Genomic DNA, 115,343 nt, shown 5'->3' on the forward strand with positions numbered 1-115,343 from the left:
GGCACGGCCAGCAGTTCGCTTGTTCAATCAAACCTCAGGATCGTTCCACCCGAGGGAACAGGTGAGTTGCGAACCTTAATATCCCAACGCTCGGGAATCCTCGCCCTTTAGGGCGGGGAGGATGTCAGTCGCCTGGCCTCATAACGAATGCCGTGACCCAGCTCACGACCGTCGTCACCAGGAGAATCACTGTCGTCGTGAGTAACCCGTCCAACTTCGGCCGGGATTCCGGTACGCCGGAGATCAAGCGAAAGTAGTACATCGTGGTTATCACGATGGAAACTAGAAACACAGCTGTGACCATCGTGGCGTAGGGATGCTTGGAGAAGACGGGTTTCAGTTCCATCGGTCGGTAACAATCCTCACTAGTTTCAGATTGCTGCAAACGATATGAATCGTTCCCCTCGGAGTCGCCTCTCGGTCGAGTGTGAGTTCGGGCCGACGTGTCATCGTGGGAAAATCTGGAATCGTAACATCTCGGCCGACGAACTTCGATGATGGGGGACCACCTTCCCAGAGTAGCAGTGGACGTCGCGATATCGTAGCGAGTTCCCCACTACCCCGGGCGTAGATGGTGCAGGTGAACACCCACGGCAGTAGCCGACATCGCTCAGAGACCCCAAAAATAGACGATGCCGGCTGTGGTGACGAAAGTCAGGAGCAACTGTAACGGTGCACCGACGCGTGCGAAATCAGTGAATTTGTACCCGCCTGGTCCGTAGACCATGAGGTTCGTCTGGTAGCCGACGGGGGTCAGCAGCGGTGTGCTGGCGGCAAAGGTCACGGCCATGACGAACGCGAAGGGGTTGGCGCCGAGTTGACCGGCGACCTCGACCCCGATCGGCAACAGTAACACGACGCTGGCGGAGTTGCTGATCATCTCCGTGATGATCGCCGTCCCGAGGTAGAACAGCCCCAGAACCGCAATCACGGGGAGGAGAACGCTGACGGAAACGACGAGGTCGGCGATGAGGTCCGCCGTGCCCGAGGCCTCGACTGCGATACCGAGTGGGATGACGCCAGCCACCATGAATATCACCTCCCAGTCGATCGCCTCGTACGCCTCCTCGGGCGTAAGGATGCCGGTGAAGAACATCGCCGCGACGCCGGTCAGTGCACTCGTCATGAGCCCGAGGACATCGAGTGCTGCGAGTCCGAGTGCACCGCCGAGGATTCCCAGCGCGATGGGGATCTTCGACCGGTCGAAGTCCTCCCAGCCGTCCCCGCTCGCGATGGCGACGTTCGTGTCCCTCGCGATGCGGTCGAGCACCTGGTCGGGCGCCTGGACGAGGATGACGTCGCCCGCCTGTAACCGGACCTCACGGAGTCGCTGGCGGATCACCTCGTCGCCACGGCGGATCGCCAGGACTGTCACGTCGTAGTCGCGTTCGAAGTCCCCCACACCGCTGCGCCGACTCGACCACGGGCCGGGCAGTAGCACGACCTCGGTGAGTTCGATCTCCTCGTCGGGGGTTTCCTCGGCCGTCTCGTCGCCGTCCGCTTCCGTGTCTTCGCTAGACGCCTCGTCCTCGGCGAGAGAGCCGCCGTGCTCCTCGTCGGGCGACTCCAGGCCGTGACGCCGTGGCGAGAAGCCGGGCGGAAGGGGCGCGTCGTCCTCCGCGGCCGCTTCCATGACCTCCGGCAACAGCTGCACGTGGTCCTGCTCAAGGACCTCCTGGAGGGTTTCCTGGTCGGCCCTGACGGAGAGAACGTCGCCGGTCTCGATCCGCTCCGATCCGAGACCACGGGTGAGCGTCCGATTGCCACGAACGATCTGGAACACGTCGAGATCGAGGTCCCGCTCGCTCAGTTCCCCGGCCCGGGACCCGACGAGCGGCGAGTCCTCCATGACGACGACATCGGTGAGATAGTCGGTCATGCCGAACGCGTCGGTTGGCGACTCCGCCGGCTTGATCCGTGCGGGGGTGAGGTATCGACCGATGGTGAGCAGGTACACGATTCCGACGAGCAAGACGATGGCGCCCAGGTGCGTGAACTCGAGCAACCCGAACGGCTGCGCGTCGGGGCCGCCCACCTGGACCCACACCTCGCTCGCCAGGAGGTTCGTTATCGTCCCGACGACGGTGAGCATGCCGCCGAGCATCGAGGCGAACGACAGGGGTATCAGGAGCTTGGACGGCGAGGTCTTCGTCTGCCGAGCGAGGTCCATTATCGCAGGTATCAACACGGCGACGACAGAGACGTTGCTGACGACCCCGCCCGGCGGCCCGGAGAGCGTGACCGTGGCGAGCAACTGCCGGAACTCGTCGTCCCCGGCGAACGCGACCAGTTTCCGCGTGAGGATCTGGATGACCCCGGTCCGTCGGACGCCTTCGCTCAGGACGAACATCGCCAGTACGGTGAGCGTCGCTGGGTTCGAGAACCCCGAGACGCCCTGTTCCGGCGACACGCCAGTCCATTCACCGAGGAGGATGAGTGTAACCACGAGGCCGACCGCGGTGGCGTCGATCGGTACCGGCTGGGTGAAAAACAGGACGAAGACGGCGGTGATGATGGCCAGCACGACGACCACGTCGAGAGAGACTGGAAGCTGCACAGGGAGTATCTGTAGCGGCAATCCGGTGCTCAAAGAGAAGGAGGCGAGGGCAGCACTCATTTATCAGTTCTCTCTGAAGGATTGCTCGGATGGGGCCATAGAACTTGGGTTCACCACCCCTCCTCCCTCTATATGGATCCACAGCTGTCTGAGCATCCACCGAATACGTGGTTCGAGGGACAGGTGACTGGTACCAGGGCGAGAGACAACCGTCGAACTCCAATGAGTGCTGTTCACACGATGACGGGGGGAGAAGCGAGGTAGGTTACCCGACGTGACGTTGCGAGACGACGTTCGACGGGACCGTCCGTGGGTCCCAGGACGGGTCACACGGCGAGAAAAGCCAAACCGATCAGGACGACGAGACCGAGCACGATCGACACGAGCCTGCCCAGCCTGTGGGTGCCGAGAATCCAGGCTAACGCGCCTTTGACCACGGTGTTTGCGATCGCCGCGATGACGATCCCCGTCGTGGCGACCTCTGTCGAGACTGCCCCTTCGGCTGCGAGCCGACTCAACGTGATCGCCATCGCGTCGACGTCGGCGAGTCCGGAGAAGAACGCGGTCGCATACAGACCCGACGCTCCGAACCACTCGTTTGCGTATTCGGAGACGAGCAACACAGCTGCGAATATACTCCCGAATAGGAGCGCCGGCCGCAGGCGAAAAGGGTTCTTGAGCTCTTCCGGTTCGACCGTCTCGTCGGACGCAGTCCGCCAGTACAACACCCCGGCAGCAACCGCACCGACCACGGTCATCGCTCCCAGCGGCAGTGCGACGCTCGAGAGCAGGTCGGGGTTGACCACCGCAATCTCGATGAGCACTCGGGGGAACATCACGATGGAGGCGGTGACGACCGCGAATGCGCAGACGTGGTAGAGCGTCGCGTTCCGGGTCGTCTTCTCCGCCATCGAGACCGTCGTTGCCGTGGACGACACGAACCCACCGACGATCCCCGTGATGGCGATCCCTCGTTCGGGACCGAGCACTTGTCCGAGCACGTACGCCACGAATCCGAGACCAGTGACGAAGACGACCATCAACCAGATGAACCTCGGATTGAGTCCATAGAGGACGTCGAGCGAACGGTCGGGGAGCGCTGGGAGGACGACGAGGACGACGAGGATGAACTTCGCCGACGCCCGCCGTTCGCTTTCCTCGATCCGGTTGGCGAATTCGTGTATCGGATCTTTCACGGAGAGCAGTACTGTGACGGCCCCGCCGACGACAATCGCGATAATCGCACCGCGGTCGGAATGCATCGCCATCGCACCGAGGATGACTGTGACGAGGGCTGCCACGAGCGTCGTCAGGCCGATATCGCCCTCGTACCAGATTTTTCCGACGTACGCGACGGTGAGTGGTACGACGAGCGTTCCCACAGCGAGCGGGAGTGCGGACGGAAAGAACCCCTGGACGAGCGCCCCATACAGCGCGATCAGTGGAAACGTCCGGCTCCCGGCGAAGGACCCGCCCGACTCGCTCTGCTCCCGTTCCAGACCGATGAGTGCCCCGAGGCCAGCCGCGAGCAGGAGATGGAAGATGGTCTCCGCGAGCGGACCCGTGGTAGGATCGACCATTGTGTAGCCTTTCCAGCCAGTGGATTGTCAAACGATAGGGACGGGACGAGCTATTGAACGACTAGTACCCTCGTCCTGATTTTCCGTCCACCGAGGAAGGTGGACGTCCACCCACGCTGCCAGAATCATGGGCGGAACGGAACCGGTCCAACTTCGGAGGAATCAAGGGCGAGAACGGTCAACACGGGCTATCATGCCACTCGACTGGAGCGGTATCTCTCACGTCACCAAGGTCGACCCGGCGGAGCAGCTCCCGCGGGACCTCGCCATCCTCGGCGGGACGGACCTCGTCATCGTCGGCGGGTCCGACGGCGTGACACGGGAGAACTCCCTCGACGCGATCGAGCGCATCAAATCGCGATTCCCCGAGCTCCCCGTGTTCCAGGAACCGTACAGCTCGGGTCACGTCTCGACGGAGACGGTCGACTCCGCCGACTACCTCTCGGTACCCGCGGTGTACAACGGCGACCGGGAGAACTTCGTCACGAAGCACGTGGAGTTCTTCACCGAGATCGGGAACAGGCCAGATGAGGTCGTCGGCACGGGACTGCCAGTCGTCGGTGAGTTCATCGCATCACGTGGTCGGGAGGCCATCGCAGAGATATCGGAGAAGATAGTCGGCGAGGGCTACGTCATCCAGAACCTCGACTCGAAGGCCGCGTCCGTCTCGGGCGTCGAGACGACGTACAGCCCGGACGAGGTCGCCGGGGCCGCACTCGCCACCGAGTCGTTCTACGGGTTCCCCATCTTCTACATCGAGTACTCGGGAACCTACGGCGGGACAGAGGACGTCGCGGCCGCCGCGAAGTACCTCGACGAGACGGTCCTGCTCTACGGCGGCGGCATCACGAGCCAGCGACAGACGCGGGAGATCCTCGACGCCGGCGCGGACGCGGTCGTCGTCGGCGACTGCTTCCACGACGACCCGGAGCGGTTCCTCGACACGCTCCCCTGACGAGGGCGCTCACTCCCACCGCTTGCAACGAGAGGCCGTCACGTCGATTCCCGGGCTGTAGTAGCGAACCGGCCCGGTGTTGGGTGTCTCGAAGCCGTTCGCGGCGAACAGCGTGTTCGTCTGTACCTCGACGCTGGCCGGGTAGAGCGTCCACGGATCGTGGTCCACGTTCGTGTACATGATCGACCCGTCTGGGGCCTGGGTGTAGAACCGGTACCGTTCGACCATGAACCGGGCGAGGGAGTCCTCGGTGGACCGGAAGGGTTCGCCGCTCGGCCAGTACGTCGCCTCGTACTGTACGGGTCGGGCTCCGGGGTGGAGCCGTCTGCTCAGGAACCGAACCTTGCCGTCGACACCGTCCAGCGAGATGCGGGCGTAGTAGTACGGCAGGTGGTGGAAGAGGCGAGCGCCGGTCACGCCGAGGACACCCTGCGCGTCGAGACTGAAGAAGTAGACACCCGGCTCGCCGTCGCAGGTCACGTAGGTTCGAAGGTTCAGCTCTGGGAGGGGCATCCCCCATCCCTCGGGGACGCCCTTCGGACGGACGTCGACGTTCGTGAAGGGAACGACCGAGAGCCACGCGTCGCCGTCGAACGTGTCGACGTCGAGATCGTCCGGGAGGTGGGCATCGACGACGTCCGGCGCGACGGGGTAGTTGTCGAAGAGGAGGTTCCGCCAGCCCATCGCCAGTGGTAGCATATCTGCCAGTTGGGACCGTGCGTGGAAAACTCCTCTCCTAAACCGGAGAGGCCAGCACCGCCCTCCCGTGAGATACTTTTATTGGTCGACCCCCCCGAGGTGAGGCCATGACGAGGGGAGGCACACTCCGGCGGCGGGTGGTTCTCGCCGGGGTGGCGGGGACGACGGCCGGGCTCGCGGGCTGCAGCGGCGTCTTCGGCGGTGGGTCGGCGGTGTCGGTGCTCGCGGCCGGGAGCCTGAACGACGCACTCGAGAACGGCCTCCGCGAGCGGGTGGACCAGCGCGTCACCGTCGAATCCCACGGCTCCGCACGGGTCGCCCGGCTCGTCGCCGAGGGGCAGAAGGACCCGGACATCGTCGCCGTCGCGGACGTCGCGCTGTTCGAGTCGACCCTCAGACCCGACTGGTACGCCGAGTTCGCGACGAACTCGCTCGTCCTCGCCTACGACGCGGACAGTCAAGGCGGCCGCCGGGTCGCTGCTGCGGGTACGGACGGCTGGTGGCAGCCACTGCTCGACGGCGACGTCTCGCTCGGGCGGACCGACCCGGACCTGGACCCGCTCGGCTACCGGACGCTGTTCGCGCTCGAACTCGCGAACGACCACTACGACACCGAGACGGACCTCAGAGCGGCGATACCGGACCCCGCGCAGCTCTACCCGGAGACACAGCTCGTGAGCCAGTTCGAGACCGGCGCTATCGACGCCGCCTTCACCTACCGGAGCATGGCGGTCGACCGTGGCTACGCGTTCCTCGACCTGCCCGCGGCGATCGACCTCGGGGACCCGTCGCTGGCCGACCAGTACGGGTCGACGAGCTACGAGTTGCCGGACGGAACCGTCGTCAGCGGCGCTCCCATCAGCTACGCCGCGACGCTGCGACACGAGTCCGGTGCCGCCAACGCGGTTTTCGAGGCACTGATCGGCGACGGCTACCTGACGGAGTTCGGGTTCACCGTCCCCGAAGCGTACCCCCGGTACACGGGACAGCCCCCGGATGGCGTCGCGAGCTGAGACGGCACGCGGGCCAGACTGGCTCGCAGTCGCGACCGTACTCGGGGCGCTGTTGCTCTGTTACTACGTCCTGCCGGTTCTCTCGCTCGTGGCAAGCCAGCCACCGGACGTCGTGCTCTCACGGCTCGACGACCCGGACGTCGTCGGAGCGATGACGACCTCCGTGGCGGCATCGGGCGTGAGTACAGCTGTCGGGACTCTGTTCGGCGTTCCCCTCGCGTACTGGCTGGCCCGGACGGAGGGAAGGACCGAGACGTTGCTGACCGCCCTCGTCGTCCTGCCGCTGGTCCTCCCACCGATCGTCAGTGGGATGGTGCTGTTGACGGTCGTGGGACCGGACACCGTTCTGGGGGGCTTCGCCGCGACCGGTGGGCTCCCGCTCACCCGCTCGTTCGCGGGTGTCGTACTAGCACAGACCTTCGTCGCCTCGCCGTTCATCGTCGTCACGGCGAAGGCGGCGTTCGAGGGGGTCGACGACCAGCTGGAGGCCGCCTCTCGCTCGCTCGGGAAGAGTCGGGCGACAACCGTCCGACGGGTGACGCTCCCGATCGCCTGGCCGGGTGTGCTCGCCGGCGTCACCCTCGGGTTCGCCCGGGCGATGGGCGAGTTCGGCGCGACCATCATGCTGGCGTACTACCCCCGGACGATGCCGGTCCAGATCTGGGTCTCGTTCAGCACCGCGGGACTGTCCGAGGCGTTCCCGGTCGCCGTCGTCCTCCTCGGGGTGGCGGTCGTCAGCCTCGTCGTCCTGAACGCACTCGGCACCAACCCCCTCGACTGACCATGCTCGAACTCGACTCCCTCGAAACGCGCTACGGTGACTTCACGTTCGGGCCGGTGGACCTGACGGTCGGCGAGGAGGTGCTGGCGGTGCTCGGCCCGTCGGGCAGCGGGAAGACGACGCTCCTGTCGACCGTTGCGGGCATCGTCGACGCGGACGGTGGGAGCGTGACCCTCGATGGTCGCGACCTCACCGGGAGGCCACCCGAAACCCGGGGGACTGGTGTCGTGTTCCAGGACGGCGCGCTGTTCCCCCACATGACCGCTCGCGAGAACATCGCGTACGCAGCGTCCGCCACGGAGCGAGTCATGGAGCTGGCGACACTGCTCGAAATCGACGCCGTGCTGGACCGCACGCCTCGGGCACTCTCCGGCGGCGAACGACAGCGGGTCGCACTGGCCCGCACGCTCGCCGCAGACCCCGACGCCCTGTTGCTCGACGAGCCGCTCTCGAGCCTCGACGCCCCCATCAGACGACGGCTCCGCCTTGAGCTCCACGATCTGTTCGACTCGCTCGACATCCCGGTCGTCTACGTCACCCACGACCAGCGGACGGCGAGCGCCCTCGGCGACCGCATCGCGGTGTTGCACGACGGGCAGCTCGAACAGATCGGCCCGAGTTCGGCAGTGCTGGAGCGACCGGCCACGCCGTTCGTCGCCCGGTTCACCGGCAGCGAGAACGTCCTCGACGCCCGGGTCGTCGAGGCTGGGGCGGACGGGCTCCTGCTCGGCGTCGGGGCGGGGCAGCTCTCGACGACCGTCGACGGCTCGGAGGCAGGAATCGAAACCGGCGAGACAGTCACCATCAGCGTCCACCCCGCACGCTTCGAGCTCGAACGTCGCTCGGCAGGGTCGGACTGCCGTCGGGACCGCCTCCACGGCACGGTCCGTCGCCTCGTGAACGAGGGGGACCAGTACCGGGTCGTCGTCGCGACGGGCGACGGGATCCCGCATGAGAGAAGTACGGGGCGGGCTTCGACCGGCGAGGTCGAGCTGACCGCGACGGTTCCCCCGACGACGGTCGACCGCCTCGCCCTCGAAGTGGGCGACAGCGTCTCGCTGGCCGTCTCACCGAGGGACGTGCACCTCATCGAGTGAGGGAGGGCGCGCACCCGACCTGTCGGCTGTTCGAGTTCTAATTCCGCAATTCGTGCCTGCTCTAGTAAGCATTAAGTGAATTCCCGACGCCGTCCGCTTGTAGAACCGAAATCCGTCGGCCGAACTCCCATATGCCACAGGACGACACCCAGTACCGTCTGGACGACATCGACCGCCGCATCCTCTACACGCTCATGCGTGAGAGTCGGCACACGACGGCGGCAGCTATCGCCGAGACGGTCAATGTATCCGGGGCGACAGTCAGGAACCGGATCTGCAACCTCGAGGAGGCGGGTATCATCAGCGGCTACAACGCCCACATCGACTTCGAGCGCGCAGGCGGGAACCTCACCAACCTCTACCTCTGCAACGTTCCCGTCCCGGAGCGCGAAGCTCTCGCGCACCGGGCCCGCGCCATCCCCGGCGTCATCAACGTCAGGACCCTGATGACGGGACGGGAGAACCTCCACGTCGTCGCTGTCGGGGAGACGACGGGCGACCTGCAGCGGGTCGCCCGGAAGCTCTCCCAGCTCGGCATCGAGATCGAGGACGAGGACCTCGTCGAGGACGAGTTCTTCAGCCCGTACGCGCCGTTCGACCCGGACGGTGACGGCGAAGCCCGGGCCCCCGAGGACGTCATCAGCCTCACCGGCGAGGCGAACATCGTCCAGATCACGGTCGACGGGAGCGCGCCGATCGTCGGGCAGAGCCTGGAGGAGGCCAGCGCCGAGGGAATCCTCGATTCGGACACCCTCGTCATCGGCATCGAACGCGACGAGTCGGAGCTGACGCCGCACGGCGAGACGGTGGTCCAGCCGGACGACATCGTTACCGTGCTCTCCCGGAGCCCGACCGACGAGCGCACACTGGAGACGTTCCGCGGCACCGGAACGGAGGCGGTCGACGGGTGAACGGACCGACGAGCAACGAGACCGACGATACGGACAGAGGCGGACCAATGAGCAAGTCATTCACAGAATCAGTCGTCGTTCCAGTCGCGGACGAATCGGACGCACGGAGGACAGCGAGCGCCCTCGAACCGTACGAACTGGACCACGTGACGGTCCTGCACGTCGTCGAGAAGGGCGAGGGTGTCCCGGACAAGACACCCGTCGAACAGTCGGAGGAGATCGCCGAGGACGCGTTCGCGACGTTCCGGGAGACCTTCCCCGACGCCGAAGACGCCGTGACGTACCGTCGCGACGTGGTCGCGGGCATCGTCGAAGTCGCGACCGACCTGGACGCGAGTGCAATCGTGTTCCGGCCACGTGACCAGGGCCGAATCGTCCGGTTCCTCTCGGGAAATCACTCGCTCCGGCTCATCACCGAATCGCCAATCCCAGTCATCGCGCTCCCGGAGGAGGCTGAGGAATGACAGACGGCGACGAGGAGCTCGCGAAGGACCTCGGCCTGCTCTCCGCGCTGACCATCGGCGTGGGGACGATGATCGGGGCCGGTATCTTCGTCCTTCCGGGACAGGCGGCAGAAGCCGCCGGACCCGCCGTTGCCATCTCGTTCGTCGTCGGTGGCGTCATCTCGCTGTTCACCGCACTGTCTGCCTCCGAGCTCGGGACTGCGATGCCGAAGGCCGGCGGGAGCTACTACTACGTCAACCACGCACTGGGGCCGCTGTTCGGTTCCATCGCCGGCTGGGGGAACTGGATGGGACTCGCGTTCGCCAGCGCCTTCTACACCCTCGGCTTCGGCGAGTACCTGAACACGCTCATCGCACTCCCGGAACTCGCACTCGGACCCATTGCGCTCTCCTCGTTCCAGATCGGTGCCCTCATCGCCGGGACCCTGTTCATCGGCATCAACTACGTGGGCGCGAAGGAGACCGGGAGCATCCAAATCGTCATCGTCACGCTGCTCGTCGGTATCCTCACGGTGTTCTCCATCCTCGGCTTCCTCCAGGCCGACCTCTCGACGCTCCGGCCGATCTTCCCGGCGGAGACCGGCGGCGCGACCGCCATCCTCCCCGCGACTGGCCTCATCTTCGTCTCCTTCCTGGGCTTCGCGAAGATCACGACCGTCGCCGAGGAGCTGAAGAACCCCGGCCGAAACCTCCCGCTGGCGGTCGTCGGCAGCGTCGTCATCGTCACCGTGATGTACGCCATCATCATGGTCGTCCTGATGGGCGTCATCAACTGGCGCCAGCTGGGTCCGGACTTCACGTCGACGCCCGTGCTCGACGTCGCCGATATCGCGTTCGGTGCCTACGGCATCGCTGGCCTCGGTATCGGACTCCTGACGTTCGCGGGGCTGCTCGCGACCGCCTCGAGCGCGAACGCGAGCATCCTCGCATCCTCCCGCATCAACTTCGCGATGGGGCGTGACAAGCTCGTCTCGAACAAGCTCAACGCGATCCATCCGAGCTTCGCGACGCCGTACCGGAGTATCGCGGTCACGGGCGGCATCATCCTGAGCTTCGTCGTCCTCGGGAACGTCGAGGTTCTCGCGAAGGCCGGCAGCGTCCTCCACCTCATCGTGTACGGACTGCTCAACATCGCACTCATCGTGATGCGCCAGTCGGATACCCCGGAGTACGACCCCGAGTTCGAGGTGCCGATGTACCCCCTCGTTCCGATTGTCGGGGCACTCTCGTCGTTCGGTCTCATCGCGTTCATGGACCCCGAGTACATCGGGGTCGCGGTCCTGTTCGTGGTCGGTGGGCTCCTCTGGTACTTCCTCTACGCCAGAACCAAGACCCAGAAGAAGGGTATCCTCTCGCAGTACATCCTCTCGCGGTCCGAGGAGATACCAGACCCCGCCGTCTCGGCCGCCAGCAGCGTCCAGCCCGACGGCGAAGGCGCGGGGGGCGACTACCGCGTGATGGTCCCCCTCGCGAACCCGAAGACCGAGAAGGACCTCATCACGCTCGCGAGCGCCGTCGCGAAGCAGAAGGGTGGGACCGTCGACGCGGTCCACATCGTCAAGGCCCCGGACCAGACCTCGCTGGAGTACGCCGCGGAGAACCCCGACGTGTTCGAGGAGGATTACCACGGTATCCTCGACGAGGCCAAGCGCGACGCGGAGACGTTCGGTGTCGACGTGGAGACCCACACCATCCTCTCCCACCGGCTGTTCGAGCAGATATTCGACGCCGCCGAGACCCACGACGCCGACATGGTGGTCATGGGCTGGGACGGCGACACCCACGGCTCGCCGGGTCGTGTCGAGACTGCGGTCGACGAGTTGACCGAGAACCTGCCGTGTGACTTCATCGTCCTCAAGGACCGTGGCTTCGACCCGTCCGAGATCCTCGTCCCGACGGCGGGCGGACCGGACTCCGACCTCTCCGCTGAGGTCGCGAAGCTCCTACAGGCGGAGTACGGCTCGACGGTCAAGCTCCTCCACGTCACCGACGACGTGGACGCCGGGACCGAGTTCCTCGAATCCTGGTCCGAAAGTCACGGCCTCTCGGACGCGGAACTCATCGTCGAGAGCGGCGACGTCGAGACGGTCATCGAGGCGGCCGCCGCGGACAGCACGATGCTGGTGCTCGGTGCGACCGAGAAAGGGCTGCTCTCGCGACTCCTGCGTGGCTCGCTCGTGCTGGACGTCGTCGACGACGTGCCCTGCTCCGTGCTGCTGGCAGAACGCTCCCGCAAGAAGGGCTTCGTCGTGAGACTGTTCGGCGAGTAGCTCAGCTCTCGACCGCCTGGGGCTCGCCGTCGGCGTACTTCTCGCTGAACTCGCCGATGAGGTTGCCCATCTTCGCGTACCAGTCGTTGAGCATGCGCTGCATCTCCTGGGCGATCTCCTCGGCGTCGCGCGGCCGGTAGACGTGGTAGTAGCCGCCCTGGTCGTAGTTGATCTGCTCCTTCTGGAGGAAGCCCGCCGAGAGCAGGCGCTGGACCGCACGGTACGCGGTGGAGCGCTCGCGGTCGATCTCCTCGGCGATCTCGTCGACGGTGAGCGCGTCCTCCTGTTCGTTCAGCAGCCGGAAGATCTCCTTGTCGATACCCTTCAGGTCGTGGAAACACTCCAGCAGACCCTCGCAGTACATGTCCTGCCGGAGCATCTCGCTCATCGAGTTAGCCATTTGATGTACATAGGAGTTGCCCACTCAAAAGTGTTTGCAAATCCGGCACAATACTGTCGAACGTGTCGAATTCGGGCGGTTCAGTCCTGCGACGTGGCGTGGTCGGCCTCCTGTTCCGTGGCGTCCGCCGACCGCGCGGACCGCCAGTAGCCCTGGGCGTACGCGCCGAGGAACATCCCGGCGATGGCCCAGAGGATGGGGTAGTTGCCGATCCCGAGGCTGGCGTAGGCCGCGCCGGGACAGATCCCGGAGAGCCCCCACCCGACGCCGAAGATGGAGCCGCCGATCACGACGTTGCGGTCGAACGACTTCACGCGGCGTTTGTACTCGTCGCCGGTGATGGGTGCACGGCCGAGGAACGTCGTCGCCACGAAGAACGTGATGCCGGTGACGACCGCCGCTCCACCCATCACGAACAGCAGTCCGAAGTCCTGGAACTGGAGGAAGTCCAGCACGACCTCGGGTCGAGCCATCCCGCTGATGGCGAGTCCGAGCCCGAACACCAGCCCGCCGACGTAGATGGCGGGCAGGAACAGCGGGCTCCGTTCGGCTGAGCTCATGGGCTCACCCCCAGTGCCATCACGACCTGTGCCGTCCCGATAGCGAAGGCCATGAACGTCGCGACGTTCACGAGCGAGGTGTTCGACAGGGAGCCGACGCCACAGACGCCGTGCCCGGACGTACAGCCCTTGCCGAGGCGGGTTCCGACGCCGACGAGGAAGCCGCCGCCGAGGAGCCGCCACCACTGGACCTCGGTGGTCCAGATACCGGGGTCGAGCACGAGCCCCCAGATGGCCGCGCCGCTGACGATACCTGCGGTGAACACGAGCCGCCAGTCGCGTGACTGGACGTACTTGAAGCGGTTGAACCGGTCCACGTCCGAGACGTACGAGAGCGTGGACTCGAGGAACGTGCTCGCACCCGCGATGATGCCCGTCGAGAGGTAGATGATGGTTGCACCCAACCCGACGAGCAATCCACCGACGGCATACGGGAGTATGCCGCGCGGGAAGAGGTCGCCCAGTGCGAGCAACGGTGTGAGCTCGGTCATCTCGCGGTGACACCTCTCCGGCCGTCTCCGGTGTCGGTTCGCCGGACGATGCCTCCGTCGATGCCCGGTCCGTGGTCGCCGACCGCCGAGCGGTCGGTGTACCGTCCGTCTGTCATTGTCGGTTCCAACTACAGCGGTCGCACAGATAAGACTTTGCATAGTAATTCTTCTGGCGCACAATACCGGTTAGACAGACCTGCATCGAAAGCGTTCAAGTAACTGGTTACGCATACCTAACCACTGGTAGTCGTGTCCAGAACACGAACTGCTACCGACACGCTTTTTAGTGGCCCACCAGTATTGGGTGGTGAAGGCAATATCATGACGGAGTACGAAACCACCGAGACGCTCGACGTGAAAGGACAGAACTGCCCCATGCCGGTCGTCAAGACCAAGCAGAACATCGACGGCCTCGAAGCCGGTGATGTGCTCGAGGTCCTGTCGACTGACTCCGGGAGCATGAGCGACCTCGCCGGCTGGGCGGACTCGACACCCGGTGTCGAACTCGTCGACCAGGTCGAGGGCGACGGCCTCTACACGCACTACGTGCGCAAGACCGAGTGATCATGTCGACCGACACATCAAACACCGCAGAGCCCGACGGCGAGGCACCGTCACGTGCCGAGCTGGCCGCACAGGTCGAGGAGCTCGAGCACCGACTCGCCGACGTCGAGGCTGACGACGCCGACGACACCCCGAAGATGTCCATCATCGCGACGAAGGGGACCCTCGACATGGCGTACCCGCCGCTCATCCTCGCGAGCACCGCAGCCGCGTTCGGCTACGAGGTCACCGTGTTCCACACGTTCTGGGGCCTCGACATCCTGCACAAGGAGAAGTCCCAGAAACTCCAGCTGAGTTCCGTCGGCAACCCCAGCATGCCCGTCCCGAACGCCATCGGCGCGTTGCCGGGCATGGACCGCGTGACCACCCGGATGATGGAGAAGCAGATCGCGGACAACGACACCGCAACCATCCAGGAGCTCATCGACACCTCCCTCGACATGGGCGTCGAGTTCCAGGCCTGCCAGATGACCATCGACCTGATGGACTACGACGAGGACGACTTCTTCGACGGCGTCACCACCGGCGTCGGCGCCGCAACGGCCATTCAGGACATGGCCGAGGCCGACATCCAGCTCCTGGTCTGAACGACCACCGCTTTATGACACAGGATTCCCCCGACCAGCGGACGCAGCAGGCCGAGACCGACCGAGAGACAGCGGTCGACCCCATGGTGGGCGAGGGGCTGCTCGACGAGGAGATGGGTCCGAGTTCGTCGATGGCCCACCTCTACCGTGGCGAGATACACCGGATGAAGTTCTGGCGGGAGCGACTGGACCGGACGACGAACTGGGCCGTCGTCGTCATCTCCGCACTGCTGACGTGGTCGTTCTCGTCCCCGGACACCCCGCACTACGTGATACTCATCGGCATCGCGACCCTGACCGTGTTCCTCGTCGTCGAGGCGCGCCGCTACCGAGGGTACGACATCTGGCGGACTCGGGCCCGGTCGCTCCAGCAGAACGTGTTCGCGAAGGGGCTCGACCCGGATATCGAACTCACCAATCGGGACTGGCGGAGTGAGCTCGCCGAGGACTACCGCCGGCCGACGCTGAAGATCACGACGGAGGAGGCCATCGCACACCGTCTGCGCCGCATCTACCTGCCGCTGTTCGGCCTCCTGCTCGTCGCCTGGGCCGTCCGCATCACGGCGTTCGCGACGGATTCCTGGCTCGCCACCGCCAGGGTGGGCGCAGTACCTGGCTCGACCGTCGCCCTGTTCGTGGCCGTCTTCTACGCGGGCGCACTGTTCGTCGCCTTCCGACCCCGGACCTGGCACGCTCGCGGCGAGCTGCGGTTCGAGGACCTCCGGAAGTGAGACTGGGGGAGGCGACCCCCACCGACTCACGATCCGAGACGGGTCAGCGGCTCTCCCGGTTCTCAGTCCCCGAGACAGATAGCACGACGTTATCTTATCATCTCGCGTATGTTAAACCATGAGCACCACTTCAACCCGGAGATTTCCGTCCGTCCAGATACTGTTCGGGGCACTCGTCGTCGTCCTCGGAGCGTTGCTCCTGCTCGATACGACCGGCCTGTTCCCGACCACCGACCTGCTGCTGTACGCCCCGTCGCTGTTCGTCGTCGTCGGCCTCTGGGCGCTGGTCCAGAGCCGACTCCGGAACATCGTCGGTCCGGTCGTCCTCGTCACCATCGGTGCAGCCTGGCAGGCCGTCGCGCTCGACCTCGCGACCGTCGACGACGTCATCGTCTTCTGGCCGGTGCTCGTCATCGCGTTCGGCCTCTCGGTGATCCTCGGCACCTACCGCGCGAAGACCGTCCCCACCGAGGACGCGTACACGTCGATGTTCGCGGCCTTCGGTGGCGTCGAGCGACGGAACACCTCGAAGGCGTTCACCGGAGCCGACCTCACCGCACTCTTCGGTGCCGCGGAGATCGACCTGCGCGACGCCGAGATTACCGACCGGCCGGCCCGCATCAACGCAGTGGCGCTGTTCGGTGCTGCCGAGGTCATCGTTCCCCGCGACTGGAACGTCCAGATGGACGTCCTGCCCGTCCTCGGTGCTGCCGAGGACTCCCGTCGCCGCTCCGAGACCGTCAACGACGAGGTCGACCTCGTCGTCGGCGGCTTCACCGCGTTCGGTGGCATCGAAGTGAAGGACTGAGTCCACAGCACCCGGGATATTCTTCGGGCGAACCGACCGGCTACCGCCAGCTCGTCCAGCCGCCGTCGACGACGAGCGACTCGCCGGTGATGTAGCTCGCGAGGTCGCTCGCGAGGAACGTCGCCGCGCCGCCGATCTCCTCGGGCTGGCCGTACCGCCCGAGCGGGACCTGCTGGGCGAACACCGCGGCCTCCTCCTCGCTGGATTCCTGGTCGCCACCGATCTTCGTCTCGATGCCGCCCGGATGGATGGCGTTGACCCTGATGTCGTGCTCCGCGAGCGTGTGGGCGAGCGAGTACGTCAGCATCGTGAGACCGCCCTTCGAGGCCGAGTACGTCGGCCAGTTGCCGTTGCCGAACAGGCCGGCGATGCTCGAGATGTTGATGATGCTGCCCCCGTCGCCCTCGACCATGCGCTCCGCTGCGACCTGCGAGCCGAAGAACGCGCCGTAGAGGTTGATGTCCATCAACCAGCGGTACTCCTCCTCGCTGACGTCGAAGAAGTCCTCTGCACGCCAGACGCCCGCGTTGTTCACCATGATGGAGACGCCGCCGAACTCGTCGGCAGCGTCCATGGCCGCGGTGAGGTCCTCGCGGTCCGTCACGTCGCAGTGGACGAACGCCGCATCGGCGTCGGTCTCCGTCTCGATCTTCTCGTGGGTCGGAATCCCCTCCTCCTTTGGGTCCTCGCGGACGTCGGCGACGACCACCGCCTTCGCGCCGTGTTCGGCGAACGCGAGTGCGATCCCGCGTCCGATTCCGGAGCTCCCGCCCGTGATGACCGCAATCTCGTCATCGAGTAGTGACATCTGTGAACACCGGTCGTAGTTCGACTCGTGGAACAATAAAACGAGACGACAGTTACCGCACGGCGGGAGCTGGATCCCGCCGACGAACGGGCTCAGTCCGCGTCGGTGTCTACGGACCGAATCGTCAGCACCGGGACGGGCGAGGTTCGGACGATCTTCTCGGTGACGCTCCCCAGCAGATAGCGCTCCAGTCCCGTGCGACCGTGGGTTCCCATCACGACGAGGTCGACGTCGTTGTCCTCGATGTACCGACGCAGTTTCTTGTACGGTCTGCCGTAGCCGACCGCGGTCTCGACCCCGGCGACGGAGTCGTCGGCCCGGTCGGCGATGCTGTCGACGGCCTCCTCGGCAGCCTCCTCGAGCGCGTCGGTCATCAGCTCCGAACGGACGTCGAGCCCCATCGAGAACGCGTCGACGATGGAGACGACGTTGAGCCGTGAGCCGTACCGCCCGGCGACGTCGAGCCCAACGTCCGCAGCTGCCTCCGCGGCGGCACTCCCGTCGGTCGGGATCAGCACGGACTCGTACGGGTAGTGTACCGACCCGTCGGCGGTGTCGCGGACGGTCAGCACCGGCACGTCGGAGCGGCGGAGGACCTTCTCGGTGACGCTCCCCAGCAGGTAGCGCTCGACGCCGGTCCGCCCGTGGGTGCCCATCACCACGATATCGATGTCGGCGTCGGAGACGTACTCGAGGATGACCCGGTAGGGAACCCCGCTTCGGACGGCTCGTTCGACCGGGAGGTCGGCTTCCGAGACCTCCGCTCCGGCCTCGTCGACGATGGCCTCGGCGCGACTGCCGCTCTGTTCCTGTTCGGGCGCGTTCTCCGCGCTGCGCGAGTCGAGAACGCTGAGGACGTGGACGGTGGCATCGTAGTGACTCGCCAGGTCCTCCGCGTAGCCGACCGCCGACGTCGCACACTCGCTGCCGTCGGTCGGGACGAGTATCTGTTCGAACATGGGTTGACGGTTGGGTCCCACCGGACAATAATCTCGGGGATAACTCCGGAGTGCGGCCGGCCGTACCGGTGACGGCGACCCGACATGCGTGCAGCCCGTCTCAGGGCCGCCAGCCCCGAAGGAACCCCGTCGAGACACCGCCGACGGCGAGCGCGGAGCCGATGCTGAACGTCCGGACCGCGAACACAGCGGCGGCCGCGTCGGCCTGGGAGGCGACGGTGAGCAGTCCCAGAACGACCCCGAGCAGCACGTCGTAGGCACCCAGACTCGCGGGCACGGGGACGACACTGGCCGCCTGCGGGAATGGGATGACCGCGACGATGGGGAGCAGTGCCACCGGTGTCCCGATGCCACCCAGCGCCACCCAGAGGGCCCCTGCCGTGAGCAGCTGTTCGACGACGCCACCGACCGCGATGAGGGCGACCAGCCCGGGGGCGTCCCGGAACTGTCCCGCGCGCATCCAGAACCGGTCGACGGCGGCCGCCACGTCCTCGCGGTCGTACGGCTCCGCCCGGTACAGCGACGAGACGAACCTGACCGGCGGTGCGAGGAGGACGACGATACCACCGCTCAACCAGGCGTGGGTCGCACCCAGCAAGAGGCCGACGACGACGAGGACCGCGACCGCCCCACCGAGGGTGTAGAGGAGGAACGACGGGGTCGGCCCGAGCATGAGCAGCACGGCGACGAGAACCGTCGAGACGAACAGCTGCGCCCCCGACTTCACGTACTTGGCGACGCCCCGGACGCCCAGTGCCTCGCTGTAGCTCGTCTCCGTCTCGACGGCGAAGAACCGCGCCATGATGGGCTCGGAGGTCACCGGGCCAGCGGGACTGAGCGTGTCGAAGAAGTCACCGGCGAACGCGAACTGGACGCTCTTCCCCGGCGAGAGCCCACCGTTGAGCGGCCGAAGCGAGGCCCAGACGCCGATCCCGTCGGCGGCACCCTCGGCGAGGACCAGCGCGAGCACGAGGACCGCGAACAGGGGGGCGAGCGTCGCGGCCCGGCCGACGACGGTGCCGACACCGACGAACCAGAGATACGCGGCTATCGCTATCGCACCCAGCGTCGCACCGACGAGGAACCGCACGGCGGGGCGCACACCACCGTCTCAGAAGGGCATCTAGTTAAACCCGCCGTCACCCCGCGTCCGGACACTGGTTTTTTCAGGGTACGCTCCACCTCTCGGGTATGCCCGGTCTGGAAACCGCCCGGTGGACGGTGAGAACCGGATGATTCGAGCCCGGTTCCGGATGACCCTCCCGCGGGAGATCTGGATCAGCGAGGTCTCACGGGCGAACCCGCAGGCGACGTACAGACTGCTGACCGCCGCAGCCGTCCAGGGCCGCTCGCTCGAACTCGGCGAGGTCGTCGCCGACGATCCACGGCCTGCCGTCGGGTCGGTCCGGGACCACCCAGACGTGGTCGCGTTCGACCTGCTGTTCGTCGACGACGGACGGGCGCTCTCGCGGTACGAGTCGACGGAGCTGCGGCTCTACGAGTTCCTCGGTGCGTCGTCGCTCCCACCCCTGTTCCCGGTCGTCGTCGAGGACGGCCGGATGACGTTCGACGTCGCCGCCACACGGGACCAGTTCGAGGCCGTCGGGGCCGTCCTCGACGACAGCGAGTTCCAGTACGAACTCCTCTCGGTGGTCCACACCGACGAGTCGGACGACGTCCTCACCGACCGACAGCGCGAGTGCCTCAGGATCGCTCGGCAGGCCGGATACTTCGAGGTGCCACGGCGCTGTACACTCGCCGATGTGGCCGACCGGCTTGACGTCGACAAATCCACCGCCAGCGTCACGCTGCGGCGGGCGACGGAACGGGTCCTCGACCAGTTCCTCGTGGGACCCGAATGACCGTCGAGAAGGAGTCGAGTCGGTCCCCGCAGCGGGTATCAGTCGTTAGCTGTGCTGCTCGATGAGACTGCGCAGCGTGCCCTCGTCCTCGAACCCGACCATCTGCTTGACGGGGTCGCCGTCGGCGAACAGGACCATGGTCGGCACGCCCTGGACGCCGAACTGGGCGGCGAGTTGCTGGTTCGCGTCGACGTCGACCTTCGCGACGGCGGCGTCCGTGGTCTCGGCGATGGACTCGACGACGGGTTCGAGCATCTGGCAGGGGCCGCACCAGTCGGCGTAGAAGTCGACGAGGACGACGTCGTACTCGTCGATGGTCGACGTCAGCTCGTCCGTGCCGTTGACGTACACTGGCTCCGCCGGCCCGACGCCGTCGGCGCTGGCGCTGGCGCTATCGTCATCGGTCTCGTTCTGGAGTTGCTGCTTCTTCTGCTCGCGGATGTCCTCGATGGTACTATCTCCACTCATCACCGGTTGGTTGGGGCTCCTCGAACTTAGGTGTTGTGCTATTTTTGCACAATACAGTCGCGCGGTAAATCGCGCCACCCATCCACAGAATGCCGGAATGCGACGACTATCGCCGACAGCGTGGCTTATCTGCCGTATCGCTGACAGTGCCTTTGTGTACAAAACACGAAATACTATTGCGCTTCGGCACGTATTCTGCAGTATGACCCGTCACATCGCCGTACTCGACGCGTCGCTCGGTGACACGCCCGCCGAACGGAACCTGCGTCGTGAACTTGAGGCCCACGACGACGTCGAGGTCGACGTGTACAAGCTGCCCGACGGGGAGCATCCACCGACCGTCGCGAGCTCGGCGTGGAACTACGATGGCGTCGTGGTCAGCGGCTCCCAGACCTCCGTCTACGAGGACCGCGACTGGATCCACGACGCCACCGTGTGGCTGCGCAACATCCACGCGGCCGGCATCCCCGTACTCGGCATCTGCTGGGGGCATCAGTTCATCGCGCAGGCCCTGGGTGGTCGCGTGGTCGACATGGGCGAGTACGAGCTGGGCTACCGACAGGTGTTCCGTGTGGGCGACGACCCGCTGTTCGAGGGCGTCCCGGAAGCGTTCGTCAGCTTCGAGACGCACTCCGACAGGGTGGCGGAACTCCCGCCCGGGGCGAAGGTCCTCGCACGGAACGACAACGGCGTCCAGGCGTTCAGGGTCGGCAGTGCGTACGGCCTGCAGTTCCACCCGGAGTACGACCGACAGACCGCCACCTGGGTCACCGAGGGGAAGGACCTTCCCGACGAGCGGATCCAGCAGGTCCTCGACGGCATCACCGACGAGTCCGTCGCGGCGGCCGAGGCGGCGACGATGGTCTTCGAGAACTTCCTTGAACTGGCGGGGACCCACCAGCGCGTCGTGGCCCCGGCCACGGGTCCTCGATACTGACTACTCCTCCGTCTCGTCGACCGCTTCGTCCCACGAGTCCGCGCCGAAGAACTCCTGGAGAGCCATCAGCACACCGACGTACGTCCCGAAGGCGACGAGGACGACAGGGACCACGAGCGCGATGACGAGCCCGGCCACCCCGGAACCGCCGAGCACCTGAATCATCGATACCCCAGCTCACCGCGGGCGACTCCATGCACCTGTCGGACCATAGCTGCAGACAACAGTCTTTCCCCAATTAATCTTGTGATATTATCCCACTACTGTCTCGTCGGGAGCTTCCCCCAGGGGGAGTGTATCGGTGAGAAGTGAGCGCACGTCCGAGAATACTACCCTGGCCGACACCACGTACTGATGCTCGCATCATTCACATTCCTGCACAATACTGATTAGCTCCGTCCGCGTAGAGTCACCCATGCGCGCAGTACTCGCAACCGACCTGTCGGACGCCATCGAGACCGCTCTCAGCTCACGGACCTGTCTCGAATGTCTCGAACGGTACGGGATCGACCAGATCGACCTCGTCACCGTCACCAGCCCGAACGTCACCGCCGGGATGCCGGGCAGCGACATCGGCGCTCGCACCAAGCGCGGACTCGAACGACAGCGACGGATGCTCGAAGAGGAGGGGTTCGACGTCCGAACGCACGTGATGCGGGGGACGCCACACCGCCGGATCAACGGTCTCGCCGACCGGGTCAAGGCCGACCTGGTGATCGTGGGATCACGTGGTCAGAGCCCGCTCGAACAGCGGTTCATCGGAGGGACCGCGAAGAACGTGGCCCGCACCGCGAGCCGACCACTGCTCGTCCAGCGCATCCTCGAACACGGCGAGGAGGACCACGAGGTCGCCGCCGAGCACCTCTTCCAGCGCATCCTCTATGCGACCGACTTCTCCGAGAACGCCGAGCGGGCGTTCGACCAGTTCCAGCACCTCAAGCACGCGGCGAAGGAGGTGACGCTGCTCCACGTCGCGCCGCCCGAACGCCGGCCCGGAAGCGACCCCGACGCGGTGGCCGACGCGGAGGCCCGCCTCGACGAACTCGCCGCCGAACTGGGGGAGCTGGGTATCGAGACGCGGACCGTCGTTCGTGAGGGAGCCGCCGTCGAGGAGATTCTCGCCGCCGAGAAGGAGTTCGAGCCCACGACAATCCTGATGGGCTCGCGGGGCCGGAGCCGGATGCGTCGCCTGTTGCTGGGGAGCGTCTCCGAGGACGTCACTGCACGAGCACACTGCAACGTCCTGCTCGTCCCGCCGACCGGCGTGCGCTGAGTCAGAGCTCCTCGGTGATGTGCTCCCAGATAGCGCACCAGTCTTCGACCGCGACGTAGCCCTCCACCTTCGCACAGGCCCCCCAGCCGTCGCCGTTCTCGTCCGGGATGAACTCCGCACAGTTGCCACACGACTGTCCCGGCTGCCCGAGACCGTCCGCGATGGCCTCGACCGACTCCATGAGCTGTACGGCCTCCTGCGTGCGGAGGTCGTTCGGGTCGCGCTCCTCCCCACCCTGTGAGCTGGCTGTCCGGTACTGTTCCGGGACCTGCGCGGTGGGCAACTCCTCCTCGGACAGCCCCTCGGGCACGCTCGGCTCGGGGAGCTCCTCCCAGACGGTACACCAGTCCGCGCCGTCGATGTAGCCCTCGACGGCCACACACGCGCCGAACCCGTCGCCGTTCCGGTCGTGGATGTACTCGTGACAGTTCGCACAGCACCGCCCCGGCTGGTGGGCGTTGTTCTCCAGAGCCTCCTCGTACTCGGAGAACTGGACGTCCGCCTTGGGGAACAGCTCCTCGCTCCCCCGCTGTTCGCCGCCGATGGACCTCGCCGACAGGTAGACGTCAGGGACGGGTCCGTTCTCGAACTCCTCGCGGGAGACACCCTCCGGCAGCTCCTCGTCGTCGTCCTCACCGTCGTCCGTATCGTCGTCCGCATCATCGTCCGTGTCATCGTCCACTATCGTCGTCGTCTCGACGGCGGTGGTGCCGTCCGCGCCGTCCCCGTCACCGCCGAGACAACCGCTCAGGGCCCCGATGCCCGCCGTGGCGACGAGGTAGTGTCGCCGGCTCCACAGGTGGTACCCCGAACCGTCGTCCGGCCGCGAGCGTCGACCCTCCATGCGTGTCCGTCGATGGCTATCACATAAAATTATGAACTACTGATGGCTGGAAACACGGGATTACTCGCAGTCGACCTGTTCGGGTGCCGGACGGGTACCGAAAACGAGACGGAGAATCAGGAGCCTGGACGGGTCGGAGTCGCGGTCAGCCCGATCAGTCGCCGGTCAGCGCGTCCTGGCTGGCGGCGCAGTTGTTCGGGCCGAGTTCGAGCTCGAACGCCTCGTCGTCGTCGGCCGACTGCTGGCCGAGGTTCGTCGCGATGATGTCCTGGTAGTTGGCCGGGCGGGGCGGCATGTCGGCGAGGACGGTCTCGACGAAGTCCTCCTCGTCCATCGTGAGTGCGTCCATGTCCTCGCGGAGCTGGCCGATGGGTGCGGTGTAGGTGCCGTCCTCGGCGGGCTCGGCAGCGTCGCTGAAGTGAGCCCCACCGACGAGTACGTCGTCGTCCAGCGTGAGCACCTTCGTCTGCAGCGAGTCGTAGAGCTGGCGGGCCGCGTCGGGTGCCCCCTCGTCGCCCTCCTCGAGGTCCGGGCGTGCGACGCTCTCGACGAACAGGCCGTCGCCGGTGGCGAGCAGGCTGTCACCGAGCAGGTACGAGGTCATGCCGCTCGTGTGGCCGGGCGTGTGGACGGTCTCGATGGTCGCGTCGCCGACGGCGAACTCGTCGCCGTCCTCGGCGGAGACGAGCTCGTCGATGTAGGTGACGTCGCGCTGGCGCGCTGCTTCCGGGATGACGCCGGTGACGCCCTCCGCGTCGAGCGCACGGACGCCGGAGATGTGGTCGGCGTGGATGTGGGTGTCGAAGGCGTAGGTCAGCTCCGCGTCGAGCTCTGCAGCGTCGTCGAGGTAGCGGTCCGTGAAGGCCCGGAGCGGGTCGACCACGGCGGCCTCGCCGTCGGAGACGAGCAGGTAGCCGAGACAGCCACTCGATGGGCGCTGGTACTGGTAGAGCGTTCCGGGTCCGTCGTACCGGCTGACCTCGACACGCTCGTAGATCCGGGCCCAGCCGTTCATCCCCTCGTCCAGGTGGACGACGTCACGGCCGTTCTCGGCGAGCTTGCTGGCGACGTACGCGCTGGCACCGCCCTTCGCACAGAGGACGACGAGCGGCTCGCCCTCGGGAACCTGTTCGAGGATGTCCTCGTCGACCTCGTCCTCGAGGAAGTGGAAGTAGGGGACGTTGGCGATCTCGACGTTCTCATCGTCGATGTGCCACTCCTCGAAGTCCCCGTTCATGCGGGCGTCGAGGATGGTGACGTCCTCGCCGGCGTCGATCTGTGCCTTCAGTTCGCTCGGTTCGATCTCGTCGACCTCGACAGCGGGTGTCGGGAAGTCGTCTGCATCCATGTTACACTCCACGGTTGGGGACTGGAGACCTTATATCTTGTGAATACTGTGCAATACAGTGAATCTTGTTGTACAGGGAATCACGTTAAAATGCACTGAAAGGGCGGTTTAGACGCAACTACGGGAGATTCTGCCGAACGTAGAATTGCAAAATTAGAGCAATACAGGCTGTGTTCGTCAGTCGCCGGCCGGTGCCGCAGAGGTGGACTCGGAGCCCTCCTTACGCAGCTCGTAGATGGCGCTGTAGACCACCGCGCCACTCACCAGGAGTGCCGCACCGAGGATGATGATCAGGCTGACGGTGTCGAGGATGGGCATCTGGAGGACCCCACCGATCTCGCGGACTGCGACCGCGATGGCACCGAGCAGCAGCATGACACCGAAGTACACCTTGATGTCGTCCTCGTTGACGAGACTCGTCGCAGCGGCACCGAGGCGTGCACCCAGTGCACTACCGGCGAGCAGCGGGACGACGATGCTCAGGTCGACCGCACCGGACTGCGCGTAGAGGAAGCTCCCGAGACCGCCGGAGAAGACGATCTCGAACAGGTCCGTCCCGACCGCGACGGGGACCGGGACCCCGATGAGGTAGAACAGCGCGGGCATGCGGATGAACCCGCCACCCACGCCGAGGAACCCGGAGAGCAAGCCCGTCGCGAACGCGACGACGAGGATGAGCCAGAGTGAGACCCTGACCCCGCCCCGGAGCTTCATCATCGGTGGCACCCGGTAGGACTGGATCTTCTTCGCGATATCGGGGATGTCATCCCCGTCGATCTCACCATCGGCGTCGTGGTCGACACCACCGCCACCGCCTCCCTTCAGCGCCTCGCGCGTGACGAACATACCGATGCCACCGAGGAGGAAGACGTAGGCGACGCTGACGACCGTGCCAGCGAGCCCGATGTGCTGCAGGTACTCGAGCCCGAGCTTCCCGACCTCGATGCCGGCCGTCGTCCCGGCGATCATCAGGATGCCGAGCTTGTAGTCGACCTGGCCGAGGTCACGGTGTTTCAACGTCGCGATGACGGATGTCCCGAACACGAACGCCAGGCCGGAGCCGACCGCGACGTTCGGCTCGTACCCCATCACCAGCAGCGCGGGCGTGACGAGGAACGACCCGCCCATCCCGAAGAAGCCGAACAGGATGCCGATGAGCAGGCCGAACCCGGTGAACAGCGCGAGCAGGTCCACGCCCACCCCCATCAGCTCCATCATTGGTCAGAACCCCCGGCGGGCGCCGAACAGCGGCGTAGCAGTAGTTCTGCGAGCTTGCACTCCCCCGTGAGGACGCGCCGGACCGCGCCGCCGACCAGGGACTCGAGTGCCCCGTAGCCGACGTAGAGCGCGAGTGCCTCGAAGAGGACGATACCGACCAGTGCTGCTGCGAGTGCGTTACCGCTCAGAGATTCAATACCTAGCATCTCTACTCACCCATGCGACCGGTCTTGTGTGGATATTGGAATTCTGCACGGTAGGACGTAATCGAGGAGGGTAGATAACGGTTTTGGGATTACCGCACAATACTATATCGCCATAACCGACTCATACCAATGCATAAGTTACGAGTAGCTACAAGTGGCAGTGGACGTATATTTCAGGCGAGAGCGCCCCGAGCCTCCCCGCGGCGACAGTCACCCAACAGCACTACGAGTCGAGGACCGTGGCCAGCGCGTCCATCACCCTGTCGACCTTCGCCTCCTCGGCGTTGTAGCCCATGTGTCCGACCCGAAGGATATCGTCTGCCAGGTCGCCGAGACCGGGCGAGAGCACGATGTCATGCTCGGTCGCGAGCTCCTGCTGGACCGCCTTGGCCCGTCCAGGAAGGTGCAACGCGGTGACCGTCGGCGCGCTGCGCTCCGCGTCCGGGTAGAGGTCGAGGCCCAGCTCGCTCGCGCGCTCGCGACAGTGTGCAGAGACCCGGTCGTGACGCTCGTAGGCGGCTTCGAGTCCCTCGTCGAGCAGCATCGTGAGCGACTCGTCGAGTGCGGCGACGTTCGCCACCAGATGCGTGTACGGGAACATCTCGCTCGTGTCGCGCCAGGGCAACAGGTTCGTATACAGCGAGTCCGGGTCTCGCTCCGTCGCGACCTCCCACGCACGGTCGCTGACCGCGACGGTCGTCAGCCCCGGTGGGGAGCTGAACGCCTTCTGGGAGGCACCGAGGGTGATGTCGATGTGCTCGCTCGGCACCGGCGAGCCACCCAGCGAGGAGACGGCGTCGACCACCGAGAGGACGTCGTGCTCGTCGAGCAGTTCGAGCACCGGTTCGACGTCGTTGAGCGTCCCCGTCGGGGTCTCGCAGTGCACCATCGTCGCGAGCTCGTACTCGCCCGCGGCGAGTTCGGCCTCGATGCCCTCGATGTCCAGCGGCTCGGTGTACTCTGTGCTGACGAGCGTCGGGTCCCCGCCGTAGCTCTCCACGAAATCCGCGAACCCGTCGCCGTACAGCCCGTTCGAGACGCACAGCACGTCGTCACCGGGCGCGACGGTCGACGCGATGGCGGCCTCCAGCCCGAGGATTCCCTCGCCGCCCATGACGATCACGTCGTCGTCGGTATCGTAGACGCGCTGGAGCTTCTCGCAGACGTCTTCGTACAGTTCGAAGAACTCGTCCTCGACGTCCGGGTTCGGCATCGGGTCGCTCATCCGCTCGCGCACCCGCGGCGGAACCGCCGTCGGGCCGGGTGTCATCTGCATTGGTCGACGTTTCGTGCGCCGGGGCTTAGCCGTGGGGGTCCCCGAGTGTGTGATCCCGGCCGCGTACGACGGGAAGGCACAAGGGCGCACCCCACGCACGGACAGCCATGAGCAAGCTCTCGCCCGAAACCCTCGAACGATACATCTTCTCGCGCACCGGCGCACCGAACGAGGACCTCCTCGCGGGGCCCGGCTACGGGGAGGACGCAGCCGCCATCGCGATGGATGGCTCGACGATGGTCGTCAGCACCGACCCCATCTCGCTAGCTGCCGAACGGATCGGCACCCTCGGCGTCGCCATCGCGAGCAACGACGTCGCCGCCTGCGGGGGGCGACCCGAGTGGCTGGTCGCCACCATCTTCCTGCCAACGGCGGACGAGCGGCTCCTCGACCAGGTGACCGGCCAGCTCGATGCCGAGGCGCGACGGCTCGGCATCTCCATCGTCGGTGGCCACACGGAGACGCTCGCAGCGCTCGACAGACCACTACTGTCACTCACCTGTATGGGTCCTGCCGACCGCTACGTCCCGACCAGCGGCGCAGACCCCGGTGACGCGGTCCTCCTCACGAAGGGAGGCGGCATCGAGGCGACCGCCGTGCTCGCGACCGACTTCCGCGACGAACTCGAGGACGCCGGCGTCGACCCGGAGACCATCGAGAGTGCCGCGGGCTTCTTTGACGACATCAGCGTTCTCCCCGAGGCGGCAGTGCTGGCCCCGACCGCGACCGCCATGCACGACCCCACAGAGGGGGGCGTGCTCAACGGTCTCGTCGAGCTGGCCTGTGCCTCCGAGGTCCGGGTCCACCTGGACCGCGGGGATGTCCCTCTGAGAGCCGAGACGACGGTCTGCTGTGCCGCGATGGATGTCGACCCCCTCCGCGTGCTCGGGTCGGGCGCGATGCTCGCGACCATCCCCCGTGACGACGTGGCGTCGGTCCTCTCGGCACTCGAAGACGAGGACATCGAGGCGACGGTCATCGCGACAGTCGACGATGCCGCCGGCGATGGGGAGGTCGGCGTCAGCTTCGACAGCGACCACTACGTCGGCAGTGTCGACGACGACATGTACGAACTCTGGGAGTGACCACCGCCGACCAGTACCGGCCGGGGAACTGGTTCCGCCGACTCGGGGAACAGCCTCTGCCGACTGATGACGTGGCTCGCGCACGCGCGAGACCAGCACTGCGGGTACCGCTTCTCCAGGGCCTTCGTCGGGCCGTCCCCGAGTAGGGAACGCGGCTGTTGGCCCCGCCAGCCACCAGGGTTGAAAATCGAAGTTTTCGAACGGTTAATACAAGACGAATAGACAAAATTAGTTCCTTTTGGCTGTTCTTTTTTCAATAACCAGAAACCGGTTCCACAAGAGTTACTTTTTGCCTCTGGTAAGGTCAGGTATCGATGTGCGTATCCGTGCTCACGGTGGCGTCCGAGGCCTGTATCACGCTGTACACCTTACCGGTCATCGGTGTCGAACTGGGGCGGACGCAGATCACCGCTATCGGTGTCGTCCTGATCGGGCTGCTCCTCCTGGGGTCGGGGTTCTTCTCCTCCTCCGAGATCGCACTGTTCTCCCTGCCGGCCCACCAGATCGACGCGATGGTCGAGGAGGGGAAACGTGGTGCACGGGCAGTCAAGTCCCTCAAGGAGGACCCCCACCGCCTGCTCGTGACTATCCTGGTCGGGAACAACATGGTCAACATCACGATGTCCTCTATCTCGACCACCCTCGTCGGCTTCTACTTCGACGCCGGCACGGCCGTCATCGTGTCGTCGCTCGGGATCACGTCGATGGTCCTGATATTCGGCGAGAGCGCACCCAAGTCCTACGCTGTCGAGAACACGGAACTGCACGCTCGGCGCGTCGCACGAGGCCTGAAGGTCGTCGAGAAGGTGCTGTGGCCGCTCATCACCATCTTCTACTACCTGACGTCGGTGGTGAACAAGGTGACCGGCGGTAGCCCGTCCATCGAGTCGACGTACGTCACCCGCGACGAGATCCGGAACATGATCAAGACGGGCGAACGTGAGGGCATCCTCAACGAGGAGGAGCGACAGATGCTCCAGCGCACGCTGCGATTCACGGACGCCTCGGCCAAGGAGGTGATGACCCCCCGGCTCGACATGGCATCCATCACCACGGACGCGACCGTCGACGAGGCCATCAAGAAGTGCATCCAGTCCGGCCACGCCCGGCTGCCGGTCTACGAGGACTCACTCGACAACGTGGTCGGTATCTTCGACATCCGAGACCTGGAGGATTCCACCTACGACGCGGCCGGGGACTTCGAGGTCGCGGACGTAGTGAACCCGACGCTCCACGTTCCCGAGTCGAAGAACGTCGACGAGCTCCTGTCGGAGATGCGCGAGAACCGGATGCACATGGTCATCGTCATCGACGAGTTCGGAGCCACCCAGGGCCTCATCACGATGGAGGACGTCCTCGAGGAGATCGTCGGTGAGATACTGGTCGGTGGCGAGGAGCTCCCGGTCGAGTTCGTCGACGACGACACGGTCCTGGTGAATGGGTCGGTCAACATCGACGAGGTCAACGAGGCCCTCGACATCGTACTGCCGGAGGGCGAGGAGTTCGAGACCATCGCGGGCTTCATCTTCAACCGCGCCGGTCGCCTCGTCGAGCAGGGTGAGGCGTTCGACTACGAGAACGTGTCGCTGCGGGCCGAACAGGTGGAGAACACCCGCATCCAGAAGGTCCGGGTGAGCGTCGACCGCGACAGCACCGAAGAGGCCGACGACGAAGACGCAGCGCTCGGCGAGGGCGACACCGACTGACCTGCGGCATCTGCACAACTGTTTCTCTGGACGTCGACGACCCATCCGACACGCCGAGACCGTCCCGTGACGGAACCCAGGACAGCGGGAGTGGTCGATGGGGCCCGGGGGCACCTAATTCAGGACCAGTTCCCGACGTTGGAGGTGAAAACCATTAGGAAGCCAACGAACGTATCCATCCGTGTCGAGTCATGTACGATACCATACTCCTCCCGTTCGACGGCAGCGACGATGTGGCCGGAGTCCTCCATCACGCAAGCGAGATCGCACACTGGGCCGACGCCACCATCCACCTGCTCTACGTCGCCGACACGACCCGTGACAGCGTCACGGTCATCGAAGGCCGAACCGTCGACGCGCTCGAAAGCAAGGGCGAAGACATCGTCGCGGAGGGCGCGAAGACCCTGGAGACACTCGGCGTGTCGTACGAGACCGATATCGTCCAGGGGAACCCGGCTCCGACCATCGTCGACTACGCCGAACGGTACGGCCACGACCTCATCGTGATGCCGACCCACGGACGCGAGGGGCTCGCTCGGTACCTCGTCGGCAGTGTGTCCGAGAAGGTCGTCCGACTCTCCTCGGTTCCCGTTCTCTCGGTCCGCATGCAACCCGACGAGACGCTCGAATTCCCCTACGAGAACGTCCTCGTCCCGACCGACGGGAGTTCCACCGCGACGCATGCCGCCGACCATCTCGTCGACCTCGCGGCGTCGCTCGATGCGACACTCCACGTCCTCTCAGTCGTGGACGACTCCGCACTCGGACTCGACGTCCGCTCGTCGGTTTCCGGGAAGGAGAGCGAACAGGAAGCGAGCGAGGCGATCGAGACCATCGTCTCCATGGCCGAATCACGGGGAGTGACTGATATCGTCAGCCACGTCGAACACGGGCAGCCCGACGAGCGCATCCTCGACTGCATCGAATCGAACGACGTACAGCTCGTCGGGATGGGGACGACCGGACGACGTGGCACGGACCGTATCCTGCTCGGCAGTGTCGCCGAGAAGACCGTGCGCTCGGCACCGGTCCCCGTGATGACCGTCGCAGAACCGGAGTGAGACCGTCCCGCGCAGTATCTGAGAAGCCCGAGGTGCTGGCACTACTCGCTCCCTCTGTGGTTTCTGGACTCGTCGCGTTGGAGAGCCTCAGCCGTCACGTCCCCAGTACCGGGCTGACCAGTTTGATATCGCGATATGTAGTTTATATACGCTCTTCAGACCAGATATCTGCAGTTAGAACCCGCAGAGAGGGAGAATTCCGGATTCCAGACGCACATACCGGTTGAGCATGATTAGTATAGTAATCACGACCACTTTGAAGTACCCCGACGCTGTCGGTGAAGCACGAATGCTGCAACCGCCTCACGACGGCGCTTCCCCTGGGGTAGAGGCACCGAGACCGGGCCCGCAGGACGGTGGAGGGCCGGTTGATGCCTGATCGAGCGCTTTCGACGCCGCTTGACGACAGCTTCGAACGCTACCTCCAGGACAAGGGGAAAGGCCGCGGTGGCGACGGCGGGAACTACCGACGTAACGCTGCACGCGAGCTCGAGCGGTTCGCCGAGTGGGCCGCCGGCGACCGCGGCGACGACTGAACCAGGGTCATCCCCGACGACGTTGGGCGGGAGCCAACCTTCGACAATCCCGACGAAAGCGTCTTCCGGAAGTACGCCCGACATATCGGTGAAGATTTGGGGGACTCAAGTAGAACACGGTACAAACCTATTACCTTGCTCCATACGGTGGACGACGTGGAATGGGTGAGGTGCTTGTCCGTGCGTTCGGCTACACCGTCGCTGCTCGTTACTTGGATAACTCCGAGGAAATGGTGAGAGAGCGTTATTCACATATAGAGGCTGGTGAACTTGGTGATGTCGCAACTGAGGCACTAGAAGAGATTGATAGTCTCACATAAAGAGGTGCTTCCTCTGATGGGCGACATTGCTGCGTCAGCACTAGGTTTATACCGCTTGACGGATTTCCTTCCAATATGAGCCTCGAAGAGACGGTTGACTACCTCGCCGAGGAACTCGACCTCGAGCGAAGTGAACACGTTCGCGAGGTCGGACAGTCGGTCGCCGAGCTTCGCGACTGATCAGCACATTTCTCTGAAATCCCGTTCGACAAGTCCGTCCTCCAGATACGTGATGAATTCGTGTTTCGCTGGCCCTTGCTGGGCGAGCAAATCATCCCGTTCTGCACGTTGGAGGACTGCCTGAGCGAAGTTTGTACAGTGTGATTCGTACTGCTCAGCGTACTCTGAGAGGGCGTCTCGCCAGTGCATATCCAGCTCGAATTCGGCTAATCGAATTTGGATCCCATCTTTCCGTTCGACGAGATCAATATCGAGCTCCTCGAGTTTCTTGAATCGGAGATTGTTCCGGCGGACGGTGATGATGCGCTTGGAATCGACGATGTAGGGATCGACCCACTCGCGCCAGGTATCATCGTCGACGTGAGTCCGTGGCATCGAAAAATCCGAATCTACACTCTCAATACAGAATTGCAGCATCGCGATGCCGGTTCGGTGATTCGCGTTCGGAAGGGAATGCCGGAGGATCAAATTCGACATCACTTCGCCGGCGACTTCAGGGACTGATGCTCCCCACGAGACGTGATCGAGTGCTTGTTGAATCTTCTGCGGTTCGAACTCCTTGTAGAGCCGGAACTCATCCGCTTCGCGAACATCGACAGCGGCCTCAAGCAATTCCACCAGTCGGAATGCTACAACTTGCCCAGCACGAGGGAGGTCATGAATACGATCACTCAACCACTCCCTGTCGAAGTCAATATCTTGGGCAGCTTCGACCTCCGTATCGCCCTCATAGAGTACATAGACTGGTGTTTCAAAAGGGTATCCGATTAGTTTTGTCGGCTCGTCGGACTGCTCTCGTTGAGAACGAATATCTGCCAGTGCCGCCGAGCTAAATTTGAGGGAGAAATTTTCGGCTTGTGGATGATGATAGAAGACCAGCCGGGCCATTTCACTCTATCTTCGCAGGGGATCGGTAACGCAGTCCTGCTTCCTCTGTCGTGAGCTACTGACCTGACTCTACGATGTCGTGCGTACTTGTTCATCCCCCAAGGCCTCTACCGCGATTGGTAATGCGGAATCCCTCATATTAACCAACAAATCGCAAGGAGTCCACTGTTGTTGGTTAACTCTGTGAGAGATGGTGGCTGTACACGTAACACTAGAGAATACAAGTATAAATGCAGGAAAGTAAATTTGGAATGAAGGTGGAAGAACCACGATGCTACTCGAAACAGTACTGAAAATCGGTGTTTACTTGGTGGCCTGCGGCGTCGCCTGGTTACTTCACGAGTCTGCCCACTACGCTGTCCACAGTCTCTACGCAGAATCGGTCTCGTTCGGCATGAATATTCGGGGGCCATATGTCGAAGCTATCTACGAAACAAGTGCTCCCCTGCTCGCGGTTCGAGTAGCATCGGTCGCGCCGACTCTTATCTACACCCCACTCGTCGCCCTCGGCATCGCTGGTTATCTTTCGATGTATCCGCTTCCCCAGCTGGATCCGGTCGAATGGTCGCTCGTCACTGTTCCAATAATGATACTGGTCTTGCCTACTGGTACAGATATCCGAGGTTCTCTGATTGAATTGCAATAGCTACTCCTAGAACAATTCGAACTTCAAACGAAGATTACGGCTTGATATCGCAGGCGGGAACGGTCAGAATTCGGGTTCCCCTACGTCGACAACTGGGCAGTTTGGGATGTGCTGAGGATAGTCTGCAATCGGAGCAATGCACCACTCGCAACGTCAACGCTGCTCCATCGCGGCCTCTTTCGAAAGAACCTGCTGGCAGTGGACACACTGGTCCTTCTCTCGGGGCGTCCGTTGATGAAAGCGGGGACATTCGACAGGTGCTGTCGGGGTGGATTCATCTACGTCCTCTGTCTCGACCCCGTGGATACGTGCAACTTCTCGGTTGGTGTCCGCAGCGAAGACTGAAACGTATCGTGAGGCGATGTCACTGCCACGTTTCCAGCCGTGATGATCCTCAAGATGGGCTTGGTTCATTCCCTCGGAGGCCAAGTAGGAAGCACTGCTCTTACGGAAGTTGGTGAACGTAACGGGTTTATCCACACCAGCCCGCTCTGCTGCATCCTTCACAGTCGCCAAGAGAGTCTGGTACGAAGGCTCTACTGCCTCTGATAACTTACTCCAGAGAGGATCATCCCCATTGTTTCCGGGATGGTCATTGAGCCAGCGTTGAAGGAATGGGACACTCGGGACCAGTCCAATCGTTCGCTGCCCCGTCTTTCCCTGAACTGTAATCTGGTACCCGTGTGTGTAGTCGGTGATGTCACCCAGGGTCAAACTCCGGAGTTCGCCTGATCGAGGTCCTGCATCCCATGCGATTGCTATGAGTGCAGCGTCGCGATAGTTCCGGGTTGCGTCGATCATCGGGAGCACATCGTCTTCCCACGTCAGCATATCCCCTGGCTATGGCGCGGGGTCGTACGTACTCGGCGTACTTGATGGAATCCACTCCATCGACTCTGGTGGATCATTGCCATTTGCATCCGTTGCACGACGTCCGAACTGCTTCAGCGCGACCCTGTAGTCTCGATTCGTCTCTGGATTGTCGTAGTTGCGGTGAATCCAGCGGACGATCTTCTTTGCGGCTTCTTCGTCATTCAAAGCGTCCGCGAGACTGCCAGCGTGTTCCGCCATTCGGATGTTGTGCCGGAGTAGTTTCACGTGGCGCTGATCACCGACCTGGCTGGGAATCAAAAACAGTTCGTCAGAGAACTCGAGGAGCGTTTCGCGGTCTTGAGGACTTCCTCCTCGCTCCCCGTTCTTGAGCTGTTCTCGCATCTGTTCGAGTTCTCGCTCGCTATTGTTTGTCATGGATTCACTCGTCGGTGGTTCGTTCGAGTCTCTTGTCCCGAGACACACCCGCTCTGTAATAATAGATAATACATATAGTTTAATGTAGTAAGACTACAAAAAATATTGTTGTGGACTGCAGTCAGACACTCAGAATTGGAGAACTAGTGTTAGGGAAATGGAAGCTCTCGGCTATCCCGGCTTCAGTCTGCAGTCACAGCTACATCCCTGATCCAGAGTCCATGATACACGAATCTACTACCGAGATCCGGCAGCGAATCGCTGACTTCAATGAAAAAGCCAAAACACAGACCCGCGAGCACACCCGGCACACGGTCCGGCAGCTCTCCGCAAACACGGTGTCTGGGCTCATCGGCGTCTCGTTCATCCTCCTCGCCACTGGGACTGCCGCAGCACAGGAGGACGTCGGAAACGTCTACTGTGACACCGGGGTCGAAACCGGTATCGATCTCGTCTTCGGCGCTGTCGCCGGCCTTGGACTCCCCGCCACCGCCTACTACCTGAGCAAAGGTGGCCTCTCGTACATGCGGGCAGGCGGCAATCCGGAGAAGAAAAACCAAGCAAAGAACCGTCTCGTCATGTCCGCGATCGGATTTGGCATCGTTGTGCTGGCCCTCCTGTCGCCCGAACTCGTCGACAAGATTGGGAGCCAGATGGGGTTCGGCTTCTCCGACTGCGTCAAGCCGTTCTGACAGCCCTTCATCAGCCCAAATGCGATTCGAAATCCCGCTGGCGGTCGGACTGCTCACACTCACACTGGCAAGTCTGGCAGTCAGTGGGGCAGCAGGGGCTCCAGACCAACTCGAAAGCCCCGACCCGAACAACACGACAAAGCCCGCGGACGGTCCCGCGTACGGAGTCAACAACAGCACGTTTCAGCGGCTCTGGTCAGCAGACACCGACCAGCCGAACCTCACGAGAAACGCGTTCGACTCCTGGAACATTTCCCGCCCCGAGTTCTTCCGCCGGCTCGCGATGACTACCGACGTCCCCTTCGACCGGCCACCAGAAGCCGTCGAAGCCTGGAACAGCGGCGACTTGCAAGATTTCACGCCGGGGAACAACACACAGTCCGTCCATCCTGACGGTGTCACCCTCAGGAATAGCGAGTTCATCCGTGATGCGTACGTCGCGACGTACGCCGTCCAGCCCTCGACGATACTCCACCAGTCGAACGGGACGACGCACTACATCGCGCCCGAGGGTGACGTGCTCACGACCGCGGACTACCGCGTTCGAACACCCGACGACGACCCTATCGGTCCCGTCCAGCGGACCTGGGATATCAGTGAAGCCCGGATTGAGCGTGTCGTGCTCAAGACGGACAACGAGACGCAGGACGCAGGTGCGGGCCACACGACGACGCTGCACTACTCTGGGATGACTGGAAGCCCCACGTTGACTGTGCAGGCCGAGGTCGTCGTGGAGGTCGAGGAGATCATCCGGACTTGCGACGATTTCAACGGCAGCACCCGCCGGTGTGACTCCTCGTGGAACATCACCGTCGAAGAGCATTCAGACAATGTCACAGTCACGAGTCGCCGGGAGGTCCGCGTGAATGACCTCTCGGACGCAACCATCGAGCGCGTCGAGTTCGACGCCGAACCGGAGCGAACTGGTGCGATTCTGCTCCCCGAGAACATGTGGGCCCGGATGACCATTGACGAGAACGGGGGAACGGGTGTTCGGAACACCTACGTGTACTACACGGCCGGGAAGGAGAACTGGCACGAGCTGACGACATCGACGGCGATCTGGAACGAGAGTCATCGGTCGTCAGTCCGCCCGCTCCAAGTTCACGCCTTCCCACGACCGTCTGGTGCTCGCGTGACTGATGGTCTTCAGCCGAACTGGTCACAGCCACGGCTCGGAATCGACCACCGGAGCGCCACCCAGCTGTCTGCACCGACAGTCCCCGACACCTTTCACATCAACAGCGGGGAGCCCTATCCCACGACTACCCGACTCGCCGTGAGTTCAATCGAACTCGCAGCAGACGACTTCGAGCAGGTCACGGTTCACGGTATCGTTCGTTCACACTCGCGGACTGTGTCCGCAGAGACGACCAGAACAGTCCGGGCGACGAACGTCTCGGTGACTATCCTCGAGTCCAACGCGACCGAGGCAACCCTGCAGGTGCGAGTTCGTGAGAACGCGACTGGAGCCCCGGTCACAACGGGTGACGTCCAGGTCGGATCCGCCAGCGCGAGTCTCAGCGGGAGCGGCGTCGCGATCGTCACCGTCTCGAACCCACCGAATCTGGTCGAAGCGCGGTACGAGCCGGCAGCCTGGTGGAACACGACCCAGCCGTACGCTTCGTCGAGTGAGGTCGAGCAGCTCCCGCTGACGTTTCCGTCATTCGAGGACCTGATCAGCCTCGCTGTCGTGACGGTTCTGTGGTTCATCCCGGTCGGGATTCTGCTGTTCGGCGTCGATTACGCGTCAGATGGCGCGCTTCTCGGAATTCACGAAACTACCACCCATGACTGATAACACTGAATCCACAGCAGAGTCGAGCCGTATCGCCCGCCGAACACTCCTGAGTTCGCTTTCCGCTGGTGCAGTTGCACTGGCCGGCTGTTCATCGAACTCACCGTCGACGACAACCGACTCACAGCAGCCCTCTCAGACGGAACAGGGGACGCAATCGATCACGACCGGCGGGAACAGCGTCTTCGCCGACGTCCAGATCGGGACGACAGACCTGCAGGTCGAGCTCGCGGATGCGGAATCGGTGAGTCGAGTGAATCTCATCGACCCCGACGGAGAGCTTCACAGCCGGACGGGTGTGAGTACTGGAGCGACGCAGGTGTCACTCAGACTCTCCGACGACTGGGGGTTCTCGAGTGGCGGCTACACACCTGGAACGTATCGACTCGTCGCTGTCGATGGTGAAAATTCAGTCGAAGAAATCGACCTCGAGATTCGTCCGGACGTGTCGATTACGGGGATTCGGTGGGCGAAGAACCATCCCGAGATGACCTACCAGGGTGAGGACCCGCCCTCCTACTTCGCACAGGTGCTCATGGAAAATACTGGGACTGGGCCGGCGTTCGTCGAAGAACTCCAATTCGAGGACACGCCATTGGACGTAACTACCATTCGTGATGTTTCACAGCAAATACTGAGACTGGTGCCTCCCGGCGCGACTGTAGGGCAGATGACCAGCCGGGTTTTTAAAACGTATTCTGGATCTCAGTATCTGGATTGTGATGCCCATGACGAGATTACGTTCACAATATCTGCTAGTCTTCGTGTGAGCCAAGAGACCCCTTCGTACTCACGGCGAGTTCGGTACGAGACGGACGAGAACGGGTCCTGTATCCTTTCCTTGGTCGAATCCAGCGGGAATAGTGACGGAACAAGTGAAGATGGAGGAGCATAGATATGGGCTGGTTCGCAGAACAGATCAAGCAAGCCATAGAGTCTATCGTCGGAACAGTAACTGAACAGATTGGGACCTTTTTGACGAACCTGATTCAAGCCCTCATTCAGAGGATTGTTGGTGTTCCACACCCCCTGGGCGACCAATACATCGTCATAGGACAGCCAAGTAATAGCCCATGGTCAGAACTCTACTCGGATGTATATCTGACGTACATCCTCCCACTCACGTTCGCATTTCTGTTCATCGGATTTGCCTACATTGGCGTACGAAGTGGCTCAATTAGCCCATACCGGCGAAAGAAACTGCTTCGACGTGCCGCCTTAGTCTTCATGGGTGCATTCGTCTGGTTTCCGGCCGTCTCGCTGCCACTTCACTTCATCAACGATATCGGAATGGTGATTGCTCCGGTTGATGAGATGACTAGCTCGTTCGAGGGTGGGGCAAAGGCAATCACTGGTGGCGTTTTCATCACGCTGATCATCTACTTCGTGGAGAACTCAATCGTCGTCATCGCAGCACTCGTCTACGCTCTCAGGTGGCTCGGAATCATCGTATTGACGTTGACGATGCCGTTGCTCGGAGCGTTCTGGGCATTCGACGTCTGGCCGCTCAGTCCAGTTTCACGTATCGCAAAACGAGCAGCAGCGGTCTATCCCGGGCTCATCCTTGCAGGACTGCCCGCAGCAGTCCTGTTCCGAATGGGGTGGGAAATGAACTTGTTCAGTCTCGACGCCTCAACGATCGCTTTCAACGCCCTCATGGCACTGATGTTGATCCCAGGAGCTTGCATCGCGAGTATTCTCACGGTCTACTGGAGTAGCCCGATGATCCAACGGGTTGCTCGAAAGGGCGCACGTCCCACAACGCAGGCAGCGTCATCAGCGGCGTCGACGACCCGACGGTCAGCAAAGCAGGGCGCACAGGGCGCGATACAGGTACACCGCGACCTCGCACAGAATCCCCCGCTTTCGTTCTCTCGTTCGAACTCCGGGTCCAATGACTCTGGCCGACAGTCTGGCAGCACGTCAGGAAATTCGAACGCGACGCCACGCTCGGGGCGGACGATGCAACAGCAAACAGAGACACCAGCCCTCCCCGGTCGTGTTTCTACGGTCACGGAGACAGACGGCTCCTCGAAATTCGACAAAGAGGCGTTCAAACGTACACAGCGGAAGGTCTCGCGGTGGATGGACTAGTGAGCCGAGCCCCTCTCTCAAGATAACCCATGAGTACGAAATCAGATTCAGGTCAGTACAGCGCCCGACGAATCCACAAATCCCTCGGCGGGACCACAGCCTTCCTCAGAGGGTACAGCATCGCCGAACTCCTGTTGTTCCTCGGGGTAGGGTTCACCACCTTCGTCGCCGCTGCGCTCGTTCCAGCGACGCTTACAATCCCTACGTTCGGGTTCGGACTGATGCTGACGCTGCTGTTGCTTCTCCTGCACAAGGTAAAGCCGAGACACCTCTGGCTCACTGAGTGGCTTGGTGCACGCCTTTCGTGGGCGGTCAAGAACAAGTCCTACACCCACGGCGGCGAGGACACCAGCGAGGTCCGGTACATGACCCGACTGGAGCGCGTGTACCCCTTCGGCATCGAGCGGACGGATGGCGCGCTCGTCGGTGCCATGCGGGTCACGCCGGCGAACCTCTCCCTTGAGGACGACGATGCGTGGTCGAAAGCCGTCCAGTCGTTCTCCGAATTTGTCAACGCGAACATCGACTTCCCGGTGAATATCTACACAACGAGCCGGACCGTCGACCGTGACGACCTCGTCCACACGTATCGCGAACGGCTCCGCGACGGAGACGTCCAGTCCCGCCCAGTCCTGAAGCGACTGCTCCAGACGCGAATCGAGGAGAACACGGATGACAACGGCGAACCCGACTCAGAATCCACGACGGTTCGTGAGTTCTACATCATCACCGCAGTCACCGACGCCGATATCGAGGCAGACAGCCAGGCCGACGACAGCGTCGTCACGTACCTCTCCTCGCTCCCAGTCGTCGGGTCTGCGTTCGGTCGGTTCCAGACGACCGACCTCTCGGCTGAAGACCGTGACCAGCTGAAACAGTCGAAGCTGGAATCCAGACTCGCACAGATCCGACGAGGCGGGACGTCGCTGTACCGGTGTTCGGTGTCGCCGGTCGACTCGTACGAGCTGGCCCGCGTGACCAAGGAGTACTGGAGCTGCCAGCGTGAGACGTATGGAGACCTCTCGAACGCGATTGGTACGTTCCCAATCGTCTCTCACGGCATCAGCGACGGCGTTCCGTCGACGCCCAGTCCGGAAGACGTCGTGAGTACAGACAGTGAAGACTCTCCGTCACCCGTCGAGACAACAGCTGTCGATGATGAGGCTGAGTGGGAGTTCCCACTCGACGACGAAGAGACGGCTGAAGACGATGCCAAGGACGACAGTGAGTCCAAGGGGCTGTCGACGACGAAACTGTACGATAGTGTCTCGCATCGCCACCAGTCCATCGTGGCGCCGTCGACGGTCGACTGGAATCCGACCTACGCCGTCATCGACGACGAGACGTTTGTCCGGACGTTCTGGATAGACCAGTTCCCCGAGGAGCCAGTCGAGGGGATGTTCGAACGGGTGTTGCTCGAGACAGACCTGAACACGGACATCAGTATCCACCTCGACCCATTTGACAACCAGTCCGCCCAGGACATGATGGCCGACTGGATCTCGGACCTCAAGGTCAACCAGCACGACGCTGGTGGCCTCCACGCAGAGGACCTTGAGGACGACATCCAGCGAGCGAAATACATGCGAGCGCTGGTACGGGCGAACGAGGCGTCGTTCTACCGTGGCGGGGTCTTCATCCGCCTCACCGCAGAGAGCAAGGACGATCTCGACTCTCAGACCAACCGTCTGCGCTCGCTGGTGAAAGACGCTCCCTCAAACTGCACACTCAAGGTCGCGAGCCGCTGGCAGGAGAAAGGTCTCGCGACGGTATCACCCTTGGGCCGGAACGAGCTCGGTCGCGACCGGATGTCGACTATGACAAACCAGGCCGTCGGCGCGATGTTCCCGTTCAGTTCGGACTACCTGATGATGGACGACGGCATCGAGTACGGCTTCCACGGCCACAACGGTTCCCCGGTCCGCATCAACCCGTGGTCCCTCGAGACTGGCCACAGCGAACTCGTCGTCGGAATGCCGGGGGCCGGGAAGACGTTCGGCGGGACTATGCGGCACCTGCGGATGATGAAGCGTCGCAACGACACGATGCTCGTGGTTATCGACCCCGTCGGTGGCTTCCAAGGCATCGCAGACGCGCTCGACGCCAAGACCATCGCTGTGGGTGGGGATACGAAGTTGAACCCGCTGGAGATTCGCCAGACGCCCCAGCACGTAGTCGACGCCGACGATGGAATCTCACCGCTCTCGGCGAAGAAAGACGAGGTGTTCGCCGTGCTGGAGAACTTCCTCGAAGGTAGGGACATCACGCTCGGTGCCCAGACGGGCGTGCTCTCGTACGCGATCGACGAGGCGTACCGACAGGCGGGAGTCGTTGCCGGCGACGTGAGTACGCACACGCCAGCGAACTCGCCGACGATGCGGGACGTCCTCGATGTTCTCGCCGATATCTCCGACCATCCCGATGAACACAACATCGCTGCGTCGGACTCCGCTCGCGAGCGTGCCACCCAGTACGCTGACGATCTGGCGATTGCGCTCCAGCCGTTCAGCGAGGGCGGGTCATACGAGAATCTCGCGAAGAAATCAGAGGTCGACATCCTTGAGGGCGACAACAAGGTCGTCTACATCGACCTCGGACAAATCGAGGGCAGTGCATCGGGAATCGACCGCCAGACGTTCCTGATGCAGCTGTTGCTGACGACGGTGTATCAGCAGGCCAAGCGCACTGATCGGAACGTCGAACTCGCGATTGACGAAGCGCACTACCTCTTCGAGGACCGAGCCAACCTGGACTTCCTCGAAACCGCGTTCCGACACCAGCGCCATGCCGGCCTCCGGATGGTCTTGCTCTCGCAGACTGCTCAGGAGTTCTACGAGAGCGAGCAGGCCGAGAAGATTCTCGGGATGTGCCCAATCAAGGTCTTCCACAAGCTCCCCGACCTCGACGACGAGACCGCCGACAAGATCGGCCTAACCCGCGAACAACGCCAGTACATTCGAAGTGCCGACGCCGGAAAAGACGAACTCGGTTACTCCGAATCGTTGGTCCGGATCGAGGAACACGGCACCTACCCGGTTCACGTGGTGGCTGATGCGTTCGAACAGCGCGTCATCGACTACGAACCCGAAGACCAAGCGTTCATCGAGGACGCGATCACGGAGGTTCCCGACGAGTACGCTGACTTCGAGTCGTTCGTCGAGGAGCAAGCAAAGCAGAACGCGTTGACGAACCGCTACGGACTGTCACCGGAAACTGCTGACCAGCTCCTCGAGGAAGGACTCTCCGCCGACGACTTGCTGCACGCTGTCGCTGCAACCGCCCAAGAGAAGCAGGCGCGCGAGGTCGCCCCGAGAACCGACGGCGGGAGTGCTGGAGGTGAGTCCGATGGGTAAGCTCGGACTCTTCGGTGGCGACCCGCAGTACGAGGCGACCCAGCTCGATATCGACGAGCCACTGACGTGGACACGGCAGGACACCGGCGGCACACTACTCCGAATCCGCCCGTACAAGGAGAACGATGGCATCGTCGACGGTGCTGGCGTCCTCCAGTCGGTCCACGACGTGACGATGAACTGGCGGGGGAAGAACACCAGCGACCACCACTCCTTCGAGGTGTGGTTCGACCAGGGAGTGATCACGTTCTACATGCACGCCGCGACGGACGCGGCCGCGGACAAGTTCCGGCGGCGTGTGGGGAACAACTACGCCAACTCAGAGGTATTCCCAGTCGACAGCGGCCATGCGTTCCCCCAGATCGAGCCCGCCGAGTATGTCGCTGGCGCGTGGCTGTCGATGGAGAAGATGCCATACTATCCGATCCGACACCACAACGCCGAGGGGTTCGAGGTCGACCCGTATGGCGAAATCACGAGCGAGATGCTGTCTCTCGACGACAGCAAAGTCGTCACACAGGTCGTCTTCAGGCCCGCGAAGCAGTCCTGGACCGACGGCGACCGGTTCAAACACAACAGTGTCGATGAAATCGCCCACGGGCTTCGACAGGGAACCTCGGTCGGTTGGCTGAACCCGCGGGTTCGCCCGGCGAGCGCGAAGGACAAACAGGCCGCTGATACCATCGAACGACAACGCGGCCAGCAGGCGTTCCACGTCAACATCCGCGTCCTCGCTGTCTCCCGTGACCAAGATGAGGCCGGAGCCCGCGCTCGAGGCGTCGCGGGGATGTTCAGGAAGTACTACAACGCCATCACCGAGCAAGGACTCGACGATACGCCCGTCTCGCATCGTCGCAAATCAAAGCGCCAGCGCAAGCTCTCCGAGTTCGTCGAGCGAATGGCCGCCCGTGAGTGGGTCGACCGCGAGATGATCATGACCGTCGACGAGCTCGCCGGCGTCGCACACATCCCGAACGACGAGATCACGACCCCGAAGATCGACTGGCGCTACACTCAGCGCGGTGACCGCATTCCCGCTGACAGTGTCAAGTACGACGAGAGAGGCAACCCGGTCCACTCACCGACGAGAGATGACCAGGCTACCGGTCCAGATGCCGGGAGCTGGGTAGATGGGGGTGAAGACCGTGTTTAACCGTTTCTTCGGTGGGGACGATGACGACGAAGAGGATTCGTCACTGCCCGTGCCGCACGACGGTGCGGACCGTGACAGCGAACAGACCGAGTACGTCGAGGAGTCCACGACTCGTCCGTTGTACGACATTGTCGAACAGCAGTCCATCCGCGTCGGCGGCAAGGAAGTCCTGACGGAGACGGTGGATGGAGAGGTAGTTGCGGGCCCGTTCGTCCGAGAAATGTTCGAGTCAGCCGTTCACGACGACCAACCCCCGCTCTGGATTGGGTACACTGAAGACCCGCAGACGGGGTTCCGTGAAGCCCCACTCAAGTTCAGCTCGCTGTTCCGGCACATCTGGATCGCAGGGACGACTGGCTACGGGAAGTCGACATTAGAGCGCAACCAGATGGTGCAGTGGGCGTACGCCGGCTACGGCTTCATGTTCTGCGAACCGAAGGGTGTTGACTCGCGGGAGCTGCTTCGGATGCTTCCGGAGCATCGGCTCAAGGACGTCGTCTGGATCGAACCCGGGTCGACATCCCACGAGAAGACGGTCGGGATGAACTTCCTCGAACTGCCGGAGTGCGAGACACTCGAGGAACGCGAGAACGAGATCGAGAGCCGGGTCGAGAACCTGAAAGCGGTCTTCGACACTAGCGACTACTGGGGCATCAACATGGAGGCCATCACCGAGTCCATGGCTCGCGCGATGATGAAGTCCGAAAAGCAGTTCTCGATCATCGATATGTACTTCATCCTCCTGAATGCCGAACGCCGCAAGGACTTCGCAGAAGACGTCGAGGACCCATACATCAGCGAGTTCTGCAAAGAGATCGCGAAGATGGAGGACGAAGACGTGCGCCCGCTGCTCAAGCGAATCAAATCCTGGGTCGAGAACGGCGTGATTCGGCGGATCATCGCCCACCGAACCAGCACGATCGACTTCGACGACATCATCGAGAACGACCGGATCGTCATCGTCCGGACGCCCGTCGAGAACACGGACATCAAGAAGATGGTCACGCTGGGCGTGATGCGAAACCTCTGGTCTGCGGTGCAGCGTCGCTCCTACCAGCAGGATACTACGCCGGACCCGTACTTCGTGGTCTGTGACGAGTTCGACGAGATCGCCAGCGAGAATCTGGATATCGAGTCGATGCTCGCCCGTGCTCGCTCGATGCGGCTTTCGGTGACCCTGGCGTCGCAGTATCCCTCGCAGCTCGACGAGGACACGCTGAAAGCGATGCAGAACAACTGCGACAACCTCCTCACGTTCTCGGTGAACGACAGCGACGACGCCGACCTGTTGATGAAGCGGTTCCGTGACTACACCGCCGAGGACCTCATCACGACCGACCAGTTCAAGATCTGGACGAAGATCCCGCTCGCCGGCGGGCGCTACTCCGAGCCCGTACTGCTGAGGACGTTCCCGGCGTATCCGCCGCTCCGGTCGAGTGACGAGATCGACGATATTATCGAGGCGAGTCTGCAGCGATACGGGACTGATCCGCCGACGGATACGGAGATTCTTCGGAACCTCATTTATCGTGACTACGATGGCGATACCGCCCCGGAATCGCTGGCGCTCGACCGGGTGATGGCCGAGTCGATTCGCGCGGTCCAGCTCCGGCGTGGCGAACACGAGCAAAACGGCTGGGTGCCCGTTGAGGTCGTCGACGACGAAGTCCTCTCTCGACTGGAGAATGCGTCCGACTCCGAACTGGAGACGAGTATCGACGAACTCACCGAGGTCCGACGGGAGTCACCCCTCGTCGAGGTTGACCTCTCCGTCGAGAACGATGCAGTAGTCGTCCGATTGAGTGAAGACGGGCAGGATATCTCCGCGCCAGAAACGGGCAACGTGTCTGCCGCTGGCGGGAGCGAGCACGACGAGCTGCTGTTCGACATCGAGGAGTCATTGACGGGTCTCGGGTTCGCCGTCGAGCTAGTCGAACAGGACGGGAGTGAGCGCCCGGACGGAATCGCAACACATCCCGACCTGGACAGCGAGTTTGCCATTGAGGCAGAGACGACGACGCCCACCAAGCCCGCGAAAGTCCTACAAAACCTCAAGCGTGCGCAGTCGAGGGACCAGGTACCGCTGTTCGTGGTGCGACCTGATGAGGAGAAGCGGACGGCAGAGGCTGCTAGAATCGGGGACATTCTCGAAACGCCGGTGCGCGAATTAGCCGACGGGACCGAGCGGTTCTACACGATGGATGAACGACTCACCTTCGGCGGCGGCGCGAATACCAGAGGAGGTGTTACGACTGTTCGGCCCAGAACCGACGGTTCAGACCGGACCTTCTGGAATCGGACGGGCTCGAAGTATGAGCTCACGAACGGAAACCGCGTCTTCGCTCGTTTTGACGCCGAGGGTCCGATTTCGAAAGATGACCTGCCAGCGCACTTCAGCTACGACCCAGAGACGGCCCAGTACACAGTATACTCTCAGGGGCAGAATCACACCTACGAGACGAAAACAGCATTCGAGGAAGACTGGGTGGTCGTGAAACGGCCGTTCATCCCCTCCCGTGAGCTTCCGAATCCAGCGTTCGAACCTGACGACTATCACATCCTCGTCCTCCCCAGCGATGAACCGCCACTGTGGTACGAGGACGGGGACACAATCCCGGTCGCTGCCGACCTCTCAGCATTAGACGAGAGGAGCACAGGTGGGCAGGGTCAGGACTCCCACGCAGAACCAGATGAAGACATGACTACCACCACCCCTGCCGAGGGTCCGGATGAAACGGAGGCATCGGAGACGAGTCTCGAACTGGACCCGGACGATGACGGTGTCGCGGTGTTCGTCGATCGCCACATCACTGTTGATCCTGACGCCAGCGTTCCAAAGAGTGACCTCTTCGAGGCGTACTCTTCGTGGATCGACGAGTACGAGATTAGCGGGACGAACAAGGTCTGGTTCGCCCGGAAGTTATCTGACCACGTCCCGGTCGAGCCTGGACGCCAGCGCGTCGACGGCGAACGGGTCACCGTGTACGAGGGAATCGACCTCTCCGAGGAGATGAAATCGGCCAGTTCTTCCGATAACGTATCAGAATGAATACTATGGACACTGCCAGAATGAGAACTCGACTGATCGCGTTACCCTGGACAGAGAAAAGTGCAGTCTTGACTCACTCAAAGTGCGGTTTTCGACAGGCGAAGATTGCTGTCCAGGGTAAACTTCAGCAGTGGGATTTCTCTGGAACTGGCGTCCAGGGTAATAACCGCAAGACTGCGGGACTGTCCAGGGTAAAACGGTCTCAATTAACGACTAGTATAGAGGGGGGAGAACTCGTTTTCCCGAGAAAAATCGAGAAATCAGGCGACTGGCCAAAATATTCGAAATATGAGTAGTATTCAGGCTCCGTTTCGGGCGGCTCGCGAACAGGGTGGTCGAGCATGAGTGAGGGCTGTGAAACACTGGTCGATGCGGAAGCGATTCCGGAGGCATTGCGGTCGCGAGAGCAGTGGGTGTGCTGGCGGGTGAAGAAACGGGACGGGAAGGACACGAAGGTACCAGTCATCCCGGATGACGGGGGATTCGCCTCGGCAACCGACGAGGAGACCTGGCGGTCGTTCCAGACAGCTGTCGAGTATGCTTCCACCGGAGAGGCCGACGGTATCGGCTTCGTGTTCACTGAAGATGACCCATTCGTCGGCGTGGACCTGGACGACTGTCGCGACCCGGAGACAGGGGTTCCGTCAGAAGATGCCCAAGACATCGTAGTGTCGCTAGAGTCGTTCACCGAGGTGTCGCCCTCGGGGACGGGCTTTCACGTAATCATCAAGGGTGAGATCCCGGGTGAAAGAAGCCGGAAGGGGTCGGTGGAAATGTACGAGACGGCGCGGTTCTTCACGATGACTGGGGACCAGGTCGAAGCGACGCCGGCGACAGTTCAGGAGCGGTTGTCCGCACTCGCAGAGGTATACGAGGAGTACCTTACTCCGGAACCGGACACCACTCAGTCCCCGGAGCCCTCCTACGCAACCACACGAGGCGGCACAGGTGGCTCCACGACTGGCGGAACGGTGAGAGTAGAGGGTGTGGACCTCTCCGATGAAGAATTGCTTGAGCGGGCACAGAGCGCAAGCAACGGCGAGAAATTCGAGCGCCTCTGGCGTGGGTCAACCACAGGGTATGAAAGCCAGTCCGAGGCGGACATGGCGCTGTGTTGCATGCTGGCGTTCTGGACAGGCGGCGATCGGTACCGGATGGATGAGTTGTTCCGTCAGTCTGGGCTCCTCCGTGAGAAATGGGACGAAGTCCACTATGCGGATGGGTCGACGTACGGCGAGAAGACTATCGAGCGAGCGATTGCGCGCACCTCCGAGTTCTACGACCCCGATGCTGCCGACTCCGAACGGGACGACGTGACACCCGACTCTGCTGGATCGCCTGAACGACGGGGCGCTGCCTCTCGGACCGAGAGCCACCTTGCGGAGAAAAATCGTCTCCTCCGAGAGCGTGTGGAAGAACTTGAGACGTCACTTGAACGGAAACTCGAACGGATTCAGGAGCTAGAGGCGAAGCTCTCGCGACTCCAATCATGATACAATCTGGCTAGCGACCGAGTTTCCCCCACGATGCCGGGTAATCCCTCATCGTTCGATTGTCATCGAGCTGAATCAGCCGATAAGTAGCTGAGCGTATTGAGTGTCAATTATCCACTATTTCGTATACGCATTCTAATAGTCGTGCAATGATACCCCGCGCGAGTCGGTCACGAGTGAGCGGTGTCGGTGGAGACGGTCGAGACGGTCCGTCGTCGAACGTTTATAATCGAGTGACCGCAAACGTTCGTCGATTGGAAAATGAATGATTATCTCGGTCTGTCCCGACGAGACGTTGGGGCGGGCATCGCCGCCGGCGGGTCGGCGCTCCTTGCTGCCGTTCTGGTTAACCTCTGGAACTTCGCTCAGACGTTCAGGGGCCGAGGATTCGACTCCGCTAGCATAGCTGAGTATCGGCGAGGAAGTGAGATCATCTTCCTCGGGATGATTGTCACACCGGTCGTCGATCTCATCGTAGCCGACCGTTGTCTGGCGTGTGGTGATGTCGGATGAGCCGGATCCCCGCTACGGCGCTGTAGCAGGCGTCGTTACAGCAATCGGGTCGCTCTTCATGTTCGCAGTTTTGATAGGATTCATGTTCTCTCTGAGTCAGGTTTCCGCTGGCGGACTCGCTGGTGCGCTCTCCGAGTTCGTGTTCCTCACTGCCCTAATCGCTGTATTCGGGGGTATCATTACTCTCCCCGTTATCGCTACGATAGGGGCTATTGTAGGATACGGATACGAATGGTACTTGGCCCGAAGGTAGTATTCATCCCGGCCTGTCATGCGTACCTCACCAAATTCCTTGACATGTTCCGCGCGGGAACTGCCGATGAATTCGGGTTCATACGAGAAGAGACGCCGTCGACCCGGAAAGGTACATCGGATAGCGTCGGTACCTGTACTCGGAGTAATGCCCTCTTTTCCACTTATCGAGCCCTAAGTAGTTCTCTGAAGACCCTCCGCGGGACATCCTCGTGTTTGTCCCACTGCTTGATTGTCCCCAGTCGAGGCGCGATGTTGTCGAACAGTTTGGGGTACTCGTCGTCCGTCACGACAAACGTCGCAGGTGGGTGAACCTCGAGGGTTTTCAGGTATTTTGCTTCATCATCGTCCCCGAACGGAATCGGCGTCATCGTTTGCGGAAGGACTAGCGAAATCCGCATGAGCTTCGTGCCGTCTGGTTCGAATCGGGTGTCGCGGAGGGTCAGAATGCCACCACGGGTGGCCAACGCGTTGCAGTTCTTCCAGTCAGTCAGAGGCCGCCGATTCTTCTTATCAGGATCCTCATCGTATTCTTTCTGCAGCTCTTCAAATTTCCACCTGCCCGTGTACGGCTCATCGAACCAGTGCATCCCGAAGTATTTTGCCCACAACTTCGCCCGCATCTCATCGGTTATTACCCCCGTATCGTGGACACCGTGATAGACCGGTATCTCATCTAAATCGGTTAGCTCCTCGGACATTAACACCTGAATGTCTCTATTCGCGTACTGTGAGCCAAAATACGCACGTCCACGGTCGTCTGTCGACATGACCTTCGGCTCAATACGTTCGTAGAGCGGGTTGACAGCCCCGTTCATTCCAATCACCCATTATTTGCCCACGTTGTTAAATCTAATGGGGTCTGTTCTGCCCACACTTAGGATGGGGGGAGAGTCCAGAACTAATCAATATCGCTGACGAATACGGTCAGGAAATTGTCCCAGAGACCGTATTGAGGAGTGTAGCATCTAGAGCGAGCAAAACAGATGACGATCCGAACGCCGAATTATCTTTTCCAACCACTCCATATAGTCCCACAAGCCTATTCAACTATCCATGAGATGGCCGCGCCCGTCCCGTGGACAGTATGCTGGAGGCCGTCGAATTTGGCGATCCGGCACACGCTAGCTTCGGCTTCGTACCAGTAGTCGACCTCGCGGACAACTTTCTCGGCGATGTTCGCCGCCGTGTACCGGTCTGGTAGCGCCTCCACCGCCTTCGGGTCGCTGTCGGCACGCGTGTAGAACAGTCCGAGCAGCCCACTCTCCTCGCCGAACTCCGACGCGTGAAGTCGGCGAGCATCCGTCAGGAGTGTGTTCCGGTGAAACGGGCTAAACACGTGGCCGTACATGGCGGGTTCTGGGTCGCCGTTTGCCCGCCAGTAGCGGATCAACTTCGCTTCCACCGGGATTCCTGTCGGTAACACGAGGTCACACCTCCTATCGAGCTCGGGATACGCCACCTCGCGCTCAACCGATTCATACCGTTCATTCGTGCTACGGAGATGGTTGAGGATCAATTTGATTTGACGTTCCTCATCCTCCGATCCGAGTCCATCACCGTACTGTCCGTTCGTTTTGGCATCGACAGTCGGAACCACAGCCGCCATATCCTCAGTTAGCTCTTCGAGAGACGGGAGTTCGGCCATATGACCACAACATGTCTGCAAGTCATAGAACCTACGAGTCTTTCGAGATTCAACCGTGTCTACACCCACTCCTTGTAGCCTGCTGTCGAAGCGCCCCAACATGGCGATTTATGTTGCCTGCTTGCCAACTGCTGACCGATGACAGAGGAACCGCTGGAGAACGTCAGCTCCCTACGAATTCGGGCAGGGCAGGGAGCCCTCATCTTGTTTCTTCTCACGGTACGCGAGGCAGTATCATTCCCTGTCAGTCTCGGGTTCGCCCACGTAGCGACCATCGTTCTCTTGATACTTCTGCTCGCAGAGGCCTATCTCAGTCTGTCCCGTCGGTCAATCTTTCCCGATAAATATGAGCGCAGGGTGAATGAGCTCTTGATCGGGATTGCCCAGAACCCCGTCGCGTGGCCGGTGAAGGCGATAGTCAAGATAGCTGAGAAACGAAACGAGAACATCAGGCATCAGCGGACGGTGGTGGAGGCCGAGCAGTTCCTCGCCGAGATTGACGAGACCGTTGCCAACGACTTCGGCCGGGATGACTGGCTGTCCGATGCATACGATGCCGAATCGACCGCCGAGAAGATCGTCTCGAGGGCGGAACACAACGGGCCATTCGCAGTGAAGGACGTGGTCGCCCCCGAGATACTCTCCCTCCCCACCGACGACCGACTCATCGTGACCGTGCTGATCATCGTCCGCCGCCAGAGGGCGACCGATGGGGACATCTATGAACACAAGGACGCGATCTCGCAATGTTTGGAGAACTTCGACTTCACCCACCCGAGCGAGGCCGAGCTGAAGCTCCTGCACGGGTTCGACGATCTCCGCGAGATTCTCAACTCGGAGGACGACACGGGCCGCAGGGTCGCTCTGGAAACGGGCGTGGACGACCCGGAACAGGCGTACGAGGAGCTGATGGACGCCCACTACCCATTCGGGAAGTCCTACCCCGAGTACGACAAGACAACACTCCGAGAGTACAAGAAGAACATCGCGGAACTCGTGCAGGCGGAGCTGAGCGTGGGCGGGGCGCAGTCGAGGGTTCTGGAGGCCATCAGGGAGGAGCGCGAGCGGCTAAAGCAGGAGCTGGGGAGCAGAGACACGTTCCTGCTCGCACTACGGGTCATCAACTGGGACGGCTCCGTAGACGGCTACGACGACATTGACCGACCTCTCGCTAGGAAGTTCGACGACCATATCAAGATCGGTCGGACGTACACGGTCGACGACGAGGCCGAGCGAGACGAAGATGTCCGGGTGAACATGTGGCTGGTCTCCGTCGAGTCACGCTACCCCTCCGGAGACGCCTTCTACCGCTCCGAAGTTGAGCCCGTACTGCCCGACGAGATCGTCGGGTATGCGACGAGGATAGACACGCCGCTCGGCCCGGACTACGACAGGGATGAACTGTACAAGGAAGCCCAGAACCGTGAGCTGGTCGATGAGATTGTCGCGCAGGCGGACATCCTGTTCACCGGTCAGCAGGAGGAGGGGATCACCCTCCGTGCGATCGAAAACATGGTTGACAGGGACGTGAGCGCGGAGGACTTGCTGGCTGCCATCCAGCTCGACTCTATCACGGGTGCGACCGCGGAGGAGAGTCGGGTCTTCTCGGAACATCGCAGTAATATTGAGGATAGACTCGGAATCGACTCCGTCTTTGAGTGGGGCAATGTCAGCCCCGAACGGGCCGGCAAGGAGATTAACGCGCTCGTGGATATGGGCGACCGAGAGCGGTGGACAGAGTTGATGTCGTCGCTCATCGACACTGTGCGCCGATGCCGACCACCACAGCAGGTCGCCGTGTCCTGACTCGATACAGGTTTCCGCGACTTGAGTGAAAATAGTAGGTCGGTCACCTTGATGGATCGAACCGTCACCGGGCGCAGAAAAATACCCACATGCGTATTCTCTCTGAACGGTACGACGGCGCGGTGGACAAGGGGGTCATCATCTACGGGTGTCGTGAGACGTTGGATGTCCGCGCCTTTCACATCCGCTCGACATGACCCCTATTCGTCGGAGGCAGTTCTAAAACGGGAGTTATAATGGTCACCTTCCTACGTGGGCACATGAGTGTCACCGACTATCCGTGCGACCCCAATGAGTGGTCAGAGGATACAATAAGAACGTTGATAAATGAGGGTCGGCGGGAGGACTCTCATCTCGAATTCAAGAGCAGGTTTCGCGGTGCGAGATGGGAGGGCGATCGAGGAAAAGAGATTCGTAAAGAGGCGATGGCCTTCGCGAATCACGACGGTGGACACATCGTATTCGGTGTCTACGACGACGATGATGATGCTGCCGACGGCATCGGAAACGTCCAAGCGTTCGCCGCCGAGGAAAACCCACGCCGAGAGGTCTCAGACATCCTCCAGAAAATTGAGCCACAAGTTGACTACGTAGTGAATTCGTTCAACGTGGGTGGTAAGGGGATGGTGGTCGTGTACGTTGAAGAGGCACTCCGACCTCCAGTCACAACGCCCGGAGAGGGAACCTACTACCGCCATACCGAGAACTCCCTTCCCATGACCCCTGACCAGATGCGAGGAATGCTCGCTGAGTTCAGTGAAAGGGAGGCAGCGATCAGACAGCTAGAGAAGGAGTTGCAGTTCTTCTTCGATGCATGCGAACACTACGACTTCACTCCCCACGAGAGCAGAGGCCCGTACTTTGAAGCGGTAAATGTCTCGGGACTCAAGAAGGCAATCAGGGGGCGGCACGGACTGTGGCAGGATGAGACGGCGAGGAAGAAGCTGAGAGGGATCAATCCTGTGCTGACCAGTATCGAGATGTCTGCGGATGACTGGAAGCGGTTATCGAACTCCGACTCTCTCCCAACGGGCAATATTGGCCCGTTCAGTTCGAAGGATGATCGCAAAACACAAACCGAGGAATACACAGAGATTCTGGAAGAAGATGTCAGCAGGTTGTGGGAGCTGTGTCAGCAATTGGTGGAGGCCTGCGATCTTGATGTAGAGATCAGGGGCAGACCTTGACTATGATCGAGACAATACCGATCTGGCATACAACCTCTATGATGTGAGTATCAACCGAAGTTGGCACCCACATTTTGACAGCCATACTATAGGTACATTGGGCCGTCCAGAACCACGTAAAGGACTCCGCCCAGCTCTCGTCCAAGTGCCAGTACCGGCGCTGATCAAGGCTCCCGAAGAGATTATGATTCATCACCGGGGTAAACGCTAATACTAAATTAGCGGCCCCTATCAGTGCTATGCCGGCATTTAATCCGCTCGAACGAGATGGGTGAACCATGCCCGACGGCAGCGGTCCCGGTCGCGTCGAAAAGTACACCGACCGGCAGGTCGAACGCGTCCGCCGGTGTGTTCGCGAACCAAACCGGTCGGACATTCTGAAGACGATTCGACTGGGCCGCAGAGGGAACATACCGTCGCCGAAACCAACCAGTGGACGAAGCCGGGGTGGTCGAAGGCAACCATCCGAAACAATGCCCGCGACCTCCGCATCCTCGCCGGTCAACTGCAGGGTCTCGACGAGGAGGTATTCGTCCCCGACGTTGATCATACTCGGAGCCCCTCGACAGAAGAGAGCCAGCAGCTCACCATCCCGTTCTCTGTGGCAAAGCACGAGCCGGAACTTCTGATGCCGTTCGATCAGATGTCGGACGTAACCCGCGGGGCCATCACCAGCTGTCTCGACGCGTACTTCAGCTGCTTCGACGGGGACAACGATGACTGGCCGATGCGTCCGGTCGCTGACCCGACGTAGGATGACTTCGTACAGGTCCTCGACTAGCACGAACACGAGGACAGCCAACTCCGCCAGTGGAACAGCATCGGCGACGGAACGTGGGACGCGATGTGCCGCCATACTAAACAGCGGGACTACTCTGATGTCTTCGACACTGGGACGAACCCGTTCCCCGACATCTCCGACCAGCTCTTCCGGGAGGGGCAGGTCTCGGTAATTCCCACGAGCCACCTCCGGGGAGATAAGGAGTATCTCGTCGTGCTCTCGATCCGCTCGTACATCATCGAGAACAAAATCGATGACTTCGGCGTTGACCCCGCAGTCAAGCGCACGCCGATGCTCGTGGCCGTTGACGAGGCCCACAACTACTTCTCCAGCCCGTCGAACATCCGCGAGGCCTACATAGTTGGGAAGGCCCGCGAGGCCGTCAAGCAGGGCCGGAAAGACAAACTCGGGCTGCTGATGATCACGCAGAACCCGGGAGACATCGACGGTGACATCCTCAAGCAAGTCAACACCAACGTCTTCCTCCAACTGCGCAGTGAGGTCGTTGAAGACGTGTCGTCAGTCCCGCGCGGCTTTCGCAGGGACATCCCGAAGTTCGCCAAGGGACAGGCTATCGTCAAAGCTCCAGACGTTGAGGCGGTTGAGGTGGTCGGCCTCCCCTATTGTCTCACACGGCACGATAACTGAGCAACCAGACCGGGACGAATAGCTTCATTAATTTTAGTATAGTATTCACTTAGCGAGGCATGACGAACACAGGAGAGCAGGATGGACATTTGGCGAGTGGTGATTTATCCGGGGAGAAATTCGAAGGGGAGGACTTTCGACATGCAGACCTCAAGAATGCTGATTTCGAGGGTGCAACCTTTAGGATGTGCACACTGTTTGGAGCGAATCTAGAGGGCGCAAATTTTCGCAATGCTGACTTGTCTTATCAACATTCCCGTGAGTGGCTTACTCCGACATATGAAAAACTCAAAAAAGAGCATATTGAAGACGTAGTCGGGTTTCACTATCCTGTCGAGCTTTCCAATACAAACCTGGTCGGGGCAGATTTCGGTGGAGCAGATATTTCTGAGGGTTATATAAATGAGGCGGATCTTGTGGGCGCTGACTTCACTGGAGCCAAACTTCCGAAAGCCCGACTACAACATGCCGATCTCACGAACGCTGATTTCCGTTGTGCCGATCTATCCGATGCTGATTTGACGGGTTCTGATCTCAGTGGGGCAGACCTCCGCGAAGCCGATTGTAGTGAGGCAACCTTCAAAGAGGCAGACCTCTCCAATGCGAGACTGCGGGGTGCGAATTTTGAGCGGGCTACGCTAGATGATGCGAATCTCTGTAACACGAACCTCACCCGGGCCAATCTCTCACGTGCAACGATCGACGGGGCTGCTCTCGATCATGCGGTTTTTGACGACACCGACCTTCGAGACCTCAGCTTGAGGGGCGCCGATCTGTCTGGTGTTGATTTTTCGGGGTTTGACCTTTCCGGGGTAGCTCTTCGTGACTGTAATTTGGCGAGCGCGAATTTTCGACAAACGAATCTCTCGAATGCTGACCTGAGTGCTGCGACACTTTCAGAAGCAGATCTCCGCGAGGCCAACCTGCGAAATGCAGAACTTCCGGATACAGACTTGGTGGATGCAAACCTCTGGCGGGCCGACATTCAGGGGATCAACCTCAAAGGAGCGGACATGCGCGGTGCCGTCTTAGTGGGAACTCACCTAAGCGAAAGCTGGGCTGGAAAGCCCACGACTAAGGCCCGGAAACTGCTAATTGATTCATACAACATGATTGATGTGTCGGTGAAGGATATTGTTCCCCAGTACAGGGCATTGCTCAGATCGATTTTCCGTAGTCCGAAAGTCCGCAAAGTAGCCCTCATAACCGCATTCCTCTATACAACAATAGAGGGAGTCACACTCATTGCGAATCTCTATTCGGGTTCAAACTATGTCCCACTGCTGACTTCGCTTAAAGGGGAATTCGTCGAACAGTCAGTCCCCCTAGCCTTCTCGCTCACCGCCTTCGTTCTCGTTGGTCTCGCCGTCGTGACGGCCATTGAGCGAGTTTCGTATCAAGGTGACGAGGGGACAGACTACAGACCGCTTCTCGTTGGGTTCAGGGATAGCACGTATTTCGCCATCTCGGCCTCTTTATTCGGGATTGTGTTCCTTACATTCGATAATATCCTCAGCGGGCCCGGGGTGCCAGTCGGTATCGCAGTCTTTTTCGGCCTTTTTTACTTGTATTTGTTCGTGCTGACGGGGATGGTGGTCACCGCGAAGGACATTGTGGATCTAGTTTTCAGACTCACAAGCTGATAGATCAAGCCTATGGACGACAGCAGCCCGGAGTCAATGCAGTTCGTGATCGAAAATGGAAGGCTCACTGAGAGGCCCCAACCAGCGGCCAATTAACGGACGAACACGCCGGCGATCGTACCCAGCCGGCGACGAGTCCGAGTTCTCGGTCGAGGTTGAAATTTCATAACGTTGGCCACGGCCGGAGAGATCATGAACGGGATCACGCGTCCGTCGACGCACTCGTGGAGTGTGCCCGCATCGAGCTCACGCATGAGGCCGTGGGTGCCGTCTTCGTCTCCCGACAGGTCGGGCGGCCGATGCAGACGCAGTACGTCGCCCGAGACGACGACGGTTAGCAGTTCCAGAAGCGGCACTTCGACGACCGGCTGGGCTGGCACGAGACTACCATCCCTCGACGAACCGTTCGCGACGAGCTCATCACCCGGCCCGCGCTGTCGCCCTCGACGTAAACGGAGCAGGCAGGTGAAAGAGCAGCCAGCAGGCCAGACACGTTCGTCGTGAAGCCAGTTCGAGAGCTCCAAACGCGGTAGCGGCTGGGATTAACCAACATTCCGTGCCGATACCGACACAGTGTTGGTTAACGCTAGGGCTGGATCCACTCCCTCGCCCCCACCCACCGCCCAATTCCTCGAGTCAATGAATCCTAGCGATCAGTCGGCTCGAACGGCGGTCGCGACGGGTTTTATAGGGCCGCTGTTAGTCGAAAGCGAGTATGGTCGTCGTCAAGGAGGTCACCAAACTGAGCGAGCGCCGCACCCAGACCTCGTCCGAGGCGTTTCCGGACGATGCACTGTCGTCGATTCGGTCGGCCGTCGAGGCCGTCCCGGCAAGCGTCTTCGACGGGTCGACGAAACACACGGAGGTCGCTGGGCTCGATGCCGAAATCGCCGACGGGCTCTCACAGTACGAGTACGAGGGGGATGCTGCCGGCGGCTACAACCCGAACTGCAAGCTCTGGTCGCATCAGGGGTTCAACTACAGCGTCGACCTCTACGACGCCGACGCCCGCATCGCCATCGAGGTCGAGAAGAGCGAACGGAAGAACGTCAGCGACGACCTCCTCAAGTTCCAGAAGGGGTACCGCACCCAGAAGGACGGCCGGTCGAAGATCGAGTTCGGCTGTCTGGTGGTGCCGGTGAACTATCTCGGGCGACATAACCTCTACCAGCACAGCCTGACCAAGCTCGACTTCATGAAGGGCGTCCTGTTCATCGACGACGTCGCCGTCATCGGCTATCGCGACCCGCGACCTGACTGACGCTGTTCGCTCTGGCTGTTTGTCGGCGCCGGGAGGCGGTCAGCGCGCGATAGTGTACGCGGCGTAATCCAAACATGCCTGGTCCCGACCCTCACGACGACACGATTGCCGACTACGAACAGTTCGAGCGACGCTGCTCACCCAAAGCCACGACGCCCCCGGCGTCCACACGGTGGACGTCTACGTCCTCTGAGCCAAATTATTGTTCAGATTCGGACATCTCTTTAACGTCGTTCCAAACCTCCCCTAATTCATCTTCTATATGTCCTTTTGCGGCACCTTCGATCCACTCATCCAACGGCATCTCACCTCCACCATGCTGGTGAGCAAACTGGACGGTATCGCCGGCCTCGTTGATGCTTACGAACTCGAACCGGAACCAGTCTCCGCTGGAAATTAGCTCACCGTCGTGGTAGTAGTCACAAGCATTCTGCAGTGTCCCTTCGCGAACACGAATTTTCCAGTCTACCTGACGGGTGTCGAGCACCCCACGCACTACACTAATCACGCCACCAACCCGATTGGGGTCGGGAATACGATAATGGTCTGTGTGCATTTCGTTCCGAATCTTCTGGTACGTTGGTTCTCGCATCACGAATTGGTTGTAAACCGGGGGGAGAATAGGGATTTTTGCACCAACCCCCGCGTGCGAGCGTGAAAAGAGGCAAGTGAGTACTACCCAATCGTTCCGTATCGATGGAGAACCGAGCCCAAGCCTTCTGGAACGAAACCAAGCTCACCCAGGGAAATGACTTTGCTGTCTCAGGAGGTCTCTGTTGGCAATTGCCTGACTCAGATGCTCCAGTGTTATCTGTGTCCGGTGGGCCAAGTGGGTTCAGTTCCGTCCTGGCTCAACCAATTGGGACAAACCGAACCATCGCACTCACAATCAAGGAGTCGCCCGAGCCAGGAATCTATACGTTCACACCGGCAACTGCTGACGACGAACTCGAGATCCGACTTGAGTTTGCGGAGGAACCGTTTCCCGAACCGCAGATGCACACTCTTAATTTGAGTTCCGAACTCCGCGGTGTCGAGGTTGGCGACGACATCGTGGTGGGTCTTCGAAAAGATGGAGTCGAACAGCCGGCCGTCAAAGAGATTCAAGGAACAGCGATTGCAGTAGTGGATTCGAGTGGGGCTGTTCCCAATCCGTCCCAGCCATTCATCGACTACTCAGAATCCCCGGTCGTTTCTGTGTTGATTGACTTCTCTGGCCAAGCTAGTGTGGAGAGAAACAATCTCAAAATCCTCCCCTTGATTTCACACAGGCTCAATCCACCCAGCGGTCCCCAGGGGACCGTCGACGTATTCGGTACCTCGAAGCCATTCAGCATCCAGTGGGAAGGCAAAAGCGATACCCCAGCACTCTCAGTCGAATACGTCAGAGTCGATCCACAGGCCGCTGAATCATGGACAGTGAGGAATGAATCACTTCCCGAAATTCATTTCTCGCCGCTCACTGAGCTCAGTCTTCCACAGCGGGTCAAGCAGCTCAAGTCAGCAATCGACCAAGCTTCGGAGCTCTCCCTTTCTGAGGACGTTCTGCGCAAGTTGGCATCTGCTGTGGATGGCGAAGTCCCCCCTGTGGAAGTTACGGTACGGTATGAGTCTTCAAAGAGTGACCAGATACTAACGAAAACTGGAACCCTTGAGTCAGTTGCCTCCTTCTATTACGCAGATCGGAATCGGGCATGTCACCAGATCCGGTTCGTTGACAAAAAATTACACTATCTCTTGCTTGATTCACACGCCGACGCAGCGTCACCAGTCGGTCTGTACAGTAAGTCCTACGCCCGACACTGGGACACTGATTTGGGTGGCGTGCGAAGCATCGAAATCTCCTGATTGACATCCTCATCAGCTGAACCTTCCGCGACTTCCACCCCGGCGCCTAGGCCCAAACCGTGGGAGAGGGCGATCAGGTTTCTTACCCGGCCTGTGTCCACTGTGCCTTCCAGGCGGAGACGGATCCCGATGCAATCCTCGGAACACACACCTTCGAAGACGTCCTGTTCACTGTCGACACGGAGACGCCCCAGATCGCGCTCCCCGAATCCGTCGAGTCGCAGGTTGGAACACAGAGCAAGCCCTTCATGGCGGCCGCATTCTTCCACTTCAAGGCGACAGACTGACTCGACCGCCACCGCGCCTACCATGCCGTTTAGGAGGCGGATGCGTTCACCGTCGCCTTCGAGGCCGACTACGAATCGGGCAACCTGACTATCACTGTCGAACGAGTTGAGGAGGCCTGAGACCCATTGGCGCGAGAGAGGGGTTTTTGGAGCGCCGGCGATGGCTGCCGGCGCAGCAGGCGAGAGCAATGACTCCCTGTGTGTCAGTGTTTCGGGGTTATCGAGATGCACATAGTGGTTTCGCTCTGATAGAGGCATCGGCACACTAGCCACCGGAAGGTCCACGAGCGAGAGATTTATGCTGTCTGCAATACAGTTCGTGAACGTGACCGAGACATTCGTCAACGCACTCCGAGAGGAGTTCCGGCCCCGGACCGTCGCTGCCGTCCTGGCCGTTCTCGTGGCGCTCGCCGTGGTCGGCGACGACCTCTGGCAGGTCGCGTATCTCGGTGCGCTGGCGGCACTCGCGGGCGTGCTGAGCGCCGCGATGGAAGCCAAGATCCTCGACCGACGTCTGGTCTGGATCGCCGTTGGATGCGTTCTCGGGGTTGGCGGCGCAGTCCTTTGGCTCTCCGGCGAGGGCAACATCGCCGGACGTGTCCTCGCTGCCGTCGCGCTTCTTGCCGGTCCCTGGCTGGCTCTCGATAGCGCGGTCGCCCGCTGGACGGGGATCGACACGGCCGCCGACCGCCCCGATCTCGGGCTCGAGGACGCGGACGCCGGTGAGGCCATGTTGACGATTCAGGTGACGCGACTCGTCCACGAGGAACTCCGTGCAGCGGACCACCCCCTGACGGTCGGCGAGCTCGCGGAACGGACCGACATCGGGGAACGCCGCGTCCAGACCGCCATCAAGTTCCTGGAACACGACGCTCGGGCGACTGCCACCGATGGCGGATACGTCCGCGACGACACCTACGCCGGCAAACGAGGTGAGGTCCGCCGGCTTGGTCGCCGACTGACCAGGCCCGTCCGCCTGCTCGCTGCTGCCCAGTGAGTCCTAGCCGTACCAACCAACGATTGTGAATCGCTACGAACTGATCGCGCTCAATTTCCTCGACTAGATAGTGCCGTCAGACTCGTCTGCTTCCGCAGCCGTAACATCCAGCAAGACGTCTTCGAGTGTGCTGTCGTCCCCGGGTTCCAGGCGGTCTTTCAAATCTGCTGGCGGTCCCTCTGCAACGAGCTGGCCGTCGTAGAGTATCCCGACATCGGTAGCGATTTCCTCGACGACAGGGAATTCGAACAGAGCGCGGGCCTGCATTCGAAGCTGCCCAAGCCCAGTGCTTTCTGGAGGATACACAGAGCCGAGATTTTGGAAAGTCAACAATCTCAATCGTGGAAAGTCACGCCTTCGAGCTGACCCCAGAGCGCTCCAGCGCCTCAGTGAACGACTCGAATCGGCGATAGTAGGTCGCTGGTGCCGGCAGATCGTCGAATTCATTCAGATCGTCGATATTTGGTGTGCGCTCAACTCTCTCTGTGAGCGTTCGGAGTGCATCAAGTAGATCCGAGTCGGTATATTGTGGGGATCGCTTGAATTCTGTCTCGATACCTGCAGCCGCTAGCGCAGCAGCCCATGTTCCGAACCGATCCCTGAACACGCTCGGAGATGGAGACCCGTCGTCTGCTCCGACATCAGCCATCCGTGGCGGTCGATCGAGGTCTGCAGCTATCGACCGGAGTTCGCTGATGAGTTCCTCGTCCGAATACTCTCGTGGGTTACCGACTGGTGTTGCGGAGAATCCAGCTTCCTTGAGAGCGGCGTTCCAGGAACCGAAGACGTGGTCGTACGTTCTTGGTGCGGCCATGTCCGCCTCGTGTGCGACATCGACCGCCTTCGGTTTCCGTCCGAGTGAGTCGGCGAACTCGTTCAGGTCGTCCAGAAGCCGGTCCGCAGTCCACTTCTGTGTCGGACGTACCGGTGTCTCGTAACCAGCTGCCTCGAGGGCAGCCTCCCAGCTCTCGAACCGGTCGTGAACCACGGACAGTGACGGATAGACCGCGTTCTGCTGGAGGTCGACCGTCACTGGTGGGTCATCGGGGACGTCTCCGAGCGCAGCCAATGCTGCCTCGATGTCCACTTTCGTCCAGTAGCTCGGCGGGCCATTCGGGGTGAACCCCGCCTTCCACAGTGCTCGATACCACGACCCGAACTCGTCCTGAAATTCGACGAGCGATGGAAACTCGTCTCTCGCCATCGCGTCTGCTAGCGTGGGCGTCCGTTCGAGTTCCTCCCCGAGGTCGGCGATTTCATCCAGTAGATGCTGTTTCTGGCTCACTGTCTCTCCCCTGCCTGTTTATTCAACGACAGTCCTTACTGGAAGGAGTTCTGGTTTCCGAACGTGTTTCGTTAACCAACAAAGTGGAATTGTTGGTTAACAATCTCTCAATCGTCCCTGACTCTCTCCCCCTCCTTTCGATTCGGGGCAAGGGTACGCTTTTCTCACTCCAGCGGAATCCACGCTGTATGCGCGTTTCACGCGGCAGGCTAGTTCTCGTCGTCGTCCTTTTCGTCAGTCTCGCTGGCTGTGCGGCCCTCACTGATTCAGCCACCACGAACGGAGACGGCCCCGTCGACAGCCCAACCACACCCGAGAGTGGAGAGAACGCAGTAGCGGCGAACGGCACGCTGGAGGTCCACTTCATCAACGTCGGGCAATCAGCCAGCACTCTGCTGATCACGCCGACCGGAGAGACCCTGCTCATCGATAGCGGGGACTGGCCGGAAGAAGGCGAGTACGTGGTCAACTACCTGCAGGAGATCGGCGTTGACCGCATTGACCATCTCGTGACTTCGCACGCCGACGCGGACCATATCGGCGGCCACGCAGCGGTCATCGAGTACTTCGAGACGGAGGGCGAGGGTGTCGGGGCCGTCTACGATCCCGGTCTCGCGTCGAGTTCGGAAACCTACAGCCGTTATCTGGACGCCGTCGAGGAGTACGAGGTGCCCCTCTACCAGACTCGCGAAGGCGCACAGATGCCTGTGGATGGCGTCGACGTCTCGGTGCTCGGTCCACCACAGGATCTCCTCGCGAACGGACAGCGCAATGAGAACAGCCTCGTACTCCGTGTGACCCACGGCGAAACGAGCTTCCTCTTCACCGGTGATGCCGAAGTCGAGGGTGAGGAAGCACTCGTCGACGAATTCGGTAGCGAACTCGATTCGACCGTGTTCAAAGCCGGCCACCACGGCAGTCGCTCCAGCTCCCGGTCGAGTCTCCTCGACGCCGTCCAGCCACAGGTCGTCGTGGTCACTAGTGCGTACGACTCCCAGTACGGCCATCCGCACGAGGAGACGCTCCAGCGCTTCGCCAGCCGGTCGATTCCGACCTACTGGACTGCAACCCACGGGAACGTCGTGGTCTACAGCAACGGGAGCGCGGTCAGTATCGCGACCCAGAACGAAGCGCCGACGGACCCGACGTCGCTCCGCTCCGGAGGCCCCGTCGAACCAGGGACCTACAGCGAGGCGGTCGTCCGAGAGACGATTGTGGGGACTGGCTCGGTTGCTCCCGCGACCGATGTGGCCACCGACGGTGGCGGTGAGCTCTCGCTCGTGGACATCAACGCCGATGCCGAAGGGAACGACAACGAGAACCTCAACGACGAGTACGTCGTGCTCGAGAACAGCGGCGATGCGACGCTGGACCTGAGTGGCTGGGAGCTCGTCGACGAGGCCGGGAAGACGTTCGAGTTCCCTGACGACTTCACGCTGGCGCCCGGCGAGCGTGTGACCATCCACAGTGGCAGCGGTACCGACTCGGCCACGGACCTGTACTGGGGGCAGGAGACAGCCGTCTGGAACAATGGCGGCGATACCGTGATTGTGCGTACTGACGATGGGACCGTCGTCATCGAGGAGAGCTACTGATGTCCGAGGAATACACCGCCGTCCTAGACCGGTTCGAGGACTCGACCGCTGTCCTGCTGCTCGAACAGGACGGCGAGCAGGTCGACGAACTGCTGCTCAAGCGTTGCCTGCTGCCCGAGCAGGGCCGTCATCAGGACGCCGTGTTCGAGGTCATGGTCTCGGATGTCGAGGTCTCTATCCGCAATCGCGCAGAGAAGTCCGAGGGGCGTAAGGAGCGTTCTCAATCCCGCTTCGACCAGTTGTCGAAGGAGTCACCCAGCGGAGACGCGGATGAACTGTAGGATATATTCTGACGCCATCCTGAGAGAGAGTTTGCTCACCCCGTGAAATTCCTGACTTTCCAACCTACTTCATGAAAAATTTCAGAGTGGTACTTATCCATATATAAAATTGCTATGACGAATGGGGTGGTCATTATTATTGAGATCGCTATTCGAAATACAGGGCCAGTCCCCATTGATAGGACTGCAATGATCAAGAATAGTGGGAGCTGAATTACGAAATTCCATAGAGGTGGATTGATTTCGTATTTTAGGTTGTAATAGTCATCAGCAGTCCCCCACCCGATCGCGAGAATAATACCAAAATACCCAATTAGTAAGATAATCACACCCCAAAACCCAGCAAAGCTACTAATTGAAATAAATAATTGATTCCCGAGTGATTGAATTTCAGGGGAGAAAACTAAGAATAGTGATAAAAAGTAGCCGACAACACCGACTGCGAACGGGGCCGGAATTGCAAATGCATCTGGTTCAGGAGAGTGGTCGATTTTTATGTGACTTTTTCGGATAGAATGTAGCCAGGTGAGATAAACTCCGCGCAGGGCCAACGCAACGACCAGACCTATTAGTAAACCTGCTCCAGCCACGTCCACGGGGGAATTGAACACTTCGATAACCCTAAATATTACATATAACAATGTAAGAAACGCTATGTTTCTGACCGCATAAACCCACGTATGATCGTTACTGGCAATTCTTCCCTGAATTAGAATCTCCCAAAGGGACATCGGATCTTTAACTTGTTTAGTATCCCGTTGTGAAGCCTTAGAGGTCTCAGACGTAGTAGAATCAATCGGTTCAGCCTGGGCTTTTGAGATAACGTCCGCAGACTGAATATGTACTTCATTTACTTGTTCTAACTCCTCAGATGTAAACCCCCCAAATTCTGCTACAAAGTGGTCGTGTTTTGCCTGATGATATCTACTTCGTTTCTCTCTATCTGATAATACTTCATATGCTTCTCGGACCTGTCTGAATTGGCGTTCAGAATTAGGATTCTCACTCACATCAGGATGTGTTTCCTTTACCTTTTCGCGGTACTTACGTTGAACTTCAACAATAGGAGCTTCGTTCTCCAAGTCCAATACAGAATAGTAGTCGTAGGTCATTGATACCTCACTCTGGCACCTAATATCAGATATAATATTTGGCTGTAGAGAGTGGTAGGGTTCAGATTAGTTGATTGCATGCGAACGCTTGCAACCAATTTTCGACAGTCTCTGCTTCGGCGTGACTCGGTCAATTTGAGAACTGGTTTGTTCTTCGTTTTACCTCTCTAAAGACACGTTCGACGCTATTGCGATCCCCGTGAGCTTCATGCTGGAATCGGAACCCGTGACGGTGACAGGTTGCCTGCAACCACGGCGCTCCATCGACGAGAAAGATTGCATCGTCGACGAAATGACGCAGAACTGGCCGGCGTACGAGCCCGCGTTGGAAATCATCGCCAACGAATACGACGTCAACATCGATGCCTCCCAGCACAGTGCGATGGGAGGGGACCAACCACTACTGAATGGCGTGTTCTTTGCGAATACGTCGATACATCTAATACATCCACAGACAAAAGAATACACATGCCTATCGACATCGAGACGTTCGAATCCTCTCCCGAGGACCACCTCCAGAACCGTGGAGAGACGAACGCCGACCGCGTGATGCGGTTCCTCGCTGCCCATCCCGACCAGGCGTTCACCCAGAGCGAAATCCGCGACGCCACCGACGTGAAAGCTGGGAGCATCAGCGTTGTCCTCTCGCGTCTCGAAGATCGTGGGCTCGTCCGTCACAAAGGCAACTACTGGGCTCTCGGCGAGGCCGACAACGTCGCTGCCTACATGAACATGGCCGAGAGCACGCGAACAGCCAACGACCGCTTCGGTGAGGAGGACATGGACGAGTGGCTGGAGCATGCCGTCGACGACGAGGACACTGAATGAGCTATCAGCGAGGCGATGTCGTCTGGGGCCCCGATCCGTTCAAATCCGGGGAGAACCCGCGGCCGTGGCTGATACTCAATAACGACAGCCACCCGTTCGGTGACGAGGAGTACATGACTGTCACGCTGACGACGACGCCCCACGATGAGGGAATTCCTCTTGAAGACGCTGACTGGGTCGAGGGAGGAATGCCTGGACAGAGTTTCGCTTCGCCATGGGTGGTGGCGTCGCCGAAGCATGCCGCGATTGTCCGGCGGCAGGGCCGGCTAGAGGAGTCGTTCGTTCAGACTGTCGTCGAAGCTCTCGAGACCTATCTCGAACCACCGACCGAGGAATGACCAATCACCCAGCCGTGTATGATGTCCCAGAGCGAACAGGCACTCGCGACGATGTATCGGTCGACAGCATTTGTGAACGCATTTTCTCCCGGGCTGCGGATCCGCGAACAAATCACCCGGATGCACATCTCGATGCGACGTTGGCTACAATCGTCGATCGATACGGGGAATCAGTTGTTCAGGCGGTCATCCACCGTATCCTCGTCGACGGCGTCCCGTTTCGGACCGCTGCTGCAGACCACGACATTGTGGTGCTCGATGGAGTCCGGATTGGGACGGTCGCGACACAGACTCTCGACGAGCTGAATACGGAACAACAAGCGTAATTCTTCGAAAGCCCTCGGCCGCTCGACGTCCCGCGACCCGCGTTGCGCTCCTCGTGCCTGCGGTGCTTTCGGGGCCGAGGGACGACCGAGACGGCCTCGCCCTTTCTAAGTCCACCAGGGCCTGAGGAAGTCGATCCTCGACGAAGGAAGGGATAGGTGGGCCGTCCACGACCAGTCCACTTGAGCATCCGCACCATTCGGGAGTTCCGTCTCACATCGGGACCGTCTGTGGCTCTCTCCGAGACCTGATCAACCACAGTCCAGTATCGCGAGCCTGCTGTCCGGTGTATCCGCAGCGGTTCGTTCGGGGTGGACTCCTCGGGTTGCGCGCGCTCCGGCCGTGCAGACCGTTCCTGCCGGGCCCGGGCTTTCGCGTTTCCGTTGCGTCTGCGACGGACGGGACACGGTCCTGGGCCGGGTCGGGCCGAGTGCAGCCGCCCGATACCGGACTCATCCGAGAGCGGGCCTGCGAGCACTCGGCCCGCGACCGGGTTCGACCGGGACCGGACCGGCTGCATCTTCGCCTGCGGGCGCCGACGCTCGAAACCGCCCTCGCGTCGACGCCCGCTGGGCTCAGACGCGGCCTCTTGCGCGTTCCGGGACGGGCTGCTCGCCGTGACGGCGACCCCGACAACCCGCCTCGGGGTCGCCGTCACCCGCGCTCGTCGGCCAGCGACGCCTCGTCCCTCGGCGTCGCTGACGGTCCTCGCATGGGCTGGCTGCGCTGCCTGCCGGGCCTGCGCTCAAACTCGCTCGGCGCGCGGGGACGGTGCCGGGCTGCGGCTCCCAGCCCCGAGCTTCCACGCTCGCGAACGAGTTCGCTCGCACGGACTCCTCGGGGGCTGGTCGCCGGTCCGGGCTGTGTCCCGCGCGCCGTCGCTCGCTGCGGCCTTGTGCGAGGCCGTCCACCGACGTAAACCGTGCTGCTTGCCGTCTCTGTCCCGCCTTGCGTTGCGTCTTGCGACGGACGCGGTGGGACAGACCCGCGGGTCAGCAGGATTACGTCGGTGAGCGCGCGCTCACCGCGAGCTTCCACCCCTCACTGGATTGGTGAGGAAGCCTGTCGGCGTCGCGCCGCGCCGAACAAGTTCGGCTGAAGGCGCGCCGCGAGCGCCTCGGGGACGGAGTCCCTGAGGACGTTTCGAGATGAGAGCCACGGCTGGTGAGTCGTGGTGTCGGAAGAAGACGCCGTGTGAGCGCCTTCAGCGGTACCTAGGTCGATACCAATGTCTAGTAGAAACACGATCCGTGATGAAGGTTCGGACGCACAGACGACTGAACAACTGACCCTCGAGGACGCTATCGAGGACGAAGACGAACTTCTGGCGGAGGCGGCATGTGGGGAACACGCACCTGAGCTGCGACCCACCGTCGAACTCGAGAAGCAGGGTCGAATCGACTACGACTGGAGCCGGAAATCCGGGCTGGACCACCCGTACGGGACGACGCTATCAGCGGAGGAACGGCGACTGGCCGAAGAGCAAGAGCTGGCACGGCAGCGGGACCGTGCGCTGGCGGCTGAAGAGGCAGGCATCGACCGGGAGCGGTCGTGCAGGGTGCAGACGGAACAGGAATCCAGCAAGCGCGTTCGTGACTTCAGAGAGCGAGGCGTGCTCGGGAGCGGTGGCGACCCCGACGTCGACCCGCGTGAACAACTCGACGCGGACACCCTGGGCGGGGTGAACCGATACGGGATGCAGCTGGCAGAGCGCTTCCGTGGACCATCTCGGGGAGCCTACGCGAAGCAACTCGCGGAGAAGATCGCATGCCAGAACATGGGGTTGACGGCAGCCGTTCTGAAGACGAACGAGGAGGTGGCGAAAGGGACGGATGCGATTCAGCCCATCGGGACCATCGCAGAGTGGATGGGCCATCCCAAGTACGCCATCCAGGCGAACGTCGAAGCCGAAGTGAATACACTCTACCAGCCGGCGGCGGTCAATCAGCAACAGGTGGGTGTGCTCGACGATGGGTCGGCGACGGCGAAGCTGACGATCTGGAAGCGCTCCCAAGTCGGGACGGTACTCCGCGAGGGTGACCGGGTCCGACTGCTGAACTGTGAGGTTGGCTGGTACGGTGGTGACCCGACGCTGGCGGTGACGTCTGAGTCAGAGGTGACCGTCCTCGAACGTGGCGACGGTCCGAGCCCACGAAACGGGACGGTGACCCATGCGAACTTCAGCGCGGGTTCGACCGAGCAACGTCTGGACGTGCTCCAAGACTGAGCTCGTAGGCTCTTCTCTCGGCCACGAGCGGCTCTCTTTTTTTGCCGACGCACCGGTGGGGCTGGGGCAGTTGTCTATAAGTGCTCTCTGTCTGCTCGTCTCTCACCTAGCACCGCATCCCCGCCTCCCCACCCTCCGCTCCGTGCTCGCTGCGCTGCGCGCGCAGCCACAACCTCTATTGGTGAACACTGTTTTCGCTGGCTACTGCATTAACCAACAGCCGTCAGGAATGTCCCTCTTGTCGGTTACATACGATTCCTATCGTCGGGATCCGGACCCCCAGTTGACTGAAAGACTCTCCTCTGTTTTCACTTTCACTTTGGTTCACTGAGGTATATGTGACCTCATCTCCTCAGAGAATTGTAGAGGGCATTGCGGCCCTCGGTCACACGCTTTCATACTCATATGAGCACTCAGGGCCCGTACCTCAGTGACTGCCCGCACTGCGGTTGTGAGATTCTGTCTCACTATACCCTGGTTGAGTATTCAGGCGGTGTCTGGGCTGAATGCCCCGAGTGTCAGGATGTCGTCGACTCACAGTAATTCACTATGTTACGATTGCTAAAACGGCTCTCTCCGAGCTCGGCTGAGACAACGGAACTCCTCGAGTGTCGATCTTGTGGGACCAGTTTAGAGAAGGCACAGAATTCATGCCCCGAATGTAGTTGTAGTGATATCGCCCGGTACGAGTTATAAGCAGTTCTTCATCGCTTGCCCTCTTCAGTCGTCCAGTGTATCGATGTCATCGAGGGTCGGGAGGGCCGGGACGACGTCGAACTCGGTTGTCGTCACTGCCCCCGCCCGACAGCCGAACCGTGCCGCTTCGACTGTCGATGCTCCGTCGGCCAGCGCGACGGCGAACGCGGCGTTGAACGCGTCTCCCGCCCCTGTCGTGTCGACGACGTCGACTGTGGGCGTTGGAACGTGCGTTTGACCATCCGCGTCCCGGACGATGGCACCATCTCCCCCTTGAGTCGTGACGACGGTGCGGACACCCAGTTCCAGCAGGTCCGCGCCCACATCGACGTCCTCGTCCGGTGACAGTCCAGCGAGCACACGCGCCTCGCTCTCGTTGGGCGTCAGGTAGTCGACGTTCCGAAGCACATCCATCGGGAGTTCACGAGCCGGTGCAGGGTTCAACACGACATCAACCCCACATTCGGCAGCTGTCTCGACGGCGGCCCGAACCGCGTCGTCATCGACCTCGAGTTGGACGAGCAAAACGTCGCAGTCGTCGATTCGGTCTGCCGCGTCGGCTACCTGCTCGCGCCCGAGGTGGTAGTTCGCACCGGGGACGACTACAATTTCGTTCTCGCCGCGGTCATCAACCAAGACAGTCCCGACGCCAGTATGCGTCTCGACCTGTGAGACTGCGCTGGCGTCGACACCTTCGCGATCCCAGAGGTCGAACGCGTCCGCGGCGTAAGCGTCACCGCCGACACAGCCAATGAAGACCGCATCAGCACCGAGTCTGGCCGCGCCGATTGCCTGGTTCGACCCCTTCCCGCCGGGTACTTCCCTGTAGGTCGACCCGGTGACGGTCTCACCGGGGACCGGGAACCGGGGGACCTCCGTGACGAGACCGACGTTGTAGCTGCCGACGACGGCGATCGCGGGCTCAGTACTCCCCATCTCCCCGTCCCCCCTCGACGATCGCGACGCCACTAGAGGAACCGAGCAGTTCCGCACCAGCATCCAGTAGTTCGTTTGCATCATCGAGCGTCCGGATGCCGCCGCTTGCCTTCACGCCAACATGCTCGGGTGCGCGCTCGGCGAGGAACTCGACGCGCTCTACAGTTGCTTTGCCTCCTTCGCCCCACCCACTCGAGGTCTTGATGTAGTCGAAGCCCGCCTCGATCGCGAGTTCGGTGATGCGCTCGGACTCAGCCTCGTCGAGCGCGCCGAGTTCCAACATCGCCTTGCAGACAGCGTCACCGGACGCCTCGACGACCAGTTCCATTTCCTCGCGAAGCTTCTCGTCCATACCGGACTTGAGATAGCCGATGTTCGGCATCACGTCAACCTCCTCGGCACCCGCCGCGACGGCGTCACGAACAGCAGCCGCCTTCGCGATTCGATTGTCCCCACCCATGGGGAACCCGGCGGCCGAGCAGACGGTTACGTCGGTCCCATCGAGCCGTTCCCGCGCAAGCGAGACCCAGCAGGGCAACACCATCGCACCGTCAAACCCGTACTCGACGCACTCGTCGCAGAGCTCGATAATCCTGTCACGATCGGCAGTCGGCCCTACTTCCGTGTGTTGAATCGTCGAGGCAATCTCGTCCGGTGTTCTGTCCATGCAGCCACGTGCCCGCACGTGATGATAAACCAATGGGGACTGCTCTTCGTCTGCAAAGTCGAGACCGGGGTTGCTGAAGCACCGGGTAAGAAGACCGTCGATGGTGACCTCGACATCACCAACTTCGCCGCACTCGCCTACATGACGGACACAGCGAGTTGTATCCGCTGAATTGACTGAAGCAGGACTACTACTTCAGCAAGCCTATCGCTCGCTGTGACGACTCGAATTCCGAGCAAACCACGCAGTTGAACCGGAAGCAGTCGGCTCGCCGCACCCACTACGTCCACACGCTCTCCAAGCACATCGTTGAACGATGCGTTGAGTAGGGCGTTGGAACGGTCGTGGTGGGCGACCTCTCCGGAGTCCGTGACGACGAGGAAAACGGCAAGTCGAAGAACTGGGGCAAGCACAGCAACTGGGACTTACATTCGTGGGCGTTCGACCGCTTAAGCTACTTGTTGACCTACAAAGCGGAGATGGAAGAGGTCGAGGTGCTCCTCGAGTTCTTGGAAGAACGGCTCTATTGAAATGCCCAGTCGCGAACAGGACGGATAGGTGTAATCGTTAGATGTAGGCACTGCATTTACCGCTTGATAGCGATACCTACAACAACGGTTCCGGCTGCTGCAAGAAGCAACCCCACTCCGGCGAGGGCACCGACTAATTGACTCGCCAAGAGGCAAACGATTGCGAGCAGTGTCATCTGAACCCCCGCAAACATCGCTTTCACGTTCGGTTCATTTTCATCCATAGAGGATTACGACAGGTACGACTGACAAGTCGTTACCGGTCGATACGCAATCCTACTTACCGGCAGTTTCACCGCAGATAGTATCTGATGAAGAGGGTTTCAACAGAGCTGGAAGAGCAGCAGTAGCCGACGGGTTCCAGTAATCCGCCACCGAGAGCCCATTTTTCACTCCCTGACCGGGTGAGGGAGAGCAATACCTCCCTCGGAGATTCTCGATGCCCTGTGAGACACCTCAGACCGATAGTACCGAACCTAACGAATCCCGAGCAAGAGTCGAGTTCGACGATTCCGACAGTCGTCGCGACGAGATGCACGACTCGCTCGAAGCGTGGGTCGAACAGTTCGCCGAACTCTCGGACGAAGCGAGAGCCAGCAACGAACTCCAGGAGTGGCTAGACGTCCAGTCACGGTTCCACGACTACTCCTATCGGAACACACTCCTGATCAAGCACCAGTGCCCCGAGGCGACACGCGTTGCGGGCTACAACACGTGGCGGAACGAGTTCGACCGTCACGTCTCGAAGGGCGAGTCGGCGATCTGGATATGGGCACCCATTATCGCGAAGCGATGTCCCGACTGTGGGAACTCACAGTCCTACCACGCCAGCAGCGACTGTGAGTACGACGAGAGACCACCTGAGGAGTGGGAGAAGGGACTCGTCGGGTTCAAACCCGTGCCCGTGTTCGACGTATCCCAGACCGAGGGTGAACCCCTCCCCGAGCTCGATACGACTGCCCACGGAGACGGGAGTGAGGACGAACTGCTCGATGCGCTGCTCGAGGCGGCACCGAAGCTGGGAGTTCGTGTGAACCTCGTACCTCCCGAGGACTGGACCCACGGAGACGCTGCAGGCGTCTGTACCGAACGAAGCACGTACGATTGCTCCTTGCTCGTCGAGGTCGAGGACGTAGGGAACGACGCACAGGTGGCCAGTGTGCTCGCTCACGAATACACTCATGCCCTGCTGCACTTCGACGTCGATGACGTGGACGAACGCGAGAAGCGTGAGGTCGAAGCTGAGAGTACCGCCTACGTGGTCTCACAATACTTCGGGCTCGATGCCTCGAACAGCGCGTTCTACGTCGCCGCCTGGGAGGGCGAGCCGGCAGAGGCGATTCAGGAGCGTCTACAGCGAATTGTGGATACAGCGCAGGAGATCATCGACGCGATCGAACTGACACAGTAGCTGCCAACCTGAGCTGGTCAATCAGTGCTGTCCTGTACGGCACTCGTCCAACCTCGACAGGTTTACTTGTCAGCGAATGCTAATTTGTAGCACTATGCATGATCTGACTGGCTTCCAGCGCGATCTGCTCTACGTCATTGCCGGTCTCGACGAACCCAAGGGCCTTACAGTCAAAGACGAGCTCGAAGATTACTACCAGAAGGAGATTCACCACGGCCGCCTCTACCCGAACCTCGACACGCTCGTCGACAAGGGACTCGTCGAGAAAGGGCAGATGGACCGTCGGACCAACTTCTACAAGCTGACTCGCCGTGGCCGGCGTGAAATCGGCGACAGAGGAGAGTGGCAAGCGCAGTACATCGATACTTCGGCCTGAGCGGAAGGAATAGAGCGAACCAGTTGGGTGGCAACAATCGCTCCTTGCTGGTTCGCTATTACGGTGTAGCCTACACCAGTATCAGCAATAGAGTCAATCGAACACACTCTATCTCTCCTAGAACCCACTAAAGAGAGAGATACACGATTAGAAATTAGGAATAGACCTTTAATTACGTGCAGGAACAATTGAAACTCGATGGAGGTCACCTTCCAGCACGCGAACCCCCACTCTGGGCACGAGTCGGTACTAATCCGACTCTCAGGGGACGTGACCGAGCAAACAGCGTGTATCCTCTTCGATTCAGGCACAGACGTCGACGTCGATGGGCTACTCGGGGACGACGAATACCTCACAGCAATCGTCCTCACCCATGCTCATCTGGACCATTACGCAACCCTAGGCACGAATCTGCGTGATGGCGCTCCCGTCTACACCTCCGAACCGACAGCGGCTATCCTCGACACTGTCCTGACCGAAGCAGCAACCAACTACGACATCTCAAACGTCGACGCTGTCGTCGACGCACTCGAACCGATTTCGGACTGGACGACAGTCCTGGGCGATGTCGAACTTCGACCCGTTCCAGCCGGACATACACCTGGTGCAGCCGGGTTTCTGATTCGGTTCGACGACGGTGGTGAGACCAGAACGATGCTCGTGACCGGGGACTGGACGCAGCGATCTGCTGCCGGGTTCCCCGGTCTCCCCACGACGCTCTCGCCCGACGCCGTCTTCCTGACTGGCGCAACCAACGAAGAGTTCGAGGGCGAACTCACCGCCGCCGTCGAGACGATTCTCGAGCGCGTGCAGGCCGGGTCGACCGTCCTCGTCACCGCCAGTGGACTGGCCGGCGTTCACATCGCCGCACTCCTGGCCAAACTCGACACGAACGACATCGATCCGCCATCAGTCTCGATTACTGGTCACGCCGCGAAACTGTACGAAACCCTCGGGTACGACTATTCAACTGTAACGTCTGTTCCGACGTTCGACGATCCTGATGCAATCCTCGAACCCGGCACTGTGACCATCGCCGGGCCGGAGGTACCTGTCGAGGGGAGCGCTGCGAAGTTCTACGACTGCGTTCAAGACGACCCGGGGGCAACGCTAGTACAGCTCACGAGCGGGAGTGTCTCACCGGTCGAGTCTGCCGGCTGTACCGTCGACCGCTTCCAGTACAGCAACCATCCACCAGAGGCGGCTGTCGACGACCTCGTCGAGGACCTTGCCCCGAGACAGGTCGTCATGATGCACCAGTCCGGGCCAGCGCTCTCCCGGTACAAGGACCGCTACGACAGCTTCGTGTGGGCAACCACGGACTGGGACGAATACAAAATCTACGAAGATGGGACATGGGTGGCACCACCGTGGGTGAACGACCGTGTCGCCCGCCGGCTTCGTAGCCAGCAGTACGGAAACGGGAGCAGCCTCGGCTCGTTCATCGACACCGAGGGAGTACTGTCTGATGTGGAACGGAACGAGGTCAGCCTGGAAGCAGAGGGTCTCGATGCCTCCGCGTTCAGGACCTGGTCTCAACAATCGACTCCGTACCCACCGAAGTTGGAGTCTTCGACCCAGAATACTGAACCAGAGTTCGAAGATACGGATACTAGCATTTCCAAGCACTTTGAAGAGATTGAATCACGTCTTTCCCGAGTCGAACAGTCGCTCACTGACAAAGAGAAGGCTGATTCATCCACCCATGAGGTTCAAATCGTCGACGCTGGCGACGGTACTCTTCTCTTGCGTCTTCTAAATCCAGATGCTATAACACGAAATCTGACACATGGTGAGATGATCAAGATTCGAGTGGTGGACACATCTGACTAGCCCAAATATTTAGCTACAAAATATTAATTTAATTTTTAATATAATATTAAGGGTTTCATATGGCGACATCTGAAAAGCCAATGGTATATGCCATTGGAAAATTCTAACCGGCGAAGCGTGTTGAAAGCGATTGGCAGCACCACAGCACTCGCAAGTTTTGCTGGGGTAGGAGGCGCAAGGTCTGGAAAGGGGACGGAGCATCCCCCAGAGCCGCCGGAGGATTTCGAGTACAGAACAGTTGGAGACGATGTCAAGAATGCCGTCGGCCACCTGTGGTGGTTGCTGACTGTCGACCACGATAGAATCGACGATCTGTTGGCGAAAATCACCCGCGAGTATGAATGCAACTCGACAAAAACAGGAAGTAGTCAACGAGCTTCGTTCAACCTACCAGGTGGAAGTCGAGCGGACCGAACAAGACGAACGAGAACTCACGTACCACCTCGCTGGATCAAGAGTCCGTCCATTACACGAGACGGAGATTGGGCGAAATACACTGGAAGGTTCAAACCGCGCTGAAGAAGCCGTTCAAAGTGTTGCCGAAAGTGTAAGTGCTGGCCTAAGGCAGGAGGCTGAGCCGAGGGTTGAACCGATGCACGACGAAGATATCCACGAAAGAATGGCAGAGGCCGCAGTCGAGGGGACGGACTACGAGAGCGAGGTCGATACTGTGAAAGAGGCAGCAGTGGAACCCGACACTTGGACTCAAAAATGTCGAGTATGTTCCAAAGATTGGATGTCTCTGGGTGACAATTTCGATATAATCAATATTTCTCCAGATGTTGTTGAACAGGAGATCCGACAAGCAATCCGAGCCATTGACGAGTCGGCGATCCCCCATCATATGTACGTTCCGGGAGGAGAGACAATTGGGGTCATGAACCTTCTCTCGGTGATAGATCCGAGAATCGATGTGCTTGAGGTAGAGGTCACAGGTGCAGCACCAGATGAGGCCCAAGAACACTGGTTTAGGGTAGAGGATGGCGGATCCGAAGACGACGATTTGACCGAAGTTGGACGAGCCCTGCATTTCATGCAGGACCTGTCCCATCCCCTACACACCGGCGCAATTGGTCCGCAAGTGCTCGCCACCCAAGGCACAATCCATGACGCGTATCGGTATTTTGTAGAGGACAACTGGGAGAACGCGGAAGATACTCAAAACCCGCTCATTTACCAATTCAATCAGGGCACAGAGAACGAACAGTTGGCGGCTTCGATGAAAACAGCTTGCGAGGCGGTGGCGGAATCTGTAGCGCCCTATTCCGAACAGGTTTACGAGACAATCCTCAACAATGGCCTCAATAACCGTGATGACTGGGCTTACACCGTCGAAGGTTCGGCAATCGCTGGTATGTGGAACCTCGGCGCCTACTCCCACGGAAGGGTTAGCCTGATTAGCTTCGACTGAGATATCAGTACTTGATGATGATTGCTCTCAGGAAGTACCTGTACTCGTCTAACCGTCGCTGCGATTACTAGGAAAGTTGACCCAGTCAGTATGAGGGCTGCTCCTGGTGGTCGTTCGTACTCAACACACCAGCCGACGACGTATCGAATCACCTGATAATCACAGCAATGGAAGAAAAGTCATAATTACTATATAAATGGTGAACATGGACCGAAGGAAGTTCCTGTCGATAGCGGCTATTAGTGCGAGTACAGTCCCAGGCTGTCTGTCGTTGATCTCGGCCTCACACTCGGACAGGCCCCTGCCGGACGTTCCCACCGGAGCTTGGACACAGTACGGAGCCAACGAGGAAAATACGTTCACAACAAACGTATCCGCTCCATCACAGGGGAACCTAGCGTGGGTGTCGGACGCCTTCACACGCTGGCAGCCGGTAGTCTCCGATGGAACGGTATACATGACGAACTTCGACCCCAGCCTCGATGGAAGTGCGATTGCACTCGACGCAAAGGACGGCACCGAACAGTGGCGCACCACACTCAACGCCAGCGGGGAAAACGGGAGTGTTCTCGTTGACGACCTGTTCATCGTGGCGTACGACACGGAACTTGCCGCACTCGATTCCAAGACAGGCGAGCGGGTTTGGACGAAAACAACGAACGGAATCGACTTTTCGGAACAGATCGTTGCGGACGAAACCACCGGGGTCGTACTGGTTGCTTCTGACGACGGTATCGAGGCGTTCGAGGCAGTGACAGGAGAGAAACGCTGGGAAACCAACACGGTACGTCGACCCAACCTTGCCCCTGCTGTGTACGACGGACGAGTGTTCGCCGTCGAGAACGTAGATGAAGCGCCATCTCTCGTTGCCATCTCCATGGAGGATAGTTCGGAGCGTTGGCGGAGTGAGCTTACGTCAGCACCCGAGTCCGCTGCGCCCGTTGCGACCCAGGACGGAGTGATCGTGGACGACGCGCACACGCTCGTCGTCTATAACAGGGAAACTGGCGACCAGCGCCGTGAACTCTACTCGTTCGGCGAGGGCACATATGATGCACCTCGGACAGTTGCCGTCGACGACGGAACCGTGTTCGCTACCAATGAGTCTAGGGCCGTCGCACTCGACAGCGAAACCGGAACGGAACGATGGCGCCGCGACGCTCCATCGTACGACCATGGAATCTGTATCGGAGCCGAAACCGTCGTGGTCCCGGTCGACGACCCCGAGTTTTCACCCAGGAAGAAGACGATCACCGCGCTCGATCGTGAATCAGGCGAGAGACGCTGGCGCTACGCGTTAGATCGAGGTCATCACGTCTTGGTACCGCCGGTACTGGTCGACGGAGCTGTGTTCTTTTCAGACCCCACCATCGACGGTCTCGCGGCTCTCGGTGACGTGCCGCCACAGGATAGCTAGTTCCTCGCACCACCGCATTCTCGTTGCGGAGAGTCGGTATAGCACTCAGGCCTCACTTCCCTGTGAATAGAGTTCAGGTTGGCTTCCTCGTGTGTGTCGTGGGTTCAACGGAGGATGAACTCGGTGGCTTGCCTGTCGTTGAGGCAGTCCGAAAGTTCACCGACGTTCGTAAAAACACTATCACCTCAGAAAGTCCGAAGCCGGTATCCCTACTACATTGCAGACACAATGTCGACTCAATTAGGGACATGGACGGTGGTTCCACTCCGATTCCCCCGTTCGCAGAGGAGGCCCTCGCTGTACTCCAGGACAGCATAGATGATTCCTCGGGGATCGAAGAGCAATCTGCGCTCGAGGCGCTTGAGGCCGAAGGGTTCAGTACTGCTGATTCTAAGGAAGCGCTCGAAATTCTCGAGCTTCGGGGCTACCTCTACCGCGTCGAAAACCAGCTCCGGATTACGGAGTAATGGTTCTGTTGAAATCCTCTTAGTCAGACACCATCTGCGGTGAAACAGTCGGTAGGTAGGATTGCATACATAGCAGTCAAATAGCTGAAGATTTTGGAAATCCTCTCCGAGAGGGATCTGTTCTCTACGAGCGAATGTCTGTGTATATCCGCACAGCGTCGACCGTCAGTTCCACGGAGTACCCCCAGAGACGAGTTCTAATCGTAAGCGGACGAGCAGAGTGCCAATCAAATCCATCGAGTAGGTCGGTATCGACCCAATCCTGGAGGGTGCGGTCCATCTCGTAGATGTCAATATCGAGGGCGAGAAAAGCATTCAGTATCGCCTCACTCATCGGTTCATCAGCATCACGGGAGTACGTGACCAACAGATTGGTGTGCGTCTGTCCGTGACGCGTCTGCGATGTGACCGCATCCTGCTGTTTCAAGGCGGTTATGTCGTAGCCCTCAGCAATGAGATGTGTCACGTCACCGTGCTTGTCAGTCATTGGCTGGAGCGAAAAGTCAACGAGTGCAGTTCTCTCTGCACCCTGTACAGTCAGTTCGTGTCTGACGATCTCGCCCTTAGCGGCCTTACGGACATCGGCACGGACCTGCTGCTGGGTCCTTTCAGAGAAGCGAACACCGGGGACCTTCCATAGTTCTGTTCCGATGACCTGTTCCCTACTACTCCCAGTGAATGCTAGTATTGTGTCATTTGCTGCACGAACCGTCCCATCAGGGGCCAGAATCCCACGATACAGTGTAGTGCGGTTGAAAACTGTCTTGTAGTTCGGTTCCATTGTCCCAACCTATAGATAGTTGTGAGTAGATGGATTGTAAACCCCAAGCATATTATTGTCATCTGGGAGGCACTTAGTCGCAATCCAATACTTGAAGATGGCTTCCGAAAAAGAACCCATCAATGCCTGCAGATAATTGTCATCCCGGAAAAAGGGAGCGGGCTGACGAACTACTTACAACGTTATCCGACTCGATCCGACGTGAGATCATTCACTATTTCGAGAATTACACCGAGGAATCGAATTCGTCCCTCGACGAACTGGCTACTCACATAGCAGAACGTATGCCAGCCGAAAGCCAGGAAAACCTCATGCTGAAACTCCCGCAAACGCACTTATCGAAGCTCCAATCGCGTGGATGGGTCAGCTATGATAAGCAAACCGGGCAGATCAGGTATCATGGCAATGAAGAGGCGAAGCAATTGTTGGCCGATGTTCGTGAAATGTTCTAAGATTCGAACCACTTCCCTTGTGTTCCTAAATTTTGGAGTGAGTTCTTCACTGTAGTTTGTGAGATTCAGTCCGTCTCCAGTGAGACCGGAGGTTTCAACGGATATACTGCACAGACTCTCTGTATCTTGCACTCGGGTTTCGGCATCAGGTCAGTAGGTTAGCGCCCTATGTCGGTATGTGAGCCGTCTTCATCTAACGATTACACCTATCCGTCCTGTCGCGACTGGGGATTTCAACAGACCTGGATTAATTGTACTCACCCCGAGCTAACCGCATCACCCAGTCCCACTCGCTGGCTCAGAAATACAGGACCGGCGATAGAATCCATCCAACTCCTGCTCCGGGGAATAAATAACGAACTGAGCGGCGGAACCACAGTCCTGGCATCGTCGAGAAGCGTTCTTACTACCTAACTCGATGAAGGACCCTACTCTCTGTTGGAGTGCCCAGAGAGCACCGAAGGGGGCCTCCCCAGAGTTCCGCTTCTACTGGACCCACGGATCGAAATCTACCTTGGCAGTACGTGTGAATTCCCCGCCTTCGAACACGTCGCCGAGTTCCCTGGGAGGTTCAAACAAATCTTCCCATGGCTGCCGGTTCCAGAGAGACTGGGCAACAGTATCAACGAACTCCGGCGGCATCGTGGGGGGAGGCAACTCCCTGCCAAATACAGCCTGACTCAGTAATCCCTGCAGTTCGTATAGGCCGGTATTGGATGGGCGAAATATCGAGTCCCATGGCTGACTTCGCCAGATTTCAAGCGCAGTTCGATCGACCCACTCCGTTGGGAGCAGGACCCTGCCTGCATCATCGACAAGTTCGTTGTCCCAATCCGACATTCGTCGCTCCTGGAGCTGGTCGAAGGGGGTGTTTCGTGATTGCCATCTCGCTTCGTCAGGGACGAAATCAGGCCAGACTGTGTCTCTCGCACGGTGTCGAAAATCGACCTCGGCCAGCTGGCATCTGTCCGTACTGAAATCCCTCTCGTCCACCCACGCAACGGCAAATCCCTGTTCGGTGTAATCCGCCGTCGTTTTCGCAATATCCTTTCCCTCGTTCTTGTGCTGGACCTCCACGGCGAGCCCCCGTCCCAGTTGTTCGTCGGGTTCCGAGAACACAATCGCAGCGTCTGCATATCGTTGCTCCTTTTCAGAGACAGGCGCAGCAAGTGCGTATTCCATTTCACACGTCTCAATTCGATCACCGAATTCCTGCTCCAAACGGTCCGCAGCAAGCGACTTCCACTTCATGTGGATCTTCGATTCGCTAACGGACTCGCAGTCTATGTTCCGCCCTCCCTCAGCACCGCCGATATTCTCTACGTGAAAGAAATGGTGAGCGCGACCATCACTTGACTTTCCTCGTACTCGCATCCGATCTTCGCAGGATGGACACTCAACATCAACCCCTTTCGGCACCTGTCGAGGGGCTTTGTGGTCGCCATCGTGGATCGCAATCCAGGGCATAGGAGGATAGGCATGATGGAAGTCCAAGAGACATAATTCTAGGGCGACAGAACAGTACGAATTGGCCATGCTTTGCTCTTCTCTTCTGAATATGAATTGACGGCCACCGTAGCGAATTTATTGACCCCTGTCGGGTGAGGGGTTCGTCGAGCAGGCGAGCGCCTCGGAGTTCAAGAAGATGTTCAATACTGACAATGAGAAGACGGCAAGCATGCGAGACACAGGGGTCAGCACGATACGAGGAGCATGTGTCTTCCCACAACTCCCTTCGTTTTTATATTCCCAGCCCACCACTATTCTGGTGATGAAAAACGAGCTACCGGGTGATGCCGAAATTAACCTCGAAGCGCTGGAGTCGTCACTCCGAGAGCATCCGGTCCGCTTCGCGATTCTGTTCGGGTCCCACGCGACCGGAGAGGCCCACCCCTCGAGCGATATCGATATCGCAGTCGAGCTTTCTGGAGTCCAACCCTCCGACCCAGCATTCAATGATGCCTTCCTGGGATTGAGTGCCGACTTGAGTGAGACACTGCAGACCGACGAGGTAGACCTCGTCGAGGTACACACTGTCTCGCCAGAACTCGCGGATTCGATCTTATCTAACGGAGTTATATTAGTCGGTGACGAACGCATCGCATCGAGCCGGTTGCGCGAGCTGGCGAAGAAGAGAAGTAAGTCTAAGTCTCCACGGGAACGCCTCGATACTGCAATTTCGAATATCAATGCACACCTCGACGACGACACCGACTCACAAGTCCCCGCTTCAGGTAAGCTGGACAGCGACCAATGAGGGATGAAGGTTTTCCGCAGGACAAATTAAATCGAATCCTTACTGCGATTGAGACGCTCGAAACGAGTCTTGGTGTCCTCGCCGAAAAACAATCTGTAAGCCGTGACACCTACGACCAAGACTCTGACACGAGAGACATTGTTGAACGACGGTTCGTCAAGATGACTGAAGCCTGTATCGACATCGGAGAAGAGCTGGTTAAACATCACCAAGGAGAACCCCCCAAGAGTAATCCCGCAACGATGCGAGAGTTGGAAGACATCGGTATTCTCCCATCGACGGTTGCTGAAGAGATGGCACAGGCAGCCCGCTTCAGAAATGTGCTCTCTCATACCTATGGCGACATCATCGATAACCATGTGGTCTATAACGCGCTCCAGGACCTCGAACGGTACCGACTATTCGCCGAGTACGTCGGTACTCATCTCGATTCAATTGGCGCTCTCGACGAAGCAGACGCGGAGTAAACCGATTTTCGACACACACGGGTGTGAATAGTACACTCTATCCTGTGACCGACTTTCATCGCTTCGTCATTGGCCATTTATTGACCCCTGTCGGGTGAGGGGTTCGTCGAGCAGGCGAGCGCCTCGGAGCGTATTCAGATGCCTGTTAGTGACATCTATCCGACGACGTTCGACGAGGACGTACCGACCGAGACGACCACCAACCACTGCCCGGAGTGCGATGGACGCGTCACGCCGAGCGGAGACGAGTCGGTCTGTGAGGACTGCGGCCTGGTCGTCGACGAACGGCGACTCGACCGTGGGCCCGAGTGGGGCGGCTACGACGAGGACGAGCGAAGGCGCACTGGCGGAGTTCGCACGGTCGCCAGACACGACCGGGGCCTCTCGACCACGATCGGGCATGGAACCGACTCTCGAGGCAACCAGCTCTCCAGACGGAAACGCCGACAGCTCGCGCGGATGCGGCGCGAACACTCCCGTGGGCAGTACGAGTCCAAAGCCGACCGGAACCTCATGCACGGCTTCACCGAAATCCGGCGCATCGTTGGCGCGCTCAGCCTCGGGAACTCGCTCCGTGATCAGGCCTGTTCCCTGTTCCGGACGGCTCAGTCCGAGTCCCTGCTTCGAGGCAGATCCATCGAAGGCATCGCAGCGGCCTGTGTCTACGCGGCCATCCGGTGTAACGGCCTTCCCCGAACCGTCGACGAGGTCGCGACGCTGGCGAAGGTGTGTCAGCCCCGGGTGAAGGCCTGCTACAAGTCGCTCAATTCGGAGCTCGGATTGCCCGCGAAGCCGATTACACCTCGCGAGTTCGTTCCGCAGATCGCCTCAGAGCTCGGTGTCCCTGACCGGCTTCGTAACGAGGCACGGGCGTTCGCCAGTCAGGCACAGGAAGCAGGAGTGACGGTCGGTGTCCAGCCCTCCGGCTTTGCAGCTGCCTGCCTCTACAAAGCCGGCGAAGGTACGATGCTGGGACAGGCAGACGTGGCTGCTGTTGCGGGCTGTTCGACGGCCACGGTACGCAACCACTGGCAGACGCTCAACGAGGTCGTCGACTGAACATTTTTCCTCACCTGAACGGGTGAGGTGAGACAGAATTCCCACCGAGAACCATCCCCTGTCACAACTGTCGTTCACGAACCGAGTCCGTAAGCGTGCCGAGTACGAGGCCTTCGAGTTCCAGCTCGCCGGCGACGCCGTCCTCGTGACCAACTGCAGCCACGATGACCCGAGCGAGCATCGATATCTGGTTCGTGTCGTCGACAGAGTTCCGATCCACTGTACGTGTCCCGCCGACGAGCACTACGACGACGCGTGCAAGCACCGCGTGGCGGTCGCAATCCGTGGTCCTGTTCTCAACGCGGCTGTGGATGCGACGGTCGCGACAGACGGCGGGAGCGTGGTCAGCAAGTCAGATGAGACTGGAACGAAGTGTGACCAAGAGTGTGAGTGTGACAAACTCCCCGATGGAGTCCCGTGTTGGCCCTGCTACTGTGACGGAGAAGCGACGTTCGAGCCAGTCGACCGGTCGTCGCACACTCCCTGACGGATCGCTCGGCGTAGAGCCAGTTTGTGGCGCTGGCAACAGGGTGCCAGCGTGCAAGATTGGGCACCGCGATGCCGACCCCCGTCGACGCGCTGGTGAGTGTGATTCCATGCACCAGATAATCTACGCGCTCGTCGACGCAGAGTCCGAAGAAGACGCTCTCGAACAGGCGAACCTCACGTTCGACCGACTCGTCGGTGCTCGACTCGACGAACGGCCCGTGTTCGATTACTACGTCACGTTCGACGACGAGGACGCAGCGGTCGCCGGCAAAGCCCGCTGGGGTGAACGCCCGGTCGCGGCCCGTGTCGACTCGCACGATGGGGCACGAATGCTCAAGCGCGGCTGGGATGCGACCGTTTCGGAGTTCGAACGCAACCTCGAGAAGGTCGAGGAAGCGCTTGAGGAGATGACCGTCGAGGAAATGATGCACGACACCAATCTCGTCCGACACGCCTGCCACCACATCGGTGCGTTCCGTGGGCCCTCGCTGTTCCTCTACGACGGCCACGCAAACGGGATCAGGAACCGGTCGCACCTCGACCGTGTTCTGGACTCGTCCGAATCGCTGTGGATCGTCCCCGCTGACGTCCACTACTGACGCGAAAATCCTCGTCTCATTTGATTATCTCCGAGTACTCTATTCGCTTTGACCCCCGCCCACCCGCCACCTCCCCACCCTCCGCTCCGTGCTCGCTTCGCTGCGCGCGCAGCCACGACCTCACGTACTGGTCCAAGACACTCTCACCTGTTTGAAGCGGATCAAGTGCTCTCGTGAGGCTGAGCGAGGTCTTCCTGATGAAATGCGTGACCGAATCTACGGTGCGTGGAAGACGGACCAGGAAGACATCTATCGTCGGTTGATACGTTCCAGTGACCACTCCCTATGGAGAACCAGAAGAGGACTCCTCCCCGTGAGTCGCGGTTGAGTATTTCTCAGCCCTTTCCACAATCGTCTCGGCCAGTTCTTCCCACCGCTCATCTTCCACTTCGCTCTCTATTTCGGCAAGGGCTTCCGCCAAACTTTCCGGATCAATATCTGCCCAGTCGAACAGCTCAGACACACCAAATCGATCTTGGAGTTGGTCGTAGTTCTCTATTATTAGTTCCTTCTCGTGTTCGTTGATGTCAGGTGTGATGACATTGAACGGGAGGACAGCCAGGAGTTCCGAAATGCCCACGTCACTAACAACGCGGTCCGAGACTACCTCAGATAGATCCTCACTTGCACCTGTCTTCAGGAACATCAGCGCCTCGTGAGTCCCCGAAAGATGCTCGTCGACGTTTTCGTGTTCGGGGTAGATAGACAGTCTCGAAAGTTCAAGCGGCATCGCGGCAACAAACGCATCTGAGTGTTCTTCGAGGGTTTCCTCAAACACCATCGGCTTCAGTGCTTCCTCTAAGAAGCGGTCGGCGCTTCCGTAGTCGTGCTCTGGATAAATCATATAGACTCGCATGTACTCCGCGGCATCTGGGAATCCATTTTCCGGATATTTAGTGCCAATACGCAAGTGCGGAAACCGGTCTATAGCCTCCTCGAACGCATCATCGTAGTGCATTCTTCGGGAGAAGACCAGATACTTCGTAGCACTATCTCCCATTTGTTCCATCTCGTCTTTGATTCGCTCGGCGGTTTCACGATTGATGGTCTCAGTATCGATCTTTCCACGGGCAATTAGTCGACCCAGCGTTTTCCTGAGTTCAGTTGAACGCTCGCGGTCATTGAATAGGACAATTGCGAGCTGGTCAGTAGTCCCATAGTCCGTAGCGAACTCTAAGGCCAAGTCTCGGGGATTCTCTGGCTCACGATCAAATAATGCTGTAACTCCCGCTTGTTCAATTTTCCCATACTCTATCTCATCGTACGCACCCAGTAGCTCGATGGTTCGCTTATCGAGGGAACCGAGATTAATATTCGACAACAGCGATGCAATCTGTGTCTTCAATCTGGCTTGCTCGATAGGCTGACTACTGGAGTCAACTTCGCGTGACAGGAGGAGGATGAGGAGAATTTCTTGCTGATAGTCGGGTAGTTCCTCGAAATGCTCGCGGATGTAATTCTCATAGACCGTCTCCAACGTGGGTTCTTCATCATCGTCGGCGAGGGTTTCAATTATTTCGTCTTGCTTGGTTATTTCGAGACCTATCTCGGTGACCCGATCATTTACACGACTCACGAGTTCGGAGATGCGCTTTCGGTGGACTTGTCGGTCACGTCGCCGATTGTAAATGTCTTCTACTCGATGGGCTGTGGGAACGCTTACAGCCGCGATGAGGGCAACCAAGGCTGTTGCTTCGAGCGGGAGAGTCAGTAACCTCGTGACGAATACCAGGACCCCTATGAGTGCATAGAGCCCAAATAAAACGACATCCCGCTGATTCATATCTTATATGGATTCGATATGTCCAGCATTATATTAGTTGACTTTACACCGGTGGGCTGTGTGGGTTCAGTCCCAGGTTTCGCTGGTTTCGATAGTGGTACTCGGTTTTTCGAACGCACCCGGAACTATTGACAAGAATCGTCTGGACGCCATCAATTTCAGCGGCCTCAGCTGGCTCTATAGGTTGGATACACTATAGTAACTCAAGCGCTTTATTCTGTGCCACAACCCCGCAGAACCGAATTCCGTACTTGATAGCGTTTATTCCCCCTCAATGGGTGAGGGGCTCGCTGTACTGGCGAGTTCCCTGAACACGGTGAGAACGATGGCAACTAGAGACATTTACGAAACTGGCTTCGACGAAGACGTCCGAACGGAGTCGAGTGCGAACCAATGCCCCGAGTGCGACGGCCACGTCACCACGAACGCAGTCGAAACGGTCTGCGAACACTGTGACCCGGTCATCGATGCACAGCGCATCGATCACGGGTCGGAATGGCGGGCGTATGACGATGAGAAGTGCGAACGAACGGGCGGCCCACTCACTGCGGCCCGCCACGATCGCGGTCTGTCGACAGAGATCGGTCGCGGCACCGACGCGAAGGGGAACGAGATCTCCTGGCAGAAGCGGCGGAGACTCACACGGATGCGCGGTGAACAGACCCGTGGTCGCTGGCGGTCGAAAGCGGAACGGAATCTCGCACACGGGCTGGGCGAGGTGCGCCGGTTGGCAAGTGCGCTCGAACTATCCGACTCAGTCCGTGACCAACCGTGTCAGCTCTTCCGGAGCGCCCAGAACGAAGATTTGCTTCGTGGCAGGTCCATCGAGGCCATCGCCGCTGCCAGCATCTACGGGGCCTGTCGGTGTAACGGTCTTTCGCGGTTAGTGGACGACGTGAGCGAGATGGCCCGCGTGGCGGAGTCACGGGTCACGAACGCGTACAAAACGCTGAACGAAGAGCTGGGCCTCCCCGCTGAGCCCGTCTCCCCCAGTATGTTCGTGCCGCGCCTCGCGTCGGACCTCGAGTGTCCGAACGAGATCCGACAGCAGGCCCGAGCCCTCGCAGAACAGGCCGAGAAGTGCGGCGTGACGACGGGCGTCCATCCGGCCGGGTTCGCAGCGGCCTGTCTCTACAAGGCCGGTCGCGAAGAGGGCCGATTTCTGATGCAATCCGAAGCTGCAGAAGCCGCCAACATCTCACAATCAACGGTTCGGACCCATCGAGACACATTACAACAGCTGAACGGTGGACAAAGAGTGGGCCCAAAGAGCACTACACAGAAACGAGAGGCATCTGCAGAAAGCAGAGGTTAGATATGCATTGTAACAAAGGATATCGATAATGGACGAAGAATCGGAGTCAATCAGCTATTTGTCGGCTGCTGATATCCGTGACATCCACGAGTTGATCGTGGAGTCAAATGCGGTGACGACCGCTGGTATCTCTTCGCCAGGCGATATCGAATACGCCGTTGAACATATTCAGGAAGGCCATTTCGGTCAGGTGCCCGAGTCGCTCCACGAGTAGGCATATCAGCTGCTGCGGCTCATTGCGGCGAATCATCCATTCGTCGATGGCAACAAGCGAACGGCGCTTATGTCGACCCGAATTTTTTACGCGTTGAATGGCCCCGCTTTGACTACAATCGGGAAATCAAAGAGATCCTGAAAGCGCTCGCGACAGATGAGAGCAGTGTCAATGAGGACGACGTGATCGAGTATCTACGAACACACACAGAGCTGCTCGCTCCGGAGTACGAGGCAACCATCAACCTGTGGCTGTCACGCATCGAAGGCACAGATCAGCTACCCAGAGGTTCCAAGCACGACACAGGCGACGATGAACAACACGAACCCGACGATTATGACCACGAATCCCATAGTGAGAACTAAGTATGGCCGCCGAAAGTGACCAGCCCGAAATCCCCGATGAGATGTCCCCCAAGGAGGCGCGGCAATATCTCATTCGGTTCCTCGGCCGGCAGGACCTCGACGAGCATGAGGAAATCTACGACGAACTCGCGACCGAGTAGGACTCCCTCCAAGCTGTGGGTTCCACGTAGTCCTACAACAGTATCGTGGCCTCTCTCAGAGTGAGGCCGTTCCGATCCGGAGCGAAAGCGAGATCGACGTATCGGTTTTCTCGTTCGCACTGGAACATCGTCCACGCACATGGAGTTAAATGAGGACACGGTTCGAGATGTCTGCACGGACGCGGTCTTCGAACGTGGCGAACGATACCTCGCGGATGGTCGTATCCACGAGATTAACCGCGTCGACAGCACCGTCACCGCCGTCGTGAGCGGCAGCCGTCAGTACGATGTTCGTGTTGGCCTCGCCACCGACGGGTTTGCCCCGTGGTGCGATTGTCCGTACGACGGGTCGGGAGCGTGCAAGCACGTCGTCGCCGTGTTGCTCCGGTGTGTTGACGACCCACTGCCAGATGAAGGCGATCAACTCGACGCCGCACTTGACGGCGCCGACGCAGACGAACTCCGCGCGTTCCTGCGTGACGAACTCGCGACCGATGCGAATCTCCGCGATCGGTTTCTCGCCCGAGTCGGCGAGCCGACGAGACAGTCAGTCGACGAGCTTCGCACCTCGATCGACAGGCGGTTCGAAGAGACGAACCCTGAGTACCACGTCGTCTTCGAGCCCATCGACTTCACGGAGTGGTTCGATCTCGCGAACGAGTACCGCGAACAGGGGCGGTACGCGTCGGCGGCGACCGTCTATCGGGCCCTCGTCGAGTCGCTCGACGACAACATGGAGCGCGTCGACGGCGTCTACGACCACTTCTCGAGTGCGTTCAGACGGGCACTCGACGGGTACGTCGACTGTGTCGCGGCCGCGGAGCGTGACGCTGCTGCCGTCACTGACGCCGTCGCGTTCCTCGACGATCGGGCGATGTCGGGAACGCCGTTCCTCGCGGAACACTTCGAGAAGGCCGCGGTCGACCTCCGGGAAAAGGCGGATGAGCAGTCCTGCGAGTAGCTGTGTCGCCCTTGATGACGCCCGCGAGTTCGAAGATTACGAGAAGTAGTTTGTGTCGCGGTCAGCCACGTTGATCCGCTGTTCGCGAGCGGCTTCGACGTCGGAGTAGAGCGTCAACGCGTGCTTGATGAGCCGTCGGTCTTCCAGATTCTCTTCCCAGCGCGTAATCACGTCACGGCGTTCGTGAAGTTCGCCACTTGCGAGTTCGCCGTCGGCGAGCGACTGTTCGAGCTCCTCCCACGTCTCGACGTCGTAAGTCGCCTGCCACGCCTCGATCTCCTCGGTAATCGCGGCCAATTCGTTCCGCAGCTCCTCGCGGGTGTTCTCCTCGATGAGCGTGCGGATTTCCTCGAAGAGCAAGCGCGTGTAGTCCGGCTGGTAGCGCGTGGTCTCGCCGGCCTCGACACGGCGCAGCTGGCCCTGGTCGACAAGACCCTGGAGTTCCTCGTTGGTCGTACTCCAGGCGGCGTCGGCCTGCTCGCTGATCCAGTTGACCGATCGCGGTTCGCGAAGCGTCTCGGCGACCGCTCGAATACGGTCGCGGGCGCTCATCGACTCAGTCCACGACTGGACCCCATCTCGCGAGGATTCGGACATGCTTGGCACCTCTTGCGACAGTATTGGAGCTGGGCTCGCATATATGTTTGAACTCTCTCGCATAATCAAGAGTTCGTTGCGAGCGAAGGAGTCCGGACGTTGAAATGCGATACCGACAAAAGCTGTAAGTACACTCATGGCTAAAGCTGTGGGTTTTCAGCATGGACTCCCGCTCTAACCGAATCCGGTACGGGTTTTACACCGTGCGCGTTCAGCATCCCGCTGTTCAAGCGTACATCTACGGGTGAGCCTCCCTCGCCCCCGGTTTGGTTGCGAAGGAGTCTGTATCCGATGTTCTTGGCTGCGTTGTAGTCCGCGTGTTTTTCGTACCCACAGGACTGACAGCAGAACGTGTCCTGCGACGGGCGGTTGTCCTCGCGGGTGAACCCGCACGATGAGCACCGCCGAAAAGTGTTCTTCGGGTCCACGTGCTCAACCTGAATCCCGCGTTCCTCGACCAGACGGCCGGCTCCCAACGACCACAGGGTAGATTCCCATCCTATTCGTCGGAATCGCTCTTCTGTTACTGGTTAGTGTGGCGGCACACTAGGCTTTTCAGGGCCGGCCACATATCGGGAGGTATGAGCAGCGACAGAATCGACGCCGAAAGCAAAGTGTCTGGAAACCAAGCGAATATCCCCGCCCGGATTCGGCGTGAACTCGAAATCGACGATGGTGACCAACTCCGCTGGCAGGTCGAAGACGACGGGAGCATCCGAGTGCAGGTCATCCAACAGCAGACAGGCACGTTCGCCGATTTCGACGGCTACGCTGGTGAGGAGCCGACTGATGTAACGAGCGATCACGACGCCTGGGGCGTCGACGTCGAATAAATGCCCCGTGCACTCATCGATACAACAGTCCTCTTTGCTGCCGCATACCGACGAGATAGTTCACACGATGCCGCGCTTCCCATGCTCCAGGGCATCGACAAAGGAACGCTCCCGGAGGCAGTCGTCCTCGACTACGTGCTCGCGGAAACACTCAACGGCCTCACGACTCACGCCGGCCACGACGCCGCTGTCGATCTTCTCGATCGCATCGAAGAAAACGCCCGCTTCCACATCGACTCACTCACCACCGACGCCCTCGCGACAGGGAAGGCCCTCTTTCGACAACACGAACCGCTTTCCTTCGTCGACGCCTGCATTGTCGCGTATATGCAAACAGAGGGGCTCGGCTACCTGTATGCGTTTGACGACGATTTTGACGCTGTCGAGGATGTCTATCGGCTCGATACAGCAACGAATCCCTACGACCCAAACTGACGCCGGCTGACGCCACGGCTGGCGATAACGTTCGGTCTCAGGATAGTCGCACCTCGTAGTCAGCCATCAGCTCCTGGAACTCGTCCCACTCCGGGAGCCGGTCTTCGTCTCTCGTCAGCATATTTTCAAAGTGAATCTTATCGATTGTGATAGGGGTCGGTCTTCGTCTCCCACCTTCATAATTTCAATATACATCGTGCTAATTTAAATGTCTGTGGAAACCGTCTACCGGATTAAATCTGCCTGGTCCAGGGGGTAGAAGTTGTTTGCAAGGGAGCGCTGGAGAAGACGTGATACCCCGCGCAAAATCAAATTCCTGGGCGGACTCCCTGTTTGCGAGATGAAATTGGTGTGATTTGAATCCAGGCTGGTCCTGTAACAGAATCATTTGTACCACTCCCTGTGTCCAGTTCGGGTGACGTCGCAATCGTTGATTCGACTCCTGCGTTGACTGAGACGATAGGGGTGGTGCAGGACTTGGAGAGCAATTGGTCTGATACCCTCCCTCCCCGTGTGCGAGATGAAATGGAGAAATGAGTGGTGAGGTCGATCCGTCGTTAGTGCATACACGGCCACCTCAGTCGGTTTGAAGCGGAAAAAACGAGTGGGTAGACCATTTTTATAACGAAATCAACAGTATTGAAAGGCATTGTATCAGATATTTTATCTCTATTTGTGGCGGAGGTAAGCTCTAGTACGGGTTTCGTTGGCCCTATATAATTATAAACTTTCCCATATTAAATTATCGTGTTTTTATCGCCCATTCAAATGTTCTATCCGCTGATTTCGAGACAATCCCGGGTTTTACGGTCTTACTGTTCACTACCCACCCCCCTGTACTGTTCACGATTTCATCTCGCACACGGGGGGAGGGTGTTCCAGTTTCATCTGGTGCCTAGATGATGGACCGGTGGAGTCAGTTGTTGAGTCGCCACTGACGTGCCCTCGGGGCGAGTCCGATGGCAAACCCGCCAGATCGAAAACAGACCTCATCAAGCCTCCCGATTAAATTGCTCGATGAAGAAATAGAAGTATGGACAAGCAGTCGGCTGTCTCACACGCGAAAACGGTCAAGACTGTCTTCAGCGAAAAGAACGTGACTTTCCTCGCAGGGAGTATCGCCTACAGCGCGTTCGTTTCGCTCGTTCCGCTGGTTATGTTCACCCTCCTCGCTGTATCCGTATTCGGCGCTCCTGACCTGCAAGAACAGATCATCGAGGTCACCACAAACAGTGTCTCCCCGTCGGTCGGAGGCGTTATCGAGGTGATGATTGAACAAGAACAAGACGCTGGTGCCGGGTCGACCGTTAGTGCATCACTCATAGGGGTGCTCACGCTCGTTTGGGGGGCGATCAAGGTATTCCGTGGGCTCGATACAGCGTTTTCAGAGATCTATGAAACGACCACGCAGGAATCGTTCGTCGGTCAGACCAAGAAGGGACTGCTAATGCTTGTCACGCTTACGCTGGGGATCATCGCGATGGTCGGAACCACCAGCATCGTCGCGCTCCTCTCATCGATTCCTTTCATTGGGGTCCTGGTCCCGGTGCTACTTTTCGTTGGCCTCGTCGCCGCGTTCTTCCCGATGTACTACCTGTTTCCAGACATCGACATGGAGCCGCGGGATGTGCTTCCGGGGACAGTCGTTGGGGCCGTCGGCTGGGTGATTCTACAGGTTTTGTTCCAAGTGTACGTCTCGGTGAGCGGGGGCGGCGGTAATCTCATAGCGAGCATTCTGCTATTGGTCACCTGGCTGTACTTCGGCGGCGTTGTCCTGCTGCTGGGTGCCGTGGTCAACGCGATTGCTATTGACCGTCCTGCCGGGCCCGTCGAAGCGAGTGACACCGCCTAAGCGCCCGCTCCAATTCTGAGCCGCGACAAGGTTGGTGGTTGACCCCATACAGTTTGATGCGTCGGTGTCACCCGACTACGAGATGAAGCAGGGTTTGGTCGAGTACGTGGACTATTTCGGCCTGCGATGGTCTCAGAGAACTGGAGGGCACAGTTCCTCTAGAAGTGGACGAGCGTCCGGCATGAAGCGTCTATGCAGATCTGATGAAGATGGGGGTGCTGGGTTGCTCTTCTACAGCACCATGGAGGCTTGAACTCCTCCCGGTGAACAAGTGAGCGTTCATAGAACTTGTTCACTAACCGTATTCATTGGCTATGTTCACCAACAGTTTGGTAGTACGCTGGAGTACGGCGTGGCGCCGTGTCATGAGTTCCTGCATTTCCTCGTATACTGCTCTATTCGAGCTTGTCCTGACCAGCCCGGATATGGTCCTCTCTCACAAACTCGACTTCATCTGCCTGAGCATGTTCTTGACGAACCTCCTGACGTGCTGATGCGGTGTCCTAGGTAGCAATTGCAGCGCAATGTGGAACGACCTCCTCCTCCTCCTCGAGGGCGCCGTCGTGGTTCTTTGGCCCGTAGTAGTCACAACCCACGACTTCAGTCGTTGAGGGAAGTCGACCTGGACAGCTCCCCCACCCCCGGGGACGTCCGCAAATATTCGATGTGTAGTCCGGCCTCAGGCTCGGTTGGTATCATGAATACGAGACACTCACACACCACCGTGCAAGTGTTCTTGACGATGACGAACGGTGGGGTGTCTGAAGTCAGGCAGTCCGGGTGCTTAAAGAAAAATGTTGTAAATACATACCAATCTGCAGTTCACTGTTAGAAGGGCTCTGTTTTGCAATTACCTTACACTGGAATCGGAGGATTCTACTTAATAATAAATTTTTATTGTAGGTGATTGTGTGGCCACTATTCTGATAAATATTCTAACCGATTTGACCCAATCGTGATCAGCGACGGTGGAGCAGCAAGAGTACACACCCATGCCGCCCACATCGAAAACACTTGCACGGTGGTGTGTGAGTCTTGTACTTGAGACCGGATTGTACGAAAAAACACTTGCAGGGCGGTGTGTGGGGGTAGATGATTCCTGGGAATTTCTTGGTTCAGAACACTCGCAGGCTGGTGTGATTTATTTTGGACATGGGATAACAATCAATTTCGAAGCAGGTGCATGTGCACAATCGGGCGAAGTAAGCCTTAACCAACACTGTGTCCTTACCTGGGTGTGTTGGTTAATATGTGCCTCTCTCATACAGTGGAGTCGGAAGTCCACACCGTGCGCTATTCTGAAAATCCAGAGTCGACGACAGTGACACTACCGACGATGAACGTCGATCAATTCAACCAGATTGTACCCACCCCCGGGGTTGTCCGCAATTCATCAACGTCTAACAGGGGAGGAGCCTCACTCTCCACCTGGTCGACCAGAATCCGATTGAAAATATTAACTAGCTGGCTTCACCTGAGAACAACCTTGACTGATGCACTAGTCACTTCAGATCGCGTTTGCGCTGGCCGACTGAGGGCGCTCAGTCCAGCGACGAGGAGGAGGCAGATATCTCAACCCCCGCCCCCGGGGTTGTCCGCAATTCTATCATGGGAGCGTATGGGGATTGAAGCGATACAGTAATTATGGTACTTGAATAGCTGCAGTTTGAGATGGAAAACGGTGAGATAACTCCTCTATCTGTTACAATGAACTACGAGTAGAAAGAGTTATCAAATACGTTCCCCGCAATCGACTCTTTTCACATTGAATCTGCGTTTTTCCAGAAGTCAACCAAGTTGACCCAATTATCGGCACGACCCTGTTTCATGAAAAATTGCGGACAACCCCGGGGGGCCGGGTGGAGTCCTCGATAAGCATGAATATACGTGGACCGACATCCTTCTCGGTCTGAGAAAACGAGAATCCCTTTCACATCGAGTCTCAAGTATCGTTAAAAAAATAACAATTCCGGACGGGGTGGGGGGCCATCCGGACAAATAAGACATTACGGACGCGGGGGGTTTATGTGGTTTGAATACACGAAATATGCACGATGGATTCGTCCCCGTATTCGACGACCTCCGAGATCTTTGCGGTCGGCGGCGAGGACTACCTCAAAGAGGGCCACACCCCGACGACGCTGCCGGAGAGACGAGAAGAGATCTTGAAGCTTCGGCGCTCATTGAAGCCAGCAGCCCGTGGTGCTGGCGCCGAGAACACGTTTCTCTCGGGGAAGGCTGGTCAGGGGAAGACGGCGGCCGCAAAGGTGGAGCTGGCGGAACTGGAGGCGTTTGCCGAAGCCCAGAACTTAGCTCTGACAACGGTGTTCTTCTCCTGTGAGGGAATCTCATCAAGTTACACGCTCGCGTGTGGGCTCTGTGAGGAACTTGGGGGCGAGAACCCCAATGGACATCCGATGCAGAAGGTGCTCGACCACCTCTGGGACGCGATGAACGCGATCGGTGGGACCATCATCATCGTCCTTGACGAAATCGACAATCTCGGAACGGACGATAAGATTCTCTACTCGCTCCCTCGAGCACGTGATAAGGACTACGTCAATGACGACGTCTATCCATCGATTATCGGTATCAGCAACGATCTTCAGTGGCGTGATAACCTCGACCCGGCCGCGAAGGACAGCCTCTACGACGACTCGATTTTCTTTGCGCCCTATGATGCGAACGAACTCCGCGACATCCTCTCCCGCCGTGCGAGCAAGGCGTTCCGTGACACATCGCTCATCTATGAAACACAGGAGGGCGAGGAGTTCGAGATCAGCATCGACCTGGATGATGACGATGGTTCGCTTGCCAAAGCCTTCGAGGAAATGGACGTCGATCGTACCGATTGTACGCTTCTCCGTATCAATTCGGAAGTCCTGTCCGATGAGGTTATTCCACTCTGTGCCGCGTACGCTGCACAGGACAAAGGGAGCGCCAGGCAGGCGATTAAGTACCTTCGAAAAGCAGCCGCAATCGCGGAATCCGAGGATGATGGGCGTGTCGACGAGGGACACGTCCGAACCGCTCAGGGCGAAGCTGAGCGAGAGCTCATCATCGAGGGGATGGAACAGCTCACGACCCAGGGCCACCTTGCGCTCGCCGCGGTGACAATTCTGGAACTCGCAGAGCACTCTGAGATTCGGACTCGTGATGTCTATGATGTCTATAGGTCTCTTTCAGACCACATTGACGCCGATCGCCTGGCTCAACGCCGGATGCGTGACCATCTAATCGAACTCGACATGCTGAGTATCATTCGTGCGCGAAAATCAGCCTCCGGATCTGTCGGCGGCGAGGCCTACACGTTTGAGCTCCGCGTTGAACCGTCGACGGCCATCGAGGTACTCGAGGCTGTCTCCCGATTCGACGCGGTCGACTTCAATGAACTCGCGAAGAACTGGCTGAACGACCAGCAGACGCTGAGGTAGCAACGATCGGATCGTCAGTGTACTCACCCCCGGGTGTGTCCGCAATCGACTGAATGCCCACCGAACGGTGCTATTATGGGAATCGACGAGGTCAAAAATTATGACGGAGACGTGGGGTGGGGATCAGTCTTCTACGACAGGTTGCTAGTGGGTCCATATGAACTCGACCTGGTGTCATAGCTGCGGGTTTCCGCCGGATCTCCGTTTGGTCCCAGCCGAGTGGGACAACACACTATCAACAACTTGATGATTTCTGTCTCGTAGTACGAGGTGTCGTAGGTCTCGATCTCTTCGTGGGGTCGAGAACGCGATCTCGTGAAAATTTCTCATCCTCCACGTCACGTACTCGAAATCCTGGTTCAGGTGGACAGCTAAGTCTTGTTCGTGAGTCAGCTTCAAGCCCGCCACGTTCTGTGCATTCTACGAAATGCCTACTAACGGCTTAAAAACACGATTCCGATCGACAATCTGTCCCGCTGTTATGGTACCACCTCCCGTTCATCGATTCTGGTTCGAGAATCCTATTCAACACGTCAAGTTTCCGCGTGACATCGAGCCGGTCGAGACAGTCCCCCCAAGACCTACTCGATCAAAGGCGGGGTTAAGCGCTGTCGGGCTTCGATCCATTGGTATTGGACTAGTCGTCGCCAATTTCTTTTCCGAGATACTTCGTCAGTGCGCCTGCGTCGCTTTCGCGCTGCGGTACGAACGCCACCAAGTCTTACTAGGCTCCATGTTCGATCCGAATATCGACATGCACCGTGATCGCCATCATGAGCCTTGATGTATTTGCAGAGTGAAGTCGCTCTGGACTGAATCCTGAGAACGGGTGCGAGCGGAGTCGTTTCCACCAGAAATCATCGACTGCGTCCTTAACGAGATCCCTGACGGTTCGCTGATTGAGCCTGACAACGGATCCGACTTCGCCCATATGGGGAGACAAGAGTACACCCTCGCTGGTGGGCTTCACGGTGGCGAACACGGGATGATCAAAATGGCCCAACTTGAACTTCGGCTAGACAATAGCGACATGGGCGGGCTCTCGACAATCTTGCATCCCGAAATTCGAAGTCCTGTGTGGTTCATCCACGATACGGTCGAAGGCGGCGTCGGGTTCGCGCACAGTATCTACGAGAACTTCGAAGCAGTCGCTCAGCGCACTATGGAGCGGATTGAGGACTGCGACTGTGGCCGACCTGTCGGTTGTCCAGCGTGCTTGATGAGCAGCCAATGTGGCAATCAGAACGAACCGCTGCATCGGCAGGCTGCTGTCAGTCTCTTACAAGCTGCTTTGGAGCAAGTGGAAAAGTGAAGCGGTACTGGGGATTTCTATATTGGTGGACGGAGATCGCGCCATCGGACATCAATGGATTCACCGGAATCCAATTCCACCCGATATAATATTGAGTCGCGGGAATCACCCGATTCTACTCCTGCATCGTCAGACCATAATCGAACTATTTCCCCGTGTTTCGCATGATGGACATGATCTGGGTCGGTCTCGTCAGGAATGTCAATCCGTACTCGGTCTCCTTCGTGGAACCTACCCATAATTTCTCACTCGAGATCGATTGCTTTACTGGCTGCGTCCAGTGGGTCTGTGTAGAATACGAGTCCAAGCTGCTCAAGTAGCTCGTCAGGAATCTTCGCTAGATCTTCTTTATTCTTGGCCGGCAGCAACACCGTTTTTGCTCCGGAGTCGGCCGCCAGCTGCAGTTTATCGATGAGTGAGCTAACCGAAACCAATTCGCCCATCAGGCTCATCGCACCCAATACCACGGTTTGGGAGCGGACGGGCCGGTCGAGGATGCCAGAGACAATGCCCACGAGGAGACCGACACTCGTCTCTCCACCTTCATTGGCATCTGATGGATTGAGGACCTGAACGTTGATATTGTACTCATCCAGCGTCTCATCACGGCGGAGTTCCCGCATATTCGCCTGGAGGTAATCGCACGCAGTCTCGAACGACTCTTTCATCTTCTTCCCTGGCGTCCCCGAGATGTTCGTCTTCCCAGAACCGGGAAGTGTCTGAGTTTCGATTCGGAACGGTGCGTGACGACCTTCGCTTTCGCCGATAGTGTAGACAGTGCCCGCTTGCTGTGTGCCGGGCGGAATAAGGGCCTCATCAGCCTCTTCGGGTACTGGGACGTAGAGTTCTTCTTTCGTGTCTAAGTCCAAATACGAAAACTCGACGGCCCGATACTCCATTCCGCCCATTCGCTTCAATTGCTCTTTGACACGACGGCGTCCCTCCATAGCGAATTCGAGATATTCACGGAGCTCTTCTTTCGTGTAGTCTCCGTGGGGGTGGAGTAATTTGAGTAGGCCAGATACCGTCTTCCGGACTGCTCTCTCGTCTCGTTGGTTCAAGTGGTCTCCGAATGCGAACTCCTCGTTGACCGCATCCCCATAGGATTCTTTGCGGAGTTCGCGGACGAACTCGGCGAAGTAATCCACGATGAACCCGAACTGATCGCCGAAGAACTCGGAGCGCATCTTCGGTACTTCCCAACCGGGGAGGTAGTAGTGGAAACGGTCGATGAGGGCGAGGTCCTGCATATCATCCGGGAATGGCTCGAACAGGTGAGAACTCTTGAGAACGCCTTCGACATCCAGGTCGATGTTTCCTACATAAACCATCGAGGCCTGGGCTGTGAGCTCCTCAGTTCCGCGTGAGAAGCTCCCAGACTCCATGTAGTCTTTGAGCATCTGGACTGCTTCGGAGTCGCTGAACTGGAGCCCACCGACCTCGTCGAATGCGACGACATCCCAACGGCCAACGAGTCCGATTCGTCCCGTGTTGAGGTTCAGGAAGAGCTTCGCAACGGTGGTTTTTCCACCGGAGATCAGAATCGAGTGAGGGCTGATTTCACGGTACAGATAGCTCTTCCCCGTTCCGCGGGGACCCAGCTCGACGTAATTGTAGTTGGACTCGACGAGCGGGACACACCGAGTGAGGAAGAGGAGTTTCTCGCGGTCGCTGAACGCCGTGGGATCATACCCGACGCTCTGGAGGAGGAGATCCATCCACTCGTCGCGCGTGAATTCTCGACGACGATCCTTCAACTGGTCGAGGTCGAGGTTCGACACCTGGATCGGTTTGAACGACTCGATGCCGAACAGGCTCTTGGGGCTGTTCGCGTTGTCTGGAAGGTACTCCAGATCGATGATGGCCCAGACACCCCCACCCAGAAGCTTCGGGTGTTTGCTGACGAGATGTTCGTTGACTTCGACGTCGTTGAGTCCGAGGTTGACGAACGAGCCGATGTAGGCGTCTTGCTGCTCGTCGAGTCTGACGGTTACTTTGTCGATGACACGGTATCGCCCTCGCTCGCGGACTTCGCTTTTGACGTACTCCGCCTCGTCGGGACGAACGTAGTGCTTCGACAGAATCTGCTTGACTTTTTCGAGCCCCTCCTCAAGAGATTCCTCATCGTCAGTGGCGCAGTATTGTCCGATGAGATATTCCAAGACATAGGTGGGGACGTTCACTCCCGACTTGATATCTTGAACGAGATCCTTCCGGACGACGCGTCCGGGAAAGACGTCGAGAGCTTTCTGATCGACGTCCTCAGTGCTCATTATATACCGGAAGTGTAGCCGGGGGCATATTGGTGTCGGTCATGCTAAGTGGAGCACCGATACGAATAACCGAGATCCGCTTCTGGGCCGTTTACCCACGCACAATTGCTGAGATTCATTTGCTGCTTAGACGTCGAATCCCATATCGTCGTCTCCGAAGAGCAGATCAAGCTCCACTATCTTCCGCGTGATCGTTTCTCGGGTGTCAGTGTCGATGACTTCGAACTGAACCGAACTCTCGCCAGAGATTGCTCCCTGTTTGAGCCGGACACGTTCACTATTGGTTCCCGGCGAGATTTCCATGGTGACGGGGTCCGCAACCGGTTCGTCGTCGATGTTGGCACGTATCTCTAGTTTCGGGGCCGGGTCGAACGCCACCTGTCCGCTCTTGGCTTCAATCTCGACAGAGATTATCGAGTTCGTGATCGGGTCTGGGATAGAGACATCGTAACTGATTGACGCACTTTCTTCGATCTCGCCGGTGGTCACCGTGAGACACGGAACGAGGAGTTCCTGGAGCGAAATCCCGCCGTGGAAGTACCGCATGTTCCCACCTGGGGCCTTGAAACAGGCCACACTTCGAGGGAAGAGTAATTTGAGTTCGGGGGCGTTGATACCGAGATCAGACAGGGAATCGGAATCGACCTCGATGAATTCGTCCGTATCGACGAGTGGAGTATCACTGTCGGCGGCCGCGAATCGTCGCTTGACGACCGGAGCGAGGTCAGGCGCTTCGACTTTGAGGTCCTCGGACAACCGGTCCGTGTAGAGGAACCCGTGGTCGCTCGTGATGACGAACCGAGTGTACCCAGCCTGCTTCAGTCGTTGGACTGTCCGTTCGACGTCGTCGACGTGGGAAGCCACTTGGCTGAAGGCCGCGTCGTCGTCGAGGCTCTCGCCGAGTTTGTCTATCGTTCCGGAGTAGACGACTCGGGGGACAGGGTCGGTCTCCGTCAAGTCCTCTAACGAGATGCTGCTCACCTCGTCCATATCGACCACTTCGAAGCCCGCGGCGCTGAGTCGTTCGACGCGGTCTGCTTTCCCGGCCATCTTCTCACCGCCGCTGGTCACGACGAGGTCATCATCTTCGAGTGAGAGCCCGAGTTCCCCGGGCAGGTGTGCGGCCATCCCAACCTCGGTGATCGAGGGCAGGGCCGCGCTGACTGCGTTTAAGTCTTGCTCAAAATCAGTTCGCCGCCCGAGATTCTGTTTGATTGCTTCCGCGAGTTCGTAGCGAAGCCCGTCACAGATGATGATCGCGGTTCCGTCCTCAAGATCCGCGAACTCATCGTAGAACGAGGTCTGGGGTGTCCCGAGGGTCGGATCATCACTCAGGATGTCCGCAAGCGGGCGGTTTACCCCCTGGAGGAAGGACATGTAGTGTTGCGTGACCCGCTGTTTGACTGTGGTTTCGTTCGGATAGGGGAACGTGGCCTTCTGCGTGGCGTTGATGTACTGCCGATAGGCCGCATCGATCTGCCACCACCCGCCGTCACTCGTGTACTTCTGGGCGAGTTCCGACGAGGAGAGCGTCTTGGCTTCGTCGGTGTCGATGGTTCCGACCCGCTGGAGGGTTTCGATCGCCAGGACTGGCACCGACCAATCGACGAGATCCTCGTTGCTCCAGAAGCTGTCCTGGCGCTCAGTGACTGTCTGCTGGAGGTCTACCGCGATATCGGGGAGGTCGGCGTAGGTCTCGTCAGCGAGTCGTTTCATCACCAGCCGGATGAGACCCATGTCGATACCCTTGAACGCCGTCGCGTCCCAGTGAATCCGGTCGGAGTCTATGACCGCCTTCGCAAGGTCATAGTCCTCCGCGATCCGCTGTGCGTAGCGCGTGAACTCGGCAGGAGCGTACTGCTGCCACTCGTCGCAGAACGCCGCAGCAGCGCGGGTGTCGTCAGCCGCGAGTTCGTCGTACCGGGACGTCGGTGCTCGGCTGGCCACCTCGCCGAAGAGGAGCTGTGTCGCTAGCTCTTTCGGATCGAGTCCTGCGGTGACACCGTACTCCTCACGGAGCTGGGCGTCCCAGGCGTCGGCCATTGCGTTGTCCTCGATTGTCTCGCGGTACTCTTCCGGGTTCGAGAGATAGGTACGCACCCACTCGTCGGTCGCCGGGCCAGCGGTGTCGAAGAGAACGCAGAAGAACGCCAAGCGCTGAACCTCGCGGTTCTGTCCCCAGTCCTCGTACGCTTCAGGAATCTCTTCGTCGTGCTCGACGAGGAACTGCGTCACGGGCGTGTCGTCGATGTCCTGACCGACGCGGTACTGTCGTCCGAGTGCGTGGATGTCGCGGAACCACTCGGCGTCATTTCGTGACTCGGGGATGTAGAACAGCCAGTTCTGCTCGTAGTTCGGATCTTCCTCGTGGAGGCGGCGCTTCAGCTCAAAGTAGCTGCCGTCGTAGCGTGCGAGCGTGACGTCTTCGAGGGCAGCTTCGACCTCGTCGAGGACACCTTTGTACTTCTCCTGGGCGTCGTACCACACCCAGACTCGGTGTCGGTCGAATTTCTGCCTGAGTTCTGTGATAATGCTATCCGCGAGATCTCCCATTGTGTTCCTCTTTTTAGCGGGGATTGATTGTTGTTTCGGGAAATGAAGACGCTTATCGACAAGACAGAGGGGTCATCAGGTTGTTCCTCAATCCCCTAACGCTTGCTCGTAGACAGCGAATCGTCTGGCCGGGAAGTACGAACTATCCTGGACTCCTTCCTTCGAACTCTGTTCAAACGCCAGGAATTCCTCTTCAACGGTATCATAGCCGAGGGACTGAATCAATCCGACCTCCGTAATTGCGAGTCCAGTGAAGGTGATTAGTCGTAGTCCCTCGTCGATAGCAAACCTCAGTCCGCTTCCGTACAGCCGGCTGAACACGCCTCCTCGATGGTAGTTCGCCCAGTGGCGCAAGTTCAGAAGCATATCAAAGAAAGTAGGACAGGGAGCATCCGGGTCCTCATGAAAAGACTGTCTATAGCGGTACATCTCCGAAAGCGAATCCCGGGCCTTCTCATTCAGTACTGAGTCGATATCGGAGGATCGGCTATTCCAATCAGGATAGGGGGATGACCAATCGAACCAATGGTCCGAGAAATTCCCCTCTGGGAAGTACATGAACGGATACACGTACAGTGAGTCAGTTAGTTCGTCAAGCATTTCCCATCTGTGTTTCTTCCACATACGGACGTGGGTTCCACCTCGCCCATCCGCAAGGATATCGTCGAACCTCGACCGCATGAGGGCGCTGTATGCTTTGTAGATCGCATAGTAGGCCATTGAAATCCGCCACTCAGCCGTTCGCATCCTGTCCGCTGCTTCACCCTCTATCGGATCATTGACGGCGAACTCGTCTCGCCAGGCATTCGAAAGGTTCCGGAGCGCTTGCTCGTGGTCGCCACCGTCGGATTCATCGAAATAGGCTTGCAATTCATCTTCGTTCGCCTTAGCATTCGAGACTACGTGATAGAGGACGTGTCCCTGAACAGTTTGAAGGCACTCGTCACCCCACACAGGGGTGTTGTGCATCACTCGACGAAACTCCAGCCCCAATCGTGATTCAGGAAAGTCCGGGGGACACTCCCCCTCGACCCCTTCTCCGAACGGTCGGCCATACTCGTAGGTGTCGAAGAAGCTGGTTGATAGCGTCTGAAATAGCTTCCCGACGGGTTTTCCATACTTGTAGAACTCCTTCTCGTCGAAAGCCATGGTAGTGAATTTTGAGAAGGTCCTATCGTGAGTAGCTGGACTTCAGTTTCGGGAGGCCGGTTTCGAGAACCTCGTACTGATCCCACTCCTTGATGTTCTCCCAGATACCCTTCTCGATGTCTACAGTGACCCCATCGTCGATCATTTCGTCGATGGTTTCACGGAACTCCCTGACGTCTTCGAGGTCGTTCTGGACTTCTTCTTTCCTGTTGAGAAGCTCCTTGTCAGGGTTCTCACCGCTGGTTTGAGCGTTGAGTGTTTCCAGTTCGTTTTCGAGTTCATCAATTCGTGGATCAAGGTATTGGCCACGAAGTTTGGGAAGGGTATTTTCGTCAATACCGTGATAGTAGATGAAACAACTGAATGCGCCGTTAGAGCTTTGCAGTTGCCAGTAAATCGGATTACGTTGACCTCTTCGCTTATACTCGTCAACGTGATGGTATCGGAAATATCGGTTTCGAAGCCAATCGACAGGGTCACGTCCTAATGATTCTCTGAGTCTGTCCGCTTCCTCATCCGGATTGTTGAATAATATCTGTAGACTTTTATTAACCAACTGATCTACACTCTGGCCAGATCCTTCAAAAGCCAAGATTTCATCATTGACAGTTGGCAGATCACGATCTGTTCCCCATCTTTGGAATAGTACCCCAATCACATATGATAAGATACGCCCAGCTGCATTCTCCTTCTCTTCCTTTGTATACAGATCAAATTGATTGCGAAGTTGAGCGATTGTTAATGGTGAGACCTCGGTATCAATCGCTAGTTCTCGTAGGTCCTGGACTCTTCTATTTGATATATAATCTACAGCATCATTCTTGGGTGCAGAACGATCAGGTTCATAACTCATATATTCAGAAATAATTTCCGAATGCATTATCTTATGTTCCTCAAATACAGGATATTGTGAGACGTCCTCAGGAAGATCTGAATACATATACTCTTGTGACTCTTCGGATATGTCATATTCCTCAAATAGGATTCTATCTAGGATCCCATGTATAGTGAGAAGAATTGCTTTACTCTTATCTTCGAATTGTGGCAGTGATAGTACACCATTTTCTACGACTTCAGCAAACCGATTATCAGCGAAATCGGAACCTGTCTCAATTAACTTTGATTCTTTCCTTCTTTCTTCAATAGCCTGTCCAACCAGATCTTCAATTAACACATCATTCTCAAGGTTCTTTTTAATTGGAAGCCTTTCACCATCGCCGACTTCGAAGTGAACTCCTGGGTTTAATCCGTTCGCAATGAACCGATGAATTGTTGAGTTCAAATGAGCAAGAATAATCTCTGCACTATGAGTATCTGATCGGACGAAATGTGAAGTATGGCCAAAGATCATGTCGTCCTCATGAAGTCTACCGACTAGATAATTACCGAACCCCCTAAATGAGGCTCCTCTACTGAAATAGAAGGATCTGTTTCTCAAGTTCCCCCCATTTTCATCTATAACATCACCTGATTCGATCCAATCGACGTAGTCTTCAGGATAATCGTAATAGAGTGAGTCAGTTCCGCTCATTTGGAATCGAACGTATCGTGAATTGAGATCGGAACGAGGGATTTCCCACCATTTTCTCACAAACCGCCCATCATCGTCCGTAGATAGTCCCTGTTTAACCTCACAAACATCTTCAAAGCTGGGATGCTGAATAAAGAGATCAAGGATTTCTTTGCCGAATCTGTAGAGGAAAGGTGTGCGGTCGATTTCTAAGAACGAACTTTGGTCTATAACAAAAGTGCGCTCATCTGATTCGTTAGATCGGTACGCAGCTGTGACTTCGTTAGTTGCTGGTATTTTTTCGTCGGTTTCAACAATCCTGGAGAAGCGAGATGGTAAAGGATCTTGACTTTCGTTCAGAGGTCGCATAACAGTAGCAATATTCATATATATCGGTTTTTGATAATTGCTGATGTGTAGATTTTCGACAAAATTGGCTTCCTCTAGTACCTTTTTCCTGAACCCCCGGAAATAGTATTGATACATGAATGTCTCAGGAGTAATCATCGAAACATATCCTTCATCTTTACTAAAATTAAGACAACGCTCCATAAAAGATCCGTATACGTCGACTTTAGCAGTATAATTTGAGCGAATAAATTCTTTCAGCGTATCACCCATCTTTTTGCTCTGTAAATAGGGCGGATTGCTGACCACAACGTCATAGTTCCCACGTAGAACGTCAAGTAATTCAACCGTCTTACCGACTTCATTGGCAAACATCTCTTCAATCGGATCGTTTCGCTCAAGCGAGGATTCTGCGAGACTTTGAATATTATCTATCAACTGACTTTTGAGTTCGTTCCATGTAACTTCTTTTCCTCCAGAAACGAATGTTGATTGCGTAGTTAGATCGCCATCGTCAGTGAACTGTGCTTGTCCTTTTGACTCGAAGGTATCTCGATGTTCTTCTAGAAGTTCCTCAACCCTATCCTCAATCTGAACAAGACTCCCCCATTCACGAATGTTATCGAAGCTTCTCCAAATCTGTTCCAAAACTTCTTCTTCTAATTCAGAATTTGCCCTATCTAAGACTTCTTCCTTACGATTTCCATTAATCAATACTGCGTCTGCGGATACAATATTCAGTTGAGGTATAGTTACTTCTGGTGACTTTTCTTTTGCTTTCAGATACAGCGAGAGGGCCGCAATCTGTGCTGCTCCAGAATCAATATCGATTCCGTAGAGATTGTTCCGGAGAATCTGACGTGGGATGTACTCCTCAGGGATATCACCCTCCTCCAGATACATCTGATAAAGAACGTCGAAGGCATAGAATAGCATATGACCACTGCCACAAGCAGGGTCAAGTACCGTTATGTCCTCAACTGCCTTCGCCTCTCGATCAACCAAGGAGTCTTCCAGCGGGGCAAGGTAGAAGCAGTTCTCTTCACCGTTGATATTCGTCCGTTCACCCTGCATTTCGAGCCACGTCCGACCCAGGGAGTTATCGACCATCCACTCGACGATGTACCGCGGAGTGAACAGCTGAGTTTTCGTAGCGATATCTGTCCCAGCGATCTTGTAGTTCTCTTCATCGACACGTTTGTCGATATCTTCTCGTTCTTCTTCACCGAAGTACTGGTACACCCAGCCAAGTGCCTCGTCGCTCTCCCAAGCTTCGTCATCAATTGCGTCCAGTTCGTCGAGAATCTCTTCTCGAACCTGCGCATCAAGGTCGATGGCGGTGTGGTCAGAGTCCTCGAAGATCATCCGGATCTCCGCACCGATCTCCTGGTACGCGAGGTCAAGTGCGGCACCGAAACCGTCGTCGGGAGCGTTCGTGAGTTCGCCAGCGATTTCGGCCACGGTGTGGTGCATGTACGACCGGTTGCCGTACTCCGGTCGTTCTTTGATGGTTTCCTCGACGAGTCCGCGAACCTCGATGGTCTTCAACGCGACAAAGCGGTTGAGGTAGGTCTTCGTTGCTTCGCGGACGTAGTTGGTGATCGACCGTTCCAGGTCACCTTCCGTTGATTCGAGTTCTCGTTCGATGGCGGCATCCAGCGTCCGTCGAGTGTGACGGTCTTCTGCGGAAAGGTGGGACAGGTCTTCGAGTGGGAGGCGCTTCTTCTCGTAGATGCCGTACCTTTCGAGCTGGCGTCTAAGTTCGTCTTCAAGCGTATGGCGCGTGCTTAGGATGGTGCTTCGGATAGTCGAACGCTGATCCGACGAGAGACCGGGTTGACCGTTTGTCGTGGACATGGATATCAGAGGGTCGCGCACTGCCACGAAACGGGCGGGACGGCAGTACGCTGTGTCGGGATTCCCGCCCTCGATGACATACCAGGAACAATCAGCCGATGGGTCTTATAACGTTGGGTCAGGAGTCTGCTAAAGCAGGGATGGCGGGTGGGGCGACGGGGCGAAATACCTCATAATTTCTTGAGTGACTGTGAGCCCTATCCAGACAGAGCGAGGTTCTATCATTAACGGGTTAGATGGAGTGATATGGGGTTCCTGACAAGCGTTAAGTTTGAAGATGGTGAACTAACCTTTCTCGATAATGGTTCAGAGAGGGTTCAAGAAGGACATGAGCTTGTGCCAGAAGGTTTCAGAACGGCCTGGGCACAGCACGACGCAATTAATCATCTCCAGTACGCCGTCATGACCGATTCATGCGCAGAAGGGGTAAGTGAGACGCTTTTCGACGAGAAAGCAGCGTACTTGCTCTACGATTGGATTGCCACACACATTCGGGAACGGGCACTCGCCTTAGGAAGCAAAGCGGAGTACATGACCGGGAGAGTGCTGTTGAGGACGTGCCTTGAAGCGCGAATGACGGGGGTGTTCATGAACTCGCTTGCAGACGACGAGTTCAGGGAAGCGTTTAGAGAGGAACTGAACGAACGAGATACCAACGAGCTTCAGCGGATGTTTGGGGCCTCGAATCCGTGGGAAGTAATCACCAAGATCGAGTTGGCAGATATGGAATCTACCGCGAAGATCCTCGACATCATTGAGGAGTCAGGGAACCACTCGTTCCACGACCTATACAATGGAATGGTCCGGGATATCCTCGCCGAGCGTGGCTATTTCGAACCCAAGCGAAAGGGAGAGATCCGCAACTGCTACAGCGATTTGAACTCCAGCGTTCACGCGAACATTAGCAAGTCTCTCGTTGGGCACTCAATCCAACATGGACATCCGTTCAAATCACCGTCACACAGCGAGGAGGGATTCCACAAATTCCTAAAAGAGTTTCTCACGGTACTGGATATCGAGGGAGTTTTGATACTCAACGAATTCGAGCCAGTTCTAGAACGGAACGACGAACTCTCGGAGAGTCTGAACCAGTCTACATCTTCACTCACTCCACTCGAAGATACCCAATCAAAGCTCACTCAGCTCGGCGATGGCTAACGATAGCAACGAGTGGTGATGTTGAGCTGTAGATTATCGGAACCGGATCTCTACGTCACCCTCCTGATCAAGCAGGGCCTCGATATCCCCACGCAGTTCGCTAATCGGTGCCTCGATGTCTTCAGCGTCGGTGACGACGACGGTCCCGAAAATGTTGTCGAGGGTTACGCTCTCGCGGGTCGTTCCATCGTCGTCGTCCTCCTCTAGCTGATCGACTTGCTGCTTAGCTTTGGTTTCGAAGTGATCGACGGTCTGGATATTCTCGATTACCCAGTTGAGCGAAGGATTCGGATTGATGTGGTCCTTGTTTGAGATGTCCAGATCGACCGATCCGTCGCCCTGCCGTTCCGTCAGGTCCGACAGGGCCGAGTCGAGATCGTTCTCGTCGATGTCGGAGCCAGCATATGCTTTCACCGAGTCGATGGAGTTTGTGTACGTTTCGTACCGTTTCTCGTACAGCGCTTCGTAGGTCGCCGTAAAGGCTTCTGCTGCGGCTCGATAGTCCGTCTTGACGTTGTTCCACTGACTGATGACGCCCTCGGTGTCCAGCGTGTTCTTGACGCGGTCAGCGGCTTCACGCGCATCGTCGCTGATGTCGACAAGTGCAGGGTGATCATCTGCCTCGTCGACGAGCGATTCCCATTCGGTCGTGATGAATCGCTGTATCGTTTCGTATTCCTTCAGTCGGTTTTCGCCACCGTCCTCACCGCAGAACTGGGCGACGTCTTTCGCGGTTTTGGTGAGGCCTTCGAGTTCGTCCTCGAAATCGACGAACTGCTTGATTCGTTTGGCCGAGGTGGGTTGTTGGAGCAGGTTCTTCAGCCGAGTTTGGAACTGCTCGATGTCCTCTGCAAGTGGGAAGTCTACCCGCCGGAGCTGCGAGAGGAGTGTGCTGGTGGTCGAGACCCACTCGTTGGCTTCCTCTCGAATGCCTTCGTCGACGGCCTGGTCCGTGGATTTGACCTTGCGGTCAAACAGACGGTCGAGGAGCTGCTTGGCGTCCGTACGCGTGTCGATGTCTACGGTCTCTCGTTCGTCGAAGGAGGTGGACTTGAACTTCGTGACCTGAGTGAACAGCTCCTGTGCACCGTCTTCCGTGTACGTCTCATAAGTTCGTTCCTTGTGCGTCGGGATAATCGAGCCGTTCCGGAAGAGCACGGCCGCGGCTAGTCTGACGACTTCGCGGCTCCAACCGTACGGCGGTTCGGCGAAGTGGTCGATCAGGTCGCTGCCTGTTCGGGATTCGCCTGCTTTCTCACGGCGCTGGATCTCGTCTTCGACTTCTGAGGAGATGCGGGCTTCGGCGATGAGTTCCCCATCCTGAACGACACCCAGGTCAGAGAAAACCGACGGGTTTGACGAGCCGTCAAGGTCGCCGAAGATCTGCTCGATGTGTCGGTCTTTGACCGACGCGGAGCCGTGTTTGAAGCTGGTGAACACCTTCGGGATGGCGTTGTCCGTCTTCCGGGCGACGAGCGAGGTGAGCGAGGTGCTCGTGGTGTCGAACTCTTCGGTGTCGCCGTTGTAGATGAGAACTCCGCGCTGGAAACTGCGTTTTAATTCGCGTTCGACCTCGTTGCGGAGGCGCTGGAGGTCCTCCTGCTTCTGTCCGAGGGCTTCCTGTTCCTCCTGGCTGAGTTCATTGCCGCGCTTTTCTTTGACGACGGTGTTGATTTGGAAGATCGACTTCAGCTTTTCGTAGATATCGTGCTGTTTCTCGTTGTCGGCGATCCAGTACAGCGTGCCATCTTCGCTGAAGCTCTGCGTTTTCAGGCCGTCCGGGTCGAGGTCCTCGTATCGCTGGTAGATCGGCGAATACGTTTTGAGGTCGATGTGACCCTTCGACGTGATTTCCTCACCGTCGATGCTCAGGTTCACCTGGAACGTCTTCCCTTGGTAGTTGACGCGGGACGTTTCGTCGAGGATGTCGTTCAGGAACCGTTTGGACGAGCGCCGGATGTCACCGGGACCGACTTCAATGCCTTTGATCTCGTTTTCGAGCTCGCGCTCGGTCTCACGGAGGAACCGATAGCCTTCTTCGCTCCGACCGACGTAGCCGGCGTCGACGAGTGCATCGAGCGTCTCTTCGACGTCACCCTCTAGTTGCTGCGTGGGGCCGAGTTCAGTCTGGAGTGACGTCGCAATGTTGTCGGCCGTATTCGGAATCCACGGGAGTTGCTGTAGGAGGTAGAGGGACTTGAGGACGCGACGTGCGATTTCCGGGTCGGTGTCTTTCGGTCTCGCCTCTCGGATCGACTTGACGTCACTGCTGGGGATGTCGTTGCTGATCTCGTCGAAGATCATGTCCAGCGTGACGAGCGCCCCGAGTTCGTCGTTGTAGAGGTGGTCCTCGTCTTTGAGAACGCTTTGGGTGACATCGATCAGTGTGCGTTCACTCCCTGCCAGCTGGTCGTCTGAGCCTTTCCCGAGAGCCTTGAACATCTCCGGAAGGATATCGAGTTGGTAGGGAAGGAACGGGTAGCAGTCGATGAAGTTCTCCTCGTTAATCGGCTTCAGACTCTGACTGGAGTCAAGTTTGTATCTCGCGGACAGGATACCCTCGTGCTGGTCGTACAGATCGCCGAGGATGCCTCTGAATTCGCCTTTCTTGCTGAGGACACGGTCGCGGACGACCTTGTCGAGGTTCTCGGAGGTGAGGTCGAATCGGTGCGGGAAGCGGTCGATGACTTTCGACTCCTCGGCTTCCTTCTCCAAGACGCCGGGGATGAGTTGCTGGAGTTGTTCCTGGGAGGTGACTCCGAGGAAGACCTTGCCCTTGCCTTTCTGCCCGAACTCCTCGACGATACTCTGGAGTTCCAAGAGAAGTTGCCCGTCGTCGCCGATGAACTGCGAGATCTCGTCGATGAACACGAAGTACCGACAGTTGTCGCCGGTCTCTGCTTCCCGTTGTTCGACGTAATCCACGATGTCTTCGGCGAGTGTGGACGCGTTGATCAGAACGTTGTCCTGAACGTCGTCGATTGCGCGGGCGGCATCGTCCTCGTCGTCGAACTCATCGGTGGCCTCGACTAATGCGGTTTCCATGTCGGACCGGACGAACATGGCGTCCTTGCGGGCTTCCGTCCAGTCTTTCCCAGTGTTTGCTTCGATGGCGTTGACGAACTCGTCGTATACGCCGCGCGATTCGAGTTCCTGTTCCATTTTCGCGACCCAGGACATCGAGGCGTAGCCACGGGAGATATTGAACTCGCGGTGGATGATCTCCGTGATGGATTCGCTCCCGGATGCGTCGGCTTTCGCGCCGATCTGGAACATCAGCACCTCGGAATCGAACTTCTGGGTAACAGACGAGACCGCTCCGTCGAGCATCTCGTTGTCCTCGATTCGATCCCGAAACATCTCAGCGGCGTGTGTATCATCGAATTGCCGATTTTCGAGGATGTGCCCGAGGATCTTCATATAGTGGCTCTTCCCCGAGCCGAAGAATCCGGAGACCCACATCCCGACGTCTTCGGTCTGTGTGTGTTCCGTATCGATGACGGCCTCTAAGGCGTCCGAGAAGTGCCGTTCGAGCTGTGGCGTGAGGATATACTCTTCGAGCTCTTTCTTGACTACGCCCGGATCGTCGTTATCGACTTTGACGACTCGGTCGATCTTTCGATTGATTGGCCGGTAGAAAATCTCGTGAATCTGGTTGGTGGAGGTAGTGTCACTCATGTCCGATCACCCTTGCGCGGTAATATGTTCCTTCAGATTCATCGAGGAATCTTAAGCTCTTGTCATCTACTTTCGCTGGGTAACAGAACACGATTGGCGTCTCCTCCGGTGTATTCATCTCTAGTTGCCCCATTAGTGTGGAAGCACTGGCGTATGGGTATAGAATACCCATCCGGTAGACTATAACTGTATCAGCGTCTTCTGCAGCCGATGCGATCGCCGATGCCAACTGACCCATCTCGCCGTCATCCAGGAGTGACGATTTTAGCCCGTCAAGTAACTGGTCTCGATCCCGGCGTTCGAGATCGATGACGTTCTCCAGGATGCCGCGGTCTTCGAGTATACTGAAGACCAGTTCGCGCATATCGATTCCTGCGACGGTTTGGTCATGATACTCCAGCTTCTCGATGAGGTTTCGAACCTCTTCATCGACTTCGATTTCGTCACCAGGGTCGTATGTGAAGACGATGAACGGGACGCCCGCTCGCTTTCCAACTTCGTCTCTATCATCTCGGACGAGTCGTTCGACTTCTTCGAGTCGTGCTTGAAAGTCAGAAAGCATTGATTAGATCCTCTATGCTGTCGTGCTTTGTAATTAGTCGTTCTGTCGACCCGCGCTTCTCGTAGCTCACAAACTGCGGTGAGATATCTCGGACCCGGCGCTGGACTTCGGATTCATTCATCAGGAATACCTTCCAATCGTCGTGTTCGATGACGTCTGATGCGGACTTGGCCCCCTTCTGGAAGAGCCGGTAGACGACGTAAGCGACTGCCTCATCGGGAACGTAGGTGACGGCGAACTCTTTGCGTTGAGTGCCTTCCAAGAGCCCGTAGTTCCGGAGTGCGGTGAGGTACTTCGTAGCGGCTTCGTTGATCGTCGATTCGGACCGGTCACGCAAGTCGGCGAATTCCTCCTGAATCGATTCAATAAATGTGACGATGTCCGTAGCTTGGACGGAGAGCGTCCCCCGTTCGAACTCAGGGTACATGAAATCGAGTGTGACCAGACGGATGAACGGATCTTGTGCGAATTCGTAGTACAGACACCAGTCGGTGACGTCGCTCCGAACATCAGCCGATATTACTTTCATCAGTGGTGTTTCTGTGTACTCATTTTTATTTGGGATGTGGCGACGTGTGACTTCGCGGAGGATGTTTGTCCGATACTCGTCTGTGTCCTTGTTCAGGATGTTCTCCTCGACCACCTTTCGTTCCAGTTCTTCGTACGACTCACACTCGACGTAGGTGCGAAGGATGCGTTTCGTCTCGTCGATATACGTACTGTGGTGGGCGATTTTCGGGTCGAGACTTACCGCTGCTTCTGTTCCCTCGCTATCCTTCGACCCGACATGCTCGTTACCCATATGAATATCTCACGCGCTTTCGGATTTAAGTTCTGAGTTGAGGGGGTAGTACGGCACACAGAGATGGTCGGTGCTATGTCCGTATCCTTTTAAAAGGTTGGCCAGCAGTCTCCATTTCTCTGGCTCAATCTCGGGCTGTGTGTACCCATCTTCATCGATACAGACTGAATCACCGGTCCCCGGGTCGGTGAGCGTCGTAGATGTTGCCGTGATGTTTGATCCAGTTTGCTCGATGATTCGGTCTGTCCACCCTTCATTCAGTGATTGCACAGAAACGTTCTCAAGGGCCTCCAGAGGTTGCTCGTCAGCAGCTTCGGTGTCTTCAATGGTGGCCGCGAGTCGAGACTCCACTTGTGGCCCGAACGAGAACAGGGAGATAGTATCTGCTGGAAGGCGGTCTGATTCTGCTTTCCGACCCACTTTCGATGCGAGAGTGATTCGAGATTGTAGTTGCGTTTTCGGGGTTACTTCTTCGAGTCGTGCCCGTCCAGTCTCGGACAGAACCCGAGAGTCCCACCAGCCTAGGTTATTTGA

The 115,343-nt window shown here is 58.9% G+C and carries 105 protein-coding genes and 9 pseudogenes (1 of these 114 running past the window's edge); 70 read left to right on the plus strand and 44 right to left on the minus strand.

Translation table 11 applies throughout. From position 1 onward, the window contains the following. Positions 1–124: 124 nt before the first annotated feature. From NOW55_RS17650 to NOW55_RS17660, 3 genes are all read right to left on the minus strand, one after another. Positions 125–346, minus strand: a complete 222-nt coding sequence (locus NOW55_RS17650; protein ID WP_256401446.1) for a hypothetical protein — start codon at positions 344–346, stop codon at positions 125–127. Positions 347–610: 264 nt separating this feature from the next. Then, the gene (locus NOW55_RS17655; protein ID WP_256401447.1) at positions 611–2,617 is read right to left on the minus strand and encodes an SLC13 family permease; all 2,007 of its coding nucleotides are present in this window, start codon (positions 2,615–2,617) and stop codon (positions 611–613) included. Positions 2,618–2,883: 266 nt separating this feature from the next. Continuing rightward, positions 2,884–4,137 carry an MgtC/SapB family protein gene (locus NOW55_RS17660; RefSeq protein ID WP_256401448.1) on the minus strand — a complete coding sequence of 418 codons (1,254 nt, stop codon included), beginning with the start codon at positions 4,135–4,137 and terminating at the stop codon, positions 2,884–2,886. A 193-nt stretch (positions 4,138–4,330) separates the two neighbouring features. Here NOW55_RS17660 and NOW55_RS17665 point away from each other — a divergent pair, with 193 nt between their 5' ends. Further along, positions 4,331–5,092, plus strand: a complete 762-nt coding sequence (locus tag NOW55_RS17665; RefSeq protein WP_256401449.1) for a geranylgeranylglyceryl/heptaprenylglyceryl phosphate synthase — start codon at positions 4,331–4,333, stop codon at positions 5,090–5,092. A gap of 9 nt (positions 5,093–5,101) precedes the next feature. Here the strand turns inward: NOW55_RS17665 and NOW55_RS17670 are convergent, their stop codons facing one another. Continuing rightward, positions 5,102–5,791 carry a YqjF family protein gene (locus NOW55_RS17670; RefSeq protein ID WP_256401450.1) on the minus strand — a complete coding sequence of 230 codons (690 nt, stop codon included), beginning with the start codon at positions 5,789–5,791 and terminating at the stop codon, positions 5,102–5,104. A 107-nt stretch (positions 5,792–5,898) separates the two neighbouring features. Between NOW55_RS17670 and NOW55_RS17675 the strand changes: the two genes are divergently transcribed. The 6 genes from NOW55_RS17675 to NOW55_RS17700 all read left to right on the plus strand — a co-directional run bounded on the left by NOW55_RS17675 (position 5,899) and on the right by NOW55_RS17700 (position 12,327). Next, complete coding sequence (locus tag NOW55_RS17675; protein WP_256401451.1) at positions 5,899–6,804, plus strand: extracellular solute-binding protein; 906 nt, start codon at positions 5,899–5,901, stop codon at positions 6,802–6,804. Then, entirely contained in the window at positions 6,788–7,585 is a 798-nt protein-coding gene (locus NOW55_RS17680; RefSeq protein ID WP_256401452.1) for a molybdate ABC transporter permease subunit, read from the plus strand. Before NOW55_RS17675 ends, NOW55_RS17680 begins: the two co-directional genes overlap by 17 nt. A gap of 2 nt (positions 7,586–7,587) precedes the next feature. After that, the gene (locus NOW55_RS17685; RefSeq protein WP_256401453.1) at positions 7,588–8,682 is read left to right on the plus strand and encodes an ABC transporter ATP-binding protein; all 1,095 of its coding nucleotides are present in this window, start codon (positions 7,588–7,590) and stop codon (positions 8,680–8,682) included. Positions 8,683–8,813: 131 nt separating this feature from the next. Continuing rightward, entirely contained in the window at positions 8,814–9,593 is a 780-nt protein-coding gene (locus tag NOW55_RS17690; RefSeq protein WP_256401454.1) for a winged helix-turn-helix transcriptional regulator, read from the plus strand. A 47-nt stretch (positions 9,594–9,640) separates the two neighbouring features. Next, a complete protein-coding gene (locus NOW55_RS17695; protein ID WP_256401455.1) occupies positions 9,641–10,057 on the plus strand; it encodes a universal stress protein in 417 nt (138 codons plus the stop codon). Next, positions 10,054–12,327 carry an amino acid permease gene (locus NOW55_RS17700; protein ID WP_256401456.1) on the plus strand — a complete coding sequence of 758 codons (2,274 nt, stop codon included), beginning with the start codon at positions 10,054–10,056 and terminating at the stop codon, positions 12,325–12,327. The genes NOW55_RS17695 and NOW55_RS17700 overlap by 4 nt, the downstream gene beginning before the upstream one ends. A gap of 1 nt (position 12,328) precedes the next feature. On the opposite strand, the gene NOW55_RS17705 is transcribed toward NOW55_RS17700, so the two are convergent. The 3 genes from NOW55_RS17705 to NOW55_RS17715 all read right to left on the minus strand — a co-directional run bounded on the left by NOW55_RS17705 (position 12,329) and on the right by NOW55_RS17715 (position 13,778). Next, positions 12,329–12,727, minus strand: a complete 399-nt coding sequence (locus tag NOW55_RS17705; protein WP_256401457.1) for a helix-turn-helix domain-containing protein — start codon at positions 12,725–12,727, stop codon at positions 12,329–12,331. 80 nt (positions 12,728–12,807) lie between these two features. Then, positions 12,808–13,287 (minus strand): YeeE/YedE family protein, encoded by a 480-nt coding sequence (locus NOW55_RS17710; protein WP_256401458.1) that lies wholly within the window; start codon positions 13,285–13,287, stop codon positions 12,808–12,810. Then, the gene (locus tag NOW55_RS17715; RefSeq protein WP_256401459.1) at positions 13,284–13,778 is read right to left on the minus strand and encodes a YeeE/YedE family protein; all 495 of its coding nucleotides are present in this window, start codon (positions 13,776–13,778) and stop codon (positions 13,284–13,286) included. The genes NOW55_RS17710 and NOW55_RS17715 overlap by 4 nt, the downstream gene beginning before the upstream one ends. A gap of 318 nt (positions 13,779–14,096) precedes the next feature. Between NOW55_RS17715 and NOW55_RS17720 the strand changes: the two genes are divergently transcribed. The 4 genes from NOW55_RS17720 to NOW55_RS17735 all read left to right on the plus strand — a co-directional run bounded on the left by NOW55_RS17720 (position 14,097) and on the right by NOW55_RS17735 (position 16,468). After that, on the plus strand, positions 14,097–14,342 hold the full coding sequence (locus tag NOW55_RS17720) for a sulfurtransferase TusA family protein (RefSeq protein WP_256401991.1): 246 nt from the start codon (positions 14,097–14,099) through the stop codon (positions 14,340–14,342). Positions 14,343–14,344: 2 nt separating this feature from the next. Beyond that, a complete protein-coding gene (locus tag NOW55_RS17725; protein WP_256401460.1) occupies positions 14,345–14,929 on the plus strand; it encodes a DsrE/DsrF/DrsH-like family protein in 585 nt (194 codons plus the stop codon). 14 nt (positions 14,930–14,943) lie between these two features. Continuing rightward, entirely contained in the window at positions 14,944–15,660 is a 717-nt protein-coding gene (locus NOW55_RS17730; RefSeq protein WP_390293805.1) for a DUF2270 domain-containing protein, read from the plus strand. Positions 15,661–15,778: 118 nt separating this feature from the next. Further along, on the plus strand, positions 15,779–16,468 hold the full coding sequence (locus NOW55_RS17735) for a LiaF transmembrane domain-containing protein (protein WP_256401461.1): 690 nt from the start codon (positions 15,779–15,781) through the stop codon (positions 16,466–16,468). 40 nt (positions 16,469–16,508) lie between these two features. Here NOW55_RS17735 and NOW55_RS17740 read toward each other — a convergent pair whose 3' ends face one another. From NOW55_RS17740 to NOW55_RS17750, 3 genes are all read right to left on the minus strand, one after another. Continuing rightward, the gene (locus NOW55_RS17740; protein WP_256401462.1) at positions 16,509–17,276 is read right to left on the minus strand and encodes an SDR family NAD(P)-dependent oxidoreductase; all 768 of its coding nucleotides are present in this window, start codon (positions 17,274–17,276) and stop codon (positions 16,509–16,511) included. A gap of 92 nt (positions 17,277–17,368) precedes the next feature. Next, positions 17,369–18,235, minus strand: coding sequence for a universal stress protein (locus NOW55_RS17745; RefSeq protein WP_256401463.1), 867 nt, complete (start codon positions 18,233–18,235; stop codon positions 17,369–17,371). A gap of 100 nt (positions 18,236–18,335) precedes the next feature. After that, positions 18,336–19,337: a lysylphosphatidylglycerol synthase domain-containing protein gene (locus NOW55_RS17750; protein WP_256401464.1), complete on the minus strand. Its 1,002-nt coding sequence runs from the start codon at positions 19,335–19,337 to the stop codon at positions 18,336–18,338. A 130-nt stretch (positions 19,338–19,467) separates the two neighbouring features. Here NOW55_RS17750 and NOW55_RS17755 point away from each other — a divergent pair, with 130 nt between their 5' ends. Further along, positions 19,468–20,097 carry a helix-turn-helix domain-containing protein gene (locus NOW55_RS17755; protein ID WP_256401465.1) on the plus strand — a complete coding sequence of 210 codons (630 nt, stop codon included), beginning with the start codon at positions 19,468–19,470 and terminating at the stop codon, positions 20,095–20,097. A 45-nt stretch (positions 20,098–20,142) separates the two neighbouring features. On the opposite strand, the gene trxA is transcribed toward NOW55_RS17755, so the two are convergent. Next, positions 20,143–20,565, minus strand: coding sequence for a thioredoxin (gene trxA / locus NOW55_RS17760; protein ID WP_256401466.1), 423 nt, complete (start codon positions 20,563–20,565; stop codon positions 20,143–20,145). A 202-nt stretch (positions 20,566–20,767) separates the two neighbouring features. Here trxA and NOW55_RS17765 point away from each other — a divergent pair, with 202 nt between their 5' ends. After that, positions 20,768–21,502 carry a type 1 glutamine amidotransferase gene (locus NOW55_RS17765; protein WP_256401467.1) on the plus strand — a complete coding sequence of 245 codons (735 nt, stop codon included), beginning with the start codon at positions 20,768–20,770 and terminating at the stop codon, positions 21,500–21,502. On the opposite strand, the gene NOW55_RS17770 is transcribed toward NOW55_RS17765, so the two are convergent. Beyond that, positions 21,503–21,667, minus strand: a complete 165-nt coding sequence (locus NOW55_RS17770; protein ID WP_256401468.1) for a hypothetical protein — start codon at positions 21,665–21,667, stop codon at positions 21,503–21,505. A 250-nt stretch (positions 21,668–21,917) separates the two neighbouring features. Between NOW55_RS17770 and NOW55_RS17775 the strand changes: the two genes are divergently transcribed. Further along, on the plus strand, positions 21,918–22,775 hold the full coding sequence (locus NOW55_RS17775) for a universal stress protein (protein ID WP_256401469.1): 858 nt from the start codon (positions 21,918–21,920) through the stop codon (positions 22,773–22,775). 1 nt (position 22,776) lies between these two features. On the opposite strand, the gene NOW55_RS17780 is transcribed toward NOW55_RS17775, so the two are convergent. The 5 genes and pseudogenes from NOW55_RS17780 to NOW55_RS17800 form a co-directional block, all read right to left on the minus strand. Next, on the minus strand, positions 22,777–23,619 hold the full coding sequence (locus NOW55_RS17780) for a high-potential iron-sulfur protein (protein ID WP_256401470.1): 843 nt from the start codon (positions 23,617–23,619) through the stop codon (positions 22,777–22,779). Between the two features lie 154 nt (positions 23,620–23,773). Next, entirely contained in the window at positions 23,774–24,967 is a 1,194-nt protein-coding gene (locus NOW55_RS17785; protein WP_256401471.1) for an MBL fold metallo-hydrolase, read from the minus strand. 177 nt (positions 24,968–25,144) lie between these two features. Further along, positions 25,145–26,185 (minus strand): sulfite exporter TauE/SafE family protein, encoded by a 1,041-nt coding sequence (locus tag NOW55_RS17790; protein ID WP_390293797.1) that lies wholly within the window; start codon positions 26,183–26,185, stop codon positions 25,145–25,147. A 59-nt stretch (positions 26,186–26,244) separates the two neighbouring features. Further along, positions 26,245–26,391, minus strand: a pseudogene (locus tag NOW55_RS17795) (DUF7512 family protein); the annotation flags it as partial. A gap of 223 nt (positions 26,392–26,614) precedes the next feature. Continuing rightward, positions 26,615–27,667: a pyridoxal-phosphate-dependent aminotransferase family protein gene (locus NOW55_RS17800; protein ID WP_256401472.1), complete on the minus strand. Its 1,053-nt coding sequence runs from the start codon at positions 27,665–27,667 to the stop codon at positions 26,615–26,617. 107 nt (positions 27,668–27,774) lie between these two features. Between NOW55_RS17800 and NOW55_RS17805 the strand changes: the two genes are divergently transcribed. From NOW55_RS17805 to NOW55_RS20965, 4 genes and pseudogenes are all read left to right on the plus strand, one after another. Further along, positions 27,775–28,752 (plus strand): AIR synthase family protein, encoded by a 978-nt coding sequence (locus NOW55_RS17805; protein ID WP_256401473.1) that lies wholly within the window; start codon positions 27,775–27,777, stop codon positions 28,750–28,752. A 314-nt stretch (positions 28,753–29,066) separates the two neighbouring features. After that, a complete protein-coding gene (locus NOW55_RS17810) occupies positions 29,067–30,458 on the plus strand; it encodes a hemolysin family protein (protein WP_256401474.1) in 1,392 nt (463 codons plus the stop codon). Between the two features lie 191 nt (positions 30,459–30,649). Beyond that, the gene (locus tag NOW55_RS17815) at positions 30,650–31,519 is read left to right on the plus strand and encodes a universal stress protein (protein WP_256401475.1); all 870 of its coding nucleotides are present in this window, start codon (positions 30,650–30,652) and stop codon (positions 31,517–31,519) included. Positions 31,520–31,890: 371 nt separating this feature from the next. Then, positions 31,891–32,189, plus strand: a pseudogene (locus tag NOW55_RS20965) (site-specific integrase); the annotation flags it as partial. A gap of 366 nt (positions 32,190–32,555) precedes the next feature. Here NOW55_RS20965 and NOW55_RS17825 read toward each other — a convergent pair. Next, complete coding sequence (locus NOW55_RS17825) at positions 32,556–33,443, minus strand: DUF8172 family protein (protein ID WP_256401476.1); 888 nt, start codon at positions 33,441–33,443, stop codon at positions 32,556–32,558. Positions 33,444–33,714: 271 nt separating this feature from the next. On the opposite strand from NOW55_RS17825, the gene NOW55_RS17830 reads away from it, so the two are divergent. Next, positions 33,715–34,089: a hypothetical protein gene (locus tag NOW55_RS17830; RefSeq protein WP_256401477.1), complete on the plus strand. Its 375-nt coding sequence runs from the start codon at positions 33,715–33,717 to the stop codon at positions 34,087–34,089. Between the two features lie 153 nt (positions 34,090–34,242). On the opposite strand, the gene NOW55_RS17835 is transcribed toward NOW55_RS17830, so the two are convergent. Together NOW55_RS17835 and NOW55_RS17840 are read right to left on the minus strand one after the other, a co-directional pair. After that, a complete protein-coding gene (locus tag NOW55_RS17835) occupies positions 34,243–34,920 on the minus strand; it encodes a tyrosine-type recombinase/integrase (protein WP_256401478.1) in 678 nt (225 codons plus the stop codon). Between the two features lie 9 nt (positions 34,921–34,929). Further along, a complete protein-coding gene (locus tag NOW55_RS17840) occupies positions 34,930–35,337 on the minus strand; it encodes a hypothetical protein (protein ID WP_256401479.1) in 408 nt (135 codons plus the stop codon). Positions 35,338–35,558: 221 nt separating this feature from the next. Between NOW55_RS17840 and NOW55_RS17845 the strand changes: the two genes are divergently transcribed. The 9 genes and pseudogenes from NOW55_RS17845 to NOW55_RS17885 all read left to right on the plus strand — a co-directional run bounded on the left by NOW55_RS17845 (position 35,559) and on the right by NOW55_RS17885 (position 49,482). Next, positions 35,559–36,029 carry a pilin gene (locus NOW55_RS17845; protein WP_256401480.1) on the plus strand — a complete coding sequence of 157 codons (471 nt, stop codon included), beginning with the start codon at positions 35,559–35,561 and terminating at the stop codon, positions 36,027–36,029. Further along, complete coding sequence (locus NOW55_RS17850; protein WP_256401481.1) at positions 35,980–37,827, plus strand: DUF8186 domain-containing protein; 1,848 nt, start codon at positions 35,980–35,982, stop codon at positions 37,825–37,827. The genes NOW55_RS17845 and NOW55_RS17850 overlap by 50 nt, the downstream gene beginning before the upstream one ends. Next, positions 37,820–38,722 carry a hypothetical protein gene (locus tag NOW55_RS17855; protein ID WP_256401482.1) on the plus strand — a complete coding sequence of 301 codons (903 nt, stop codon included), beginning with the start codon at positions 37,820–37,822 and terminating at the stop codon, positions 38,720–38,722. Before NOW55_RS17850 ends, NOW55_RS17855 begins: the two co-directional genes overlap by 8 nt. Before the next feature lie 2 nt (positions 38,723–38,724). Beyond that, positions 38,725–39,921 carry a TrbL/VirB6 family protein gene (locus NOW55_RS17860; protein ID WP_256401483.1) on the plus strand — a complete coding sequence of 399 codons (1,197 nt, stop codon included), beginning with the start codon at positions 38,725–38,727 and terminating at the stop codon, positions 39,919–39,921. Positions 39,922–39,950: 29 nt separating this feature from the next. Further along, positions 39,951–43,274, plus strand: coding sequence for a VirB4 family type IV secretion system protein (locus NOW55_RS17865; protein ID WP_256401484.1), 3,324 nt, complete (start codon positions 39,951–39,953; stop codon positions 43,272–43,274). Next, positions 43,267–44,427, plus strand: a complete 1,161-nt coding sequence (locus tag NOW55_RS17870) for a DUF8128 domain-containing protein (protein ID WP_256401485.1) — start codon at positions 43,267–43,269, stop codon at positions 44,425–44,427. Before NOW55_RS17865 ends, NOW55_RS17870 begins: the two co-directional genes overlap by 8 nt. After that, positions 44,405–47,476, plus strand: a complete 3,072-nt coding sequence (locus tag NOW55_RS17875) for a type IV secretory system conjugative DNA transfer family protein (protein ID WP_256401487.1) — start codon at positions 44,405–44,407, stop codon at positions 47,474–47,476. Before NOW55_RS17870 ends, NOW55_RS17875 begins: the two co-directional genes overlap by 23 nt. A gap of 341 nt (positions 47,477–47,817) precedes the next feature. Further along, positions 47,818–48,960, plus strand: a pseudogene (locus NOW55_RS17880) (phage NrS-1 polymerase family protein); the annotation flags it as partial. A gap of 270 nt (positions 48,961–49,230) precedes the next feature. Then, positions 49,231–49,482, plus strand: coding sequence for a hypothetical protein (locus tag NOW55_RS17885; protein WP_256401489.1), 252 nt, complete (start codon positions 49,231–49,233; stop codon positions 49,480–49,482). A gap of 416 nt (positions 49,483–49,898) precedes the next feature. Here the strand turns inward: NOW55_RS17885 and NOW55_RS17890 are convergent, their stop codons facing one another. Then, the gene (locus tag NOW55_RS17890; protein WP_256401490.1) at positions 49,899–50,552 is read right to left on the minus strand and encodes a hypothetical protein; all 654 of its coding nucleotides are present in this window, start codon (positions 50,550–50,552) and stop codon (positions 49,899–49,901) included. A gap of 224 nt (positions 50,553–50,776) precedes the next feature. Then, positions 50,777–51,382, minus strand: coding sequence for a transcriptional regulator (locus NOW55_RS17895; RefSeq protein ID WP_256401491.1), 606 nt, complete (start codon positions 51,380–51,382; stop codon positions 50,777–50,779). Positions 51,383–51,520: 138 nt separating this feature from the next. On the opposite strand from NOW55_RS17895, the gene NOW55_RS17900 reads away from it, so the two are divergent. From NOW55_RS17900 to NOW55_RS21020, 8 genes and pseudogenes are all read left to right on the plus strand, one after another. Next, entirely contained in the window at positions 51,521–53,188 is a 1,668-nt protein-coding gene (locus NOW55_RS17900; protein ID WP_256401492.1) for a hypothetical protein, read from the plus strand. Positions 53,189–53,448: 260 nt separating this feature from the next. Beyond that, positions 53,449–54,375, plus strand: a complete 927-nt coding sequence (locus NOW55_RS17905; RefSeq protein WP_256401493.1) for an AlbA family DNA-binding domain-containing protein — start codon at positions 53,449–53,451, stop codon at positions 54,373–54,375. A 346-nt stretch (positions 54,376–54,721) separates the two neighbouring features. Continuing rightward, on the plus strand, positions 54,722–55,129 hold the full coding sequence (locus NOW55_RS17910; protein WP_256401494.1) for a hypothetical protein: 408 nt from the start codon (positions 54,722–54,724) through the stop codon (positions 55,127–55,129). 90 nt (positions 55,130–55,219) lie between these two features. Next, positions 55,220–55,804: an ATP-binding protein gene (locus tag NOW55_RS17915; RefSeq protein ID WP_256401495.1), complete on the plus strand. Its 585-nt coding sequence runs from the start codon at positions 55,220–55,222 to the stop codon at positions 55,802–55,804. A gap of 59 nt (positions 55,805–55,863) precedes the next feature. Next, positions 55,864–57,447, plus strand: coding sequence for a pentapeptide repeat-containing protein (locus NOW55_RS17920; RefSeq protein ID WP_256401496.1), 1,584 nt, complete (start codon positions 55,864–55,866; stop codon positions 57,445–57,447). 155 nt (positions 57,448–57,602) lie between these two features. Continuing rightward, positions 57,603–57,980: pseudogene (locus tag NOW55_RS20835) on the plus strand (DUF8030 family protein). 182 nt (positions 57,981–58,162) lie between these two features. Then, positions 58,163–58,708 (plus strand): hypothetical protein, encoded by a 546-nt coding sequence (locus NOW55_RS17925; RefSeq protein WP_256401497.1) that lies wholly within the window; start codon positions 58,163–58,165, stop codon positions 58,706–58,708. A gap of 74 nt (positions 58,709–58,782) precedes the next feature. Further along, positions 58,783–58,889 (plus strand): annotated as a pseudogene (locus tag NOW55_RS21020) (DUF8069 family protein); the annotation flags it as partial. Positions 58,890–58,907: 18 nt separating this feature from the next. On the opposite strand, the gene NOW55_RS17930 reads toward NOW55_RS21020, so the two are convergent. Beyond that, positions 58,908–59,303, minus strand: coding sequence for a hypothetical protein (locus NOW55_RS17930; RefSeq protein WP_256401499.1), 396 nt, complete (start codon positions 59,301–59,303; stop codon positions 58,908–58,910). A gap of 101 nt (positions 59,304–59,404) precedes the next feature. On the opposite strand from NOW55_RS17930, the gene NOW55_RS17935 reads away from it, so the two are divergent. The 3 genes and pseudogenes from NOW55_RS17935 (at position 59,405) to NOW55_RS17945 (ending at position 61,840) form a co-directional block, all read left to right on the plus strand. Beyond that, positions 59,405–60,556: a hypothetical protein gene (locus NOW55_RS17935; protein ID WP_256401500.1), complete on the plus strand. Its 1,152-nt coding sequence runs from the start codon at positions 59,405–59,407 to the stop codon at positions 60,554–60,556. A 134-nt stretch (positions 60,557–60,690) separates the two neighbouring features. After that, positions 60,691–60,963 (plus strand): annotated as a pseudogene (locus NOW55_RS17940) (DUF8025 family protein). A gap of 205 nt (positions 60,964–61,168) precedes the next feature. Continuing rightward, entirely contained in the window at positions 61,169–61,840 is a 672-nt protein-coding gene (locus tag NOW55_RS17945) for a hypothetical protein (protein ID WP_256401501.1), read from the plus strand. A gap of 63 nt (positions 61,841–61,903) precedes the next feature. Here NOW55_RS17945 and NOW55_RS17950 read toward each other — a convergent pair whose 3' ends face one another. Next, positions 61,904–62,107, minus strand: coding sequence for a hypothetical protein (locus tag NOW55_RS17950; RefSeq protein ID WP_390293780.1), 204 nt, complete (start codon positions 62,105–62,107; stop codon positions 61,904–61,906). A gap of 82 nt (positions 62,108–62,189) precedes the next feature. After that, positions 62,190–63,125, minus strand: a complete 936-nt coding sequence (locus NOW55_RS17955) for a homing endonuclease associated repeat-containing protein (protein WP_256401502.1) — start codon at positions 63,123–63,125, stop codon at positions 62,190–62,192. 188 nt (positions 63,126–63,313) lie between these two features. On the opposite strand from NOW55_RS17955, the gene NOW55_RS17960 reads away from it, so the two are divergent. Further along, positions 63,314–64,720 carry a lamin tail domain-containing protein gene (locus NOW55_RS17960; protein WP_256401994.1) on the plus strand — a complete coding sequence of 469 codons (1,407 nt, stop codon included), beginning with the start codon at positions 63,314–63,316 and terminating at the stop codon, positions 64,718–64,720. Then, positions 64,720–65,001 carry a DUF3006 domain-containing protein gene (locus NOW55_RS17965; RefSeq protein ID WP_256401503.1) on the plus strand — a complete coding sequence of 94 codons (282 nt, stop codon included), beginning with the start codon at positions 64,720–64,722 and terminating at the stop codon, positions 64,999–65,001. The genes NOW55_RS17960 and NOW55_RS17965 overlap by 1 nt, the downstream gene beginning before the upstream one ends. Positions 65,002–65,036: 35 nt before the next feature. Here the strand turns inward: NOW55_RS17965 and NOW55_RS17970 are convergent, their stop codons facing one another. Next, complete coding sequence (locus NOW55_RS17970) at positions 65,037–66,113, minus strand: J domain-containing protein (protein ID WP_256401504.1); 1,077 nt, start codon at positions 66,111–66,113, stop codon at positions 65,037–65,039. Positions 66,114–66,174: 61 nt separating this feature from the next. Beyond that, a pseudogene (locus tag NOW55_RS17975) lies at positions 66,175–66,411 on the minus strand (IS6 family transposase); the annotation flags it as partial. A gap of 170 nt (positions 66,412–66,581) precedes the next feature. Between NOW55_RS17975 and NOW55_RS17980 the strand changes: the two are divergent. The 5 genes from NOW55_RS17980 to NOW55_RS20970 all read left to right on the plus strand — a co-directional run bounded on the left by NOW55_RS17980 (position 66,582) and on the right by NOW55_RS20970 (position 70,373). Beyond that, positions 66,582–66,941 (plus strand): MarR family transcriptional regulator, encoded by a 360-nt coding sequence (locus NOW55_RS17980; RefSeq protein WP_256401505.1) that lies wholly within the window; start codon positions 66,582–66,584, stop codon positions 66,939–66,941. Then, complete coding sequence (locus NOW55_RS17985; RefSeq protein ID WP_256401506.1) at positions 66,938–67,279, plus strand: type II toxin-antitoxin system PemK/MazF family toxin; 342 nt, start codon at positions 66,938–66,940, stop codon at positions 67,277–67,279. The genes NOW55_RS17980 and NOW55_RS17985 overlap by 4 nt, the downstream gene beginning before the upstream one ends. Beyond that, complete coding sequence (locus NOW55_RS21025; RefSeq protein WP_465260945.1) at positions 67,276–67,605, plus strand: DUF8158 family protein; 330 nt, start codon at positions 67,276–67,278, stop codon at positions 67,603–67,605. Before NOW55_RS17985 ends, NOW55_RS21025 begins: the two co-directional genes overlap by 4 nt. Before the next feature lie 1,226 nt (positions 67,606–68,831). Continuing rightward, complete coding sequence (locus NOW55_RS17990) at positions 68,832–69,830, plus strand: single stranded DNA-binding domain-containing protein (RefSeq protein ID WP_256401507.1); 999 nt, start codon at positions 68,832–68,834, stop codon at positions 69,828–69,830. Positions 69,831–70,235: 405 nt separating this feature from the next. Then, a complete protein-coding gene (locus tag NOW55_RS20970; protein WP_438266585.1) occupies positions 70,236–70,373 on the plus strand; it encodes a DUF7837 family putative zinc-binding protein in 138 nt (45 codons plus the stop codon). Positions 70,374–70,550: 177 nt separating this feature from the next. On the opposite strand, the gene NOW55_RS17995 is transcribed toward NOW55_RS20970, so the two are convergent. Beyond that, positions 70,551–71,543 carry a ribokinase gene (locus tag NOW55_RS17995; RefSeq protein ID WP_256401508.1) on the minus strand — a complete coding sequence of 331 codons (993 nt, stop codon included), beginning with the start codon at positions 71,541–71,543 and terminating at the stop codon, positions 70,551–70,553. Next, a complete protein-coding gene (deoC, locus tag NOW55_RS18000) occupies positions 71,449–72,129 on the minus strand; it encodes a deoxyribose-phosphate aldolase (RefSeq protein WP_256401509.1) in 681 nt (226 codons plus the stop codon). Before deoC ends, NOW55_RS17995 begins: the two co-directional genes overlap by 95 nt. 27 nt (positions 72,130–72,156) lie before the next feature. Here deoC and NOW55_RS20840 point away from each other — a divergent pair. The 7 genes and pseudogenes from NOW55_RS20840 to NOW55_RS18040 form a co-directional block, all read left to right on the plus strand. Continuing rightward, a pseudogene (locus tag NOW55_RS20840) lies at positions 72,157–72,626 on the plus strand (transposase); the annotation flags it as partial. A gap of 472 nt (positions 72,627–73,098) precedes the next feature. Continuing rightward, positions 73,099–74,070 carry an ArdC-like ssDNA-binding domain-containing protein gene (locus tag NOW55_RS18015; RefSeq protein WP_390293773.1) on the plus strand — a complete coding sequence of 324 codons (972 nt, stop codon included), beginning with the start codon at positions 73,099–73,101 and terminating at the stop codon, positions 74,068–74,070. A gap of 94 nt (positions 74,071–74,164) precedes the next feature. Beyond that, positions 74,165–74,446 carry a helix-turn-helix transcriptional regulator gene (locus NOW55_RS18020; RefSeq protein ID WP_256401513.1) on the plus strand — a complete coding sequence of 94 codons (282 nt, stop codon included), beginning with the start codon at positions 74,165–74,167 and terminating at the stop codon, positions 74,444–74,446. A gap of 198 nt (positions 74,447–74,644) precedes the next feature. Further along, positions 74,645–76,279 carry an MBL fold metallo-hydrolase gene (locus NOW55_RS18025; protein WP_256401515.1) on the plus strand — a complete coding sequence of 545 codons (1,635 nt, stop codon included), beginning with the start codon at positions 74,645–74,647 and terminating at the stop codon, positions 76,277–76,279. A 337-nt stretch (positions 76,280–76,616) separates the two neighbouring features. Further along, positions 76,617–77,690, plus strand: coding sequence for a phospholipase C/P1 nuclease family protein (locus tag NOW55_RS18030; RefSeq protein WP_256401516.1), 1,074 nt, complete (start codon positions 76,617–76,619; stop codon positions 77,688–77,690). Positions 77,691–77,961: 271 nt separating this feature from the next. After that, positions 77,962–79,107, plus strand: coding sequence for an outer membrane protein assembly factor BamB family protein (locus tag NOW55_RS18035; RefSeq protein WP_368407795.1), 1,146 nt, complete (start codon positions 77,962–77,964; stop codon positions 79,105–79,107). A 98-nt stretch (positions 79,108–79,205) separates the two neighbouring features. Further along, positions 79,206–79,574 carry a hypothetical protein gene (locus NOW55_RS18040; protein ID WP_256401518.1) on the plus strand — a complete coding sequence of 123 codons (369 nt, stop codon included), beginning with the start codon at positions 79,206–79,208 and terminating at the stop codon, positions 79,572–79,574. A 124-nt stretch (positions 79,575–79,698) separates the two neighbouring features. On the opposite strand, the gene NOW55_RS18045 is transcribed toward NOW55_RS18040, so the two are convergent. Then, positions 79,699–80,355: a PAS domain-containing protein gene (locus NOW55_RS18045; protein ID WP_256401519.1), complete on the minus strand. Its 657-nt coding sequence runs from the start codon at positions 80,353–80,355 to the stop codon at positions 79,699–79,701. A 122-nt stretch (positions 80,356–80,477) separates the two neighbouring features. On the opposite strand from NOW55_RS18045, the gene NOW55_RS20975 reads away from it, so the two are divergent. Then, a complete protein-coding gene (locus tag NOW55_RS20975) occupies positions 80,478–80,807 on the plus strand; it encodes a DUF7344 domain-containing protein (protein ID WP_438266586.1) in 330 nt (109 codons plus the stop codon). A gap of 486 nt (positions 80,808–81,293) precedes the next feature. On the opposite strand, the gene NOW55_RS18050 is transcribed toward NOW55_RS20975, so the two are convergent. Continuing rightward, positions 81,294–82,058 carry a hypothetical protein gene (locus tag NOW55_RS18050; RefSeq protein ID WP_256401520.1) on the minus strand — a complete coding sequence of 255 codons (765 nt, stop codon included), beginning with the start codon at positions 82,056–82,058 and terminating at the stop codon, positions 81,294–81,296. Positions 82,059–82,578: 520 nt separating this feature from the next. On the opposite strand from NOW55_RS18050, the gene mntA reads away from it, so the two are divergent. The 3 genes from mntA (at position 82,579) to NOW55_RS18065 (ending at position 84,590) form a co-directional block, all read left to right on the plus strand. Next, positions 82,579–83,064 carry a type VII toxin-antitoxin system MntA family adenylyltransferase antitoxin gene (gene mntA / locus NOW55_RS18055; RefSeq protein ID WP_256401995.1) on the plus strand — a complete coding sequence of 162 codons (486 nt, stop codon included), beginning with the start codon at positions 82,579–82,581 and terminating at the stop codon, positions 83,062–83,064. Further along, positions 83,061–83,531 (plus strand): type VII toxin-antitoxin system HepT family RNase toxin, encoded by a 471-nt coding sequence (gene hepT, locus NOW55_RS18060; protein ID WP_256401521.1) that lies wholly within the window; start codon positions 83,061–83,063, stop codon positions 83,529–83,531. The genes mntA and hepT overlap by 4 nt, the downstream gene beginning before the upstream one ends. Before the next feature lie 138 nt (positions 83,532–83,669). Then, positions 83,670–84,590: a transcription initiation factor IIB gene (locus NOW55_RS18065; RefSeq protein WP_256401523.1), complete on the plus strand. Its 921-nt coding sequence runs from the start codon at positions 83,670–83,672 to the stop codon at positions 84,588–84,590. A gap of 61 nt (positions 84,591–84,651) precedes the next feature. Here the strand turns inward: NOW55_RS18065 and NOW55_RS18070 are convergent, their stop codons facing one another. Then, positions 84,652–84,855 carry a hypothetical protein gene (locus NOW55_RS18070; RefSeq protein ID WP_256402008.1) on the minus strand — a complete coding sequence of 68 codons (204 nt, stop codon included), beginning with the start codon at positions 84,853–84,855 and terminating at the stop codon, positions 84,652–84,654. On the opposite strand from NOW55_RS18070, the gene NOW55_RS18075 reads away from it, so the two are divergent. Then, positions 84,805–85,077, plus strand: coding sequence for an SWIM zinc finger family protein (locus NOW55_RS18075; protein WP_256401996.1), 273 nt, complete (start codon positions 84,805–84,807; stop codon positions 85,075–85,077). The two genes, NOW55_RS18070 and NOW55_RS18075, sit on opposite strands and share 51 nt — an antisense overlap. A 109-nt stretch (positions 85,078–85,186) precedes the next feature. Further along, entirely contained in the window at positions 85,187–85,678 is a 492-nt protein-coding gene (locus NOW55_RS18080) for a DUF7995 family protein (RefSeq protein WP_256401524.1), read from the plus strand. A gap of 283 nt (positions 85,679–85,961) precedes the next feature. Here NOW55_RS18080 and NOW55_RS18085 read toward each other — a convergent pair whose 3' ends face one another. Then, positions 85,962–87,461 (minus strand): hypothetical protein, encoded by a 1,500-nt coding sequence (locus NOW55_RS18085; RefSeq protein WP_256401525.1) that lies wholly within the window; start codon positions 87,459–87,461, stop codon positions 85,962–85,964. 325 nt (positions 87,462–87,786) lie between these two features. Here NOW55_RS18085 and NOW55_RS18090 point away from each other — a divergent pair, with 325 nt between their 5' ends. The 5 genes from NOW55_RS18090 (at position 87,787) to NOW55_RS18110 (ending at position 90,456) form a co-directional block, all read left to right on the plus strand. Further along, a complete protein-coding gene (locus NOW55_RS18090; protein ID WP_368407796.1) occupies positions 87,787–88,776 on the plus strand; it encodes a transcription initiation factor IIB in 990 nt (329 codons plus the stop codon). A gap of 28 nt (positions 88,777–88,804) precedes the next feature. Then, positions 88,805–88,990: a hypothetical protein gene (locus tag NOW55_RS18095; protein ID WP_256401527.1), complete on the plus strand. Its 186-nt coding sequence runs from the start codon at positions 88,805–88,807 to the stop codon at positions 88,988–88,990. A gap of 21 nt (positions 88,991–89,011) precedes the next feature. Next, complete coding sequence (locus tag NOW55_RS18100; RefSeq protein WP_256401997.1) at positions 89,012–89,131, plus strand: Fic family protein; 120 nt, start codon at positions 89,012–89,014, stop codon at positions 89,129–89,131. A 226-nt stretch (positions 89,132–89,357) separates the two neighbouring features. Then, positions 89,358–89,495 carry a hypothetical protein gene (locus NOW55_RS18105; protein ID WP_256401528.1) on the plus strand — a complete coding sequence of 46 codons (138 nt, stop codon included), beginning with the start codon at positions 89,358–89,360 and terminating at the stop codon, positions 89,493–89,495. Between the two features lie 139 nt (positions 89,496–89,634). Further along, on the plus strand, positions 89,635–90,456 hold the full coding sequence (locus NOW55_RS18110) for an SWIM zinc finger family protein (protein ID WP_256401529.1): 822 nt from the start codon (positions 89,635–89,637) through the stop codon (positions 90,454–90,456). A gap of 36 nt (positions 90,457–90,492) precedes the next feature. Here NOW55_RS18110 and NOW55_RS18115 read toward each other — a convergent pair whose 3' ends face one another. After that, on the minus strand, positions 90,493–91,053 hold the full coding sequence (locus NOW55_RS18115) for a DUF7342 family protein (protein ID WP_256401530.1): 561 nt from the start codon (positions 91,051–91,053) through the stop codon (positions 90,493–90,495). A gap of 140 nt (positions 91,054–91,193) precedes the next feature. After that, positions 91,194–91,508: pseudogene (locus NOW55_RS18120) on the minus strand (zinc ribbon domain-containing protein); the annotation flags it as partial. A 126-nt stretch (positions 91,509–91,634) separates the two neighbouring features. Here NOW55_RS18120 and NOW55_RS18125 point away from each other — a divergent pair. From NOW55_RS18125 to NOW55_RS18145, 5 genes are all read left to right on the plus strand, one after another. Continuing rightward, positions 91,635–91,886 carry an AbrB/MazE/SpoVT family DNA-binding domain-containing protein gene (locus NOW55_RS18125; RefSeq protein WP_256401531.1) on the plus strand — a complete coding sequence of 84 codons (252 nt, stop codon included), beginning with the start codon at positions 91,635–91,637 and terminating at the stop codon, positions 91,884–91,886. Next, positions 91,887–92,321, plus strand: a complete 435-nt coding sequence (locus tag NOW55_RS18130) for a PIN domain-containing protein (protein ID WP_256401532.1) — start codon at positions 91,887–91,889, stop codon at positions 92,319–92,321. A 1,033-nt stretch (positions 92,322–93,354) separates the two neighbouring features. Next, positions 93,355–94,173, plus strand: a complete 819-nt coding sequence (locus NOW55_RS18135) for a YihY/virulence factor BrkB family protein (RefSeq protein ID WP_256401533.1) — start codon at positions 93,355–93,357, stop codon at positions 94,171–94,173. 2,054 nt (positions 94,174–96,227) lie between these two features. Continuing rightward, complete coding sequence (locus tag NOW55_RS18140) at positions 96,228–97,607, plus strand: Cdc6/Cdc18 family protein (protein WP_256401534.1); 1,380 nt, start codon at positions 96,228–96,230, stop codon at positions 97,605–97,607. 829 nt (positions 97,608–98,436) lie between these two features. Further along, positions 98,437–98,919 carry a Zn-binding domain-containing protein gene (locus tag NOW55_RS18145; protein WP_256401535.1) on the plus strand — a complete coding sequence of 161 codons (483 nt, stop codon included), beginning with the start codon at positions 98,437–98,439 and terminating at the stop codon, positions 98,917–98,919. Between the two features lie 17 nt (positions 98,920–98,936). Here NOW55_RS18145 and NOW55_RS20845 read toward each other — a convergent pair whose 3' ends face one another. The 5 genes from NOW55_RS20845 to pglX all read right to left on the minus strand — a co-directional run bounded on the left by NOW55_RS20845 (position 98,937) and on the right by pglX (position 108,636). Beyond that, the gene (locus NOW55_RS20845) at positions 98,937–99,158 is read right to left on the minus strand and encodes a DUF8139 family protein (protein ID WP_368407785.1); all 222 of its coding nucleotides are present in this window, start codon (positions 99,156–99,158) and stop codon (positions 98,937–98,939) included. Positions 99,159–99,164: 6 nt separating this feature from the next. Beyond that, positions 99,165–101,192: a protease Lon-related BREX system protein BrxL gene (gene brxL, locus NOW55_RS18150; protein WP_256401536.1), complete on the minus strand. Its 2,028-nt coding sequence runs from the start codon at positions 101,190–101,192 to the stop codon at positions 99,165–99,167. 126 nt (positions 101,193–101,318) lie between these two features. Then, on the minus strand, positions 101,319–103,745 hold the full coding sequence (locus NOW55_RS18155; RefSeq protein ID WP_256401537.1) for a PglZ domain-containing protein: 2,427 nt from the start codon (positions 103,743–103,745) through the stop codon (positions 101,319–101,321). An 87-nt stretch (positions 103,746–103,832) separates the two neighbouring features. Continuing rightward, positions 103,833–104,894, minus strand: coding sequence for a hypothetical protein (locus NOW55_RS18160; protein ID WP_256401538.1), 1,062 nt, complete (start codon positions 104,892–104,894; stop codon positions 103,833–103,835). Between the two features lie 22 nt (positions 104,895–104,916). Beyond that, positions 104,917–108,636, minus strand: a complete 3,720-nt coding sequence (pglX, locus tag NOW55_RS18165; protein ID WP_256401539.1) for a BREX-1 system adenine-specific DNA-methyltransferase PglX — start codon at positions 108,634–108,636, stop codon at positions 104,917–104,919. A 219-nt stretch (positions 108,637–108,855) separates the two neighbouring features. Here pglX and NOW55_RS18170 point away from each other — a divergent pair, with 219 nt between their 5' ends. Then, positions 108,856–109,767 carry a hypothetical protein gene (locus NOW55_RS18170; protein ID WP_256401540.1) on the plus strand — a complete coding sequence of 304 codons (912 nt, stop codon included), beginning with the start codon at positions 108,856–108,858 and terminating at the stop codon, positions 109,765–109,767. A gap of 33 nt (positions 109,768–109,800) precedes the next feature. Here NOW55_RS18170 and brxC read toward each other — a convergent pair whose 3' ends face one another. The 4 genes in view from brxC to NOW55_RS18190 are tightly spaced (at most 9 nt apart) and all read right to left on the minus strand, a layout consistent with a single transcriptional unit that may run on beyond the window. After that, positions 109,801–113,445, minus strand: a complete 3,645-nt coding sequence (brxC, locus tag NOW55_RS18175) for a BREX system P-loop protein BrxC (RefSeq protein ID WP_256401541.1) — start codon at positions 113,443–113,445, stop codon at positions 109,801–109,803. Further along, a complete protein-coding gene (locus tag NOW55_RS18180; RefSeq protein WP_256401542.1) occupies positions 113,438–114,007 on the minus strand; it encodes a BREX protein BrxB domain-containing protein in 570 nt (189 codons plus the stop codon). Before NOW55_RS18180 ends, brxC begins: the two co-directional genes overlap by 8 nt. After that, complete coding sequence (locus tag NOW55_RS18185; RefSeq protein WP_256401543.1) at positions 113,997–114,809, minus strand: BrxA family protein; 813 nt, start codon at positions 114,807–114,809, stop codon at positions 113,997–113,999. Before NOW55_RS18185 ends, NOW55_RS18180 begins: the two co-directional genes overlap by 11 nt. Before the next feature lie 9 nt (positions 114,810–114,818). Beyond that, positions 114,819–115,343, minus strand: partial view of a BrxE family protein gene (locus NOW55_RS18190; RefSeq protein WP_256401544.1) — the 3' portion only. 126 nt of this gene lie beyond the right edge of the window; only the last 525 of its 651 coding nucleotides appear in the window; its start codon lies off the right edge, out of view — the gene reads right to left on this strand; its stop codon occupies positions 114,819–114,821.

Origin of the sequence: Haloarchaeobius litoreus, from assembly GCF_024495425.1 — an archaeon.
Taxonomy (GTDB): Archaea; Halobacteriota; Halobacteria; order Halobacteriales; family Natrialbaceae; genus Haloarchaeobius; species Haloarchaeobius litoreus.

Excerpts from the sequence above, each read along its gene's own strand:
- NOW55_RS17650 (WP_256401446.1), bottom strand. The coding sequence starts at position 346 with ATGGAACTGAAACCCGTCTTCTCCAAGCATCCCTACGCCACGATGGTC.
- NOW55_RS17655 (WP_256401447.1), bottom strand. The coding sequence starts at position 2,617 with ATGAGTGCTGCCCTCGCCTCCTTCTCTTTGAGCACCGGATTGCCGCTA.
- NOW55_RS17660 (WP_256401448.1), bottom strand. The coding sequence starts at position 4,137 with ATGGTCGATCCTACCACGGGTCCGCTCGCGGAGACCATCTTCCATCTC.
- NOW55_RS17665 (WP_256401449.1), top strand. The coding sequence starts at position 4,331 with ATGCCACTCGACTGGAGCGGTATCTCTCACGTCACCAAGGTCGACCCG.
- NOW55_RS17670 (WP_256401450.1), bottom strand. The coding sequence starts at position 5,791 with ATGCTACCACTGGCGATGGGCTGGCGGAACCTCCTCTTCGACAACTAC.
- NOW55_RS17675 (WP_256401451.1), top strand. The coding sequence starts at position 5,899 with ATGACGAGGGGAGGCACACTCCGGCGGCGGGTGGTTCTCGCCGGGGTG.
- NOW55_RS17680 (WP_256401452.1), top strand. The coding sequence starts at position 6,788 with ATGGCGTCGCGAGCTGAGACGGCACGCGGGCCAGACTGGCTCGCAGTC.
- NOW55_RS17685 (WP_256401453.1), top strand. The coding sequence starts at position 7,588 with ATGCTCGAACTCGACTCCCTCGAAACGCGCTACGGTGACTTCACGTTC.
- NOW55_RS17690 (WP_256401454.1), top strand. The coding sequence starts at position 8,814 with ATGCCACAGGACGACACCCAGTACCGTCTGGACGACATCGACCGCCGC.
- NOW55_RS17695 (WP_256401455.1), top strand. The coding sequence starts at position 9,641 with ATGAGCAAGTCATTCACAGAATCAGTCGTCGTTCCAGTCGCGGACGAA.
- NOW55_RS17700 (WP_256401456.1), top strand. The coding sequence starts at position 10,054 with ATGACAGACGGCGACGAGGAGCTCGCGAAGGACCTCGGCCTGCTCTCC.
- NOW55_RS17705 (WP_256401457.1), bottom strand. The coding sequence starts at position 12,727 with ATGGCTAACTCGATGAGCGAGATGCTCCGGCAGGACATGTACTGCGAG.
- NOW55_RS17710 (WP_256401458.1), bottom strand. The coding sequence starts at position 13,287 with ATGAGCTCAGCCGAACGGAGCCCGCTGTTCCTGCCCGCCATCTACGTC.
- NOW55_RS17715 (WP_256401459.1), bottom strand. The coding sequence starts at position 13,778 with ATGACCGAGCTCACACCGTTGCTCGCACTGGGCGACCTCTTCCCGCGC.
- NOW55_RS17725 (WP_256401460.1), top strand. The coding sequence starts at position 14,345 with ATGTCGACCGACACATCAAACACCGCAGAGCCCGACGGCGAGGCACCG.
- NOW55_RS17730 (WP_390293805.1), top strand. The coding sequence starts at position 14,944 with ATGACACAGGATTCCCCCGACCAGCGGACGCAGCAGGCCGAGACCGAC.
- NOW55_RS17735 (WP_256401461.1), top strand. The coding sequence starts at position 15,779 with ATGAGCACCACTTCAACCCGGAGATTTCCGTCCGTCCAGATACTGTTC.
- NOW55_RS17740 (WP_256401462.1), bottom strand. The coding sequence starts at position 17,276 with ATGTCACTACTCGATGACGAGATTGCGGTCATCACGGGCGGGAGCTCC.
- NOW55_RS17745 (WP_256401463.1), bottom strand. The coding sequence starts at position 18,235 with ATGTTCGAACAGATACTCGTCCCGACCGACGGCAGCGAGTGTGCGACG.
- NOW55_RS17755 (WP_256401465.1), top strand. The coding sequence starts at position 19,468 with ATGATTCGAGCCCGGTTCCGGATGACCCTCCCGCGGGAGATCTGGATC.
- trxA (WP_256401466.1), bottom strand. The coding sequence starts at position 20,565 with ATGAGTGGAGATAGTACCATCGAGGACATCCGCGAGCAGAAGAAGCAG.
- NOW55_RS17765 (WP_256401467.1), top strand. The coding sequence starts at position 20,768 with ATGACCCGTCACATCGCCGTACTCGACGCGTCGCTCGGTGACACGCCC.
- NOW55_RS17770 (WP_256401468.1), bottom strand. The coding sequence starts at position 21,667 with ATGATTCAGGTGCTCGGCGGTTCCGGGGTGGCCGGGCTCGTCATCGCG.
- NOW55_RS17775 (WP_256401469.1), top strand. The coding sequence starts at position 21,918 with ATGCGCGCAGTACTCGCAACCGACCTGTCGGACGCCATCGAGACCGCT.
- NOW55_RS17780 (WP_256401470.1), bottom strand. The coding sequence starts at position 23,619 with ATGGAGGGTCGACGCTCGCGGCCGGACGACGGTTCGGGGTACCACCTG.
- NOW55_RS17785 (WP_256401471.1), bottom strand. The coding sequence starts at position 24,967 with ATGGATGCAGACGACTTCCCGACACCCGCTGTCGAGGTCGACGAGATC.
- NOW55_RS17790 (WP_390293797.1), bottom strand. The coding sequence starts at position 26,185 with ATGATGGAGCTGATGGGGGTGGGCGTGGACCTGCTCGCGCTGTTCACC.
- NOW55_RS17800 (WP_256401472.1), bottom strand. The coding sequence starts at position 27,667 with ATGCAGATGACACCCGGCCCGACGGCGGTTCCGCCGCGGGTGCGCGAG.
- NOW55_RS17805 (WP_256401473.1), top strand. The coding sequence starts at position 27,775 with ATGAGCAAGCTCTCGCCCGAAACCCTCGAACGATACATCTTCTCGCGC.
- NOW55_RS17810 (WP_256401474.1), top strand. The coding sequence starts at position 29,067 with ATGTGCGTATCCGTGCTCACGGTGGCGTCCGAGGCCTGTATCACGCTG.
- NOW55_RS17815 (WP_256401475.1), top strand. The coding sequence starts at position 30,650 with ATGTACGATACCATACTCCTCCCGTTCGACGGCAGCGACGATGTGGCC.
- NOW55_RS17825 (WP_256401476.1), bottom strand. The coding sequence starts at position 33,443 with ATGGCCCGGCTGGTCTTCTATCATCATCCACAAGCCGAAAATTTCTCC.
- NOW55_RS17830 (WP_256401477.1), top strand. The coding sequence starts at position 33,715 with ATGCTACTCGAAACAGTACTGAAAATCGGTGTTTACTTGGTGGCCTGC.
- NOW55_RS17835 (WP_256401478.1), bottom strand. The coding sequence starts at position 34,920 with ATGCTGACGTGGGAAGACGATGTGCTCCCGATGATCGACGCAACCCGG.
- NOW55_RS17840 (WP_256401479.1), bottom strand. The coding sequence starts at position 35,337 with ATGACAAACAATAGCGAGCGAGAACTCGAACAGATGCGAGAACAGCTC.
- NOW55_RS17845 (WP_256401480.1), top strand. The coding sequence starts at position 35,559 with ATGATACACGAATCTACTACCGAGATCCGGCAGCGAATCGCTGACTTC.
- NOW55_RS17855 (WP_256401482.1), top strand. The coding sequence starts at position 37,820 with ATGACTGATAACACTGAATCCACAGCAGAGTCGAGCCGTATCGCCCGC.
- NOW55_RS17860 (WP_256401483.1), top strand. The coding sequence starts at position 38,725 with ATGGGCTGGTTCGCAGAACAGATCAAGCAAGCCATAGAGTCTATCGTC.
- NOW55_RS17865 (WP_256401484.1), top strand. The coding sequence starts at position 39,951 with ATGAGTACGAAATCAGATTCAGGTCAGTACAGCGCCCGACGAATCCAC.
- NOW55_RS17870 (WP_256401485.1), top strand. The coding sequence starts at position 43,267 with ATGGGTAAGCTCGGACTCTTCGGTGGCGACCCGCAGTACGAGGCGACC.
- NOW55_RS17875 (WP_256401487.1), top strand. The coding sequence starts at position 44,405 with ATGGGGGTGAAGACCGTGTTTAACCGTTTCTTCGGTGGGGACGATGAC.
- NOW55_RS17885 (WP_256401489.1), top strand. The coding sequence starts at position 49,231 with ATGAATGATTATCTCGGTCTGTCCCGACGAGACGTTGGGGCGGGCATC.
- NOW55_RS17890 (WP_256401490.1), bottom strand. The coding sequence starts at position 50,552 with ATGAACGGGGCTGTCAACCCGCTCTACGAACGTATTGAGCCGAAGGTC.
- NOW55_RS17895 (WP_256401491.1), bottom strand. The coding sequence starts at position 51,382 with ATGGCCGAACTCCCGTCTCTCGAAGAGCTAACTGAGGATATGGCGGCT.
- NOW55_RS17900 (WP_256401492.1), top strand. The coding sequence starts at position 51,521 with ATGACAGAGGAACCGCTGGAGAACGTCAGCTCCCTACGAATTCGGGCA.
- NOW55_RS17905 (WP_256401493.1), top strand. The coding sequence starts at position 53,449 with ATGAGTGTCACCGACTATCCGTGCGACCCCAATGAGTGGTCAGAGGAT.
- NOW55_RS17915 (WP_256401495.1), top strand. The coding sequence starts at position 55,220 with ATGTGCCGCCATACTAAACAGCGGGACTACTCTGATGTCTTCGACACT.
- NOW55_RS17920 (WP_256401496.1), top strand. The coding sequence starts at position 55,864 with ATGACGAACACAGGAGAGCAGGATGGACATTTGGCGAGTGGTGATTTA.
- NOW55_RS17925 (WP_256401497.1), top strand. The coding sequence starts at position 58,163 with ATGGTCGTCGTCAAGGAGGTCACCAAACTGAGCGAGCGCCGCACCCAG.
- NOW55_RS17935 (WP_256401500.1), top strand. The coding sequence starts at position 59,405 with ATGGAGAACCGAGCCCAAGCCTTCTGGAACGAAACCAAGCTCACCCAG.
- NOW55_RS17950 (WP_390293780.1), bottom strand. The coding sequence starts at position 62,107 with ATGCAGGCCCGCGCTCTGTTCGAATTCCCTGTCGTCGAGGAAATCGCT.
- NOW55_RS17960 (WP_256401994.1), top strand. The coding sequence starts at position 63,314 with ATGCGCGTTTCACGCGGCAGGCTAGTTCTCGTCGTCGTCCTTTTCGTC.
- NOW55_RS17965 (WP_256401503.1), top strand. The coding sequence starts at position 64,720 with ATGTCCGAGGAATACACCGCCGTCCTAGACCGGTTCGAGGACTCGACC.
- NOW55_RS17970 (WP_256401504.1), bottom strand. The coding sequence starts at position 66,113 with ATGACCTACGACTACTATTCTGTATTGGACTTGGAGAACGAAGCTCCT.
- NOW55_RS17980 (WP_256401505.1), top strand. The coding sequence starts at position 66,582 with ATGCCTATCGACATCGAGACGTTCGAATCCTCTCCCGAGGACCACCTC.
- NOW55_RS17985 (WP_256401506.1), top strand. The coding sequence starts at position 66,938 with ATGAGCTATCAGCGAGGCGATGTCGTCTGGGGCCCCGATCCGTTCAAA.
- NOW55_RS21025 (WP_465260945.1), top strand. The coding sequence starts at position 67,276 with ATGACCAATCACCCAGCCGTGTATGATGTCCCAGAGCGAACAGGCACT.
- NOW55_RS17990 (WP_256401507.1), top strand. The coding sequence starts at position 68,832 with ATGTCTAGTAGAAACACGATCCGTGATGAAGGTTCGGACGCACAGACG.
- NOW55_RS20970 (WP_438266585.1), top strand. The coding sequence starts at position 70,236 with ATGAGCACTCAGGGCCCGTACCTCAGTGACTGCCCGCACTGCGGTTGT.
- NOW55_RS17995 (WP_256401508.1), bottom strand. The coding sequence starts at position 71,543 with ATGCAAACGAACTACTGGATGCTGGTGCGGAACTGCTCGGTTCCTCTA.
- deoC (WP_256401509.1), bottom strand. The coding sequence starts at position 72,129 with ATGGACAGAACACCGGACGAGATTGCCTCGACGATTCAACACACGGAA.
- NOW55_RS18015 (WP_390293773.1), top strand. The coding sequence starts at position 73,099 with ATGCCCTGTGAGACACCTCAGACCGATAGTACCGAACCTAACGAATCC.
- NOW55_RS18020 (WP_256401513.1), top strand. The coding sequence starts at position 74,165 with ATGCATGATCTGACTGGCTTCCAGCGCGATCTGCTCTACGTCATTGCC.
- NOW55_RS18025 (WP_256401515.1), top strand. The coding sequence starts at position 74,645 with ATGGAGGTCACCTTCCAGCACGCGAACCCCCACTCTGGGCACGAGTCG.
- NOW55_RS18030 (WP_256401516.1), top strand. The coding sequence starts at position 76,617 with ATGAATGCAACTCGACAAAAACAGGAAGTAGTCAACGAGCTTCGTTCA.
- NOW55_RS18045 (WP_256401519.1), bottom strand. The coding sequence starts at position 80,355 with ATGGAACCGAACTACAAGACAGTTTTCAACCGCACTACACTGTATCGT.
- NOW55_RS20975 (WP_438266586.1), top strand. The coding sequence starts at position 80,478 with ATGCCTGCAGATAATTGTCATCCCGGAAAAAGGGAGCGGGCTGACGAA.
- NOW55_RS18050 (WP_256401520.1), bottom strand. The coding sequence starts at position 82,058 with ATGAAGTGGAAGTCGCTTGCTGCGGACCGTTTGGAGCAGGAATTCGGT.
- mntA (WP_256401995.1), top strand. The coding sequence starts at position 82,579 with ATGAAAAACGAGCTACCGGGTGATGCCGAAATTAACCTCGAAGCGCTG.
- hepT (WP_256401521.1), top strand. The coding sequence starts at position 83,061 with ATGAGGGATGAAGGTTTTCCGCAGGACAAATTAAATCGAATCCTTACT.
- NOW55_RS18065 (WP_256401523.1), top strand. The coding sequence starts at position 83,670 with ATGCCTGTTAGTGACATCTATCCGACGACGTTCGACGAGGACGTACCG.
- NOW55_RS18080 (WP_256401524.1), top strand. The coding sequence starts at position 85,187 with ATGCACCAGATAATCTACGCGCTCGTCGACGCAGAGTCCGAAGAAGAC.
- NOW55_RS18085 (WP_256401525.1), bottom strand. The coding sequence starts at position 87,461 with ATGAATCAGCGGGATGTCGTTTTATTTGGGCTCTATGCACTCATAGGG.
- NOW55_RS18090 (WP_368407796.1), top strand. The coding sequence starts at position 87,787 with ATGGCAACTAGAGACATTTACGAAACTGGCTTCGACGAAGACGTCCGA.
- NOW55_RS18095 (WP_256401527.1), top strand. The coding sequence starts at position 88,805 with ATGGACGAAGAATCGGAGTCAATCAGCTATTTGTCGGCTGCTGATATC.
- NOW55_RS18105 (WP_256401528.1), top strand. The coding sequence starts at position 89,358 with ATGGCCGCCGAAAGTGACCAGCCCGAAATCCCCGATGAGATGTCCCCC.
- NOW55_RS18110 (WP_256401529.1), top strand. The coding sequence starts at position 89,635 with ATGGAGTTAAATGAGGACACGGTTCGAGATGTCTGCACGGACGCGGTC.
- NOW55_RS18115 (WP_256401530.1), bottom strand. The coding sequence starts at position 91,053 with ATGTCCGAATCCTCGCGAGATGGGGTCCAGTCGTGGACTGAGTCGATG.
- NOW55_RS18125 (WP_256401531.1), top strand. The coding sequence starts at position 91,635 with ATGAGCAGCGACAGAATCGACGCCGAAAGCAAAGTGTCTGGAAACCAA.
- NOW55_RS18130 (WP_256401532.1), top strand. The coding sequence starts at position 91,887 with ATGCCCCGTGCACTCATCGATACAACAGTCCTCTTTGCTGCCGCATAC.
- NOW55_RS18135 (WP_256401533.1), top strand. The coding sequence starts at position 93,355 with ATGGACAAGCAGTCGGCTGTCTCACACGCGAAAACGGTCAAGACTGTC.
- NOW55_RS18140 (WP_256401534.1), top strand. The coding sequence starts at position 96,228 with ATGGATTCGTCCCCGTATTCGACGACCTCCGAGATCTTTGCGGTCGGC.
- NOW55_RS20845 (WP_368407785.1), bottom strand. The coding sequence starts at position 99,158 with ATGGGTAGGTTCCACGAAGGAGACCGAGTACGGATTGACATTCCTGAC.
- brxL (WP_256401536.1), bottom strand. The coding sequence starts at position 101,192 with ATGAGCACTGAGGACGTCGATCAGAAAGCTCTCGACGTCTTTCCCGGA.
- NOW55_RS18155 (WP_256401537.1), bottom strand. The coding sequence starts at position 103,745 with ATGGGAGATCTCGCGGATAGCATTATCACAGAACTCAGGCAGAAATTC.
- NOW55_RS18160 (WP_256401538.1), bottom strand. The coding sequence starts at position 104,894 with ATGGCTTTCGACGAGAAGGAGTTCTACAAGTATGGAAAACCCGTCGGG.
- NOW55_RS18170 (WP_256401540.1), top strand. The coding sequence starts at position 108,856 with ATGGGGTTCCTGACAAGCGTTAAGTTTGAAGATGGTGAACTAACCTTT.
- brxC (WP_256401541.1), bottom strand. The coding sequence starts at position 113,445 with ATGAGTGACACTACCTCCACCAACCAGATTCACGAGATTTTCTACCGG.
- NOW55_RS18180 (WP_256401542.1), bottom strand. The coding sequence starts at position 114,007 with ATGCTTTCTGACTTTCAAGCACGACTCGAAGAAGTCGAACGACTCGTC.
- NOW55_RS18185 (WP_256401543.1), bottom strand. The coding sequence starts at position 114,809 with ATGGGTAACGAGCATGTCGGGTCGAAGGATAGCGAGGGAACAGAAGCA.